We start from the raw sequence: 115,343 nt of genomic DNA on the forward strand, positions 1-115,343 counted from the left end.
GCCTGGGCCCGGCTCCGCAGCTCGACCCATTTGTTATGGCCGACCTTGTAGCTCGAGGCCTGGCCGGGCCAGACGCAGTAGCGCTCGACCTCGGTGGTGACGGCGGTCTCGGAGTCGCCCAGCGTCTCGACCATGTAGCGGATGGTCTGTTCGCGGCTCCAGCGCTTGTGATGCAGGCCCGAATCCGCCACCAGCCGGGTGGCGCGGAACAGGAGTGACTGCAGATAGCCGATCTGGCCGATCGGGTTGTCGGCATAGACCCCCATCTCGTCGGCCAGTTGTTCCGAATACAGGGCCCAGCCCTCGGAATAGGCCGAGAAGCCCAGCACCTTCATCAGCAGGGGGCGGTCGGCCTGTTCCTGCTGCAGGGCGATCTGGTGGTGATGGCCCGGCGAGGCCTCGTGATAGGTCAGGGTCGGCAGCTGCATGCGCGGCCATTCCGACGTGTCGCGCAGGTTGATGTAGTAGGCCCCGGGCCGCGAACCGTCGAGCGCCGGCGAGTTGTAGTAGCCGCCAGGCGCACCGGCCTCGATGAAGGTCGGCACGCGGCGGATTTCGACGGGGGCGGCGGGGATTCGGCCGAAATACTGCGGCAGCCGCGTGGCCATCTCGGCCATCTGGGCGTTGAGGTCGGCCAGCAGCTGGTCCTTGCCCGCGTCGGTGTTGGGGTAGAGCTGGCTGGGATCCTTGCCGAGGGCGGCGATGCGCTCGCCGACCGTGCCCTGGCTCAACCCCTGGGCCTTCAGCAGCACGTCGGCGCGGGCCGACAGCTCGGCGACCTGTTCCAGGCCCAGGGCGTGGATCTCGGCTCCGGACAGGGTCGAGGTCGTGTAGCTGCGGATGCCCCAGTCGTAATAGGCCTCGCCGTCCGGCAACCGCCAGACGCCGGCGTCATGGACAGCGTCGGCGCGGCGGGCGCGCATGGCCTCGGCCTGACGGCGCAGGGCCGGATAGACCTCGGTCTCGACGATCCGCTGCGCGCGGGCGCCCCAGTCGCCGGCGATGTTCTTCTCACCCGTCCGGCGCACCACGGAGGTGGTCAGGACCGACTGGCCCGCCGGGGTTTCATAGAGGTTGGCGAGCTGGAGCAGGGTCTTGTCGATGACGAAGTCGGGCGGCACGGCGCCGGCGGCGAAGTCGGCCTGCATCCGCGCGGTTTCCTGGTCCAGCGCGGTCGGAAAGGCGGCGACACGGGACAGATAGGCCTCGGCGTCCTCCGCGGTCTCGATCGCGTGCTGGGTGTCGAGGAAGTCCGGAAGGTTCTGATAGGAACCGGTCAGCTGGGAGATGGTGTAGGGCGCCGGACCGAAACCGCCGCCGCCATAGGGGAAGCGGTCTCCCATCATCTGGGTCTCGCCGAAGAAGCTCAGGGAGTCGTGATAGACGCCTTCGGTTTCGGGCAGGGCTGAGCGGTCGATGGCCGCGAGTTGGCCCATCTGCCCCCGGAACACGGCCCGGTCGGCGTCGATCTTGGCCTGCGACCGGTCGTCGAGCCGGGACTTCATCGCCGCCATCGGCCCCTTGTCCATGCCCAGCGAGGTCAGGGTCTCGGGCGACTCCATCAGGAAGGTCTGGACGATCTGGTCCATCAGGGCGGTCAGGGCGGCCGAGGCCGAGGCGGCCGCGGCCGGCGTCTGGGCCAGGACCTGGCCGCAGGCGGCGAGGCCCGCTCCGGCGGCGGCGGTGAACAACAGACGGCGGCGATCGATCATGGCGGCAGGCTCCTTGGCGCGAGGGCGCCAGAGGATGGCGCCGGGGTGAGATTGGCAAGTGACCGATCGTTCAGGAACGCTGTCCGACCCGCGGTGCAGGCGGTCAGGCCGTCCGGACGCTCGCGGCCCAGTCGTCGACCAGCCGCTCCAGCACCTCGAGCGGAATGGCTCCCGCCGCAAGGGCCGTATCGTGGAAGCCCCGGATGTCGAAGCGATCGCCCAGCGTCGCCCTGGCCCGGGTCCGGGTCCGGTCCCAGACCGTGTGTCCCAGCTTGTAGCTGCACGCCTGCCCCGGCCAGACGCAGTAGCGTTCGACCTCGGTCGTCATGGTCGATTCCGCGTCGCCGAGCGTCTCGACCATGTAGCGGACCGCCTGTTCGCGGCTCCAGCGTTTGTGGTGCAGGCCCGAATCGGCGACCAGGCGGGTCGCCCGGAACATGAAGGACTGGAGATAGCCGAGCTGGCCCAGCGGATCGTCGGCATAGACGCCCATCTCGTCGGCCAGCTGTTCGGCGTAGAGAGCCCAGCCCTCGGTATAGCCGGAGAACAGGGGCATCTTGCGCAACAGCGGAATCCCTTCCGCCTCCAGGGCCACGGCGATCTGGAAATGGTGGCCGGGGCTGGCCTCGTGATAGGTCAGGGTCGGCAGGGTGAAGCGCGGCGTCTCGGCGGTGTCGCGCAGGTTGATGTAGTAGGCGCCGGGACGCGACCCATCCATCGCCGGCATCTGATAGCTGCCGCCGGGAGCACCGGCCTCGATCTCGACCGGAACCCGGCGAATTTCGACGGAAGCCCTGGGCAGGCGGCCGAACACCTCGGGCAGACGCTGCTGCATCCGGGCCATCTGGGCGTTGAGATCGGCCAGCAGCTCCGCCTTGCCGGCGTCGGTGTTCGGATACAGCTGGTCGGGCCGCCGGGCGACGGCGGCGATGCGCTCGCCGACCGTGCCCTGGGTCAGGCCCTGGGCCTTGAGAATCGCGTCGGCGCGGGCGCTGAGCTCGGCCACCTGGGCCAGGCCGATCTCGTGGATTTCGTCGCCGCCCATGTCGGTGGTGGTGTAGCTGAGCACGCCGTAGCGGTAATAGGCCTCGCCGTCTGGCAGACGCCAGCAGCCGGCGTCCGAGGTCGCGCCCGGCAGCGCCGCGGCGACCACGTCCGCCTGGCGGCGCATGGCCGGATAGACGGCGTCGCGCACAATCGCCTCGGCCCGGGCGGCCCAGTCGCCTGTCAGATTCGCCTCGGCCGCGCGGCGGGCCAGCGATCGGGTCAGGCCGGATTGCGCCGGGTCGATTCCGAGGGTGGCGGCGAACTGCTCGCCCGTACGGCGCAGGACGAAATCCGGCGGCGTCGCACCGGCCGCGAAATCCGCGCGCACCCGGTCGGTCTCCACGTCCAGCACCCCGGCGAAGGCGGAGAGCCGGGCGAGATAGGTCTCGGCGTCCCCGGCCGTGCGCACCTGGTGCTGGGTGTCAAGGAACTGCGGGATGCTGCTGTAGCTGCCGGTCAGCTGGCTGACGAGATAGGGGCTGGTTCCGCCGACAGGGGACTGGACGCCGTAGTCGAAGCGGTCGGCGGTGGCGGCGCCGTCGAGGATGAAGCGGGTGGTGTCGTAGTTGACCGCGTCCATGCCCGAGAGGGCGGACCGGTCGATGTTCTTCAGCTCGGCGTCGTAGCCGCGGAAGGCGGCGAACGAGCGGTCGACGAACGCCAGCGAGCGGTCGTCCAGCTTGCTGCGCACCCCGGCGTTCGGTCCCGTGTCGAGACCGAGGGAGGTCATGAACTCCGGCGACTCGGCGAGGAATTCCTGCATCATCCGGTCCAGCAGGGCGGTGACGCGGGCGCCTCCGTCCCCGGCGGCGGGGGTCTGGGACGCCCCCGCCAGGGCCGGGCCGGCGACGGCCAGGCCGAGGCCGGCGGCGGAGGACAGCAGGAGGCGGCGACGGTCCAGCATAGCGAAGCTCCGAAGGTCAGGGCGGCCAATGGACGGGGTCGCGGCGCCGCTGGCAAGTTACCGATGGTTCAGCTCGCGTGCAGTTCCTGCTTCACCCGTTCGGCCAGGGTCTTGATGTCCAGCGGCTTGGGCAGGAAGGAGACGCCGACCTCGTCCTGCAGCAGGTCCGAGAAATCGCTTTCGGCATAGCCGGAGATGAACAGGACCGGGGCGTCGCCGAGGTATTGCCGGGCCTTCTTGAGCAAGGCGGGACCGTCGAGGCCGGGCATGATGACGTCGGAGATCATCATATCGATGGTCCCGGCATGCTCCTCGCACAGGGCCAGGGCCTCCTCGCCGTCGGCGGCCTCGATGACGTCATAGCCGCGCTGGCGCAGCAGGCGGGCGGCGATGCCGCGCACGGCCGCCTCGTCCTCGACGAACAGGATGCGGCCGGCGCCGGAGAGGTCGCGCGGCGTCTTGACGACCTTTTCCACGATCGGGGTTTCGGCCAGTTCGGCCTCGGCCGCCTCGGGCAGGAAGATGCGGAAGGCCGCTCCGCCGCTCTCGAGGTTGGAGACGTTGATGTGGCCGCCGGCCTGTTCGACGATGCCGTAGACGGTGGCCAGGCCCATACCGGTCCCCTCGTTCACCGCCTTGGTGGTGAAGAAGGGCTCGAAGATCTTGCCGAGGATGTCCGGCGGCACCCCGGGACCGGTGTCGCTGACCTCGATCAGGGCCACGACGTCCGTCGGCGGATGGCCCCACCCCAGGGCGCGGGCCTCGTCAGCGGTCAGGCGGGCGGTGCGGATGGTGACCACGCCGGCCCCCGGCTCGACCACGCCGCGCATGGCGTCGCGGGCGTTGACCGCCAGGTTCATGACCGCCGTCTCGAGCTGGCTCTTGTCGGCCAGCACCACTGGCAGGTCGCGGCCGTAGTCGGTTTCCAGCCGCACGTCCTCGCGCAGCAGGCGACGCAGCAGGACGGCGAATTCCCCGACCAGTTCGCCCAGGTCCAGACGTTCGCGGCGGACGGTCGACTTGCGCGAGAAGGCCAGCAGCTTGCGCACCAGATCGGCGGCGCGGATGGCGGTCTGGCGGATCTCGTTGAGCCCCTCGTACGAGGGATCGCCGACGGGGTGGCGCTCCAGCAGGCCCGAAAGCTGCAGCTGGATGGCGGTCAGCAGATTGTTGAAGTCGTGGGCCACGCCGCCCGCCAGCTGGCCCACGGCCTGCATCTTCTGGGCCTGCGAGAGCTGCAGCTCCATCGACTTCTGGGCCGAAACGTCGAACAGCCAGATGCGCCGCTTGTCGCCTTCCGGGGCGACATAGAGGTGCAGCATCCGGTCCGGAAAGGCCCGGGCGACCAGTTCGATCGGGCCCGACGAGCCATCCGCGAGCTTGGACCGGGCCTCGGCGACGCCGGCGGGATCGAACAGGTGGCCGAAGGCGGCGTCGCGGGCCGCGGCTGGTCCGGTCAGCACGGACAGCGCCGCATTGGCCTCCTCGACCTTGCCGGAAAACAGCTCCTCGGCGGCGATGACGGCCGAGCCGAACGGCGCCCCGGCGGCCATGGCGCGGCTCTCGACGGCGTTGGACGCGCTCGACTGGCGATACGGGAGGGCGTCGCCCACCGGCAGCACCGCCTCCGGCGCCGCGCGCACGAGGAAACGGCCTTCTCCGGCCCGACCGATCAGCACCTCCTGCTCCCGCTCGCCGATGACGACGATGGCGCGGCCCTGCTCGCCGGCGCGCGCCTGGGCGAAGGCCATGTAGAGGGCCGCGGCGGACTTGCCCTTGGGCAGGGCGACGGTGGCGCCGTTGGCCTCGGCCCAGGCTCCGTTGAAGGCCAGAACCTGGCCCGTCGCCCAGACCAGGGCGGCGGGTTCGGCCATGGCGTCGAGCAGGTCGACCGTGGCGTCGCCGATGGGCTTTTTCGTTTCGCTGCGGGCGAAGGCGAACAGGCCGATCAGGGCCACGGCGCCGACGGTGAAGATCAGCACCAGCCCTGGCGCGCTGGTCGGATCGGCGCGGAACGCCGGATAGGCCAGGGCCGCGACCGCGACCACGAAGCCGACCGCCATGAGGATCAGCAGCGGGTCGAAAGCTCTGGCCGCCGGTGCGGTCCTGGTGGTTGCGGTCATGGCGCCTCGGCCCGAATCAGCACGGGAAGCATCCGCCATAGTGTTCCGGATGCGCCTGAGGCGCGAATCCGGCGATCCGGGCGCGAAAAAACACCGTCCAATGCGTCCGAAGCGTCCACTCCGTCCACTTCCCCCGAAGACCAGAAACACCGTCCGAAGCGTCCGAAGCGTCCGCTCCGTCCGCTTCATCGCAGCCCCGGTCGATGCGCCGTCGCCGGACGCAGTTTGAGGGATCTGTACGTCAGAATCGGACGCAGCCCCCCCGGATGGGAGGTCGCTCTAGGCCGCCTTGCGCTGCTCGGCCTTCTGGTCGCGGGCCGCGTCGATGCGGGCCTCGGCGATGGCGTCGGCGATCTCATGGGTCGGGCGCTTCTCGACGGCCGACCGTTCCATGATTTCCTCGAGCGTCTCCATCAGGCGGGACAGCTTGCCCTCGACCCAGGCCGGATCGTAGGCGCCGCTGCTCTGACGGGCGCGCAGTTCCGAGGCGACGTTGATGATGCCGCCGCCGTTGACGACGTAATCGGGGGCGTAGAGCACGCCGCGCTCGAACAGCTGCTGACCGATGTCCGGCGTGGCCAGCTGATTGTTGGCCGCGCCGACCACCGCCTTGACCGTCAGCCGGTCCAGCGTCCGGGGGTTCAGCGTCGCGCCGAGGGCGCAGGGGGCGTAGATGTCGGCCTTGACGTCATAGATGGCGTCGGGGGCCACGACTTCGGCCCTGGTGCGGGCGGCGACCTCAGCCAGCAGGGCCGTGTTGACGTCCGTCATGATCAGTTTGGCGCCGGCCGCGTAAAGCTTGTCGGCCAGGTAACCGCCGACGTGGCCGATGCCCTGGAGCGAGACGGTCAGGCCGGTCAGATCGTCCTGCTTCCACAGGCGGCGCGCGGCCAGCAGGGTCGAGCGGTAGACGCCCTCGGCGGTGACGGGGCTGGGATCGCCCGAGGCTTCGGGACCGTCGTTCAGGCCCAGCACATAGGGGGTGACCTTGCGGGCCTCGGCGATGTCGGCGACCGAGACGCCGACGTCTTCCGCCGCATAATAGATGCCGCCCAGCGTATCGACGGCGCGGCCGAAGGCGCGGAACAGCTCGGGGGATTTCTGGGTCCTGCTGTCGCCGATGATGACCGACTTGCCGCCGCCCATTTCCAGATCCGCGACGGCGTTCTTGTAGCTCATGCCCCGCGACAGGCGCAGCACATCCTCGAGGGCCTCGGCGCTGGAGGCGTAGTTCCACATCCGGGTGCCGCCGACGGCCGGGCCGCGGGCGGTTGAGTGAACAGCGATAATGGCGCGCAGGCCGGTCTTTTCGTCAAAGACCGCATGAACGCCTTCGTGGTTCGCGAAGGACGGGGAATCAAACAGCGTCATGCTCACTTGAGCGTCTCCCGGGGTGTTTTTTTGTTGCGCGGGTGCTTACGCTCCGGCGCTTAACACCGCAAGCATGGCGGTTTCACGTCAGCGTGGGCGGGGCGTAACCCTCAGGGCCGGCAGAACGGGGCCCGCCCCGGACGGCAGCGGCGCGGATGCGTCCCGCAGCCAGGCCTCTACGTCTCGATAGACGGTCTCGGCCTGCAGGTCGCGGTTCAGGATGTGCCAGCCGTCCGGATAGAAGCCGGTCCGCAGGTTCGGCCGTTCGCCCGCCCGCTCCAGCGCCCGCCGCATGGGGTCTTTCTGGATCACATTGTCGTGGCCGCCATACAGAAGCAGGGTCGGGGCGCGGACGTCGCCGAGCCGCATCGAGGCGGTCTCCATCAGGTCGACCAGGCCGTAGAGGGCGTCGATCCGGGTGGACAGGATGCTGTTGGGATCGCGGCCGTTGCGGAACAGCTCCAGCCGGTTGTCAGAGGCGGGATGGTCGCGGACCGCCCATTCCGGCGCATCGACCGGCCGTTCGCCCATGGCGCGGGCGGCGATCCACAGGCCGGCCGAATTGACCGGTCCCTGGGCCGTCCAGCCCCAGACGGCGGGGGCCAGCAGGATGACCCGGTCGGCGGCCGGCGGCCGGTCCGAACTGAAGCCGGCGATGGTCACGGCCCCGCCCATGCTTTCGCCCGCGACGGCGATGACGGCGCGGGGATATCTGGCGCGGGCCAGGGCCACAGCGGTGCGCAGGTCCTCGGCCATCCGCGCCTGCCCGGCCCAGACGCCGCGCCCCGGCGCCTCCCCGAAGCCGCGCTGGTCGACCGCCCAGGTCTCGATGCCGCGCTCGGCCCACCACGGTCCGGCCAGCCGGAATGAAGCGCGGCTGTCGTTCATGCCGTGCAGGGCGATGATGACGGCCCAGGGCTCGCCGGCGTCCGGCGCCCAGCGCGCCAGCGGCAGCCGCGCGCCGTCGTCCATGACCAGCGCCCGCGTCTCCAGGGCGGGGCCGGCGAAACCGGGCGGCGGGGTCATGGGGGGCTGGACGGCGGGCGTGGCGCAGGCGGCCAGGCTCAGCATCACGGTCAGGACGGCCAGGGCGCGGATCATGACGTCAGGATGCCACGCACCCGCGCGCGCAGCCATGGCAGCACCTCTTCGTCGAACCACGGATTCTTCCGCAGCCAGGCGGTGTTGCGCCACGACGGATGCGGCAGGGGCAGGATCGACGGCGCATGGTCGCGCCAGGCCCGCACCGTCTCCGTCATATTGACCCCCGCCCGGTCGCCCAGAGCCCAGATCTGGGCGTGGCCCCCGACCAGCAGGGTCAGTTCGACCTCGGGCAGTTCCGCCAGCAGCCGCGGCCGCCACAGCTCGGCGCAGCGCCGCGGGGGTGGATAGTCGCCGCCGCTTTTTCCGCTTCTTTGGGGCGCCGTGCCTGGATAACAGAAGGCCTGGGCCGCCACGCCGATGCGGCGGTCGGCGTAGAAGGCCTCGTAATCGACGCCCAGCCACTGCCGCAGCCGGTCGCCCGAGGGGTCGGTGAACGGCAGGCCGCTCTCGTGAACCCGACGACCCGGCGCCTGGCCGCAGATCAGCAGCCGGGTTTCCGGAAAGACCCGGACCACCGGGCGGGGCGTGTGGGGAAGCTGGCCGAGGCAGGCCCGGCAGGCGCGGATGTCGGAAAGGACCTGTTCCAGGCTCATATGATCACCGCTTGATCACCGCGAGCGGATCAAAAGGATCAGGCGAACTCGTCATCGTCCTCGACGACGGGCGGCAGGGCCGCCAGCGCCGCGGCGGTCTCGGCCTCGGTCGGCAAACGCAGGCGGATGACGCCCTTGAAGGCGTTCGGGTCGACCGGCTTTCCCTTCTTGGTGATGGTCAGCCGGCCCTGACGCATCAGGCCCAGGGCGCAGGCGCGGACCTTGGGCAGCATCCGCTGCCATTGTTCGGGCTGCATCTCTTTCGCCACGTCGGACGGTTCGATGCTCTTGCCGCCGACGCCCCGGGGGTCGGCCTTCGCCAGTTTTTCGAAGATGGCGGTTTCGATGGGGTCGCTCATCGCGCCTATATGCTGCATTGCGAGAGCGATAGTAAGGCGGAGCGCGAACGATGGTTCAGAAGGTCACGGTGACGGAGGGCGAGTTCGCCGGCTGGCAGATGTACGACCTGCACGGCACCTTCGACCAGGTGGTGGGGCCGTTCTACTTCAAGCCGGACGCCGACGGCCGCATGCGCTGCGCCTTCCGGGCCGAGCCCAAGCACATGAACGCCGGGAACCGGATGCATGGCGGCTGCCTGATGACCTTCGCCGACATCGCCCTGTTCCAGACAGCCTATCAGGAGATGGAGGGGGCCTCGGGCGTCACCGTGTCGCTGGAGTCGACCTTCATCGACGGCGCCTATGTCGGCGAACTGGTGGAGGCGACCGGCGAGGTGATCCGCGCCGGCAAGAGCCTGATCTTCGTGCGGGGCCAGATCAACGCAGGCGCGCGCGTGCTGATGACCTTCTCGGGCGTGATCCGGAAATTCCGGCCGCGCGGCTGATCAGCCGTCGATGATGTCCTGGAGGATGGAGGCCATCCGGCGGTGCATCTCCTTGCATTCGGCGGGGCTCAGGCCGAAGCCGCCGGTGATCTCGCGGCTGACCGCCATGCCCATGACGAAGGCCGCGGCCAAGCGGGCGCGCACCGCCCCGTCGGAACCGCCCACCCATTCGGCGAAGGGGTTGAAGAAGCGCTCGTTGCCGGTGCGCTGGACCAGCTCCATGGCCTTGGTCGAACCCACCGAGCGCAGCAGGACCAGCAGGCCCTTCAGCTTGCTGTCGGACTTGGCCTCGTAGATCGCCTCGTGCGCCACGCGGCGGCCGAAGTCGGCGCGATCGCCCTCCATCAGCTCGGCCCCGTTCTCGCAGCTGTCGAGGACCGAGGTGAACAGGTCTTCCTTGGAGCCGAAATAGCGGGACACCAGGGCGGCGTCGACGCCGACGTCGCCGGCGATGTCGCGCATGCCGACGTCGTCATAGCTCTCGCGCGCGAAGCGTTCGCGGGCGGCGGTCAGTATGGCGGCGCGGGTCGCCTCGGCGTTCCTGGGCCGGGGCGCGACATGGCAAAACAATTCGTGAACTCCGGAATAGCCCCAAAATGCATATGGCTTTGTCAACCGCCGTTGACAAGCGAAAGCGCGATCACCATTAAGTCACCGGGCGTTGACTACCGGCTTCCTCCCCGTTCGCCGCGTCGACAAAGACAGGGATCTACCTTTGATGCGAACCGCGAAGATCGTGGCCGCGGCCGTCCTCATGACGACCGTGCTTTATGGCTGCTCCCAGAGAAGCGAAGCCCAGGCGCCGCCGGCCCCGGCCGTCACCGTCGCCACGCCGCTGGTGCGGGGGGTGCAGGACTGGGATGAATTCACCGGCCGGTTCGAGGCCACCCAGTCGGTCGAGGTGCGCGCCCGCGTCGGCGGCTATATCTCGGCCGTCCATTTCCGCGACGGCGACTATGTGCGGCGCGGCCAGCTGCTGTTCAGCCTCGACCCCCGCCCGGCACAGGCGGCCCTGGCCTCGGCCCGCGCGCAACTGTCGCAGGCCCAGGCCCAGCTGGCCCTGGCCCGCAGCGAACTGACCCGGTCCGAGACCCTGCTGGAATCCCAGGCCGTCTCCCAGGCCGAGGTCGACACACGCCGCGGGGCCCTGCAGACGGCCCAGGCCGCCATCGCCGCGGCCAACGCCAATGTCCGCGCCCGCCAGCTGGATCTGGAATTCACCCGCGTCACCGCCCCGATCTCGGGCCGGGTGTCCGACCGCCGGGTCGACGCGGGCAATCTGGTCGCCGGCGGGTCGTCGGCCGCCGACGTCCTGACCACCGTGGTGTCCAGCGCCCCGATCCACTTCGTCTTCGACGGGTCCGAGGCCGTGCTGCTGAAATACCAGCGGCAGGCCCGCAACGGGGCCGCGCCGATCCAGGTGCGGCTGCAGGACGAGACCGACTTCACCCGCTCGGGCACGCTCGATTTCACCGACAACGCGGTGGATACGTCGTCGGGCGTGATCCGGCTGCGGGCCGTGATCCCCAACGCCGACGGCTTCCTGAAGCCCGGCATGTTCGGCCAGGCCCGACTGGCCGGCGCCGGAAGCTACAACGCCATGCTGGTGCCGGACGCGGCGATCGCCACCGACCAGGCGCGGCGCATCGTCTATGTGGTCGCCGCCGACGGTTCGGTGGCGCCCCGGCCGGTGGAGCTGGGGCCGCTGGTCGACGGGCTGAGAGTGATCCGGTCCGGGCTGCAGCCCACCGACCGCGTCATCATCGTCGGCGTCCAGCGCATCCAGGGTCCCGGCATGAAGGTGCAGGCGAAGACGGGCCAGATCCGCCCCGTCGCGCAGCGCGCCCAGCAGGCCCCGGTGACCCAGGCGGCTCCGGCCTCCAGCGCCACCTTCGCCAACAGCCTGTCGTCGGTCGACTGATCCGGTCATGAACATTTCCCGCTTCTTCATCGACCGGCCGATCTTCGCGGCCGTGATCTCGGTGTTCATCACCCTGCTGGGCGTCTTCGCCTATCCGCTGCTGCCGCTGTCGCAGTATCCGGAGATCGCCCCGCCGACGATCGCGGTGACCGCCGTCTATCCGGGCGCCTCGGCCGAGACCATGGCCGAGACCGTGGCCGCGCCGATCGAGCAGGAGGTCAACGGCGTCGAGCGCATGCTCTACATCTCGTCCTCCTCGACCTCGGACGGGGTGGCGACGATCACCGTCACCTTCGAGCCGGGCACTGACCTGGACGCGGCCCAGGTGCTGGTCCAGAACCGCGTCTCGCTGGCCGAGCCGCGCCTGCCGGAGCCCGTGCGCCAGATCGGCGTGACGGTGAACAAGCAGCAGCAGGACTTCCTGCTGATCATCGGCCTGACCTCGCCCGACCGCAGCCTGGCCAACGACTATATCGGCAACTACGCCAACTCGGTGATCCGCGACCGGATGCTGCGCCTCGACGGCGTGGGCGCGGTCCAGGTGTTCGGCGGCGGCAACTATTCGATGCGGGTGTGGATCGACCCCGCCAAGGCCGCCGCGCGCGGTCTGACGGCCCAGGAGATCGTCGGCGCCCTGCGCGGCCAGAACAGCTCGGCCGCCGCCGGCGCCATCGGCCAGCCGCCCTTTCCCACCAACGCCGCGGCCTTCCAGCTGCCGGTGCAGGTGCAGTCGCGCCTGAGCGATCCGGACCAGTTCAGCGACATCGTCATCAAGACGGATGCGCAGGGCCGCACCACCCGCGTCCGCGACGTGGCCCGGGTCGAGCTGGGCTCGCAGGACTACGGCATCCGCGGCTATTTCGACGGCCAGCCGGGCGTCGCCCTGGCGATCCAGCAACAGCCCGGCGCCAATGCGCTGGAAACCGCGGAACTGGTCCAGGCCGAGATCGAGGCCGTGCGCGCCGAACTGCCCGCGGGCATGGCGATCTCCGTGCCCTACAACCCGACCGAATTCGTCGCCGAATCCGTCGAGGCGGTGCAGCACACGGTGTTCGAGGCCATGCTGCTGGTGGTGCTGGTGGTCATCGTCTTCCTGCAGACGTGGCGGGCGGCGATCATCCCGATCGTGGCCATTCCGGTCTCGCTGGTCGGCACCTTCGCCGTGCTGCTGGCCCTGGGGTATTCGATCAACTCGCTGTCGCTGTTCGGCCTGGTCCTGGCCATCGGCATCGTGGTCGACGACGCCATCGTCGTGGTCGAGAACGTCGAGCGCTACATCCGCATGGGGCTGACGCCCAAGGAGGCCGCCTACCGGTCGATGAAGGAAGTGTCCGGCGCCCTGATCGCCATCGGCCTGGTGCTGGTGGCCGTGTTCGTGCCGACCGCCTTCGTGCCCGGCATCCCCGGCATCTTCTACCAGCAGTTCGCGGTGACCATCGCCTCGGCCTCGGTGATCTCGCTGGTGGTGTCCCTGACCCTGTCGCCGGCCATGGCGGCCGTGCTGCTCAAGCCGCACGACCTGCATGGCGATCCCGAGCGCAAGCCCGGGATTCTCGGGAGCGCCGCCTATTATGGCGGCTGGGCCGGACGCCGGTTCAACGAGGGCTTCGACTGGCTGTCCGACAAATACGGCCGGCTGACCGCGCGTCTGGTGCGGACCGTGGGGCTGGTGCTGGCCATCTATGTCGGCCTGCTGGCCCTGACCGCCTGGCGCGTCGTCGACACCCCGACCGGTTTCATCCCGGACCAGGACCAGGGCTATCTGATCGGCGTCATCCAGCTGCCCCCCGGCTCCTCGCTGGAGCGCACCGAGGCGGTGATGAGCCAGGCCCGGAACATCATCGAGAAGACCGAGGGCGTGGACGGCACCGTGGCCTTCGCCGGCCTCGACGGCACCAGCTTCTCGTTCGGCTCGAACGCCGCGACCATCTTCGTGCGGCTGGACGAGTTCGACCATCGCAACGCCGAGCAGTCGGCGGTCGCCCTTGCCGGCGCCATCACCGGCGCCACCTTCGGCATCGAGGAGGCCAACATCTTCGTCATCGCCCCGCCCGCGGTTCAGGGTCTGGGCAACGGCAACGGCTTCCAGATGATGGTCCAGGACCGGGGCGGCGCCGGCTATCGCGGCCTGGAGGGCGCCACCTTCGCCATGATGGGCGCGGCGGCCCAGGCTCCGACCGAGGTTCAGCAGGTGTTCTCGACCTACAACACCGGCTCGCCCCGGGTCTCGGCCGACGTCGACCGCGACAGGGCCCTGATGATGGGCGTCCAGCCGAACGATGTGTTCGAGACGCTCGGCATCTATCTGGGCTCGTCCTACATCAACGACTTCAACTATCTTGGACGCACCTTCCGGGTGACGGCGCAGGCCGAGCCGGCGTCGCGGGACGACGTCGCCGACATCGCCAATCTGAAGACCCGCTCGGCCTCCGGCGCCATGGTGCCGATCGGCTCGGTGGCGACGCTGAGGGACGACTCCGGCCCGGCGCGGGTGGTGCGGTACAATCTGTTCCCCGCCTCCGAGCTTCAGGGACAGGCGGCGCCCGGCGTGTCGTCCGGCCAGGCGCTGGACGCCATGGAAGGTCTGGCCGCCAACGCCCTGCCGCCCGGGTTCTCGTACGAATGGACCGGACTGGCGCTGCAGGAGAAGGCGTCGTCGGGCGGGACCACCCTGGTCTTCCTGATGGCCGTGATCTTCGTCTTCCTGGTGCTGGCCGCCCAGTACGAAGCCTTCACCCTGCCGACGGCCGTGGTGCTGATCGTGCCGATGTGCGTGCTCGCGGCCATGATCGGCATCGGCATAAGGGGGCTGGACAACAACATTCTGGTCCAGATCGGACTGGTGGTGCTGATCGCCCTGGCGGCCAAGAACGCCATCCTGATCGTGGAGTTCGCCAAACAGGCCGAGGAAGAGGAAGGGCTCAGCCGCTGGGATGCGGCGGTCAAGGCGGCGCGCATCCGCCTGCGTCCGATCCTGATGACCTCGTTCGCCTTCATCTTCGGCGTCGTGCCGCTGATGCTGGCGACCGGTCCCGGGGCCGAGATGCGTCAGTCGCTGGGCACCGCCGTCTTCTCCGGCATGCTGGGCGTGACCCTGTTCGGCCTGATCTTCACCCCGGTCTTCTATGTGGTCAGCCGCTGGGCGGCCTCGAAGATCCCGCAGCGGCCCGAGAAGCCGCGCGGCGTGCCCACCACCCACGGCCTGCCGCCGCACGACGCCGATCCGGCGCCCGCGACGCCCCGGCTGGGAGACGCCTGATGACGACCCGATCCCCTCTCCGGTTCCTGACCGCAACCGCCTTCGCCGCCCTCGCGCTGGCGTCGTGCGCGGTCGGGCCGAGGGCGCCCGACGCCACCCTTCCCCCCTCGGCGTCGGGCGCCTTCGTAAGCGCCTCCACCCCCGCCGTGACCGCCGAGGCGGCGCGCGACGACTGGTGGCGGCTCTATGACGACCCCGCCCTCGACGGCCTGATCCTTCAGGCCCTGACCGAGAACAACGAGCTGGAGGCCGCCGCCGCCAATCTGCGCCGCGTCCGCGCGGCCCTGGGCGAAGCCCGGGTCGGGCGGCTGCCGTCCACCACCGTCGCCGCCAGCGGCCAGTACGGCCGCGCCTCGGCCGCCACCGTCCCCGGCGGCAACGGCGGCCAGCCGCTGGACGAGGGCGAGACCTACGACGTGGGTCTCGACGTCGCCTATGAGGTCGACCTGTTCGGCCGCGTCGGCGGCTCGATCCGCGCCGCCCGCGCCGACGCCGATTCCGCCGCCGCCGCGCTCGACGTGGTCCGGGTCTCCGTCGCGGCCGAGACGGCGCGCGCCTATGCCGACGCCTGTTCGGCCAACGCCCAGATCGCGGTCGCCGAACGCACCATCGAGCTGCAGTCGGACACCGCCGACCTGACCCGGCGCCTGCTGGCCGCCGGCTCGGGCAACGGGCTGGACACCGCCCGCGCCCGCGCCGCCCTGGAGAGCACCCGGGCGACCCTGCCGCCGCTGCGCGCCCAGCGCGACGGGGCCCTGTTCCGGCTGGCGACCCTGACCGGCCGCACTCCGGCCGAGGCCAGCGAAGCGGCCCGCGCCTGCGCCCGCCCGCCCCAGTTGACCCGGCCCATCCCGGTCGGCGACGGCGCCCAGCTGCTGGCCCGCCGGCCGGACGTGCGCCGGGCGGAACGGGATCTGGCCGCCGCCGCAGCGCGCGTGAACGTGGCCACCGCCGACCTCTATCCGCGCATCACCCTGGGCGGATCCGTCGGTTCGACGGCGCTGGACGCGGGCGATCTGTCCAATGACTCAAGCTTCCGATTCAGCGTAGGGCCGCTGATCAGCTGGTCCTTCCCCAACATCTTCGCCGCCCGGGCGCGGATCGAACAGGCCTCGGCCGGCTCGGACGCCGCGCTCGCAACCTTCGACCAGACGGTGCTCGTGGCGTTGCAGGAAACGGAGACGGCCCTGGCCAACTACGCCAACGAGCTGGACCGGCGCTCGGCCCTGCAGGCCGCCCGGGACCAGGCCGCCAACGCCGCCCGCCTGTCGCGCCTGCGCTTCGACGCTGGCGCCGACAGCTTCCTGACGGTGCTGGACGCGGAGCGGACCCTCGCCTCGGCCGACGCCCAGCTGGCGGCCTCGGATGCCCTGGTCACCACCTACCAGATCGCCCTGTTCAAGGCTCTGGCGGGCGGCTGGAGCGAAGCCGGGGCCTAGGGGGGCTAGGCCCGCTTCTCCGCCACGACGGCCGTCTCGTCCTTGGGCAGAACATGCCGGAAATGGGTCACGGCGACCGGCCAGGTCTCGAGCAGGCGACGCGCCAGGGGCGAACCCGTCTCGGCCGCGTGGCGGGTGACAAGGGCGTGCAGCCGCGCCGCGGCGGCGCCCATGACGGCTCCGGCGAGCACCGAGGCGGCGTTGAAGCGGAGGTGAGCCAGATTTTCCGGATCGTGGACGAAGGCCTCGCCGCCGGACATGCCCGCCCCGAAATTCCAGCCGGTCGTCCCCAGCACCACGACCACGCCGCCGGTCATGTATTCGCAGCCGTGGGCGCCGCAGCCCTCGACCACGGCGGTCGCGCCCGAGTTGCGGACGGCGAACCGCTCTCCGGCCGCGCCGGCCGCGAACAGCGCGCCGGAGGTGGCGCCGTAGAGGCAGGTGTTGCCGATCAGGGCCGCGCCGGGCGCCCAGGACGGCGGGCGGACGACGATCTCGGCTCCGGACAGGCCCTTGCCGACATAGTCGTTGGCCTCGCCATCCAGTTCGATGCGCAGCCCCTTCATGCCCCAGGCCGCCAGCGACTGGCCCGCGGCGCCGCGCAGGTTCAGCGTCAGATGACCGTCCGGCAGGGTGTCGCCGAACCGCCGCACGATATGCGAGGACATCCGCGTGCCGATGGCCCTCTGGGTGTTGGCCACCGGATAGGTCAGCTGCATCTTCTCGCGGCGCTTGAGGAAGGGCGTCGCGTCGCGTTCGATCTGCGCGTCCAGCGCGTCGGGGACGGCGTTGCGCGGGGCGTCGGCCGGGCGCCGCTCGTCCCCCTCGCCCACCCGGACCAGCAGCGGGTTCAGGTCGAGGTCGTCCAGCTGGGCTCCCCCGCGTGACACCTGACGCAGCAGGTCGGTGCGGCCGACGGCCTCGTCCAGGGACCGCAGCCCCATCGAGGCCAGCACCTCGCGGGTCTCCTCGGCGATGAAGCTGAACAGTCTCACCACCTTCTCGGGCGTGCCGGTGAACATGGCGCGTAGCCGCTCGTCCTGGACGCAGACGCCGACCGGGCAGGTGTTCGAATGGCACTGGCGCACCATCAGGCAGCCGACCGCGATCAGCGACGCGGTGCCGATGCCGAATTCCTCGGCGCCCAGCATGGCGGCGATGACGATGTCGCGCCCGGTGCGCAGGCCGCCGTCGGTGCGCAGCCGGACGTGACCGCGCAGCCCGTTCAGGCTCAGCACCTGGTGCGCTTCCGACAGGCCCAGCTCCCAAGGCATACCGGCGTGTTTGATCGAGCCGAGCGCGGAGGCCCCGGTGCCGCCGTTGTGGCCGGCGATCAGGATCACGTCGGCCTTGGCCTTGGCCACCCCGGCCGCCACGGCGCCGATGCCGGACTGGGACACCAGCTTCACGGTCACCCGGGCGTCCGGATTGATCTGCTTCAGGTCATAGATGAGCTGGGCCAGGTCCTCGATCGAATAGATGTCGTGGTGCGGCGGCGGCGAGATCAGGCCCACGCCCGGCGTGGAGTGGCGCATCCGGGCGATGAATTCGGTGACCTTGAAGCCGGGCAGCTGGCCGCCCTCGCCGGGCTTGGCCCCCTGGGCGACCTTGATCTCGATCTCGCGGCACTGGTTCAGATATTCGGCCGTGACGCCAAAACGGCCGGACGCGATCTGCTTGACCGCCGAGTTGGGATTGTCCCCGTTGGGGCGCGGCTTGTAGCGCTCGGGATCCTCGCCGCCTTCGCCCGAAACCGAGCGGGCGCCGATGCGGTTCATGGCGATGTTCAGGGTCTCGTGCGCCTCGGGCGACAGGGCGCCCAGCGACATGCCCGGTGTGACGAAGCGCTTGCGGATCTCGTTGACGCTTTCGACCGCCTCGATCTCGATCGGTTCAGCCTCGCGGAAGTCCAGCAGGTCGCGCAAGGCCACCGACGGCAGTTCCCGCACCCGGCGGCTGTAGGCCTTGAACCGTCCGTAGTCGCCGCGCGTGGTGGCGTCCTGCAAGCGGTGGATCAGCTCGGCGTCCCAGCCATGGGTTTCCTCGCCCGCGCGAATCCGGTGGGAACCCCCGATGCGCAGACCGGGCCGCGGGGCGGCGAAGCCCTTGGCCGCCTTGCGCACCAGCTGAGTCTCGATCCCGGCGGTCCCGATGCCCGAGATGCGCGACGTCATGCCCGGGAAGAATTCGGCCACGAGAGCCCGGCTCAGCCCCAGCGCCTCGAACTCGCACGCCCCGCGATAGGCGGAGATGACCGAGATGCCCTTCTTGGCGAGGATCTTCATCAAACCCCCCTCGACCGCCGCCTTGTGGTTCAGACAGGCGTCGCGGAGGCTCAGGCCGGGATAGCGGCCGCCGTCCAGCCGCTCCAGGAAACTCTCCTGGGCCAGCCAGGCGTTGACCGCCGTGGCCCCGCACCCGACCAGCACCGCGAAGGCGTGGGCGTCGATGGCCTCGGCCGAACGGACCACCAGCGAACAGAAGGTGCGCAGGCCTTCGTCGACCAGCCGGCCGTGCACCGCGGCGGTCGCCAGGATCGCCGGAATCAGGGGACGGTTCTCGCCCGCGCGCTCGTCGGTCAGCACGATCAGTCCCGCGCCGCCCCGCGCCGCCGCCACCGCCTCGGCCCGAATCCGGTCCAGGGCGGCCTGCAGGGCCAGACCCGGCCGCGCGCCGGCCTCCGGCGCCGGGAAGGTGCAGTCGATCACGGTGGTCGCCCCCGCGCCGACCACGTCCAGCATCCGCTCGTACATGCCGGTGGTCAGGACCGGGCTGTCGAGCACGAAGACCTTGGTCTGGGTCTCGTCCTGGGCGAGGATGTTGCCGAGGTTCTTGAACCGGGTCCGCAGGCTCATCGCCCCGGCCTCGCGCAGGGGATCGATCGGCGGATTGGTGACCTGGGCGAAGGCCTGCCGGAAATAGTGGGCGAACGGACGGTCCTGGCGCGACAGAACCGCCGGCGGCGCGTCGTCGCCCATGGAGGCCACCGCCTCCTTGCCCTCGCCGGCCATGGGATCCAGCAGGGTGTCGATGTCTTCCTGCGTCCAGCCGACCGCCGACTGGAAGCGGACGAGGGCCTCCCCCGACAGGCGGCGCGGTTCGGGTCCGGGCCCGACGAGGGGCTCCAGTTCGACCATGTTGGACAGCCAGTCGCGATAGGGGTGCTTGGCCGCCAGCCGGTCGATCGTCTGCGTCTCGTCGTAAAGAACCCCGGCCTCCAGATCGACGGAGATCATCCGCCCGCCGCCGATGTGGAGGCAGCGCTTGATCCGCTCGTCGGCGATGCCGGTCATCCCCGCCTCGGACCCGCAGATCAGCAGCCCGTCCACCGTCTCGGCCACGCGCAGGGGGCGAAGGCCGTTGCGGTCCTTGCCGGCCACGACCCAGCGGCCGTCGGTGGCGCAGACGGCGGCGGGGCCGTCCCAGGGCTCCATCACGGCGTTGCAATAGGCATAGAGCGCCCGGTGGTCGTCGGAGATGACCCCGTCGATCGGCGCTTCCGGCATCAGCAGGGCCTTGACCATCGGAGCCGGCCGCCCGGCGCGCACCAGCACCTCGAAGACATTGTCCAGGGCCGCGGAGTCCGATCCGCCGGCCTGGATCACCGGCTTGACCGTGGCGTCGTCGGCGCCAAAGGCCTCGGCGGTCATGCGAATCTCGTGGCTGCGCATCCAGCCGGCGTTGCCGCGCAGGGTGTTGATCTCGCCGTTGTGGGCCAGCATCCGGAACGGCTGGGCCAGGCGCCATTCAGGGAAGGTGTTGGTCGAATAGCGCTGATGGAACAGGGCGACGTTGGCCTCGACCCGCGGATCGTCCAGGTCGGGATAGAAGTCGGCCAGCGCCTCGGCCAGCATCATCCCCTTGTAGATCACCGACCGGGCCGACAGGGAGCAGATGTAGAAATGCTGCAGATTGGCGGCCATGGCGCGCGCCTCGATGCGCCGCCGCAGCAGGTAGAGGGCGCGCTCCAGTTCCTCGCCGTCCAGGCCTTCCGGCGCGCTGAGCATGATCTGTTCGATCTCGGGCCGCGTCGCCGCCGCGCGCGCGCCCAGCATCCCGACCCGCGTCGGGACCTGGCGCCAGCCGTACAGCCAGAAGCCCGCGGCCATCACCTCGCGCTCGACGATGGTGCGGGCGCGCTCCTGGGCGCCGAGGTCGATGCGCGGCAGGAAGATCATGCCGACGGCGATCGGCCCGGACCGGGGCTCATGGCCGGCGTCGCGCACCTGGGCCTCGAAGAAGGCGCGCGGCAGGCCGATCAGCAGGCCCGCCCCGTCGCCCGACTTGCCGTCGGCGTCGACCGCCCCGCGGTGCCAGACCGCCTTCAGCGCCTTCAGCGCCAGTTCGACCACCTCGCGCCGCGGCCGGCCGTCGATGGCGGCCACCAGGCCGACGCCGCAGGCGTCGCGCTCCGAGGCCGGGTCGTAGGCATGGGCGTCGATCAGCTTCTGCCGATCGGCCTGGTACCGGGAGGGGTCGAAGGTCATGCGGCCGCCTGTTCGCGAGAGATCAGCCAGGCGTCGATCTCGGCCGCCGCGTCCTGCCCGTCCCTGACGGCCCAGACCACCAGGGAGGCGCCGCGGACGATGTCGCCGGCGGCGAACACCCCTTCCAGGGTCGTGGCCTTGGTGGGGCCGGCGGTGCGGATGGTCCGCCAGTCGGTCAGGGCCAGATCGGGTTCGGCGAACAGGGCCGGCACGTCCTCGGGCTCGAAGCCGAGCGCCTCGATGACCAGATCGGCGGGCAGGTCGAACTCGCCGCCGGGCACAGGCTCGACGCTCCAGCGACCCTCGGCCGATCGGGCGGCCAGCGCCATGCGCTGGGCCCGGACGCCGGTGGCCCGGCCGGCCTCGCCCAGGACGGCGCGCGGGGCGGCCAGCCATTCGAAAACGACGCCCTCTTCCTCGGCGTTGGCGACCTCGCGGGCGCTGCCCGGCATGTTGTCGCGGTCGCGCCGGTAGAGGCAGGTCACCGAGGCCGCGCCCTGCCGCACCGCCGTGCGCACGCAGTCCATGGCCGTGTCGCCGCCGCCGATGACCACGACCCGCTTGCCGGCCGCGTCCAGCGCGCCGCTGTCGAAGGCGGGCACGGCGTCGCCGAAGCCCTTGCGGTTGGAGGCGATCAGATAATCCAGCGCCGCGACCACGCCGTCCGAGCCGCAGCCCGGGGCCGACAGCCGCCGCGCCTGGTAGACGCCGGTGGCGATCAGCACGGCGTCATGCGCCGCGCGCACCTCGGCGAAGGCCAGGGCGCCCTCCCCCTCGCCGCCCACGTCGACGCCCAGACGGAAGGTCACGCCGCCGTCGGCCAGACGGTCGAGCCGGCGCTGAACCACCGGCTTCTCCAGTTTGAAGCCGGGGATGCCGTAGGTCAGCAGGCCGCCGGCGCGGTCGTGCCGGTCGTAGATCGTCACGGCGTAGCCGGCGGACCGGAGCCGGTCGGCGGCGGCCAGTCCGGCCGGACCCGCCCCGATGACGCCGACCGACCGCCCGCGCTCGGCGAGGGGCCGCACCGGCGCGACCCAGCCGTTCTCGAAGGCCATGTCGCCCAGCCAGCGCTCGACCGAACCGATGGTCACCGTTTCCCAGCCGGCCTGTTCCAGGGTGCAGGCGCCCTCGCACAGGCGGTCCTGCGGACAGATCCGGCCGCAGATCTCGGGCAGGGTCGAGGTGGCCGAGGACTGGCGCCACGCTTCCTCGAACCGCCCTTCGGCGGCGAGCTTCAGCCAGTCGGGGATGTTGTTCTGGAGCGGACAGCCCGTCTGGCAGAACGGCACCCCGCACTGGGCGCAGCGGCTGGACTGGCCGGCGCCGGCCGGCGGGGTGAAGCTCGCATGGATTTCGCCGAAGCCGCGCACGCGTTCGCCGGCCGGGACCTTGGCGGGTCCGGCTTTCGGGGAAACGACGAATGTCTGGTTGGCGGACGCCACGGCTACTCCTTCGCACCTGCACACAGGTCTAGGGGGCCCGCCGCCATTGCGCAACTTCCGTGCGGCTTATGCGCAGCAGGTTCGAGTTTGGACAAAAACGGACCGGCAAGGACCTCGCGAACGCAAGGTCTTGCCGGTCCGGCTTGCGCGACGCAATGGCTAGAAGGTCACCTTCAGGCCCGCGACGACGCGTTCATCCGAGAGGGGTCCGTCGACATCGGTGTCGTGGTAGCGCACGTCGATGGCCAGGTGGTCGGTCAGGGCGTAGGCCGCGCCGGCGTTCCAGGTCGTATAGTCGTCGTTGACGTCGAGGGCCTGGTAGCCGACCGCCGCCGACACGGTCCACTTGTCGGCAGGGGCGAACGCGACGTTGCCTTCCACATAGGTCGCCTCCTCGTCCAGGCCGAAGAAGTCCGGCGAGTAGTAGACCGCCGCGCCCGCGGTGACCGGACCGATGGCCCGCGACGCCGCCGCCTTGAACTCGACGTAGTCATAGTCCGCCCCGTCCGGTGCCTCGACGTAGAAGTAGCCGACGGCGCCGAAATCCAGGGCGAAGCCGGCCGCTTCGGTCCGGAACCCGCCGTACAGGTCCACCTCGGCCTCGGTATCGTCGCCGAAGTCGACGTTGGAGGCCCAGGCGCCGGCGTAGAAGGAGCCCGCTGTCAGGTCGACCCCGCCCTGGAGGGCCGGATCCTCATCGGTCTGGCTGTAGCCGCGGAACACGTAGTCGCTGACGAAGCCGATGTTCCACGCCACCTCGGGCGCGGACTGGGCGTTGGCGGCCCCGGCGGTCAGAAGGGCGGCCGTCAGGGCCGCGCAGGCTAGTACAGTTCTCATCATATCCCCTCGTTTTTCGATGACTTTTCAAACTCATGCCTACTGGTGGCGGCGCGGAGGGGAGGCTCCGCGCCGCCGGTCGGTGTCGTTCAGGCCCCTTCCATCACCTCTCCATGCAGGTGGCCGTCGAGCCCTTCGCTCTCCTGGGCGTCGGTGACGCGCAGGCCGGTGGTGAATTTGCAGACGATCAGGATCACGAAGGTCGCCACGGCGCTCCAGCCGATGGTGACGCCGAGGCCCCAGGCCTGTTTGGCGATCGTCGCGCCCTCGGCCACGCCGTTGACGGCGGCCGATGCGAACACGCCGGTCAGCAGGGCTCCGAGAATGCCGCCCGCCCCGTGGATGCCGAAGGCGTCCAGGCTGTCGTCATAGCGCAGCAGCTTCTTGATCCAGACCGACGCGGCGTAGCACACCGGGCCGGAGGCCAGGCCGATGATGACCGCGCCTTTCGGATCGACCAGACCGGCGGCGGGGGTGATGGCGACGAGCCCGGCGATCAGGCCCGACAGGGCGCCGATCAGGGACGGCTTCCGCTTCTCCATGACCTCGACGATCTTCCAGGTCAGGGAGCCGGCCATGGCGGCCAGGATGGTGTTGAGCAAGGCGACGGAAGCAATCGAATCCGGGGTCCAGGCCGAGCCGGCGTTGAAGCCGATCCAGCCGACCAGAAGCAGACAGGCGCCGATCATGGTCAGCACCGGGTTGTGGGCCACGATGGGCGACTGGCCGTAGCCCTTCCGGGCGCCCAGGAAGATGGCGCAGACCAGACCCGCCACACCGGCATTGACGTGCACCACGGCCCCGCCAGCGAAGTCGAGCACTCCCGCCGCGCCGAGGAAGCCGCCGCCCCAGACCCAGTGACAGATCGGCGCATAGACGAGCAGCGTCCACAGGCCGGTGAACAGGAGCAGGCCGGAGTATTTGATCCGCTCGGCGAAGGCGCCGGCGATCAGGGCCGGCGTGATGATGGCGAAGGTGAGCTGATAGGCGATCCACAGATACTCCGGCAGGCCGGGCGTCAGACTGTGGGCGGTGGTCGGCGTGACGCCGTTGAGGAAGAAGGCGTCGAAGCTGCCGATGTAGGCCTGGACCGTGTCGCCGGAGTAGCCGGCGACCGGCTGACCGATGCCGAAGGACAGGGAGTAGCCGGCGATGAACCAGGCGAGGGTGACCACCGCGGCCACGCCCAGGGACTGGGTGATCGTGGCGATAACGTTCTTGCGCCGCACCATGCCGCCGTAGAACAGGGCCAGGCCCGGCAGGGTCATCAGCAGGACGAGCGCGGTCGAGGTCAGGATCCAGCTCGACGCGGCGCCGTCCAGAACCAGCGGGACCTGGTGAGCGAAAAGCGCCGTCGCCGGCGCCGCCGTCGCGGTGGTGGCCAGTGCGGTCGCCCCGAGGCCGAGGCCTGCCGCGAGGCCGATGCGAAGTCGTGTCATTTTGATCCCCCAAGGATGTTCTTACGCATTTGCGAAGTGTTTACCGCATCTGCGAGATGCGCAAGTGGGCGGACGATGGTTTTTGGTTTTTCTTACTCATCAGCCGGTGAAATTGGCCGATACCAGCAACCTGATTGCTCATGTTTGCTTTATCCGGCACGATACTGCTGATACGCGGCCGAAATTCGTTAACTCGCTCCTGCAGCAATTTCCGGGATTGACGCAGCGTCGCGTCTCCGCCACGGTAAGGGCACTCATCAAGACCGGCTGAGGGATAGGCCCTTTGACGCCGGGGCAACCTTCCAGGATCCACCCGATCCCGGAGATGGTGCCAACTCCTGCGAGGCTCCTTCGAAAGAGCCGCGAGAGATGAGTGAAGCGACGGATCCTCGCCCGGGGGCCCGCCGACTTCACGGGTCTGTCACCGCACGAATTGGTTCGCCCCACCGGTTTCGCTGAGCGAGAGCGGAGCGGACCGTGGCGTCCCCAGACTGGCCTGTCGAAGAAGCGTCCGGACGCGATGTCCGCGCCGTGATCCCCGAAGAGTTCCGGCTCGACTCGGGCGAGCGTCTCGCCGCCTCCGAGATCGTCGGCCGCCTCTACGGTCCCGATCAGGGTCCGCTGGTTGTCGTCGCCGGCGGCATCTCCGGCGGTCGCTTCGCCGCACGCTGGTGGTCGTGGGCGGTCAGGGCGGGCGGCCCCATCGACCTGGGCCGGGCGCGCGTGCTGGCGTTCGACCTGTTGCCGGGCAAGGACGAGCCCGGCGTGACCATCACCACCACGGATCAGGCGCGTCTTCTGGCCCGACTGCTGGACGCGATCGACGAGCCAGGCGTCGACGCCTTCATCGGCGCTTCCTACGGCGGCTGTATCGGCCTGGCCTTCGCCGCGGCCTTCCCCGGGAGGATCGGTCAACTGGTGGCGATCTCGGCCGCGCACCGGACCCATCCGACCGCCACCGCCTGGCGCGGCGTCCAGCGGCGGCTGCTGGCTTTCGCCCGCGACTGCGGCCGCGAGGCCGAGGGCGTGGCGCTGGCCCGCGAGCTGGCCATGGCGACCTATCGCACACCGGAAGAGTTCGCCCTGCGTTTCGCCTCGACCCCGCCCGCCGGGGCCGGCGCGCCCTATCCGGTCTGCGACTACCTGATCGCGCGCGGGGCCGACTATGCCGAGGTCAGTTCAGCCGGCCGGTGGATTTCGCTGTCGGATTCCCTGGATCGCCACGCCGTGGCGCCCGAAGCGGTCCGCTGCCCCCTGACCGTCATCGGCTTCACCTCCGACCGGCTGGTGCCGATCGAGGACAGCCGCGAACTCGCGGCCCGCGCCCCCGACCTGCGCCGGCTTGTCGAGACCCCTTCGATCTTCGGCCACGACGCCTTCCTGAAGGAACGTGAACTGGTCGGGCGCCTGCTGCACGACGCCCTCAGCCCCCTCTACGCCGCCCCCTTTCGCGAGATCGCCGCATGACCTGTCCGCCCGATATCCATCCCTGCACCACCGCCGCCCGGCATGGCGTGAACAGCGATCCGGCCCATGGCGCGGTGATGCCGCCGATCTATCTGTCCTCGAACTACAGCTTCGACGGCCTGGATGGGAAACGGCGCTACGACTACACCCGCTCGGGCAATCCGACCCGCGACGTGCTGGGTGAGACCCTCGCGCGGCTGGAAGGCGGCTGCGGCGCGGTGGTGACGGCGACCGGCATGGCGGCGGTGGACCTGGCCCTGTATTCGCTGGAGCCGGGCGACCTCCTGATCGCCCCGCACGACCTGTACGGCGGCACCCACCGGCTGCTCGCGGCGCGCGCCCTGCGGCGGCATTTCGAGGTGGTCTTCGTCGATCAGAACGACCGCGCCGCCCTCGACGCCGCCTTCGCCCGCAACCCCAAATTGATCCTCATCGAAACGCCGTCCAACCCGCTCATGCGCGTGGTGGATGTGGCCGACCTGTGCGCGCGCGCCCACGCCGTCGGCTGCAAGGCGGCGGTCGACAACACCTTCCTGTCCCCGGCCCTGCAGCAGCCGATCGCCCTCGGCGCGGACCTGGTGATCCACTCCACCACCAAATATATCAATGGCCATTCGGACGTGGTCGGCGGCTGCGTGGTGGCGAAGGACCCGGCCGATCTGGAACAACTCACCTGGTGGGCCAACTGCCTGGGGGTCACCGGCTCGCCGTTCGACGCCTGGCTGACCCTTCGGGGCGTGCGCACCCTGTTCGCCCGTATCGAGCGACAGCAGGCGACCGCGGGACGGATCGCGGAATGGCTGGCGGCGCAGCCGGCCGTGCGCGCGGTCCACTATCCGGGTCTGAAGACCCATCCCAACCATGCCGTCGCGGCGCGTCAGCAGACCGGCTTCGGCGCCATGCTGAGCTTCGAGCTGGAAGACCTCGGCGCGGTGCGCGCCTTCGTGGAAGGGCTCAAGGTCTTCACCCTGGCCGAGTCGCTGGGCGGGGTCGAAAGCCTGATCGCCCACCCGGCGCTGATGACCCATGCCTCGATGGTTCCCGAGGCGCGGCGCACGGCCGGGATCACCGACGGCCTGTTGCGGCTTTCGATCGGCCTGGAGCATCCGGAGGACCTGCTCTCCGACCTGTCGGCGGCGCTGGCCGCCGTGCCGCTCCCGCTTGCCGCCGAAGCCGCGTGAGGGGCCGTCGATGAGCGCCCTCGCCCTGACCGCGCCCGGCCTCCCGGCCATCCCGCCCGGAGACGCGCCCCCTACGGAGGAGCCGGTCGTCCTGCTGCAGCTGGACGCGACCGTCACCGCCGAGGCGGTGTCCTCCGTCTATCGCGAGGTGCGCCGCGGACGGCGCGTGGTCGTGGTCGCCGGCGGCGACTCCGGCGCGCCCGAACGGCTGGCCCTGGGGCTGGACGCGGTCGGCGTCGTCGCCGCTCTCCCGACCCCCGGGGAGGCCCTGTTTCACGCCGGCGTCGCCATCGTGGCGGGCCCCTCGGCCCCGCCGACCCGGATTGCTTCGACGCCGACGCGGCTTCTGCGCGTGGCGCTGGCCGGATGCGGCGTGGTCGGCGGCGGCGTCCTGGAGCGCCTGCTGGCGGATCCCCGCTTCGAGGTGGTCGGGGTTCTGGTGCGCCACCCCGGCAAGCGACGCGACGTTCCCATCCCCGCCGGTCTGGCGCTGTCCGATCCCGCCGCCCTGCTGGCGCGCGAGCCGGACATCCTCGTCGAGGCGATCTCGGAAGCCTCCACCGGCCTGGCCCTGGTCCGCGCGGCCCTGTCGCGCGGCGTCGACGTGGTCAGCGCCAACAAGCAGGCGATCAGCGCCGACCTGCCCGCCCTCGCGCGGCTGGCCGGGGACGGGGGCGTGCGCCTGCTCTATTCCGCCAGCGTGGGCGGCGGCGCGCCGCTGATAGAGACGGTCCGGCGGGCCCGTTCCCACGGGGCGGTGGCGCGGATCGAGGCGGTGCTGAACGGCACCTGCAACTTCATCCTGAACCGTCTCGCCGAGGGGCTGGCGTTCGACGCCGCGCTGTCCGCCGCGAAGGAGGCCGGCTTCGCCGAGGCGGACCCGTCCGCCGATCTGACCGGCCTCGACGCGGTCGCCAAACTGGCCATCCTGGCCCACGAGGCGGGGCTGGGACGCCTCGAAGCGAACGGCCTGACCCGGGAAACCCTGGCCGGGAACGCCACCCTGCCGACGGGAGAGGTGCGTCAGCTGGCGCGGCTCGACGTCCGCACGGGCGAGGCCGGCGTGGCTTTTCGCGCCGTGGGCGGCGACGCCCTGTTCGCCGGATTGCCGGACGAATGGAATGCGCTGAGGGTCACGACCGCGGACGGACGGGTCTTCACCGCCCGGGGGCGCGGCGCCGGGCGGATACCGACGACGGAGAGCGTCTGGGCCGACTTGGTCGATCTCGTCGAATCCGGGCGATAGCGGCAAAAAAGACGCCGCCGGCTCCGTGGGGCCGGCGGCGCTCAAGGCGCTGATCAGGAGAGATCAGAAGCTGTAGCGGAAGCCCGCGAAGAACTGTCTGCCAGTGTGATGGTGCACCGAGACCAGGTTGTAGATGCCGACATACTGGGTCGGGACCTCGTCCGTCAGGTTGATGCCTTCCAGGGTCAGGGTCAGCTGGTCGGTGACATTGTACGAGGCCGAGGCGTCGACATTGAAAGTGTCGACCACACCCTCGATGGCGTTGCCGTTGCGGCCCGGAACCTGGGTCAGGTAGCCATCCCGATAGGTGCCCGACACCCGCGCGCTGAACCGGTCGTCCTCGTAATAGAGGGTGGCGTTGTAGGCCCGCTTGGACAGGTTGGTCAGGGTGTTGGTTGTGCCGTTCGGGTACTCGATCTGGGAGTCGACGTAGGTGTAGTTGGCCAGAACCCCGAGGTTGCCCAGGAAGCCCGGAAGGAAGGTCAGGGGCTGCTGATAGCTGATCTCGTAGCCGTCGAGATCGCCGCCATCGGTGTTGACCGGCTGGTTGAATACCCAATCCGCCGAGGGGGAACAGCCGGGAACAGCGCCGCAGGCCGCCGTGGCCACACTGTCAGGCAGGCCCAGGGAGTTCCCCGTGAAGGGCTGGGTCACCGTGTCGTTGGCGACGAAGCTGTTGATCTCCTTGCGGAACAAGGCCAGCGACAGGATCGACTCGGGGGCGAAATACCATTCGAACGCCAGGTCGTAGGTGGTCGCTCGGGTGGGTTCCAGCATGGGGTTGCCGGAGTTGACCGTCCGGTTGTTGCCCGAAACCGAAACCGTTCCGCCGGGAGTCAAGGATCCCAAGCCCGGCCGCGTCATGACCTTGGCCGCGCCGAACCGGATCAGGAAGTCCTCGCCCGGCTCGAACACCAGATTCATGGACGGGAGCAGGTCGTCGTAGCTCCGGCTCGCCGATGTGAACACCGGCGCGCCCGCGGCCAGGGTATAGCCGGTCGAGTACTGGTCGGTCTTGATATAGCGCAGACCGTAGTTTCCCCGAACCGGGATGGAGCCCAGTTCGGCGTCGAAATCGACCTGAACATAGGCGCCCTGACTCTCTTCCTCCACCGAACGGTTGTTCCCCCGCGAGGGGATGAAGCTCATTGGGAAGCTGCCGAAGTCGAACAGGGCGTCGGCGGCGTGATAGTCCGGGATCAGCCAGGACAGGGTCGAACCGGCGGGGATGTCCCATTGGTCGGCGAGTCCGACGATGCGGCTGAAGTCGGTGATAGGCGTCCCGGCGACGCCGGCCGGGATGCAACCTTCCGCGTTGCCCGTCGGGGCCAGGCCGCAGGACGCCGGATCGCGGCGCAGCTCGGTGGTCTCGAACGTATAGGTCTTGAAGAACAGGCCGCCCGAGAAGGTCACGCCCGGCCTTGCATCCCATTCCCCACTCAACTGGGCGGTCTCGTAGGTGTTGTCCGCGGTCTGCGGCCGCAGCCGGATCTGGCTCAACGTCCAGTTGGCCGGATCGTTGACATCGAACCCGTAGGTGATCAGCGGCAGATTGGCGTTGTCGCGATAATCATAGCTGTAGCCGTCCGAGCTGGCGTGATCGAACAACAGGGTCGTCTGGATCGGATTGTCGTGTTCCGAGGTCGAGGAGCCCAGGAAGGCGTTGACCCGGAAGGTGTCGGAAAATTCGTGCGACACGTCCAGGGTAAGCTGGGTGAACTCAGTCGTCAGTTCATCGAAACGCGATTCCGAACGCACATCGACGTTGTCGAACACGCCGTAGACCATGTTCCCGTTGCCATCGACTTCGGAGTCGACGACCACGATGCCCGCCCGGCCGCCAGCGCCGCCAGCGCTGAAGTCCGGAGCCTGCAGGAAATGTTCGAAGCGGGTGGCGCTGAAATCGGCATAGAGCAGGTCGAGGCTGACCTCGGTGCGAGCGGTCGGCCGCCACTGCAACGACCCGGTTATGCCGAGGCGCTCCTGATCGTGCTCGAGGATGCCATAGCGCGGGAGTCGTGGGGTGAAGGCGTTGACCGCACCCGGGCCTGAACCGACGTTGCCGCCTTGCCAGCGCACCGTGCTGTGGCCTTCTTCAAGCGCTTCGCGCCCCGAATAGGCGACCGAGAGCAGGGCCCCGAACGTCCCGTCGCCCCAGGTGTTGGAGATCAGGAAGGCCGCGCGCGGGTCGGGATTCTGGGCCAGATCGTTCCAACCCATCTGGCCGGAGACGGCTACGGTGAAGCCAGGATAGTCGAACGGACGGGCCGCCCGCAGGTCGACGGTGGCTCCGAGCGAACCTTCCTCGGTATCGGCCGAGGCGGTCTTGCGCACCATGATGCTGTTGAAAAGATCCGAGGCGAAGACGTTGAAGTCGAAGCCACGGCCGCGGTTGGTGCCTCCCGAGCTGTCGGTGCCGCCCGTGGTGCCCAGGGCCTCCATGCCGTTGATGCGGATGCGGGTGAAGTCCGGGCCCAGTCCGCGCACCGAGATGTTCCGTCCCTCGCCGGCGTCGCGGGTGATGGCGACGCCGGGAATGCGCTGGATCGCCTCGGCCAGGTTCTGGTCGGGGAAGTCGGCGATGTCCTCGGCCATGATGACATCGACGGCGCCGGCCTCGCGGCGCTTGACGTTCAGCGCCTGAGCCAGGCTGCTGCGAAAGCCGGTGACGACGACCTCGTCGATCTCGGCCGCATCTTCCTGTGGCGGGGTCTGGGCCGCGGCGGCGGCGACTCCCACCGACAGGGCGAGGACCAGGCCGGACGCGCCGGCGAACAAATTACGGCGAAGAGCGCGGGTCATCCCCGGCTGAATGGCTTGCAACATATGCACCCTCCCATGGGCATACAGGACGCCGGAGTGACTCCGGTCTATCTGTTTTTGCGGTCCGGCGACGTTGGCCGGGCCGTTTGACACCGGTGTCATATCCACACGGGACAAGTCCTGACACCGGTAGCAATCAGGAGCCTAACCTGACGGCCCGCGCATCCGCAACCCCGGCGACCCCCGGTTTGAGGACAAGCTCTGCGATACCGATGGTCGCCGTGTCGCGCGGGGCACACTTCCGGGGACCAGCGGGCCCGGAGCCGGCGTGGGGTCAGCGCGCCAGCCAGCCTCCATCCACCGGCAGTACGGCCCCGTGGACGTAGGCCCCGGCGTCCGAGGCCAGGAATACCGCCGCGCCCTTGATGTCGGCGGGATCGCCCCAGCGTCCGGCCGGGATGCGCGCGAGGATGTCGCGATTGCGGGTCTCGTCGGCGCGCAGGGCCTCGGTGTTGTTGGTGGAGAAATAGCCCGGCGCGATGGCGTTGACGTTGATTCCCTTCGCCGCCCACTCGCAGGCCAGCAGCCGCGTCAGCCCGGCCAGCCCGCTCTTCGAGGCCGTATAGGACGGCACCCGGATGCCGCCCTGGAAGGACAACATCGAACAGATATTGATGATCTTGCCGCCGCGCCCCGCGCCCACCCATGTCCTCGCCACGGCCTGGGAAAGGAAGAAGGCGGACTTGAGATTGGTGTCGATCACCGCGTCCCAGTCTTCCTCCGTGAAGTCCAGGCTGTCGTTGCGGCGGATGATCCCGGCGTTGTTGACGAGGATGTCCACCGAACCGGCCTGCGCCACAACGTCCGGGATCGGATCGATCGAGCCCAGGTCGGCCGCCACGGCGGTGAACCGGCGGCCCAGGGCGGCCACGGCCTCGCCCGTCGCTGTCGGCGCCGACCGGCCCACGGCGACGATGTCGGCTCCGGCTTCGGCCAGACCCACGGCGATGGCCTGGCCCAGGCCCGTGTTGGCGCCGGTGACCAGGGCCGTCCGCCCGGCGAGATCGAAGCGGCTCATTTCAGCTGACAGATGTCGAGGACGGTCATGTCCGTATAGTCCAGGTTCTCGCCGCCCATGGCCCAGATGAAGGTGTAGTTGGACGTGCCCGACCCCATGTGGATCGACCACGGCGGCGACACGACGGCCTCGCCGTCCGCAACCACGATGTGACGCTGGGCGTCGGGCTCGCCCATGAAGTGGAAGACCCGGTCGTTGTCGCCGAGACCGAAGTAGAAATAGACCTCCGAGCGCCGGTCATGCAGGTGCGGCGGCATGGTGTTCCAGACGCTGCCGGTCTTGAGGATCGTCAGGCCCAGAAGCAGCTGGCACGACTGGCAGGTGGCCGGGACGATGTACTGGTAGATGGTCCGTTCGTTCGAGGTCTCCAGCGCGCCCCGCTCCAGCGGCACGGCCTGGCCCAGCGAGATGTGTTTGGTCTCGTAGCGGACGTGGGCGGGCGTCGAGGCCAGGTAGAAGCGGGTGTCGCCGGCGAAGGTGACGTCCTTCGAGCCCATGGCGATGTAGAGGCCGTCGTTGGCCTCCAGTGTGTAAGTCACCCCGTCCACGGCGACGGTGCCGGTCGCGCCGCCGACATTGACCACGCCCAGCTCGCGCCGCTCGAGGAACGGGTGGCCCGCGGCCGAGGCCGGCTCGGTCTGGTCGGGCAGCTTCACGGTGGCCGACCCCGGCTGGACGCCGCCGATCACGAACCGTTCGTAGTGGGTGTAGTTGAGGCGAATCTCGCCGCCCTGGAACAACCCGTCGATCAGATAGCGCTCGCGCAGCTGATCGTTGGTGACCCCCTCCATCATGTCCGGGTGGGTGGCGTGATAGGTCTTGCAGTACATGGGGGCACCTTGTCCGGGTCGGAGCGTGGCGTCTAGGTAACCGGTGTCATGAACGGGGGCAAGGCGCCCGCATCGTGCTTGCGTCCATCGGCGGCGCGACCTTCGCGAGGAGTCTGGCCTTCAGCCCGAGAGGACGTCGGCCGCCTGACGCCCCGGCGCCGCCGTGGAGTCCCGAATCACCAGGAACGGATCGACCTCGGGCTGGACCAGGGTCGCCGGGTCCAGCCCCCGGCTGCGGGCCGTCAGCTTCTCGGCCGCCATCCGGCCCATGTCGCGGATGGGCAGGCGCACGGTGGTCAGATTGGGCCAGACGCGCGACGCCATCGGCAGGTCGTCGAAGCCGACGATCGACAGGTCCCTCGGCACGTCCAGACCGGCGTCGCGCGCGGCCTTCATCACCCCGATGGCCATTTCGTCATTGCCGGCGAAGATGGCGGTCGGCGGGTTGGGCAGGGCCAGCAGGTCCCGCGCAGCCTCGACCCCGGACTCGAAGGTGTAGGCGCCCTGACGCACCAGGGCGTCGTCCAGGGCCAGGCCGTGCTCCGCCAGCCCCTCGCGGAAACCCCGCCCCCGCTCGTGCGACGACCGGAAACTGTCGGGACCCGAGATGAAGGCCACGCGTCGATGCCCGAGCTGGGCCAGGTGCCGCGCAGCCTGGGCCGCGCCGCGGCTGTCGTGGGTCACCACCATGCAGGCGGGTTCGTCCAGCGACACCGAGGCGATCCGCACATAGGGGCAGTCCGCTTCCTTGAGGATGGCCACCACCCGGTCGTCCTCGGACACGGACGGCGGCATGACCACGCCGAACAGCTTCTGCCTCACGATGAAGGCCCGCACCTCGTTCAGGAAGGCGTCCGACGCCCGGTTGCAAGGGTGGACAACCAGCTCCAGTCCCGATCCCCGGACCCCGTCCAGCACGCCCTGCTGCATATTGACGACATAGTTCGGGCTGGGGTTGTCGTAGATCATTCCCACGAGGAACGAGCGCCGGAACGCCAGGCCGCGCGCCTGCGGATCGGGGGTGAATCCGTGTTCCGCGATCACCGCCTCGACGCGTTTGCGTGTTTCGTCCTTGACGAAGGGCGAGTTGTTGATGACCCGCGAGACGGTCTTCTTCGACACCTCGGCCATGCGGGCGATGTCGTTGATCGTCGCGGACTTGCCGCCGGGCCGTTTCGTCTCGTTCACGCAGCGAGTCTCTCTGATCGAACACCGTCTTAGACGGTCGAGCGCAACCTGTCAGCGCTCATGTCCCCCGTCGCTGGGCCGGCCGGTCCAGCACCTCGTCCCGCAACGGCGTCATGAAGCGCAGATCCCAGTCGTCGGGGTTGAACGGCTTGCGCGTCGCCTCGACCACCGGAGGATAGCCGCCGACCTGGCGTTCGTTGTCGATGATCTCGCCCCGCCCTTCGGCCACCTCGGCGATGAGCAGCACGTCGCGCATGTCGCGGTCCCACGGCCGGGCCCCCACCTGCGACAGCACCGAGACCTGCACCTGCTCCGCCGGCATCGGCGTCAGCCCCTCCCACCAGACCGGCGGACGGCGCGTCTGGATGATGCGGGCGGGCGCGGTGGTGTAGCGGCCGAACATGCGCAACGGCTCGCCTACCTGGTCCACCGCGATGTTGTCCCGGCCGTAGTATTCGACGTCGCCGGCTCCGCCGATCATCATGAAGGCCAGCCGATCGGTGGGGGTCGACGGCCCGGCGCGCAGCACATTGCCGATCACCGTCATCCTGCCGACCTCGAACGGCACGGTTCCCCACTCCTCGGGCGCGAGGTTGTAGTGGATGGCGCGCGGGCCCGGATTGTAGATCAGGTTGTTGACGATCACCCCGTGCACCCCGCCCTTGAACAGCGGGCTGCGCTCATGGTTGTGGGCGTAGAGATTGCCGACGATCAGCAGGCCGGTGACGTTGTCGTGGATCAGCGACCCCTTGGAATGCTCGCCCTTGGAATGGGTCGCATAGGCCAGGCTTTCGCCGTTCAGATTGTTCGAGAAGGTGATGTCGTGGCTGGTGCCCTGACGCCATTCGGCCGGTGTCGATCCGGTGAAGCGCGGGCCTGACGCCGACAGGTTCTCGTCCGTCGCCCAGGTCAGGCTGCAGTGGTCGATGATGACGTTGTACGCCCCGACGGTGGAGATGCCGTCCTCGTCCCACCCGCTCATCCATTCGGCGCCGGCCGAGCCGGGGCGGATGCGGATGTGCTGGATGACGACGTCGTGCGCGGTGATGTCCATGCCGCCGCGGATGAGGGTGATCCCCGGCGAGGGAGCGGTCTGGCCGGCGATGGTGATGAAGGGGTTCTGGAGCTTCAGCGTCTTGCGACCCAGGTCGATGACGCCGCCGACCTCGAACACCACGATGCGGGGACCGTCGGCCTCCATGGCGGCGCGCAGGGAGCCGGGGCCCTCGCTGTCCAGATTGGTGACGCGGATGATCTGTCCGCCTCGCCCGCCCGGCGTGGATGCGGCCCAGCCCAGGGCGCCGGGGAAGGCGGGCAGCGGCGCCGCGACGGCGGCGGCCGGCGCCTGCGCCGTGGCGGAAGACGGAACGGCGACGGGAAGAACGAGGGCGACCGCGAGAGCGGCGCAGCGGAGCAGTGTCATGTTTCCATCCTGTATCATGGTCGCCTGTGCCCGCGACCCTGAGCCGAATACGATGCCGGACGGGCTTCGCCGGATTCAAATTGACACCGGTTTCCTTCCTGCGCAATGTCTGCCGCAACAGGGAGGCGGCGTGAGCCACGCACACGACAATTCAGCAGCTTCGCCGATCGCGCGCGCCTTCGTCGAGGCGCGCCGGGCCGGTCGCGCGCTCGGAACCTATCCGGGAGCCCCGCCCGAATCGCTGGACGCCGCCTATGCGGTTCAGGATGACGCCGTCGCCGCCTGGCCCGACCGGATCGCCGGCTGGAAGCTCGGGCGGATCAATCCGCCGCACGACACGGTTTTCGGGGCCGGCCGTCTGGCGGGACCGATTTTTTCAAGGAACGTCTGGGCGGCCGGACTGACGCCCACGCGCTTCGGCGTCATCGACGGCGGCTTCGCGGCGGTCGAGGCCGAATATGTCCTGGAGCTGGGCGAGGCCGCGCCGGATCGCGGCGACTGGACCGCCGAAGCGGTCGCGCCGCTCGTCTCGCGAGTCTTCACGGGAGTGGAGATCGCCGGAAGCCCGTTCGCCGGCATCAACGATCATGGCCCGGCCGTCACCGCCTCGGACTTCGGCAACAACGCCGGCCTGATCCTGGGCGACGAGATCGACAACTGGCGCGAGCGCCTGTCCGATCTCGCCTGCAGCATGACCATCGACGACGTCGTCGTCGGGCGGGGCGGCGCGGCGTCCATCCCGGGCGGCCCGCTGGACTCCCTGGCCTTCCTGCTGAATCTTCTGCATCGGCGCGGACGGCGGCTGGAGGCGGGACAATTGGTCTCGACGGGCGCGGCCACCGGCGTGCACGATATCCGCGCCGGTCAGTCGGCCTGGGCCGACTTCGGGCCGGACGGCCGCATCGGTTGCCTTGCGGTTCCGGCCACGGGAGCGATCATATGAGCCTGACCCGTCGCACGCTCGGCATCGCGGGCCTGTCCGGCCTGGGCCTGGCCTCGTGCGCGCCCCGTCCGGCGCCGGGCGGCCGGACCGTCTTCGACGCCGTGGACGTCCATCCCGGCGACTTCCCCACCGTCGCCGCCGTCAAATGGATGGGCGAGGAGCTGGGCCGCCTGACCGGAGGCCGCCTCGGCGTCCGCCAGTATCCGTCCGGCCAGCTGGGCTCGGAGGACGACTCCATCGGCCTGGCCCGGTTCGGCGCCGTCGACATGTGCCGCGTCGCCGTGGCGGCCCTGAACAACGCCTTTCCCGAAACCCGCCTGCTGGCCCTGCCCTATGTGTTCCGGTCCGTGGCCCACGTCCGGGCCGTGGTGGACGGCGACATCGGCACCGAACTGCTCAATGTGTTCGAGCATCGCGGTCTGATCGGACTGGCCTATTACGACGCGGCCCCGCGCTGCTTCTACAATGTCCGCCACCCGGTCACCGAGCCGGGCCAGCTGCGCGGCCTGAAGATGCGGGCGCCGCAATCGGACATCTTCCTCGATTCCATCCGGGCGATGGGAGCCAATCCGACGCCCCTGACCTTCGGCGCCGTCTTCTCCTCGCTCCAGACCCATCTGATCGACGGGGCCGAGAACAACTGGCCGGCCTACCAGTCCAGCCGTCAGTTCGAGGTCGCGCGGTTCTGGAGCCAGACGGAACACTCCTTTTCGCCGGACGCCCTGCTGATGTCCAAGGCCAGTTTCGACGCCCTGACCCCGGCCGACCGGGAACTGGTCCGCGACGTGGCGCGCCGGTCGGTGCAGGTCATGCGGGTCGACTGGGACAGGCGCGAGGCCGAGGCCCGCGCCACGGTGGTCGCCGCCGGGGTGCAGGTCGCCGAGGTGGACAAGGTCGCCTTCGCGGCGACGGTCCGGCCGGTGCTGGACAAATATCTTGCCGAGCCGCGCCTGCGCGCGCTCCACGAACGGATCGCAGCGGTCGCCTGAACGGCCGCGCAAACCCGGCGCTCAAGGGAGGGCCCGAATGTCTGAACCCCGACGCGCAAGCGCGCGCGCACTCGACGGCCTCGCCGCCCTGGCCATGGCCCTGGCCGGCGCGGCCCTGGTCGCCATGGCCCTGATCCAGGCGTGGCAGGTCTTCGCCCGCTATGTGCTCAACGACAGCCCGGGGTGGACCGAGCCCCTGGCCCTGCTGCTGATGAGCTTCGCCGTCATGTTCGGCGCGGCCGTGGCCGTGCGGCGCGAAACCCATTTCGCCTTCCAGACCTTCCGGGACGCCGCTCCGGGCCCGCTCCAATGGCTGCTCAAATCGATCTCGCGCCTGATCGCCGCGGTCTCGGGCGCCGGGCTGATGATCCTGGGCGGAACGCTGATGATCGACGAGTGGCCGGTGGCCCTGGCCGGCGCCCCCCTGCCGTCGGGGCTCAAATTCGCCGGCCTCTGCGTGGGCGGAGCCCTGATCCTGCTGTTCTCGCTCGAGCGGCTGCTGACCGGCGACTATCGCGCGCCCGGGGCGGCGACGGCCCCCGTCGAGGGCGAGGACTGATCATGGAATACATCATCCTCTTCGGTCTGCTGGCCATCCTTCTGGCCATCGGCGTTCCGGTCGCCTTCTCGCTGCTGGCGGCGACCCTGGCCACGGTGCTGTATCTGGCCCTGCCCCCCATCGTGGTGTTCCAGCAGATGGGATCCGACATCACCTCGGTGGCCCTGCTGGCCATCCCCCTGTTCATCTTCACCGGCGAGCTGATGATGAAGGGCGGCCTGTCCGACCGGATGATCGCCCTCGCCTCCTCCATGGTCGGCCATGTGCGCGGCGGGCTGGGCCAGGTGACCGTGGTCGGCTCGACCCTGTTCGGCGGGGTCTCGGGCAGCGCCATCGCCGACGTCTCGGCCATCGGCGGCACCATGATCCCGCAGATGCAGAAGCGCGGCTATGACGCCGACTACGCCGTCAACGTCACCATCTCGGCGGCGCTGGTCGCCCTGCTCGTGCCGCCCTCGCACAACATGATCCTGTACTCGGCCTCGGCCGGGGGCGGGGTGTCGATCTCGGACCTGTTCGCGGCGGGCATCATCCCGGCCCTGTTGCTGGCCGCGACCCTGATGATCACCGCCTATGTCGTGGCCCGCAAAAGGGGCTATGCGGCCGAGGCCTTCCCCGGCTTCCGCGCCGTCGCCGTCCGCCTCGTCGCCGCCATCCCCGGCCTGCTGCTGGTCGGCATCATCTTCGGCGGGATCCGCGCCGGAATCTTCACCGCGGTCGAGAGCGCCTCGATCGCCGTGGTCTACGCCACCGTGGTCACCGGCCTGATCTATCGCCACATGAGCTGGAGCGCCTTCAAGGCCGCCTGTCTCGGGGCGGCGCGGACCTCGGGGGCAGTGCTGTTCATCATCGGCTGCGCCGGCGCCTTCGGCTGGCTGATGGCGTACATGCAGGTGCCGACCATGATGGTCGATCTGCTGCAGACCCTGACCGACAACCCGATCCTGATCCTGCTGCTCATCAACGTCATCCTGCTGATCCTCGGCACCTTCATGGACATGGCGCCGCTGATCATCATCTGCACCCCCATCTTCCTGCCGGTGGCCAAGGCCTTCGACGTCGACCCGGTCCAGTTCGGCGTCATCCTGCTGCTCAACTGCGGCATCGGACTGATTACGCCGCCGGTCGGGTCGGTGCTGTTCGTCGGCAGCGCCATCGCCGGCATCCCCATGACCCGGGCGCTGAAGACCATCTGGCCGTTCTGGCTGGCTTGCGCCGGCGTGCTGATGCTGGTCACCTTCATCCCGGCGCTTTCGCTGTGGTTGCCCTCGCTGATGAAATGACCGACCTGCTGGCCGTTCGACCGGCCGAAGACTGCCGCTGGGATTGCGTCGCCCTGGGCGAGGTCATGCTGCGCCTCGACCCGGGCGAGGGCCGCATCCGCACGGCCCGGTCCTTCCAGGTCTGGGAGGGCGGCGGCGAGTACAATGTCGCGCGCGGCCTGCGCAAGACCTTCGGGATGCGGACCTCGGTGGTCACCGCCCTGCCCCGCAACGAGATCGGGGCCCTTGCCGAGGATCTGATCCTGCAGGGCGGGGTGGATACGTCCCACATCCTGTGGCGCGAGGCCGACGGCGTCGGCCGGAACACCCGGATGGGTCTGAATTTCACCGAGCGCGGCTTCGGCGTTCGCGGCGCCCTGGGGGCCTCGGACCGGGCCAATTCCGCCGCCTCGCAGATGCGGCCGGACGAGGTCGACTGGGACGCCCTTTTCGGCGGCGAGGGGGTGCGCTGGCTGCACACCGGCGGCATCTTCGCGGCCCTGTCCGAGACCACGGCGGAGACGACCCTGGCCGCCATCCGCGCCGCCCGGCGCCACGGCGTCGTGGTCAGCCACGACCTCAACTATCGCGCCAGCCTGTGGTCGAGCCATCCTGACCCGGACGCCGCCCGGCGGGTGAATCGCGAGATCGCCGAACTGTCCGATGTTCTGGTCGGCGACGAGTACGCCTGGGAGTCCTGCCTCGGCCTCGGCGGCCATGTGGCCCGGACGGACCCGGCCGACGCCGCGCCCTTCGACGCCCTGGTCGCCCGCGCCGCCGCCGACCTGCCGAACGTCAAGGTCTTCGCCGCCACCCTGCGCGACCCGGTCTCGGCCTCGGTCAACCGCTGGGGCGCCGTGCTGTGGACGGGCGGAAAGCGCCATGCCGCGCGGCTCCGCGAAATCGCCGTCCTCGACCGGGTCGGCGGCGGCGACGGCTTCGTCTCGGGCATGGCCTGGGCCTTTCTGCAGGGCCTCGGGCCCCAGACCGCCGTCGACTTCGGCGCGGCCCACGGGGCGCTGGCCATGACCACCCCCGGCGACAACGCCATGACCTCGCTGGCCGAGGTCGAGGCGCTGGTGCAGGACCGGGGCGCCGCCGCCATCCGCTAGCTGGCGCCACCGCCCGATCCAGTCCACGCTCGCCTTGATCCATCAGGAGGAACCATGACCGACGACGCCGCCGAACACACCGTCGACCGCAGCGACCGTCTGGTCATCCTGGCCTCCTCGGTGGGGACGGTGATCGAGTGGTATGACTTCTATCTGTATGGTTCGCTGGCGGCGATCATCACCAGCCAGTTCTTCTCGGGGGTCAACGAGACCACCGGCTACATCTTCGCCCTGATGGCCTTCGCCGCCGGCTTCGCGGTGCGGCCGTTCGGAGCGGTGTTCTTCGGCCGGCTGGGCGATCTGTGGGGACGCAAGAACACCTTTCTGGTGACCATGCTGCTGATGGGTCTGTCGACCTTCGTGGTCGGCCTCCTGCCATCCTACGCCGCCATCGGCGTGGCCGCGCCGGCCATCCTGATCGCCATGCGGCTGGTCCAGGGTCTGGCGCTGGGCGGGGAGTACGGCGGGGCGGCCACCTATGTCGCCGAGCATGCGCCGCCTGGAAAGCGCGGCTTCTACACCTCCTTCATCCAGATCACCGCGACCGCCGGCCTGATGCTGAGCCTGCTGGTCATTCTCGGGGTCCGCACGGCGGTGGGCGAAGAGGCGTTCAGGGATTGGGGCTGGCGCATTCCCTTCCTCGTCTCGATCCTCCTGCTGGGGGTGTCGCTGTGGATCCGGCTCAAGCTGGCCGAGAGCCCGGCCTTCGCCCGCATGAAGGCCGAGGGCAAGGGGTCGCGGACGCCGCTCAAGGACAGTTTCGCCCGATGGCCGAACCTGAAGCTGGTGCTGCTGGCGCTGATCGGACTGACGGCGGGTCAGGCGGTGGTCTGGTACACTGGCCAGTTCTACGCCCTGTTCTTCCTCGAGAAGACGCTGAAGGTCGACGGCCCGCTGGCCAACATCCTGGTCGCCGTCGCCCTGCTGCTGGCCACGCCCTTCTTCGTCTTCTGGGGCTGGTTGTCGGACAAGGTCGGCCGCAAGCCGATCATCCTGACCGGCTGTCTGCTGGCGGCCCTGACCTATTTCCCGCTGTTCCACGCCCTGACCGGGGCGGCCAATCCGCAGCTGGCCGCGGCGACCGCCGCCGCGCCGGTCAGCGTCCACGCCGACCCCGCCGACTGCGCCCTGCAGTTCGATCCGGTGGGCAAGACGGTGTTCGACAGCTCCTGCGACCTGGCCAAGTCGTACCTGGCCAAGGCGGGGGTGACCTACGCCAACATCGCCGCCCCGGCGGGCGCCGTGGCCGAGGTCCGCATCGGCGAGGCGGTCGTGACCAGCTTCCACAGCGTCATCGCCGAGGACGTCCGGTTCGCCTCCATCCCCGGCGACGCCATCAGCCGCGCCGAATTCACGGCCCGCAAGACCGCGTTCGAGGGCCAGCTGGGAGAAGCCCTGACCGCCGCCGGCTATCCCGCCAGGGCCGACAGCGCCCTGGTGAACAAGCCGCTGGTCGTCGGCATCCTGTTCCTGCTGGTGATGTATGTGACCATGGTCTACGGCCCGATCGCGGCGGCGCTGGTGGAGATGTTCCCGACCAGCATCCGCTACACCTCCATGTCCCTGCCCTATCACATCGGAAACGGCTGGTTCGGCGGCTTCCTGCCCACCACGGCCTTCGCCATGGTCGCCGCCACGGGCAACATCTACTACGGCCTGTGGTACCCGGTGGTGGTGGCCCTGGTCACCGTGGCGGTCGGATTCCTGTTCATCCGCGACCGCAAGGACGTGGACATACACGCCTGAGACGCCGTCTTCCGGAATCCCGGACCGAGGCTAGTTCAGCAGGGAAGAGGCGCTGCGCTTCTCCTCACGCCGTGCGTCCGCCTCGCTCTGGGCCTCGTCCATACTGCCGATGGCGGCCGCCATTCGCGCATCCTCGGCCGGACTGCGCCCCGGCCGCAGCACATTGATGGCGAGCAACCCGACGACCATCGCGAGGAGCCCGCCAAGGAGGATCCAGGCAAGGAGTGGATTGCTGCGTCTCATCTTGTAGGGGTCTTTCGCCATCGGCAGGCTCCATGTGCCCGGACCTGCCGGCGCGCGGTTCTATCAGAGCGATCCAGCAAAGGCGATGAGGTCGCCCTGCGATGCAGATCGTCAGATTCTGACGACGGGGGGCGGCCTGGCGGCGCATGCCGGTTTGAGCGGCGGTTTCAGTGCTGATCGCCGCAACGGCTCCAAGGCCTTGGCCGGCGATCTGCGAGCCGACTCCTGGGCGGCGATCGCCGCGGTAGTGGGCTCGAACTAACTTTGGAAAGTTGAATTTTCCGCCAGAAGGCATCATCAGCCACCCTGGATCAAACATCCGAGCGTGGCTTCCCGGGCTCCGAGTCCCATCCTCCAAGGTCGGACGTCCCCAATCCGCGTTAATTCTCATTTAGGTTGTGACCAATCCATGCGATTTCTCGTCACCGGCAGCGCCGGCTTCATCGGCTTCCACCTGTGCCGGAGGCTGTTGGCCGAGGGGCACCAGGTCGTCGGGATCGATAATTTCTCCGACTACTATGACGTCGCCCTCAAACACGCGCGCAACGCCGTGCTGGAGACCCATCACAACGCCTTCAAGGTCGAGCGCCTCAATCTGGAGGATCAGCCGGAGCTGAGCCGGGCCTGGGAGGCCGCGGCTCCGGACGTCGTCATCCATCTCGCCGCCCAGGCCGGGGTCCGCTACAGCATCGACCACCCGGAAGCCTATGTGTCCTCCAACCTCGTCGGCACCTTCCATGTGCTTGAGGCGGCCCGGCGATTCCAGCCGAAACACCTGCTGGCCGCCTCGACCAGCTCCGCCTATGGCGCCAACACAGAGATGCCGTTCCGCGAGACCGACAAGGCCGTCCATCCCCTGACGCTCTACGCCGCCACCAAGAGCGCGACCGAACTCATGGGCCACAGCTACAGCCACCTGTTCGGCGTGCCGACCACCTTCTTCCGTTTCTTCACCGTCTATGGCCCCTGGGGCCGGCCGGACATGGCGCTGTTCAAATTCACCAAGGCGATCCTGGCCGACGAGGCTATCGAGGTTTACGGCGAAGGCGAGATGTCGCGGGATTTCACCTTCGTCGACGACCTGGTCGAGGGGATCGTGCGGCTGGCCGGAACCATCCCGGGAACCCGGCCGGTCGAAGGCGACACCCTGTCCCCGGTGGCGCCGTTCCGCCTCGTCAACGTCGGCGGGGGCGCGCCAAGCAACCTGATGGACTACATCGGCGAGCTGGAGAAGGCGCTGGGCCGGGAGGCGAAGAAGACCTTCCTGCCGATGCAGGACGGCGACGTCCGGGCCACTTTCGCCTCGGCCAATCTGCTGGAGGCCCTGACGGGCTACAAGCCCTCAACCCCGATCTCCGTGGGCGTTCCCGCGTTCGTCGCCTGGTATCGTGAACACTACGGCGCCTGAGCAGAGGGATCGGGTCCCGATCCTGGTCGCCACCTCGCCCGTTTGTCCGCTGGCCAAGCGCTGAAGCACTCGCTAATCCCGGCCGGATCGAACTGAAGGACGACATTTCATGCGCGTGGCTATGATCGGCACCGGTTATGTCGGGCTTGTTTCCGGGGCCTGTTTCGCCGACTTCGGCCATGATGTGGTCTGTGTCGACAAGGACCCGTCCAAGATCGAACGACTTGAGCGGGGCGAGATTCCGATCTTCGAACCGGGCCTGGACGATCTGGTCGCGGCCAATGTGCGCGACGGCCGACTGAGCTTCGCCCTGGACGGGGCCGAAGCGATCCGCACGGCGGACGCGGTCTTCATCGCAGTCGGCACCCCTTCGCGGCGCGGCGACGGCCACGCCGATCTCTCCTATGTCCACGCCGCCGCCGAGGAAATCGCTGGCCTGATCGAAGGCTTCACCGTGGTGGTGACGAAGTCGACGGTGCCGGTCGGCACGGGAGATGAGATCGAAGCCATCATCCGCGCCCGCCGACCCGACGCGGATTTCGCCGTGGTCTCCAACCCCGAATTCCTGCGCGAAGGCGCGGCGATCGAGGACTTCAAGCGGCCCGACCGCGTGGTCGTCGGCACCGAGGACGCGCGAGCCCAGGCGGTGATGCGCGAGCTGTATCGCCCGCTGAACCTGAACGAGACGCCGATCCTGTTCACCGGCCGGCGCACGTCGGAGCTGATCAAATACGCCGCCAACGCCTTTCTGGCGATGAAGATCACCTTCATCAACGAGATGGCCGACCTGTGCGAGGCCGTCGGCGCCGATGTGCAGCAGGTCGCCCGCGGCATCGGCCTGGACAAGCGGATCGGCTCCAAATTCCTGCACGCCGGCCCCGGCTACGGAGGCTCCTGCTTTCCCAAGGACACCCTGGCCCTGGTGCGCACCGCGACCGATGCCGGGGCGCCGGTGCGGCTGATCGAAACGACCGTTCAGATCAACGACGCGCGAAAGAAGGCCATGGCCGGCAAGGTAGCCGCGGCCCTCGACGGAAATCTGGCCGGCAAGACGGTGGCCCTGCTGGGTCTGACCTTCAAGCCGAACACCGACGATATGCGCGACGCGCCGTCGCTGGACGTCGCTCCCGCGCTGATCGCAATGGGCGCGACGGTGCAGGCCTTTGATCCGGAAGGCATGCATGAAGCCTCAAAACTGCTGGACGAGGTCATCTTCAAGGACGGCCCCTATGAGGCGGTCGAAGGCGCAGACGTGGTGGTGATCCTGACCGAGTGGGATCAGTTCCGGGCGCTGGACCTCGATCGCGTCAAGCTGCTGGTGCGTCAGCCGGTGATGGTGGATCTGAGGAACGTCTACCGGCCTGAGGACATGCGCGCCCGGGGCTTCCGCTACGCCTCGATCGGCCGGGCCTGATCAGGGCTGGCTACCTCGGTCTTCTGGCGGACGACCGACTGTGGTCAAATGCTGGCGAAGGAAAACATCATGACCGAGCCTGACATCTATCCGGTCCCTGCCGCCTGGGCGGTTCGGGCGCATATGGACGCCGCCGCCTACGAGGCCGCCCGGGTCGCCGCCCGCGAGACGCCCGACGCCTTCTGGGTCGAACAGGCCCGACGCCTCGACTGGATGACTTCGCCCGCCTCGATCAAGGACGTGTCGTTCGACAAGGCCGACTTCCGCATCCGCTGGTTCGGCGACGGGGTGCTGAACGTCGCGTGGAACTGCCTCGATCGGCATCTGGAGACGCGCGGCGACGAGACCGCCATCATCTGGGAAGGCGATGAGCCGAACCAGTCCGGAAGGCTCAGCTACCGCGAACTGCACGCCGAAGTTTGCCGCATGGCCAATGTGCTCAAGAGCCTCGGCGTCGTAAAAGGCGACCGCGTCACCCTGTATCTGCCGATGATCCCGGCCGCGGCCGTGTCCATGCTGGCCTGCGCCCGCATCGGCGCCGTGCATTCCGTCGTTTTCGGAGGCTTCTCGCCCGACAGTCTCGCCGGCCGGATCGAGGACTGCGGCTCGAAAGTCGTCATCACCGCCGACGAGGGCCTGCGCGGCGGCAAGCGGGTGCCGCTCAAGGCCAATGTCGACGCGGCGCTCGAACGGCCGGGCGCGGGCATCGTCGAAACCGTGCTGATCGTCTCCCACACCAACGCCGACATTCCGATCGTCGCCGGTCGGGACGTCCGCTATGGCGAGGCCAAACACGGCGTCAGCGCCGACTGCCCCTGCGAACCGATGAACGCCGAGGACCCGCTGTTCATCCTCTACACCTCGGGCTCGACGGGCAAGCCCAAGGGCGTGCTGCACACCACGGGCGGCTATCTGTTCTGGGCCGCCTGGACGCATGAGCTCGTGTTCGACTACCGGCCAGGCGAGGTGTTCTGGTGCACCGCCGACGTCGGCTGGGTCACCGGCCACAGCTACTGCGTCTATGGCCCGCTGGCCAATGGCGCGACGACCCTGATGTTCGAGGGCGTGCCCAACTATCCCGACTACAGCCGCTTCTGGCAGGTGATCGACAAGCACCTGGTCGAGATCTTCTACACCGCCCCCACGGCGTTGCGGGCCCTGATGCGCGAGGGCGACGGGCCGGTGAAGGCGACGTCGCGCAAGTCACTCCGGTTGCTCGGCAGTGTCGGCGAGCCGATCAATCCGGAGGCCTGGCGCTGGTATCACGAGGTCGTCGGCGAGGGCCGCTGCCCGATCGTCGACACCTGGTGGCAGACCGAAACCGGGGGCATCCTGGTCTCGCCCCTGCCCGGCGCGACGGACCTCAAGCCGGGCTCGGCGACCAAGCCCCTGCCCGGGGTCGAGCTGCAACTGGTCGACGCCGGGGGCGCGGTGCTGGAGGGCGCCGTCAGCGGCAATCTGTGCATCACCGACAGCTGGCCGGGCCAGATGCGCACCGTCTGGGGCGACCACCAGCGCTTCTTCGACACCTATTTCAGCGCCTATCCGGGCAAGTATTTCACCGGCGACGGCTGCCGCCGGGACGCGGACGGCTACTACTGGATCACCGGCCGGGTCGACGATGTCATCAACGTCTCGGGCCATCGCATGGGCACGGCAGAGGTCGAGAGCGCGCTTGTCCTGCATGACGACGTGGCTGAGGCCGCGGTGGTCGGCTACCCTCACGACATCAAGGGCCAGGGCATCTACGCCTATGTGACGCTCAACGCCGGGGTCGAACCGCATGACGACCTGAAGAAGGCGCTGGTCGCCCATGTCCGCAAGGAGATCGGACCGATCGCGGCGCCGGACGTAATCCACTGGGCGCCGGGGCTGCCGAAGACCCGGTCGGGGAAGATCATGCGGCGGATATTGCGCAAGATCGCCGAGGGGGATGTGGGAGCGCTCGGGGACACGTCGACGCTGGCGGATCCGGGGGTGGTGGCGGAATTGGTCACGGGGCGGGATGGGGGGTGAGGCAGGGCCGGGCGGCGCGGAAGAGCCGCTGGACCCGCTTCAGCCTGGCGTTCTCGTCCTCCAGCGCCTTGGGCCGCCGGGCCTCCGACACGTCCATGCGCCGAACTTGGCCTTCCACTTGTAAAGGGTCGCGGAGCTGACGCCGTGACGCCGGCAGACCTCCGCCGTCGCAACGCCCCGCCTCCTGCTCGCGCAGGATCCCGATGATCTGCTCTTCCGTGAACCGTTCCGTCCGTCCCTTGGAGGGGTGGACTCGGGCTGTTCCTGGCGGAGTTTCAGGGGGTCACGTCAGCCCGTGCCTTTTCGCCGGATACTCAACCGGTGGCATGGTTATCGCCGGCGAGAACAGCTCGACGTGAGGGCAATGCTTCGCCCTTCAGGCGACGCGCGCTGGCTTCGACTGGCGACCAGGAAGTTCAATTGCAGAGGCGCGCCATCAGACGACAATGCGCACTACCTTGAAGGCTTCGGCATATTCGCAGCCGTTCTGACTCCCGCGGAAGCGCGCCAGCGCGGTACAGGCATCGATCGAACGCGACGGCGCATTGTGAACCTGTGATGCATAGCAATTGAGCGCGTCCTGCTTGCAACCCATGTATTCGCTCACGTCGACAAAAAACTCGGGAATGAAGGCGGGTTCCACCCCGGGAACGTTCCAGTGCGTTTCAGACAGAGTTTCGTAACACAGGACGACCGCGGGCGCTGCGGCATGCACCGGGCGGCAAGCCACCACGGCCGCGTCGAAGATCGTGCGGTGGTCTATGTGACGGTCCGGGAAGGGCAGCAGAACCCATTCCGGATTGGTCTCGCGCACGAATTGGCTGATCGCCTGGTTCACTTCGGCCACCGGCCTGGTGTGCACCATGGTCGCCGGCACTTCGAGGAAGTGCCACCGGTGGGCGCCAAGCCGCTTCATCGCCGCCTCGCCTTCGCGCCTGGTCGTCTCGAACGCCTCCGGCGGATAGAGTGGCGGCAAATGCCCGCTCACAATCAGCACCGAGACCTCGACGCCTTCCTTGGCGAAGCGCGCAATCGTGCCGCCGGCGCCCAGGGTCTCGTCGTCGGGGTGAGGCGCGATCACCGTCATGCGTTTGGGAGCACCGATCATAGCAGGACGCTCCGGAGGTCCGGTAGCGGCGTGAGCGCCTCGACCGGCGTTGGAAAGCGGCCGCGCAGCTTTCCGCAGATGTCGTCGGCGAAATTCCAGGCGAGGATGACAATCACGTCAGGGACATCATCGTCGAGCTCTGCGGTCGCACGGATCGGAATGGCGGAGCCGGGCAGGAACCGGCCCACCTTGTGCGGATTGTCATCGACCACCATCGCTATTTCGTCAGCGGTCAGGTGCGCCATCTGCAGGAGCAGCGTCGCCTTGGTCGGCGCCCCATAGGCAACCAGCCGCTTGCCGGCCGCCCGGCGTAGACGCACGGCGTCTCCGAAGGCCGCCATTGTGGCTTCGATCATCGCTTTCCAGCCGGCGAGGAATTCGGCGTCATAGAGAACCGAACCGCGCTCCTCCTCGAGGAAGGCGCGCGCGGCTGCGCTCACTCTGCCTTCGCCGGACTTGCGCAGCAACAGCCGGAGCGACCCGCCCTGGACGGCGTTCACGCTCAGGTCCACGACATCGAAGCCGAGTGCAGTCAGGTGCCGCGAGAGGGGCGCGGCATGATGATAGTCAAGATGCTCGTGATAGGTCGTGTCGAAACAGCCCGTGCGAAGCACTTCGCGGAAATAGCCGATCTCGAACGCGAACCAGCCGCCATCCTTGAGAAGACGATGGATGTTCCGGAAAACCGCGGCGAGATCGTCGACATGGGCCAGCACATTGTGGCTGGTCACGAAGTCGGCTTGGCCGTGCCGTCGGAGTATCTCATCGACCGCGGCTTCGTCAAAGAACGCGTTGAGCGTTTCGACCCCGTTGTCGTTGGCGATGCTCGCCGCCAGCGACGCAGGGTCGACCCCGAATACCCTGTGCCCCTGCGCCTGGAATGGCTTGAGCGCGGTGCCGTCGTTCGAGCCAATATCGACCACCAAACTTCCCGGCGCCAGGTCGAGCCGCGTTGCCGCCCATTCGGCGTATTCGGCGAAATGCTTGACGAAGCTGACGCCGATGCCGCTCAGATAAGTGTAGTTGGTGGCATAGAGCAGCTCCGGCGCTACGGCATGGCCGAGCTGAAAATGCGCGCAAGCGTCGCAGCGGTTCAGCACCAGCGGATAGGCCGCCGCCCCACGGGCCGCTTCCGTGCTTTCCTGGAGATTGTTGCCCAGCGGCACTTCGCCAAAATCGACGTAGTGCGTCAGCTCCTTGCCACCACACAGTCGACAGATCTCAATGGCGCGATAGGACTGATCCATAATCAGGCATACTTCGCCAGCATTTCCTGGATATTGTCCTGAGTGATAAGCTGTTCGCGGACGGTGTCGCGCTCATAGGTTTCCTGATCGCGGGGAAACTTCGAACTCACCACCATCACGGTCTTCACCGGGAAATAGGTCGCGTGGAGCTCGTTGTCCGGCGTGAAGATATTATCGCCGGTGCGAACCTTGATATATTTGATCTCACCGTCGTCGACATCCTTGTAGAAATAGTCGATTTCCCCCTCGAGGATATACATCAGATGGAAGTCGCTATGGTGCCAGTGGTTCGAACGGATCGAACCGGGGTTCGACGTGATGATCGACACGTTCTGCACCGTCTGGTCGACGATCGACAGGATTTCGCCGCGCGCATCCGTATCACGCTGAACATTCGGAAACAGAGTCGATTTACGCGGCAATGTCATGGGGATTCACTCCTTCGGCACACGCGGTGAGGGAAGGGGGCGCGCCCCCTAGCGCGTGGCGAACGGGTAGTCGATCCGGCTGGAAATGCAACTCGAAAAGCGGCGTTTGAGCTGCACCCGGTTTCGTGGGCGCCAAGATAAGGTGTTTTTGGAGCTGGAGGGTGACGCAGACTCCCGGAGCGGTTAGGAGCGGGCCGTTCGTGCGGCGCGGGGAGGTTGGTTGAATGCGATACGATATCACTGTCTTGGGAAACCATCAGAGCACGATGGCCCTGGTCGAGTCGTTGATCCGCGACGATCTGAAGCCCGACCTGATCGTGACGCTGAGCCGCGAAGCGCGCGCCAAGGTCAACATCGCCGGCGCCAGCAGCGACCTCGCCGAGTTCGCTCGCGACAGTGGCATCGCGGTCCATGAATGCGACGGCTACCGCCTGGTGGCCGAGCGCGACCGGGCCTTCTTCCAGGAGAATGCGTTCGGTATCGGCGTGTGCACCGACTGGCAGCATCTGATTCCCGGGCACGTGCTGGACGCGTTCGAGCAAGGCGTATTCGGCTTTCACGGCAGTCTGATGGCTTTTCCCAACGGGCGCGGGCGGTCTCCTTTCAACTGGAGCATCAGGCTCGGCGGCAAATCCGTGCTGCACAATTGCTTCCGATACACCGAGGGAGCCGACGAAGGCGGCGTCTTCAACACGACCGAGATTCCGATCGCTCCCGAGGAGCCCATCCGGACGCTTCAGTTCAAGGCGCTGATCGATTCGCGCGTGACCATAAGGCGGCTGCTCCGCGCCTACCGCGGCGGGGCGATCGAACTGACGCCGCAGCCCGGCTCCGCCGGAGTGTGGCTGCCCAAGCTGACCCCCGCGGACTCGCTTCTCGAATTTGAGGCGATGGGGATCGAGATGGCGCTCAACCTCATCCGCGCCTCGTCGCGGCCGTTCGCCGGGGCCTATGGCGTCACGGCCGGCGGAGAGCAGGTCACGGTCTGGCGCGCCGGCCGCTACGATGGCCCGCTGGATCCGCAATGGGAGGACGCCGCCCCGGGCACGGTCGTGGCCGCGGCGCTCGACAGCGCGTTGATCAAATGCCGCGACGGGCTGTTGCTCGCTACCGAGATATCGATCGATGCCGAAAGGCTTGTCGGAGTCCGCTTCTCCTAGGGTCGGTCCGCGCGGAATTGCGCCAGCGCCCGACCGAGCCGCTCCAGCTGCCGGGTCAGCTCGACCATGCGATCGAGACGGTCGGACTGGCTCGACCGCCATTGGGCGCGCGGCGCCGCGAAGATCGCCTCGAAGGCATTCACATCCTCGACGACCGTCTCGTGTTCGCCCCCTTCGACGGTGGCGATCACGCGGCGCGCGCCCGGGCGCCCGTAGACGAAAGGCTCATAGCGCAAGGCCGTGCCGTCGCTTCGCGTCAGCGTCATGCTGTTCGCATAGCCGGCGTCGACGCCGATCAGCCCCCGCACCCGCACTCCGCCGAGCTCGCCTGCGAAGTGTAGCCGCTCCCGATCGGGGCGACCGGGCTCGTCGACGCGCACCAGCGTCAGCGCGTCGAGCGGCAGGCCCGCGTCGAGCAGCGCCGCCAGGAAATAGGCGCCGATGTCGTACAGGTTGGACGAGCCGATGGCCGATTCGCTTCGAAAGGTATTCGCCGGCGCCTCGGGAATGGTGAACACGCATTCGACGGCGACCGGAGGCGAAGCCGCCCAGTCGGCCAGGTACCGGCGATGCGTGAGCGTATGGCGGTTCATGAAGCCTTCGACCAGCAGCGCTCCGGATCGCGTGGCCGTCGCGGCCGCCTCGCGCGCTTCGGCCGCGGTCACGAACGCCGGCTTCTCGACGAAGACGTCGCACCCTGCCCTCAATATCGCGAGCGCCTGCTCGAAGTGCGCCGCCGGCGGAGTCGCGAGGACGAACACGGTGTCTTCGGGCAGTGCAAGCAATGCCTGTTCGATCGACGCGAACACCGGCGCATCGGGAGGCGCATCGGGCTGCTTGCGCGACACGACCCCAACAAGGATCTGGTCATTGGCGCGGATGGCAGGGATCAGCCGGTTGCGCGCATGGCCCCCGACCCCGACCACGCAGAACCGCTCCCAGCGCCCGCTCATGCGCCGCCTGCGTGACTTTCGGGCGGGCCGGGCTCGCTGGTGACCAGCCCGCGCCGGAACGCCAGGAAGACCGGCACCGACACCAGCATCATGGCCAGCGCCACCGCCACGGCGCGGTCAACCGCCAGCTTCTGAAGCAGCCAGGCGACGGCGAGGCACAGGGCCGCGCTGACCAGCTGGGGCGCCAGGTAGACGAAGCCGGGCTGGTCCTTCTGCAAACGCTGATACAGATGAAAATAGTGCCGCACGGTGAATGCCTGCCGGATCCTGATCCGATGCGCCGTGACGACCGCCATGTCGATGACCGGCAACGCGGCCGGGATGGCGGCTTCGGGCGGCGGTGCGCTGGGCCCGGCGATGAACGCGATGCCCATGACGGTGAACAACATGGCGAACGCGAAGCTGCCCGAGTCGCCGAAATAGATCGTCCGCGGCCGGCTGTTGAGCACGGCGAAGGGCAGCGTAAACGCGAGCAGCGCGACCGCGACCGGTATCCATTCCGAGTCGCCCGGCGCATGGGAGAGCAGCAAGGCGCCGGTGAGCAGCACGAAGACCGCGATGTTCAGGTCCGACCCGTCCTGGAAGTTGATCGTATTGACCAGCGCCACATTTACGAACATCGCCAGCGGCACCAGCAAGACGAACAGCAGGACCGACGCTCCGGCGGCGATCAGGAAGACCAGGGCGACCGCGCCACCCGCGACCGCGCTCAGAATGACGCGGAGCCGGGCGCTCAACTCGACCGCGTCGTCGAGCCAGTAGATTGCGCTCGCCCCCGTGACGAGCGCCAGCGCCGCCGCAAGCTGATCCGACGCGCCACCCAACAGCGCGCCCGCCAGCATGGCCGGTGCGAGAAACACGCCGAAACCCGTGGGCGTCCGGCCCGGTTCGCGCGCGCTCCATTGCCTGATATAGACCAGCGCCAGCGCAGCGCTGAGACCTGCCCCGACGAGACCGCAAACCGCCAACGCACTCCCTGTCACCGCCGACTCCCGCCCGCGAGTCGCCGGCCTCGCTCGTTTGCACTCATGCGCCCGGATGCTCCCGCCAGACATTTTGGCGTACATAGTCGGTATAGCTCAGGATGATCCGCGCGACTTTCTCCGACACGTTAGGCGCCGAATAGTCAGCCACCAGCCGGAAGGTTCGATTCGCGCCGCGCGTCTGGGTCGCGAGCATCTCCAGACCCTGCGTGACGCGATCCGCATTGAGGCCGGTCATGATCACCGCGGCTTCCTCCATCCCTTCGGGCCGCTCGTGCGCCTCGCGGATGTTGAGCGCGGGGATATTAAGGATCGAGGCTTCCTCGGTGATCGTGCCGCTGTCGGAAAGGACCGCGCGCGCGGAGAGCTGCAGCCGCACGTAGTCGAAAAAGCCGAGCGGCTTCATCAGGCGCACCAGCGGGTGGAACTCCGCCCCCGCCGACACAATGCGGTTCTTGGCCCGGGGGTGAGTTGAGACGATCACTGGCTGGCCATATCGTTCCGCGATGCCGTTCAGGATATCGACCAGCCGGAAGAAGTTGCGGTCCGCCTCGATGTTCTCCTCGCGATGCGCGCTTACGACGAAATACGACAAAGGCGTGAGGTCCAGCCGCGCCAGCACGTCGGACGCATCGATCTTGGGCCGATAGTGCGTCAGGATCTCGAACATCGGGCTTCCGGTCTTGATCACCCGATCGGGCGGCAGCCCCTCGCGGAGCAGCATGTCGCGCGCGATGGTGCTATAGGTCAGGTTGATGTCGGAGATATGGTCCACGATGACGCGATTGATTTCCTCGGGCACGCGTTGATCGAAGCAGCGGTTGCCGGCTTCCATGTGGAAGACGGGGATTCGGCGCCGTTTGGCGGGGATCGCGGCGAGGCTGCTGTTGGTGTCGCCGAGGATCAGCACGGCGTCCGGCTTGAGTTCGTCGAGCACGCGGTCGGCCGCGATAATGACCTTTCCGATCGTCTCGGCGGCGGTCGCGCCGGCCGCTTCAAGGAACCGGTTGGGCTGGCGAATACCCAGGTCCTCAAAGAAGATCTGGTTGAGCTCGTAATCGTAATTCTGCCCGGTATGGACGAGGAAGTGCGTGCAGCACTGGTCGAGCCTGGCAATCGTGAGCGAGAGGCGGATCAGCTCGGGCCGAGTGCCAACGATCGTCATCACGCGCAGCATGGCAATTCCCCTAATTACTGTCCGGCGATCAGCCGAACGCGTGCATTGTGGCGACCAGTTCCGGCCAGGAAGGCGGCGCATAGCCCGTTGCGTCCCGGAAACGGTCCGAGTTGAGCGAACGGTCGATCACCAGCGAATCGTCGGGCGCGATCTCGATGTCCCGGCCATACGCCGCGGCGAACAGATGGAGCAGATCGTATTTGGCGATGGCATCAGCCGAGACATGATAGAGGCCATGAAGCTCCGGTCTCGGGAGGACATGCTCGCGCACGATGCGCGCCAGCTCGACGGTCGGGAGGCCGGAGAAGATCGCGCGGCGGAACCCCCGAACCGGGCCGGGCTGCGACAGAAACCAGCCGAGCAGGCCGTTCGCCGAGTCCAGTTCGTGGCCAATGATCGATGTCCGAAGAGTGATGGCATTAGGCGCGGCGACTTCGCCCAGGAGCTTGCTGAGTCCGTAGAGATCAGTCGCATCGGGCTGGTCGCTTTCGCGATAGTCACCCTCTTTTCCAGAAAACACGCAATCCGTGCTGATGTGGACAAGCCGGGCTCCGCCCGCCGTGCACAGCTGAAGCAAGCGGTGCGGCAGTAGCGTGTTGATCGGAATCGCGTCGAGGACCCGATTGGCGTTCGCAAGCTGCTTCACCAGGCCAACACAATTTACGACCACTTCCGGCCGATGGGTTGCGAACAATTCCGCGAGCCGGTCCGCACTTTCGCCATCGAACCCGCCAAAGATTCGTGCTCGCAAAGGTTCGGCAAAGCGGCTCGCTGCGGCAGTCGACCGGGCGCCCCCGCGTACCTCCAGCCGGGGATCCTCCGACAACAGCCGAAACATGGCGTTGCCCAGCATACCCGTGATTCCCAGCACCAGGACCCGCGTCGGCGCGCTCATTTTGCATCTCCCTGTTTGAGCCCGACGTCGTCCGGCGGCCAACCGCAATCCGCTGCAGTTTTTAGTAGCACAAGAAGCGTTTCGGCGAGTTGCTCTGGTCGATAGTTCTTGTCGAAGTAACGCTGGGCCGCGAGACCCATCGCTGAGCGCTGCTCTGCAGGGCGACGCTTCAGCTCGCGGATCGCATCGGCGAGCGCCGCCGCATCCTCGGCCGGCACGGCCATCCCCGCTCCGGCCTCGACGACCAGTTCCGCGGCCTCGCCGTTGACGGCCACCAGGAGCGGGATGCCCGCGGCGAGATAGGACTGGAATTTGCTCGGCACGGTCTGCGCCAGATCCGGCGAGTCGACGAGCGTCAGCAGCAGCGCCTGGCACTGCGCATAGATCTGCGGCATGGCCTCGGGCGGCAGCCGTCCCGCGAGCGCAAGGTTCGCGATGTCGTGCTCGGCGATCTGGGCAGCGATCCAGTCCTGCATGGCGCCGCTGCCGAAGAGCGTGATCTGAACATCGGGCTCGTCACGTAGCAGGCGCGCCGCGGCAACGACGGTTTCCATCGCCTGGAGCGTTCCGAGATTGCCGCCGAACACGACATTGAACTTGTTCGCCGGCAGCACCGGAGCCTGCACCGCGCCCGGCGCAGGCGGGTGCTCGCCGGGATTGGGAAAGAAACGCACGGGCACCCGGCCGGCCTCGGGACGCAGCATCGTCACAAATGCCCGCGACTGGCACAGGATCAGGTCCGACCAGCGGTAGAGCCGGCGCGTGATCCAACCGACGGTCGCGAGGATCGCCGGCGACTTCACGAAACCGGTCGCCTGGAGCGCCTGCGGCCAGATGTCCTGGATCCACAACACCAGCGGCGCACGCTTGATCAGGCGGAACCAGACGCCGACAAAGCCCTGAAAGGCCGGCGTCGTGGTATAGTTGAACTGGACGTCGAAGCGCTGCCCGCGCAGCAGCCAGGCGCCGAAGACGATCCCGCTGACGACAAACGACATATAGTTGAGGACGAGCCGCAGCGCGCGGCCGTCGCCACGCGGAACGACGGGGACCCGGTAGATCGAATAGCCCGCGGGGTGGCGCTCGTGCTGCAGCCGATGCGCCTGATATCCCTCAAATACCTTGCCGCCGGGGTAGCTCGGATGTCCGGTCAGGACCGTGACGTCGGCGCCAGCGGCGATCAGATCCTCCGTCACCTGATTGATGCGGAAGGGCTCCGGCCAATAATAATGGCTGATCAGGAGCACCCGAAGCCGGCCGTCGTTGCGTTCCCCTTCAGGCATCAGACAGACTTACAGATCGGGATCGACTGCCTCGCCGCGAGCCACTGCCTGCATATAGGGCAATGTCATCAGCAGGGCCTTGGTCTGTTCCATGTCGAGCCGGTCGGTATTGTGCGAGTGATAGTCGCGCGCCTCGCTGATCCGCTCCTCGCCCTCGGCGAAATATTGGGCGTAGTTGAGCTCCCGCAGGTCGGGAGGGATGCGGTAATATTCTCCCTGGTCTTCGGCCCTGGCCGTCTCCTCCCGCGTGAGCAACGTCTCATAGAGCTTTTCGCCGTGCCGGGTGCCGATGACGTTGATGGGGTGATCGGGGCGCCCCATCAGCTCGCGGACCGCCTGCGCCACGTCGCCGACGGTCGATGCAGGCGCCTTCTGTACGAAGATATCCCCGTTGGCGCCGTGCTCGAAGGCATGCAGTACGAGTTCGACCGCGGAATCGAGCGACATCATGAATCGCGTCATGCTGGCGTCGGTGACGGTGATCGGCTGGCCGTCGCGAATCTGGCGCACGAACAGCGGGATCACCGACCCGCGCGAGGCCATCACATTGCCGTAGCGCGTGCCGCAGATGATCGTGTCCCGCAAGCCGCGCGACTTGGCGACCATCACCTTTTCCATCAGCGCCTTCGACATGCCCATCGCATTGATCGGATAGACCGCCTTGTCGGTCGACAGGCAGATCACGCGCTCCACGCCTTCGGCGATAGCCGCGTCGAGCACATTGTCGGTGCCCTTCACGTTCGTCAGCACCGCCTGCATCGGGTAGAATTCGCACGAGGGAACCTGCTTCAGCGCCGCCGCGTGGAAACAGAAATGCACGCCACGCATCGCCCCGCGGACGCTGCCCGGATCGCGCACGTCGCCCAGATAGAATTTCACGCGATCGCTGTTGTAGAGCTTTCTCATGTCATCCTGCTTCTTCTCGTCACGCGAGAAGATGCGGATCTCCGTCAGGTCGGAATTGAGAAAACGGCGCAGCACCGCGTTGCCGAACGATCCCGTACCCCCGGTAATGAGCAGGGTCTTGTTGCCGAACATCAGACTCTCCGGGCGGGATTAATAACTGCGCGCGCGTGCAATGGACGGCGGCGGCGCTGCAGCCGGCGCACAACCGCACCGCGCGTTCATACAATGCGCACTCATCTGCCCCCGCTCCATTCCCGATTTCACTTCGGCTTATAGGGACACGAAAGATCCCGTTCGAGTGAACACCCGTTGGGCGGTGCAGCGCAAAGCCCACCGTCCCCGCGCGTCGCACCCTCGTTAGGAGGTTTGCCGTATGGCTGCAAGCTGCGGCAAGGTCAGTCCGCCTCGCGCTCGTCGATCATGACCGCGCGAAAATGATCGGCGCAGCGCTGCGCCCGCGAACGCGCTTCGGAGAGTGATCTCTCATCGCAGGCGCTGATGCGAGCCTCCCGTTGCTCCTCCAGGCTGCGTTCGATGTGCGGAGCCGACACCTCGGAGAGTCTCGCTCCAAGAAGGCCCAGGCTGTCCATCATCGAGACCATCTCGGCGTTCCTGGCCAGCATACAGGTCGGAACATTCTGGGTGTGGGCGATGATGATCGGATGCATCCGCGCGCTGATCACGGAACCGAACTCGGCGATGAGCGGCGCCATCTCCTCCGGCCGAACATATTCCAGCTTCAGCCAGGTGAAACCGGGGATGTCTTCCAGAGCGGATGGTCGCGCAGAATGTCGTCGTAGCCTTTCTGTGAATCCGCGATATGTAGATATGCACACTGGCCAAGGTATAAACGGGCCTTCGCCAGCATCGACTTTCGTTGGGGCCTCGGAAATGTCAGCAGTCAAAGCCAAGTTGCGCGAGCTAGGATACCTGCTCGGTATCTCCAATTCCGCCAGAGCGGATAAATGCATCGCGAAGGACGAGCGGGAGAACCGTGGGGACTTCGCGTTCGCCGACAAGGTCCTCGCGGCGCAGTCCGCTGCGTCGGTGAAGGCCCCGAAACAGCGCTACAAGCTGGTCGATCTGGAGCGCCTGCTGAAGCAGCACCTGCCCCTGTCGATCCTTGAGATTGGTTCGGGCGGCACCACCCCCGTCTTTGCGAAGTACGCCAAGGAAACCGGCGCCCGCGTCGTCTCCGTCGATGAGTCCGAGGAATGGGCGGGATTGACCGCGCAGATGGTGGCCGCGCTCGGGTATGCCGACATCGTCGAGTTCGTCATCTGCCCCAAGCGCATCGACGCCGACAAAATGGAGGCGCGATACGAAGGCCTGCCAAGCGAGGAGTTCGACTTCGTGCTGATCGACGGCCCGGCGCTTGAGCAGGACGGCACGTCTTACAAGCTCGCGGTCTGCACCGACATTTTCGATCTCCCGCCGCCCAAGGTGATAGCAGTGGATATGAGACGCCCAACCGTGGACGCGATCTGGCACCGACTTGGGAACGTCTACAAAACGCAGCTTTCCGACATTCTCGGTCGGGAGGCGCGCGTTGGGCTCAGCTATTTCTCGGTATTCGTGCGCAGGGATTAGCCGGCTCAGTCCAGAGCAGGCTATGTTTTTCGAATTTCTGCGATGCGCACCGGAGGCAGAAGGTTTGCCGTATGGCTGCAAGCTGCGGCAGGGTCAGTCCGCTCGCGCTCGTCGAACATGACCGCGCGAAAATGATCGACGCAGCGCTGCGCCCGCGAACGCGCTTCGGAGAGTGATCTCTCATCGCAAGTGCCGACGCGAGCCTCCCGTTGCTCCCCCAGGCTGCGTTCGATGTGCGGAGCCGACACCTCGGAGAGTCTCGCTCCAAGAATACCCAGGCTGTCCATCATCGAGACCATCTTGGCGCTCCTGGCCAGCATATAGGTCGGAACATTCTGAGTGTGGGCGATGATGATCGGATGCATTCGCGCGCTGATCACGGAACCGAACTCGGCGATGAGCGGCGCCATCTCCTCCGGCCGAACATATTCCCGCTTCAGCCAGGTGAAACCGGGGATGTCCTTCCAGAGCGGATGGTCGAGCAGAATGTCGTCATAGCCTTTCTGTAAATCCGTGGTCCAGCCATAGATCTGCGTTCCGCGAGCGGCCTCCGCGCGGGCGAACGCCGCAATTGCCTCCAGATAGCCGAGGTCCACGAACTTGTCGTAAGCTGGCACGATCAGGAGGCGCGCGCCGTCGTCGGGCCGCAGCCCCAGGTGTCGCGCCCGTTCGGGATCGAGTGTACCGCGGCTGTAGCGGGGCAGATCATAGGCCGGGTCCGCCACCAGGTGCAGCCCATCATAGCTTCCGTGCATGATAGTGCGCGCGCGCTCCACGGAGGCCGGGTCGCGCAGGCAGCTTCTGACGCCTTCGCGAAATACCCACTGGCGCAGCAAGGCTCGCGACAGTCTCGAGCGAAGCCGATCCAGCCCCACCGCCCAGAGCATCACGGGCACCTTCCTCCGGCGCGCGGCGCGGCACAGATGCGCAGTGCGCGCCAGATGACCCCAGAAAGGGTTGATTACCCTTGGCTCGCTAAGCTGCTCTCCGCCACCGATGATCACGCCGTCGAGCTGATTCATCATCCGCAGACTCTCGGTGTCCCAGCGGCGATACTCGAGCAAGGAGCATGTCTTCACGCCAAATGACCGCGCCACGTGATCGGGGTCGCTGCATGAAACAGTAATCTGAAGATCGAAAGCGGCGAGAGCCGTCAGGATCTGGTGGAGGATCAAATCATCCCCCAGATTCATCCCGCCATAGGGTCCGACGATCATGATGCGCTTCGTCATCGAGCGCTCGCCCCATGCAGGCCCGCGCGGGCGCGTCTGGTAAACGGGGGTCGCGATTGAGGCACGCGGCGGGAGGCTCTCCCGACGTGAAGTATGGCGGCAGCCAACATCCAGAAATACATCGCCCCGACCCAGGCCTTCAGCGTCTCGTGGAAGGTCAACTGCAGCACGATGACGATGAAGGCGCCCATGATATACGGCAGGCGATCGTCGACCCGGCTACGCCACAGTTGAATGCCACGTCTAAAGGTTGTTGCGACCACGATGTAGAAGGGCAGCGCCCCCAGCACGCCGAGTTCAAGCAGGACCTTGATCGCACTGCTTTCCGCGCCCAGTTCGACGCCGCCCGACCTGACCGCGAGCAACGACAACAACCCCGATCCATAGCCTGCGATCAAGGTCCAGGCGCTCGCGGTCCACATATCAAATGCATAGGCGAAATAGGCGAGCCGCTCGCTGTTGCCGGCGTCGCTTATGGTCAGAGCGCTGAGCACGAACCCCAGTTGATCATCTCCGGCCAAAGAGACGCGGGCGGTCAGCAGGTACAAAACCGTCGATAAGACAAATAGCCCTACTGTGAAAATGACAAGCACTCGCCGATTGGGCGATTTAGGCAAGAATGTCGCAATTGCGACAAGTGAAATCGACATGTAGATCAACGGCCCCCTGCTTGCAGATAGGATCAAGCCGGTAATTTGGATTACGAGAATCAGGATAGGCAATATCTTTTTGTAGTCCTTCATTACGTAATAACACGTCGCAATAATTCCAAGCGCGAGTTGTAGTCCAACAAGTGATATGCTCTGATTGATTCCATAACGTCGCGTTACATCTGCAATTGTCGCGGTCTTGAAGAGCGCAGTGCCGGTTATGCTTTCATAGATAATGGGGACGGCATTCAGTATCCCGCCCAATATCAACAAGCTCATGACCAACTTCGGCCAATCTTTGCTCATGTCCCGGGAGAGGTAGAGGAATACGCCGATCCATGTCGCCCATGTCAGAAAGGCGAAGGCGCCCGAGTTGAGGCCATGACTTGCGGAAATGAACACGGCGTGGACCGAACAGACCAGCAGAAGCGCCAAGGCGGCGAGTTCGGTAACACTGGTCAATCTACGGGTGGCTGCCAGCCGCACAAGCGCAACGCCCAGGAACAGCATCGGCGCCACCACCCAGACCAGCAATAGCGGGTGCGAAGCGCCGTCTTGAACAGAGAGGCCAAGCGCGCTGTACAAGACCAGCTGGAAATTGAGCTGCAAAAAAGCCAGCGTGAGGGCCACGACCCCCAGATCCATTCTCAGTTTCCGCATGAACTACTCTCCGGGTCCTCGGCAGCGCAATGCCTCTGAGCGTTTCTCTCCGGGAACAACAACGCCCACAATGGCCCCGCCCAAAAGACAGCCACGAGGGCGGTCTGTATCGCCTTCGTCGCCCAAAAAGCGCTGTCGTGGAACCCCCAGCCGAAATCCAGAATGACCAGGGTCCCGACCAGCACAGCCACCACGGACGCTACGCTTCGCGCGAAGGACGGCCAGGGAAAGCGCCATCGGAAATCGGATCGCGCGGAAACGGCGATCGGAATGGACAACAGGAGATAGGCCACGGCCAGCCCGAACGCGACCCCGCTCGCACCGGCAGCCTCCGCCAGCAACACCATGACGATTGCGGTCACGACGAGGAGAAGGGCGTTGAACATCAGCAGCCGCCCGGTTCGCTTCACGATGAAGAGGCCGTTGTAATAGACCTGAAAGACGCTGCGGCACAGATTCGCCACGGCGCCGCCGGCGAGCACCCAGGCGGCGAACGCATAGCCCGGCCCCGCCGCAAGAAGCTGGACGAGCCCTTCGGCGCACATCACGACGCCAAGGGTCACGACCGTCAGCAAGGTGAGATTGTCCTTCATGACGTGGGGCAGCATCCCCTCCACCGCCGTCCGGCCCGACGCGCCATAGAGATTGATCAGCCGGGTGCTGTAGGAGGAGATGTAGGCGGTCACGGCGATGGCCGTGCTCTTGCCCAGGATCGCACCGAGGCCGTAGACGCCCATCGCGCTCAGATCGATGTACCGCGCCAGCACCACTCCATCGAGGTTGAGCACGAGCGCGAAGAGCATGGTTCCGAACACCAACGGTCCGGTGAAGTGCAGCGAATGCCGGAGATAGGCCAGCCGCATCCGACCGCTCAAGTGGCGCGCCAGGAAGCCGAACGCCGCGAGCATCGCGACGGACTCAGCCAGGATCATGGCTTGAAGCGCGGACGTGATGTCGCCCTGCCCGTCGCCAAGGAAGAGCCAGAGGAAGAGAATGAGCGCCGCGCCGTAGACGAGATTGAGGACCAGCACGCGCCTGGGCAGCTCCAACGACTTGATGAGCGTCAGCGCCAGGCTGCGCGTGGTCATGACCAGCGACCAGACGCCGACATAGAGAGGGAGGAGGCCCAGGGGAATCGCCAGATTGGGATAGAGCCACGGCAGAAGCGCATGGCCGGCCAGGGCAAGCACCGCGGCGAGGAGCAACTGCACCACGCCGGCCGCCAGGAAGATCGTCGCAAGGAAGCCCTTTTGATCGTCGCCTTCGAAATCGATCCGCAACCGGAGGATCGCGCTGCCGAAAAGTGCGCTCATCACCATCTGCAGCGACATCACGATCTGGGCGAAGATCACATAGGCCCCGAAGTGCTGCTTCGAGAGGGCCCAGGTCAGGATCGGCAATGAGACCAGGACATAGGCGTGCCCCCCGATCCCCGCGGCGAGATACCATAGCCCGTTGATGTTGATCCGGCGCCGGTGAGCTTGGATATCGGAGGTCAGCGGTCTGTTCCCTGTTGCAAGCGCGTCGGCTTCACATGCCTACTCTTGCGCCGACAGGACGGACAACAACTCTCGCGCATGATCGTCCCACGTCCATGCCGGCGCCGTCGTCGGCAGGGGCGGAGCGGCCAGCATGGCCTCCAGCTTCGTCGCCATCTCGGCCGCGTCGCCCGGAGTGAAGAAGACGCCCTCCCCCCCGGCCACTTCCCGCAGCACCGGCAGGTCGCTGGCGAGGAAAGGCCTGCCCAACGAGAGCGCCTCGACAATGCCCAGGCCAAAACCCTCGTACAGGGTCGGGAACAGGTGCACGTCCGCCCGCGCCGATACGGCGCCCAATACCTCGCGCGGGACGCGCCCCGCCAGGTGCACGCGATCCGCGACACCGCAACGAAGCGCGACAGCGTTCAAATCGGCCAGCTCCGCCGCGTCTCCCCCGGTCACCACGAGCTGGAGCTGGTCGTAGAGATGCGGCGCCCTCTCCTTCACCAGGGCGAGCGCCTCCAAACTCGTATGCTGCGACTTGTGAGGAAGCTTCGCGCCGGTCTGGAGCAGCAGGTAGGGGCCCTGTGTCCATGCATCGGGAAGCGTCGCGCCGCTGTCGCCCGACAGCGACGGGACCGCCTCGGGAATGGTGGTGATCCTGGCTGCGGCGGCCGGAAAATGGCGGGCGACCTCCTCCGCCGCGGCCCGGCTCGGAGTCACGATGGCTCGGGCGGCGCGGATGGACACCGACACCATGATTTTCTGCGCCAGGTTGAAGGCCGGGCGATATCGCGGAAAGTTCGACCGGTAGTAGAAGGCGGCCAGGTCGTGCACCATCAGGACCGTCGGGCCCGGGACGATCGGCATCAGATTGAACGGAAAGAAGGCGACGTCCCCCTTGGCGGCCCGGATCAGCGACGCGGCGACGCGCTGCTCCTCGGCCAGCGCCAGCACCGTGCCCCGCGGCATCGGATGGTCGCGCACTTCGATCCCGGGAAATTCGCGGATGAACCAGTCGCGCGAGGCCGAGGCGCAGAGCACGATCAGCCTGTGTGACGTTGCGACGCGCGCCAATGCCGACAACATGTGCGCCAGATAGACTTCGGCCCCGTATGTCTTTCCGGGATTGAATCGCAACGCCGATAGTACAATATTCATGTCGTTCACATCCCCGGCGGCGACAGTTCTCGCGCTTGCTCAGCTTCCAAGGGCATGGAATGGCCTGCCGGTCAGACAGGCCTCGATAAGATGATCGAGTTCGGGGATCCCGCCGGGCGCGAGGGCGGTCTCGTCGTCGAACAGATAATCGATGAAGCGGGGGCCGCGCATTTCCGCGAGGGGCAGGATTATCTGTCGCCGGACATGATAGTGATAGCCAAACCCGAGCGCGGCCTCGACCATTTCCGGCCGCGGCTGCAAACCCTGCGCCATCTGGCCAAGCAAGTCGAAGTAATCCGCCTTTGAAACAGGGTCGAAAGAGATGCCCTTCCCACTGAAATAGGCCTCGCCGGCGGTCAGGACTGGCTTGCCCTGGACCGCGGCCTCGAGCCCGAACTTGGAGCCGAAAACGAGGCATCCGTCCACTTCCTCCAACACGTCGTAGCTCGAGGTGGAGCTACCCGGTGCGATCAAATGCACGTTCGGTGGCAGGGTCTCGAAGGCAGCGTTCAGGATGTCAGCGGACTTCTCGCGTGTCTCGAAACCCACGCGGATTTCCGCCGGGTGCGCCCGGATGATCAGCGACAGCTCCGGGCGCTCGGCAAACCAGGCGACCGTCTCCACCAGCCAGTCATTCATCGTCGCAAAGAATTTGGGCTTGAAGGAAATCTGCGCGTCCCAGCCCAGATTGGGGAACATGCCGAAGACCCTGGCCTCCGAAGCGATACCCAATGTCTGGCGAAGCGGCGCCCCGAGCGGTTTGGTGCCGGCGTAGTAGTTGATGTTGTCGGAGTGGCTCGCGCTCCCCTTGCGCGTGATGTACTCGAGCAGTTCCGACCGGCGCACCGGATCAAGCGCCTGCCCCTGCCAGACAGCACCCGTCTCGGAAATCACATCCTGATGATAGCTCTGGTTGTGACTGAACAGGAACGCATTGCTCTTATACTGGAAGCCCCACGTCACGAACGGCGTGCCCACCATCTTGAAATAATCGCAGAAGACGCCCCACGAGGCATAGATGCCATGCGAGCTGATCAGCAGCTTTGGCGCGTAGGTTTCGTGAATTTTACGTGCCGCCTCGAGGGAAACCAGCGCGGTCAAAAGGAAGCCACGGGCGATTTCGGGCTCGGCCTCCACTTCCACCCGGCTTTGCAGGAAGTAGCGGCACAAGGAGCTCATCACCTGCCGTCCGATATCGACACCATATTTGGAGTAGGTCGGAATCTGCTCGATCGGCGCGGCGGCTGCCTCTGCTCGCAGGGACTCCAGCGTGGCTGCGCCGAGCAACCGGTCGAAATGGAGCGGCGCCTCGCCGAATGAGCGCACGAAACGCTCGGTGCGCCAAAGGTTGAGATACCGATCCCGGAAGCGCTCGCCGGAGACGAGATAGCCGTCGGCGAAATTCACTGCCCGTTCTCCGACGCCGATCAGGGGCCGGTAGCCGCGCTGCCGCAATGCTCTTGCCAGGACCAGTTCGAACCAGCTTGCGCCCGACGTGACTCGAAACGGCAGCAGCACCACATTCCCGCGGTCGGCGCTGATATCGTCGACCGCAGCGACGCGTCGCCCGCGAAACGCGCGCGCCGACAGCGGATCCAACGCGTTTGAAACACGCTGAACGAGGGGGTCGAATCCGAGGCGAAACCCCTTCAGAGGCAGCATGATCAATGGGTCTCTTTCGTCGTGGTGGGGATGGTGGCGCACGCCTCTCAGGCTGGACGTCTGCCCCACACCAGGAACGCCTGCCCGAAGCCCTCTTCGCACAACCACGGATTGCCCATGGGCGCGCCGGCGGCGCGCTCCTTCAGCATCTTCTCGAAATGCGCGACGAGTGCGGTCTCGGCGGCGGGCGCCATCAGCGAGAAGGGAAAGGCGGTCGAATGGCTGATCATCGGGAGCGGATAGGTGCCGATCGCCCGATTATCCTCCAGGCCGACTTCCGCCATCGCCTCCAGATAGCGGGGCGACATCGTGTCGGACCGGAACACCTCCACCTTCTGCATCCCGTCCACCTGTGCGGGGACAAGCGCCTTGATGATGTCGTTGATCCACTCATAGTCCTTCTGGACGTTTTCCGGCATGCTCGGCACGACATAACCGATGAAGAGCCCGCCGGGCGCGAGGATCCGGGCCTGTTCGCTGATCACCGGCGTGATTTCCTCGAAATGCTCCAGCAGGCCGATCGAGAAGACGACATCGAAGCTGCCGTCCTCATAGGGCAGCTTGAGGCAGTCGCCCACATCGAAGCTGGCGCGCAGGCCGTTCGCGTCAAAGGCCTTCTGCGCGAGCTCGATCGCCTTGGGGGAGAGGTCGAGCAAGGTGCAGTCCCAGCCGGCATCCGCGAAATAGGCGCTCAACGAGCCGCGCCCGCACCCGACCTCAAGCACCCGGCCCGGAGTGTCCCGGCCGATCAGCTGGGGAAAGGTGAGCCAGTGGTTGCGGAACGCCAGCTGGATCTGGTTCTGCGGGCTCCCACGCGTCCAATGGAGATAACCCGCTTCCTCGGTCGTGCGCCAATTCGCATCGAAACTCGAACCGTCGCCCTTGAAACTATCCATTGATGCTCTCCTCAAGCAAGATTTGCGCAATCCTGAAATCTGTCATCGTATCGATGGTGATCGCCCGTTCCTCAGGAATGATCACCGCCGAAATGGTTTCACCGTAGATGGATCCGGTTCTCCGCAACATCTCGACGGCAATGACGTAGATTAGGCCGGTGCGGACAAAGATGGGGGGCAAGTCCTGGCGGCGGGCCATTCGCACGTCCGCCGGCAGGATCCAATGTGCCTTGTGCTCGTCGTCGAGCGTGAACATGGCGCTGGGGTGTCGCTGACCCGCGTCGTAGCCGGCGATCACTGTATCGGCCCGGCTTTCCAGCGCGAGATTCACCGCCGCATCGATATCCTGCGCCAGGACCGTGGGACTTGTGGCCTGGACGAGTGCGACGTGCGTGAAATCCATCCCTTCGCGTTCCTGGAGCGTATCGAGCGCGTGGCGAATGACATCGATGACCAAGCTCTTGTCCTCGGCCAGATGTGGAGGGCGCAGCCAGGGCGTTCGAAGGCCGAAACGGCGCGCGACCTCAAGGATCGCCTCGCTGTCGCTACAGCACAACCGATAGTCCACAGTCTTCGCTTCTGCAAGCGCAGCCGCCGCCCAGCCAAGCAGGGGGCGCCCGTGGAGGGTCTTCAGATTCTTGCCGGCGATTCCCTTGGAGCCGCCTCGCGCGGGAAGCAGGCCAAGGACTCGGGCGACCGACGTATTAGCCACAATGCACCACTTCGTTGACGATATAGGCCGCGAGGCTCTGTTCGGTCAGGTGCATCGCGTCGCGGCTGGCGCCGCCGATGTGCGGTGTGACCAGGACGTTGAAACCGTCGCGCGCCGCTGCAACCAACGGATTCCGCCCCAAGTCGCCGGCGACGAGGTTCTCGCGCGCCAGAACGTCGACCGCGATACCGGCGAGGTGACCGCGGCGCAACGCGAGCGCCGCCGCCTCCTCGTCGAGGATTTCGCCCCGTGCGGTGTTGATCAGCAGCACGCCCGCCCGCATCTGCGCGATCTCGGCCTGACCGATCAGCCCGTCGGTCTCCGCCGTGTACTTTGCGTGAATGGACAGGATATCGCTCGCCGTGAGGAGATCGGCCAACTCGGCCCTTTCGACCTGTTGATCGGAGAATGCTGCATCATCCAGATACGGATCGCATGCCCGCACATGCATCCCGAATGCGCGGCCGTAGCCGGCAACGTGCCGGCCGATACGGCCGAAGCCGATAAGGCCCAACCGCAAGCCCTGCACCTGCCTCGCCTGAAAGCGGTCCCGATCCCAGCGTCCGCTCTCCACCACATCCCGCGCGGCAGCGGGTATGTGACGAAGCAGCGCCAGCAGAAGCCCGAACGCCAGCTCCGAAGTCGAGGTGACCTGTTCGATCGCGGACGGGCAGTCCCGCAGCGAAACGACGCGAAGTCCGACTTCGTCGCAATAGGCGGTATCGATGTGATTCAGCCCGGTCGTCGGCGTCGCGATGAGCCGCAGCCGGGGAAAAGCGGACAGCAGCTCGCGACCAATATAATGTCCCAGTCTCACAACCAGGAACTCGACATTCGACGGATCCGGAGCGGTCGCGAGATGCACCGGCGCGAGTTGTCTGTAAAGCGCCACCGCCGCCGGACTATAGGCCTCGGGTTCCAGGATCAGGACGCTCACGTTTCGTAGATGTAGCTTAGGCGCTTCTGCGCGCGGGGCCGGAACGCCTTGACCGCTTCCACGATCCGGGGGCTGGCGTCGCCGATGCCGTAAAGCCCGTCGATCGCGTATCGGCCGTGCGCGAGTTGGCGAGTCACCGAGTCCAGGACCGAAGCCGATTCGGCGGCGCATGTGATCAGGTTCGATCCGTACTCGCGCCCCTCTTGCCGATTGCCGACGAGAACGACCGGTGTGCCGGAGAAGGTGCTGTCCCGCACGAAGCTGGACGAATTGCCGACCGCACAGGCCGCCCGCATCAGGACCTTCTGATAGGTTACCGGCGGAAGGTTCTTGAGCAGGCAGAGCCAGCTGTCGCTATTGTGCTCGCGATACTTCCGCAGCACCTTGGAAATCTGATCGGACCCGGCATCGACGTTTGGCCACAGCCAGACGGTCGGCATACCCACTTGTTCCAGCGCGGCGAGCAACTGCTCGACCTGATAGGTCTGGGACGCGATTTCAGTGGTTACGGGATGGAAAATCACCAGCAGATAGGGTGCGTCTGGATAGACCGACGCGCCGACGGACGCTCTTGTGAAAACTTCGCGCGGCAGGTCCCCTTCGAGCGAGAGGATATAGTCGCCGACCGGACAGCCGACATTGTGCACGGTTTCGGCGGGCTCCCCCATCCGCCGAATGTAATCCGCCGCACGTTCCGTCGCCGGGAAATGCATATGGGACAGCTTCGTGATGGCGTGCCGGGTGCTCTCGTCGATGGATCCCGACACCTCTCCGCCCTGGATATGGGCGACAGGGATGTTCATGTAGGCCGCCGCGATCACTGCGGACAGAGCCTCGTAGCGATCGCCGATCATCAGCAACAGGTCCGGCGCCAATCGATTCAGAGCAGAGGTGAATTCGATAACGCCAAGGCCGATGCACTTCGCCATCGTGGCGGGCGTCGAGCCCTCGATCTCCAGATAGACTCGATCGTCGATGCGAAAACCGTCCTGCTCGACTTCGTTGGCCGCCATGCCGAACCGCTCGAGGAGCATTGTTCCGGCGCAGATGGTCAGCAACTCGATCTCGGGATCCCGTGCCAGCGCCTGCATGACGGGACGCATGCGACCGTAGTTGGCGCGGTCGACGAGCACGACGCAGACCCGGCGGGGCGCATCAGCCATGGTTGCCCCCGATATCGGTCCAGGTGATGACTGCGCCGCGCGGCACGTCCCGCGTCAAGGTCCGACCGGACACACGCTCCACATCCTTCGCAAGGATCCCCACCGCCGGCTTGCGCAATATCATGTCCTCCATCTCAAGCGTCTCGCCGGCCACCATGTCCCGCGTTGCGTAAGCCGACTTGCCGAACAGCGTCTTGAGATCCTGCATCTCAACGGCGACAGCGTCCTTGTCGATCGGGTTGGCGATCGCCCGGCGGACGAACTGGCACCCCTCCACAAGCGCCGGAAGATCGCCGAGAACGACGGACGCGCCGGTATCAGGACCGAAACACGCCTTGGAAAAAACCACATGGACCTCGATCATGTCCGCGCCGAGCGCGCAGGCCCCGATTGAGGCATAGGGCAGGCCCGAATGATCCGACAGGCCAGTCGGGTAGGGATAGCGGTCCCGCAACGACCGAACGACATTCAGGCCGACCTGCTCGGCCGCGCAGGGGTAGGCCGTCGTGCACTGAAATATGCCAATCTGGTCATGATGCGACTCCAGCGTCGCCACCGCCTCGTCGATTTCGGCCCAGGACGCCATGCCCGTCGACAGGAGCACGGGGAGACCAGTACGCCCCATCGCCGTCAGCATCGGCAGGTTGGTGGTCTCTCCCGATCCCACCTTGAGGGCAGGAACCCCAATATTGACCAGAAGGTCGAGCGCCTCGAACGAAAAGGGCGTCGACAGGAAAATCAGGCCAACCTCTTCAGCGTGCCGCTTGAGGCCCGCCCATTGCTCGGGCGTGAATTCGAGCCGCTCCCAATAATCGTAGCGGGTCGCATCCTGATAGGAGAATTTCTTCCGGAACGGTTCCCCGGGGGTCGATTCCGCGGCTGCGATATGAGTCTGGAACTTGATCGCCTGGGCGCCGCTTCCGGCGACCCCGTCGATATAGGCATGCGCTGTGCCCAGACTTCCGTCATGGGCCATTCCCACCTCGGCCACGACGAATACGGGTGCGCCCGCTCCTACCTCCACCTGTCCAATCTTCAGGGGCACTCGGTTGCGCTCTCGAGCTTGCTTCATTTAGCGGGGCTTCTCGTTCAACAGGTCGCAAGCCCACGGGACCCTGCGCGCGGTCCAAACACACTTCATGTGGCAGATCACGTTCGTCTATCCGGTTCTCGCTGCGTTGCAACCCATTTTCCTTGCAGGGCGTACACCTTGAGACGCCGAACAGGCCAAGGCAAGGAGCCCGGATCCACCGCCGCCGGCCTGGGAATCTGGGCAGGGTCATAAGTGGATTTTCTGCCTGACAGCGGCGAGGATTGCCGCGCATCAGGAGAGATCAGGACGAGACGACGCCTTCCCGACGTCCGTGCGGCCTTCGTCACAATCTGAGGTCGGACGCTCCCGGCGGTAGAACATACTTCAGGTCATAGACAACACAGGCCGGCTGGCCGAGGGCGGCGACGCCCTCGGCACCCAACTCGCGGAATTGCTGGTGAGCGACCGCCAGAATGATGGCGTCGTAGACTCCGGCTTCGGGCGTTTCGATCAGCGACACTCCATACTCGTGGCGCGCCTCGTCGGGATCAACCCAAGGATCGTGGACATCGACGGTGACATTGTATTCCTCCAGCTCGCGCAGGATATCGACACAGCGGGTATTACGCAGGTCCGGACAATTCTCCTTAAAGGCGAGTCCGAGCAGGAGGACGCGAGAGCCGGCCATCTCGATACCCTTGCGCAGCATCGCCTTGATCAGCTGGGACACCACATAGGTGCCCATGCCGTCATTGATGCGCCGCCCCGAGAGGATCACCTCGGGATGATATCCTGAGGCCTGTGCCTTGTGCGTAAGATAATATGGGTCGACGCCGATGCAGTGGCCCCCGACCAGACCCGGCCGAAACGGCAGGAAATTCCATTTGGTGCCAGCGGCCTGGAGCACCGCCTCGGTGTCGATTCCCAGGCGGTTGAAGATGATCGCCAGCTCGTTGACGAGGGCTATGTTCAGGTCCCGTTGCGTGTTTTCGATCACCTTGGCCGCCTCGGCGACCTTGATCGACAGCGCCCTGTGCGTACCCGCGGTGACAATCTCGCCGTATAGTTTGTCGACAAAGTCCGCGACAGCCGGAGTGGACCCGGACGTCACCTTGACGATCGTCGCCAGGCGATGCTGCCGATCACCCGGATTGGCTCGTTCGGGGCTATAGCCGGCAAAAAAGTCCACATTGAACGCCAGGCCAGACATGCGTTCCAGCACCGGCACGCAATCCTCCTCGGTGGCGCCGGGATAGACAGTGGATTCATAGATGACCACATCACCCTTCTTGAGGATTTTGCCCACGGTCTCGCTCGCGCGCAGCAAGGCCGAAAGATCAGGGCGCTTGTGCTCGTCTATGGGTGTCGGAACGGTGATGATGAAGACATTGCAGCCTGCCAGCGCCGCAGGGTCAGAAGTAAAGGTCAAGCGATCAGAGGCGACCAGTTCCTGAGTGTCGATCTCCAGTGTTCGGTCGATGCCGCGCCGCAGCTCATCGATCCGTTCGGCGTTGATATCGAAGCCCAACGTATCGAACTTCATTCCGAAAGCGACGGCGAGCGGCAAGCCGACATAGCCCAGGCCCAGAACTGCAATTCGCTCACTGCCGACAGGCATCATCTCGACGTATTCCTTCAAGGCCACGAATTATGGATTCGTCCGAGCAACGACAGGTGGGCGGATCGACTTGTCGTCGCGTTCATCATAAGAGCCGCGAAAGCGGATCCTGTCCGCCGGCCGTGCAGATCAATGCTCCCAAGGGAAGCCCGAATCGCGCATCAACCGACTTGAGAATACACTTCCACAATAAAACCTAGACTTCGTAGAATGACCTCTACCATTCGACGAAGCGCGTGACACCCTCCTTGACCGACGTGGTGGGTCGATATCCGATCCTGGCGACAAGTCCGCTAACGTCGGCGAAAGTGTCGGGACGTCGCCCGGCTGGAGTGGCGGCAGTTCCTTGATCGCCTGCGGCCGAGGGATGATCAGGACAGACGTCCTCTCTTGATCGCAGAGTTTGCCGAAAGGGGTCAGGACCGGATCGCGTCAACCACCTCCAGAACGCGCCTGCCCGGGAGATCGTCGGTCAGCCTGGACTGGTCCACCAGGGCGAGGATGTCGGCCAGGCAAGTCTCGTCGGGGCAGGGCCGCCAGAGCAGCTCCATGATCCCCTCCACGCACGGCCGGGCCTCCTCGCCCTCGTCGCTCAGGACCTCGGCCAGTTTCTCGCCCGGTTGCAGGCCGGTGAATTCGATCATGACATCCACGTCCGGGGTCTTGCCGCTGAGTTCGATCATCTGGCGGGCGAGGTCGGCGATCCTGACCGGCTCGCCCATTTCCAGCAGGAATTTGCGCGGCCCCCCCGGCCGCGCGCCGGCGCCGGTGGCGGCGCTGTGGAGAACCAGCTGCACCGCCTCCGGGATGGTCATGAAGAAGCGGTTGACTTCGGGATGGGTGACGGTGACCGGGCCGCCGCGGGCGATCTGGTCGCGGAAGATCGGCACCACCGAGCCGGCCGAGCCGAGGACATTGCCGAAGCGCACGGCGGTCATCCGCGTACCGCCCCTGGGGGCCAGGTCCAGAAGCGCCTCGGCGATGCGTTTGGTCGCGCCCATGACATTGGTCGGGGCCACGGCCTTGTCAGTCGAGATCAGCACGAACTGGGCCGCCCCGTGGGCGACGGCGGCCTGGATGACGTTCCAGGTGCCGAGCACATTGGTCAGGACCCCTTCGGCGGGATTGTTCTCGACCAGGGTGACGTGTTTGAGGGCCGCGGCGTGGAAGATTATGTCGGGCCGTTCGGCGCGGACCACCTCGGCGACGCGGTCCGCATCACGGACATTGGCCAGGATGGCGCGACGGCCAGCGGGGCCGCCCACGCCGGCCAGTTCGCGGTCGATCTTGAACAGCAGGAACTCGGAATGGTCGACCATGGCGAGGTGGGCGCAGCCGAGCGCCAGCAGCTGGCGGCAGAGTTCGGAGCCGATGCTGCCGCCCGCCCCGGTGACCAGCACCCGGCGGCCGGCGACCAGATCGCGGATCGGGGCCGGGTCGAGGGCGATCGCCTTGCGGGGCAGGAAGTCCTCGAGCGGGATCTCTCTCAATACATTCTCCCCTCCGGGCGCGCCGCCGATCTCGGTCATGCTCTGGGGCTTGAGCAGCATATGGCCGGCGCGCCGCAGTTCGCCGATCCGCTCGGTGGAAAAGCCGTAGGCCTGGATCGGATCGTCGAGAAAGACGACGGCGTGCGGCCGGGCGCCCCGCGCCGTCAGGCCGCCGTGGGCCGGAAGCCAGGTCGCCAGATCGCCGACGAAGGGCACGCCGTGGAGACGAAGGCCGACCTTCTCGGGATGGGGGGTGACGACGCCGACCGGCTGATACGGGCTGTCGGGATCGCCCTGGAGCAACCTGAGCTGGCGGTCGGCGCCGGCCATCGGGCCGACGATCAGCAGCGGCGTCCGGTCCGTCGCCGGGCGCGGCCACCAGCTGGGCAGGAAATGGGCCGCCAGGCCCGGGTCGTGCGGCAGGCGCCAGACCATGCGAAAACCGACCAGCAAGGCCAGGCTGACCAGCCAGGTCAGGGGCAGGATCGAGCGCGGCAGCTGCACGCCGCGATCCAGGAAGAAGATCAGGCCGAGAAAGAGACCGGTGGCGACGGTGACGTTGCGGACCAGGCCCACCACCTCGCGCATGGAGGCGAACCGCCAAGCGGAGCGTTCCGACTGGAAGATCAGTTCGACGCCGGCGCCGGTCAGGGCATAGAGGCCGGCCCAGCGGATGACGCGGAGCGCGTCCGGGTCGGTCATCCACCAGACCAGGGGCACGGGGCGGCGCAGTTCATAGGCCAAGACAAAGCCGAGGAAGAGCAGGCCGACGTGAAGGCCGAATTTCGCCGCCCAGGCCACGGTCAGGCGAGCCCGCGCGGTTCTGGCGACACCCGTCATAAATCCCCTCGATGGTCCGGCCATCAATCTTGCGGACCCCAAGGGGCCCGCTTCATCAATCTTGTGGACCCCAAGGGGCCCGCCTCATCAATCTTGTGGACCCCAAGGGGCCCGCCTAAACTCTAGCTTGTGTGGCCAGCTCGCCCGTCTGACAGACTCCGGAACATTTGGCAAATAGATACAACATTCAGGACGGAGGCGTCATCTCCGTCGGACGAGGCGGCGGCGAGCGGCGAGGGAATTTCCATCGAGCGGCGTCCGACTCCCGAGGCGATGGCCCTTGGCCCGCCGATGTGGCTTGCGTGACAGCTGCGGATTCGGGTTTCGCCCCCCCCCCCCCCCACAGCCTCGACGCTGACCGCGACCACAAGAAACGAACGCCCCCGGTTGACCGCCCGCTCCCGGTGCTGGACAACGCTTCCCGGCGCGGGCGGAGTCCGGCACGGTCGCCAGCCGGGCTCCCGGCGCCCGTGTTGTCCGTCCGGTCCCGTCAGGCCCTGTCCGTTTTTCGAGGTATCATCGCCCGTGATGCGCGCCCTTTCACTCCTGTCCGTCCTCGCGGCCGTCCTGCTCACGGGCTGCGGCGGCCCCCGGATGGACGTCGGCCAGATGACCGCCGCCCAACCCGTCGATCTGCAATCGGTGCACACGGTCGCCGCGCCGCAGGCCGAGTATCGGATCGGCGTCGGCGACAAGCTGGACGTGCGGGTGTTCCAGGTCGAGGACCTGTCGTTCGAGGAACTGGTGGTCGACACCTCGGGCAATATCAACATGCCGCTGATCGGGGCGGTGCGCGGCGCGGGCCGGACCGCCGGCGAGATGTCGTCCGACATCGCCGAACGGCTGGCGGCGCGGTATCTGCGCGATCCCCAGGTCACGGTGACCGTCAAGGAGGCCGCCAGCCAGAAGATCACCATCGACGGGGCGGTGACCAAGCCCGGCGTCTACGAGATGCGCGGCGCGACCTCGCTGCTCCAGGCCGTGGCCATGGCGGAGGGCCCCACGCGTGTCGCCGACCTGACCAAGGTCGCGGTGTTCCGCACGATCGAGGGCCGGCGATCAGTGGCCCTGTTCGACCTGGCGGCGATCCGCCAGGGCCGGGCCCCCGATCCGGAGGTGCTGGGCGACGACGTCGTCGTGGTCGACACCTCGCGGCTCAATTCGGCCCTGCGCGAGATCCTGGGCGCCGTTCCGGCCCTGGCGATTTTCCGGCCGTTCTGAGGCTGCGGCCACCGAACAGGACAGGGCGAACCGCCGACGTCGGGACGAACAGGTCTCGGGCGGCGGCGGATATTCAAGGCGAGACACAACCGATTTTGTGTGCGCGGAGCCGGGCTTTGCGATATCAGCCCGACATGTTTCAGCGCGGCCGCGGCCGCAAAGCGTAGCGGATGGCATGATGCTGGGCGACGACAATTTCGCTGATCGACGCGGCCCGGGTCCGGGCCCCGGGTTCGGTGATTCCCGCGAAGCGCCGTACGCCGTGCCGGCCGACGGCTGGGCCGCCGACGGCGAGGACCAGCCGGTTCTGGATCTGGCGGTCTATTGGCGGCTGGCGCTCAAATACCGCTTCCTGATCATCGGCTGTTTCCTGGGCGCTCTCGTCATCGGCGCGACGCTTACGCTCCTCATGACGCCCATCTATACGGCCCAGGCGACCTTGCAGATCGATCGCGAGGCCGCCCGCGTCCTGGACACCGAAGACGTCGTCCCGCGTGAAAATATGATGCAGGGGGAGGAGTTCTTCCAAACCCAGTACGGCCTGCTTCGTAGCCGGTCGCTCGCCGAGCGCGTCATCGAGAGCCTGGGTCTGGCCAGCTCTAACGAGGCGCTTGAAGCCATGGGTGTCGCACCGCCCGAGGTCGGCGGAACCGCTGCTGCTCAGGCCGCACACCGCAGGGCAGCGGCGCTCGGAGCCCTCCAGAACAACCTCAGCGTCTCGCCCGTCCGCGGCTCGCGCCTTGTTGCGATCGGCTACGACAACCCGAATCCCGTCGTAGCGGCCCGTATCGCCAACGGCTTCGCGGAGAATTTCATTCAGTCCAATCTGGACCGCAAATTCGAGAGCTCTTCCTACGCCCGCGAGTTTTTGGAAGAGCGGATCGCCCAGACTAAGGAACGCCTGGAATCCGCGGAGCGCCAGCTGGTCGCCTATGCGGCCAACCAGCAGATCATTAACGTCGGCGAACCCAGCGAAGGCGAAGCGGAAGGTGGTTCCACCCAGTCGCTGACGTCCAACAACCTCGTGGCGCTCAACAGCGCACTGGCTCAAGTGCGTGCTCAAAGAGTGGCCGCCGAAGAGCGATGGCGCTCCGCGAGATCCTCGGAACTTATGACTCTCCCCGAGGTCCTTCAGAATCCGTCCATCCAGCGGCTGACGGAGCAGCGGGCCGTTCTGGACGCGGAGTATCAGCAGAAGCTCAGCGTCTATCAACCGGACTATCCGGAGATGGTGCGCCTCAGGGCCCAGATCGAGGAAGCCGATGGCCAGATTCGGACAATCGCCGGCAACATCCGCAGCTCAATCCGGAGCCAGTACGAGATCGCCGCCAACCAGGAGCGTTCGCTTCAGGCCCAGGTGACCGGACTGACAGGCGATGTCCTCGACCTGCGGGACCGATCGATTCAGTACAACATTCTGCAACGCGAACTGGACACCACCCGCACCCTCTACGAGGGACTGCTGCAGCGGTATAAGGAGGTCGGCGTCACGGGCGGCGTGACCGCGAACAACATCTCGATCGTTGACCTTGCCACCCCCCCCCGGGAGCCGTCCAAGCCGAATATGCTGCTGAACATGGCGCTAGCCGCGCTGCTGGGCCTTGGGCTCGGCGTCTTGGCGGCCCTGGTTCTGGAAGCGCTCGACGAAACCGTGGCGACGCCTGACGATGTCGAGAAGAAGCTGGGCGTTCCCGTTCTGGGCGTCGTCCCGCTGCTGGAGAAGGGGCAGACGACAGCGGATGCTCTTGCGGACATCCGATCCGGGTTCTCGGAGGCGTATTACTCCCTTCGAACCGCGCTTCAGTTTTCGACGCCAGATGGTGCGCCGAGCAGTTTGCTGGTGTCCAGCGCCCGTCCGGCCGAGGGCAAGTCGACCACGGCCTATGCCGTGGCCCTCAACCTCGCGCGAGTCGGCAAGCGGGTGCTTCTGGTCGATGGCGATCTGCGCAATCCATCGATGCACCGTATGGTCGGCGTTGAGAATGAGCGCGGCATGAGCAATCTGCTCTCCGGTTCGGCAGACCTGGCAGGGGTCGTGCAGCGTACGCGGCACGAGAATCTGTTCTTCATTCCCTGCGGCCCCCTGCCGCCCAATCCGGCGGAACTGTGGGGCGGAGACCGTCTGCGCCAGTTCCTGGCCGAGACCCGAAACAATTTCGACCACGTCGTCTTCGACGGCCCGCCTGTGCTGGGCTTCGCGGACGCTCCGATGCTGGCGGCCGCGGTCAACGGCGTCCTGTTCGTGCTTGAGTCCCGCGGCACCCGCAGGGGTCAGGCGCGGGGAGCCCTTCGGCGCATCCAGGTGGGCCGGGCCCACCTGCTCGGCGCCGTGCTGACGAAGTTCAACGCGAAGTCGACCTCCTACGGCGGCTATGACTACGCCTATGACTACCATTACGGAGCCGAACCGGAACAAGAGGACGTCAAGAAGGGCAAGCGGGGTTGAGGGACAAGGCGGATAGGTCCGCCTCCCCGCGTCGGCGCGTCGGCGTCGGTGATTTCGCTTCCTATGGCCTCATCGTCGGCGCGGTTGTGCTGGGCTGGCAGATCGCCATTCAGCCTCTGATGCAGCGGGCCCCGGTCGAGGCCGCGATCCGCCTGGCCCCGGGGTCGCCGCTGGTTCTGCAACGGGCGGCGGAATCCGAACTGGCCGCCGGCCGCGTTGACAACGCCGCGGCCCTCAGCCGCGACGCGCTGGCCCGCTCCCCGTTCGACGTCCGGGCGCTTCGCGTTCTTGGCCTGACGGAAGCCCGGGCCGGGCGTGAGGACGCCGCGGACGACATCCTGACCCTCGCCGGAAACTGGAGCCTGCGCGACGACCCCGCCCACGCCTGGCTGGTCGAGCGCCGCCTTCGGCGCGGCGACTACGCCTCGGCCTTCGCCCACGCCGATACGCTGGTTCGTCGTCGACAGGACATTCAGCCCCAGGTCTTCCGGCTGTTCACCGTCGCAGGCACGGAAGATCCGCAGCGGTCGCTGCCGGTGATCGCCAGCCTGCTGGCGGCCCGGCCGCCGTGGCGCACAGCCTATCTGAGCGGCCTCAACCAGACCGCCCAGGAACTGCAGCTCGCCGCAAGCCTTGCCATCCTGCTCCAGACGAGCCAAGCGCCCCTGACCAACGACGAACTACAGCGCCTCTATCGAACCTTGCTGGGCAAGCGTCAGCTGGAGGCCCTCCGCACGGTCCGTGGACGGATAAACCGCCCCCCGCCCGGCGCGGCCGTGACCAATGGCGGCTTCGCCGACGCAGCGGCGCCGGAACCGTTCCAGTGGCGACTCGTCCAGAGGGCCGGCATTGTGGCGGAGGTCGTCGCCGACGATCTTCGCTCGTCCAATCCCGCCTTGCGCGTCGACTACGACGGCTACGCCACCGGACCAGTCGCGGAGCAACTGACGTCCCTGGCGCCGGGCGCCTATAGATTCACCGCCGAGGTCAGGACCGAGACCGGAAACCCGGCGGCCCGGCTGGCCTGGACCCTCTATTGCGCCACTGGAGGTGCCGTCGCCTCTGTTCCGGCCGGTGTCCCCAACGCGACTCCGAACGCCTGGACGACCGTTTCAGCCCGCATCAATGTCCCCGACAGCTGCCCTGCGCAGTGGCTGAGGCTGGAAACCCGGGCTGGCGATCGCCGATCCCGGACCGTGGTCTGGTTTGACCGGATCGAAATTTCCCCCGCCGGTTGAACCGCATCTAAAATTGAAGAGTCGCCCAAAGATCACACCGCTGCCTTGAATGCATATTGATTTTGAAACCATCGCCGCATATACCCGTTTCTCGATACGTCGCGGGTCAGCCCGTACCAAATGACCTGAACAAGGGGATTTCGAATGCGTAAGACCATCGCCGCTGTCACGGCGGGCCTGCTGCTGGTGGCCGGCCAAGCCGCCGCCGCCAACAACACCGCCGCCGCCCGCGTGGGCGACCGCGTCGGCGCCCGCGCCGGCGCCAGTTCGGAGTTCGCCGGCATTCCGCTTCCGGTCCTCCTGATCGGCACCGCCGTGATCATCGCGACCATCGTCGTTCTGAACGACGACGACTCGGAAAGCGATTAAGCTGATCGGGTTCGCGCTGCGGTCGCCATTCTGCTGACGTAGCGCGTGCCAAACAAGATCTGGAAGGGCCACTGGGATGCTGTCGCGATAGCGGCGGCCATCCTGCTGGCCCTTTCGTTCGTGTTCGGCGGGGCCAGCCGCGATCACGCGCTCCGACTGGCGCTCGTCGAACTGGCCGCCCTTCCGCTTCTGGTTCTCGGCGCCGGGCGGCTGATCCGCACCGGGATATGGCGTGAGCATCGGTTCGCCCTCGGCCTTCTGGCCGCGGTCATCGCCCTTCCCCTGATCCAATTGATTCCGCTCCCTCCGGCGGTATGGGGAAGTCTCCCCGGCCGGGACCAGATGGTGCTGGCGCTTCAACTCGCCGGCCTTGAGCCAGGCTGGAGTCCCCTGAGCCTCGCCCCGGATCACACGTGGCGGTCGGCCTTGGCGCTGACGCCGCCCGCGGCCTTCTTCATCGCCATGTTGTCGCTGTCCCAGCCCCAGCGCGAGACTCTGGTCCGGTTCTGCATCGCCGGAGCGATTGTGGGGATCGTCCTCGGCGCCGCCCAGTTGGCCAGCGGCGGCGAACGCCTCTATCCGTGGGCGACCACCGACGCCGGCTCCGTCAACGGCTTTTTCGCCAACCGCAATCACCTGGCGTCCCACCTCCTGATCGCCCTGCCCTTCGCCATCACCCTTGGGGCCGCGACGCTCAGGCGGCGGAATCAACGCACCTCGGCCCTGTGGTTCGGCGCCCTGTTCGCCGGCCTGGTCGTGGTGGCGCTCGCCGCCATACGGTCGCGGGCCGGGATCACCCTGTTCGCACCCGTCATGATGGCCAGCCTGCTTGCGACCTGGATCGCAGCGGGACGGGGTCGGCCAGGTCCCGGACTCCTGCTCGTGGTTGGCGCGGTCGGGGCGGCTCTGACGGCCGTCGCCGTGCTGGCGCTGCCGCCGATCCTCGCCCGGTTTGATACGGAAGGAGTTCCCGAACTTCGCTTCGAGCGCTGGCCGCTCGTGGCCGAAACCGCCCAGACCTACCTCCCGCTCGGATCGGGAATCGGCAGTTTCGATCCGGTGTATCGTTCAGTCGAGCCCCTGGAAGAACTCGACGGGAGCTTCTTCAACCAGGCGCACAATGAATACCTGGAGACCTGGCTCGAAGCCGGCTGGCTCGGCGCGGGCCTGATCCTGGCCTTCCTCGTCTGGTACGCCAGGCGTTGCTGGAGCGCCTGGAAGGCGCCTCCTTCCCGGGAAAGGGATCTGCAGCGCGCCGCCAGCATCGGCGTCGGCGTCCTGCTTCTTCACTCCGTCGGCGACTATCCGCTGCGGACGGCTGCGCTGGCCGTCGTCTTCGCCCTGTGCTGCGGCCTGCTCGAACTGGCCGGGCGGCCCGACCCGGCGCGCTGAGCGAGCACGCGCAGACTCAGGGCGTGGCCCCGGCGGCCGCCGGACTGTCGGACAGGTTCATTTCAGCGCGTCGCACGACAAGCCCACGGCGCGAATAGCCACGCCGGCATTCTCCCTCGGTGGGTACTCCTCGCCCCCGTAACGAGCCTGCGCCCCGCGCCGCGGCCCGACGGCTTGCAGGAGGCTCTGTTCACACCCCTCCAGCCGCAGGGCTGTCAGGACGCCCGAGTCATAGGCCTTGGTGTCGATCCCGATACGCCGCTGATCCGCATGAACGCTTGTCGTCGGCGTATGGCCATGCACGACCATACATTCGAACGCTGTCCGGCTGTTCAGGAACGGCTGACGGATCCACATCAAATCCTGGGGAGACTGGCGATCCAACGCGAGCCCCGGGCGGGCGCCGGCATGGGAGAAGAAATAGTCGCCCACGGTCACGCTCAGCTCCAGGGTCTCAAGGAAGTCCATTTCGCGTTTCGTCAGCTTGTGGCGCAGGTCCGCCGCCACCCGCGCCCACGCCTCGGTCCTGTGCGCCAGCTCGGGGACCCGCAGGCCCCAGGATTGAAGCGCACGATCACCGCCGTATTCGCACCACCGCGCGCCAGCCGTGGGATCATCGAGGAACTCCAGCATCGCCTGCTCATGGTTCCCTTTCAGAAACCGCCATTCCACGCCCTGGGCGCGGGAAAGGCCGGCGAGCAACCGGAGCACGCCGCGGGAATCCGGCCCCCGGTCGATATAATCGCCTAGAAAAACGACCATCTTCCGGTCTGCTGCGCTGGCATGGAGGTCGGCGGCGATCGCCTCCACCATGGGTAGAAGCAGGTCGAGGCGGCCGTGGATGTCGCCCACGGCCCAGACCACGGTCCCGTCCGGAACAGAGGGCGCCAGGGGCGCGGCGACCCGGGGTCGATTTCGGAAAAGCTTTGAAAGCATGACTCTCTGTACAGCAAACGCCACGCTTATCCCTATCCTTGTCGCCAGGGACCGGGGCGCGCGACCGCATCCTATAACAGCGTAGCTCCGTCCCAAGAAAGGTCGCAACTCACAATCCTGGATTGCTTCGAGCCGAAGACAATCGTGTCAGAGAAATTCAGTGCAAGGTCCGACGCGCCCGCCCGCCCGCCCGCGATCCTCGCAACGAACTGTCGCACAACGGCGTCAAGCTGAAAGACGTTCCGGGTTGCGTCAACATTACCGGGATGTAAAGAATGCCGCCCTTGGGAGGAGTATCGCGCATGATCGACCCTCAGACCCGTAATGCAGCCGTCGGCGGCGACTGGAATTCCGGCCCGTCGCGATCGGCCGGTCTCTATGGGGAACTCCCGGCCCTGCCGCTGCGCTTTCCGGCCGAAACCCCGGTGGTCGCCGCGCCTCGCAAGTCGCGCCACGGTACCCGACGGGCCGACTGACCGCTTCAGGCCGGCGACGGCGCGGGCGTCTCTATTCCCGAGCCCGGCAGAACGGATCCGGTTTCACGAAGCTGCCGGTAAGCGGCCACGATGTGATAGAGCGAGCTCGCCGGGGCCGGTTCGATGTCCAGGACGCCGTCGACGCCCAGCTTGTCGCGCCACAGCCCTTCCGGCCTGAGGTACAGGGTCAATCCGCGCAACGCGCTGGCGGCGCTTCCAAGCAGCCGGCCTTGCTCGTCGCCGTCCGTTTCCTCCGCCAGGATCAGCGCGGCTTTCAGCCACTCGGTCTGCGGCCAAAGCCTGGCGCGCGACGACCTCGGTCGCAGATGATCGTCGAGCTCATCGATCGCCACGCCCCGCGCCGGGTCGAGGCCCCGCTCGCCCGACGCGAACAGGCGTTTCGCCGTCTCGACCGCCCATCGATCCCCGCGCAGCCGGCCCCATCGGGTCAGCAGCCAGGCCCATTCGAACTGATGCCCCGGCTCGACCAGCCGCCCGGCCTCGCCCCCGTCGGGCCGCCAATCCGGTCCGAAAAACTCTCGCAGGAACCCGGCCTCGTCGATGAAATGCGCCTTCGCCATGCCCACGATGACATCGGCGATTGCCGTCCAGGCCCCGTCAGGCTCCAGAGCCTCCCACGCCAGCGCCGCCTCCAGCAGATGCATGTGCGCATTGGCCTGGAACGGAGGCCCCGCCAGCTCGCGCCAGCCGCCCTGGGGAAGGGCGAGAACGTCCAGCGACGCCAGAAGCCGCGCCGCCGTTCGCCTGCATCGATCCGGGTCGATCCCGGCGGCGGCGGCGGCGGCGGTCGCCAGCAGGACGAAGGCCTGATCGTAGAGGGACGCCGTCTCGTCGAGCACTGCGCCCGAGCCGTCCACCCGTGTCCGGTAGAGCCCGTCGGACCTGAGGTTCGTCGCCTCGAAGCGGGCGAGACCCCGCTGGACGATCGGGGCGTAGTCACCGCCCCAGCCCCATTCCGACGCCAGGCTGAAGACAAAGGCCTGGCGGGCCTGAACGCGCGCGCGCCGGAAGTCGCCCGTCGTGGCCCCGTCGTCATCCAGAGTTTCGACAAACCCGCCATCGGCGCCGACCCCAAGCGTCGCCCACAGCGGCAAGGCGCTCAGCTTCAGCCATCGGGTGAACTGGCGCGACAGCTGGTTCAGCGTGACATCGTCTCCGGCGATCCCGCCGCCGCCACGAGGCTCGCGCCGTCCCAGTTCCTCGACCAGCGCCTTCACATCCTGGGCGTGATCCAGGTCGCAGACCAGCACGGCGTCCGGTTCGACGATGATCGCCAGGTTCGACACTCCCGCCGTCGCCACCACCATGCCCGGCGCGGCGCGGACCAGACAGCCTTCGCTGGCGTGACCGATCCAGTCGCCGCGGGCGCCGCTTCCCGTCGCGGCCACGGCGTCCCATGCGCCGAGATCCGACCATTCGAAGAAGGCCGGCAACACCCAGACCTTGTCGCTGCGCTCCATGACCGCATAGTCGATCGAGATTTTCGTCGCCGCGGCGAAGGCCGGACCGAGGATGTGAACCCGACCCTGTCCGGGGTCCGGCAGGGCGGCTCCCACGGCGGCGACCACGTCCGGGACGAAGGTTTTCATCTCGGCCAGCAGGGTTCGAACCGGGGCGACGAAATTGCCGCTGTTCCAGAGGTAGCCTTCTTCCAGGTACCGCTCGGCGTCGGCCCGCCCCGGCTTCTCGACAAACCGGCCGACCGGGGCCAGGCCGGTCCCCCGCGGCTGGATATAGCCATAGGCCGACGAGGGGGACGCGGGCGTCATGCCGAGCGTCACGATCCGCCCCGGCGCCGCGGCCGCGACGGCGTCGACCGCGGCCTGCCTGAAGGCGCCGGCGTCGGGGATATAGTGGTCGGAGGCCACGAAGACCGCGGTGGCGTCCGGGTCGATCCGCTCGACCCAAAGGGCGGCGGCGGCCATGGCGGGAGCCGAATCCCGGCCCGCCGGCTCCAGGATCAGGTCTCCGTCGACGCCCAGCGCCGCCAGCTGGTTCTCGACATACTGCCGGTGCTCATGGCCGGCGACGACGACGATCCGTCCGGCCTCGGCGAGAGGGGCGATCCTGCGCACCGTCTCCTGGAAGAGCGAGAGGTCGCTGACCAGGTCGATGAACTGTTTGGGCCGGGAGGGGCGCGACGCGGGCCATAGTCGGGTCCCGGCGCCGCCGCAGAGGATCACCGGGTAGATGGCCATCGCTCGTTTCGCCCCGCCGCTCCGCGCCCGTCCATCGGTTGGGCGCCAGTCCGGCATCTACAGGCGATCCGGAGATGTCGGCAACCCTAGAAGGCCGTCCGCCAGCTGCCCATGAGCGTATAGGCGGTCGGCGCCGAACGGACATGCTGGTCGTCGCGCGTGACCACCGCCCTCAAATCCACGTACGAGTTGTTGGAAAGCCGGTGCAGACTGCCGAGCGACATGTCGATCTGCCGGCCGCTGGGCGTGGCCGGGAACCGGCGTTCCGAATAGCCGAGCGGATCGAAATACTCCGCCGGGGCGTCCGCCAGCCAGGCGGTGAACATCCCGCTCTCGGCCCGCAGGGGCTGCCGGATCGACCAGGTCAGGGTCTCGCATCCCAGCCCCAGCTGGCGGCAGAATGTCGTCAGCCCGAGGCTCCAGCTGGAACTCACAACCTGCTCGGACAGGCTCAGGAACTGTCCCGAGAGATCGGTTCGGGACCAGCCCGCCTCGGCGTTCAGGTACAGGTTCCCGGAGAGGGCGAACTGTCCCGAAACGGAGCCGAACGTCGTCGAGCTGGGCAGGGCGAAGCCCGAATCGAGCGGCGCATAGGAGCCCAGGGGTCCCAGCTTCTCGTCCAGCCCGCCAACCGCGAACCGCAGGCGGCCGCCCGGCGACACCTCCCAGTCCGCGACGAAGCGGGCGTATTTCGAAACGTCCCGTTCCCTGGCCTGGAAGGGCATGGCGCGGTCGCCGGTTCCGGCGTCGGCCGACAAGGTCAGGGCGCCGAGACGGACCCCGCCCAGCCAGGCCCGGTCCACCTGCGCCAGCGAGGCGAAGTCGTCGCCCGCGCCCAGCTCGAACGGCGATCGCGCGCCATTGCGCCCCTGCCAGTGAGCGATCGCGCCCCGCCCCGTCGAAAACTCGACCATGACGTCCTCGCCCCGGCGGTCGTCCAGCCACGGGGTGATCACGCTCGTCGCCGCGGCCAGGTCATGCGCGCTGTCCTCGACCGCGGCGCTGGACGTCAGCGTCAGGGTCGAACCCAGGGGCCCCTGGGTCACCAGCCGCGCCCGGGCGCGCGCCGGCGCCGGCGTCATGCGGGCGGCGTGGCGCGGGGCGACGCCCCAGGATTCGCCGAGGTTCACCCTGAACAGGCGATCGAAATCGTCGTGGCCGACGGTCTCGAGGCCCTGGGCCCGGCTGATCGCGTCGCCGAAGGCTCCGCCCGCATAGGCGAAGCGCTGGGCCGTGACCCGAAGGGTCGCTCCGCTGGCCATGGGAACGCTGGTCGACCCGACCGGCTGGAAGGCCCGGGCGATGTCCAGCAGGCCCCGGCCGTAAACCGCGTCGGTGCTGGGATCTCCGGCGTCCCTCGCCGTCGTCAGCAGTATCTCCACCGCGTCCCGTCCGCTCAGATTGGGGAAGGCGTCCAGCAGCAGGGCCAGCGCTCCCGCCACCGCGGGCGCAGAAAAGGACGTCCCGCTTATCCGCCAGCAGGACGTCCCGTCGCATCCGGAGATGACGTCCACGCCGGGCGCGCTGATGTATCTCGTCGCCGAAACGCCGGCCCGGTTGGAGAAGCTGGCGATCACATTGGCGCTATCGTGCGCGCCGACCACGATGATGCTGCCGGCGAAGCGGGGATCGGTGGCGTACCGGCCCGGCCATTCGGGGCTCACGCCGCCCTCGTTGCCGGCGGCGATGGTCAGCACGATGCCCGCGTTCACGGCCCGCTGGAGGGCGGCCTCGAACTGGCTGCCGAGCGGATCCTCGCCGCCCAGGGACATGTTGATGACCCGGACGCCGTTGTTGATCGCATAGTCGATCGCCCGCGCCAGGTCGGACGATCTGAAACAGATTTCATCCTCGGGGTCGGTGCAGTCGCTGACGTCCGCGCGGATCGAGACGATGGTCGATTCATAGGCCACGCCGATGGTGCCGAACCCGTTGAAGCTGGACGCGACGATGCCGGACACGAAGGTCCCGTGATCGTCGGGACCGTCGGGGGTGTTGCGGCCGACGACGATGTCGGTCGAAGCGCTGGAAATCCGGCCCGCCAGATCCTGCGAGGCGAAATGGATGCCGCTGTCGATGACGCCGACATTGATCCCCGCGCCGGTGGCGCCCTCGTTCCAGGCCGTGATAGCCCCCGTGTTCCCGACGCCGTAGTTGCGCAGATACTCGGGAGACGAGGCTGACGGCGGGGGCGGTGGCGGGGGCGGAGGGGGTGGCGGAGGGGGAGGAGGCGGCGGGGGCGGAGGCGGCGTGACAATGCCACCGCCCCCTCCTCCGCCTCCGCCACCGCCACCGCCGCAGGCCGCCAGCGGGAGCATGAGCGCGGCCAGGCAGATCATCCCGGCCAACCATCCCGTTCCGTGACGGATCCGCATCAGCCTGCTCCCGAACTCAACGCCCCGCCGACCCTAACGCCGGCGTCCTCGGTGAGGCAATGTTCTTGACCCCCGGCACGTTCCGGCGTCCGACGGGCCGGTCTCAGGAGAAGGAGTCGCCAAACTCTGCATTGGCGCGGTCGTAGTCGCTCATCCGGCCGATATCGATCCAGTAGCCGTCGTCCCTCTGGCTCCGCACCTTGAGCCCCCGGGCGAGCATCTGGGTCAGCAGGTCGGGCATGTCCATCGGGCGATCCGCCGGAATCAGGTCCAGGGCGCTTTCGGAAAGCACATAGAGGCCCGCGTTCACCGGATAGGCGAAGGTCGGCTTCTCGGTGATGCTGATCACGACGTTGTCACCGGACTCCACTACCCCGAACGGCACCTGGATACGGTGTTCGCGCACCACCACGGTCAGGTCCGCGCCCGACGCCTCATGCGCCTCGATCAGGCTGTAGTAGTCGATGTGCATCAGCACGTCGCCGTTGGCCAGGATGAACGGCCCGTCCAGCGGACGCGGCATCAGGCTCAGCGCGCCGCAGGTCCCGAGCGGGCGGGTCTCGCGCAGATAGTCGATCTCGAGCCCCAGGTCGGAGCCGTCGCCGAAATAGCCCTCGATCTGGTCGGCCTTGTAGTTGGTCGACAGGTAGAAGCGCCGGAAGCCCTGTTCGGCGAAGGTGCGGACGATGGTCTCCAGCACCGGCCGGGGCCCTACCTTCAGCATCGGCTTGGGCGTGTCGAGCGTCAGCGGAGCCAGCCGTTCGCCCTTGCCCCCGGCCATGATCACGACCCGGTTGGGCCGATCGGGGACGGACAGGAAGTCCGAGGGCATGGCCAGGCCGACCACCACCCCGTCCTTGAGGATGGGCAGATGGCGCAGCTTGCGGTCGCGCAGTTCGGCCAGGATGGCGCGGCGCGGCGCCGCGGCGGCGATGCTGGTCGGCCGGGCGTTCATCACCGCACGGCAGGGCGTCTGCAACGTCGCGCCGCCGATGATGGCGCGCCGCATGTCGCCGTCCGACAGCGTCCCCAGCAACCGCCGCTCGCCGTCGACCACCAGGCAGATGCCGCGGCCCGAGGCGTCGATGGAATTGAGCGCCACCTCCAGCGACTCGTCGGGGCCCAACAGGGTCTCTTCCCAGCTCTTCATTCCGCCTCCTTCGCGCCGGGCGTGATGACCTCGTCGACGGCGAAATCCGCCGCCGCCGGCCGCCCCGCCAACCCCCAGACCTCCATCGGCGACAGGCCGTCCGACGGGCGTTTGGCGGTCAGCAGGTCGAGCGTCAGCGTTTCGCCCGCCATGATCGGTCGGGCCGCCACCAGGCAGCGCCGCGCCGCGAGCCGGTTGGCCATCTCCTCGCCGGTGGGCCCCTTTTCGGCCGAACCGAGGGCCCGCTCGGTCTCGCGGATCATCCCGATCATCGCGGCCAGTTCGTCCGGCTCCAGCGAGGCGGCGTGGTCGGGTCCCGGCAGGCCCCGGTCGAGGGTGAAATGCTTCTCGATGACCACGGCCCCCCGCGCCACGGCCGCCACCGGCACGGCCAGGCTGCGGGTGTGATCGGAATAGCCGACCCTCACGCCGAACCGCTCGGCCATCGTGCCCATCGCCCGCAGGTTCACGGCCTCGAGCGGCGTCGGATACTGGGTCGTGCAATGCAGCAGGGTGACCCGTTCGCGCACGGCCGCCAGACCGGCCTCCGACGCCAGCGCCGTCGCCAGCTCCGCGCGCGCCGCCGGCTCGCCGTCGCGGGTCAGGGCGAAGGCGACGGCCCCCAGGGCCTCGGCGATCTCGTCCATCGTGGCCATGCCGGTCGAGAGGATCAGCGGCCGGCCCAGCCGCGCCGCCTTCAGCAGCATGGCGCCCCAGGTGATGTCGCCGGACGGGATCTTGACCGCCGGCATGTCGAACGCCGCCAGCATCTCCAGACTGCCCATATCGAAGGCCGTCGATATGAAATGCACGCCGCGCTCCGCACATCGGCGAGCCAGCGCCCGATGGTCGTCCGCCGTCAATTGCAGGGCGCGCAGCATCTCCAGCTGACCCCCGTCCTCGCCGGTGTTCTCGACCTGATAGGCGGCCCTGGCCGCCCGGCGCGTGACCAGCTGCCCGGCGTCGAAGGTCTGGAATTTCACCGCGTCGGCGCCCGCGGCCGCCCCGGCGTCGACCATCGCCAGCGCCCGTTCCACGGACCCGTTGTGGTTCACCCCCGCCTCGGCGATGACGAACACGGCCCGGGTCACGACGCCGCCTCGACGAACTGTTTGGCCAGCAGGGTCGGGCGGTCGGGCAGACCCTTCAGGACCTCGACGATGCGCCCGGCGCTGCGCCCGTCGCCATAGGGGGTTTCGCCCGAACCGCGCGGTGCCGCCAGGGCCTGGCGGATGGCCTCGGCGATGGCGGCGGCCGACGGTTCGGCGTGGATCACCGAGGCCGCGGCCGGGCGGCCCGCCTGACGGTCGCCCACGTCGACGGTCGGCGTTCCCAGCGACGGCGCCTCGTAAAGTCCGCTGGAGGAATTGCCGATCACCGCGTCCGCGATCTTCATCAGCGAGAGATAGCGCATCTGGCCGAGCGAGTCGCTCAGATGGGTGTTCGGCCGGCGTCTGGCCCAGTCGGCGAGGGCCGCCGCGATCGCCTCCCGGCCGGCGTCGGCGTTGACCCCCGTGATCCAGACCGTGGCGTCGCCGGCGGTCTCGTCCAGCGCCGCGATCAGGGCCCGGACCTGGGTCAGCCCGCCCTCGGCCGCCAGGGTGACCGGGTGGAAGGTGACCAGCAGGTTGCGCCCGCCCAGCGGCCGCCCCAGGGCCGTCTCCAGCGCCGCCCGGTCCAGCAGCGGCGTCCGCCGCAGATGGTCCAGTCCCGGGCTGCCCACGACATGCACCCGCCACGGCTCCTCGCCCATCTGCCGGATTCGGTCCGCGGCCTGTTCATGCGTCGCCAGATGAACGTGGGACAGTTTGGTCAGGGCATGGCGCGCGGCGTCGTCCACGGCTCCCCGGGTGATGTCGCCGCCCGCGATATGGACCACGGGCAGGGCATGCAGCAGCGCCGCCATCGCCGCCGCCAGGATTTCGTAGCGATCCCCCAGCACCAGCAGGAGGTCCGGCTGGAGGCGTTCGACCGCCTCCCCCACCCCGGACAGGGCCAGGGCCATCGACCGGCCGACGCCGGCCGGCGTGTCGTCGGTCAGGTCCAGCGGCACGCGCGCGTCGATGCGGAAGCCGTCCCCCTCGATGACCTTGACCGTCTCGCCGAAACGCGGCTCCAGATGAGCCCCGGTGACGATCAGCTGCAGCGCGAGGGCGGGTTCGGCGGCGATGTCGCGCATCACCCATTGCAGCAGGCCATAGTCGGCCCGGCCGCCGGTCACCACGCAGACGCGCCGGGGATCGGTCACGTGTCGGCCAGACAGGCGCTGGACGGCAGGCTGATCACCCCGGCCTCCAGCCGCTCGGCATGGCCAAGCGGCGCGCGCGGACAGGCCGCGTACATCGGCAGCCTGTGCATGAGGGTCCACGTCGGCCGGGACATCAGGCCGGCGCCGTTCAACGCCGTCAACACGGCGTCCCGGAGCTCGGGCGCCTCCAGGACGAGGCTGTTGAGCCAGGCGTTGGACCGGCAGCCCGGCGGATCGGTCAGGAGCCGGACGCCCTCGACCCCGGCCAGCGCCTCGGCGTAACGCCCCGCCAGCACCCGCTTGCGGACGATCATGTCGTCCAGCCGCTCCAGCTGGGCGCAGCCCAGGGCGGCGTTCAGATTGGGCAGACGGTAGTTGTAGCCGATCTCGTCGTGGTCGAAGGACCAGGCGTGGGGGCGTTTCGCCGTCGTGGTCAGGTGTTTCGCCCGGCGGGCCAGATCGGCGTCATTGGTCAGGATGGCGCCCCCGCCCCCGGTGGTGACGATCTTGTTGCCGTTGAAGCTGAGGGCCGCCAGCCGTCCCCGGCCGCCGACATGCACGCCCTCGCGGAAGGATCCCAGCGCCTCCGCGGCGTCCTCGATCAGCACCAGCCGCCAGCGTTCGGCCAGGGCGGCCAGGGCGTCCAGATCGCAGGGCAGGCCGAAAATATGCGTCACCACCAGGGCCCGGATGACCGCCCCGGTCGTCCGGTTGCGGCACACGTCTCCCTCGACGACGGCGGTCGCCTGCAGATGCGCCTCGAGCGCGTCCGGATCGACCCCGAGACACTCCATGTCGGCGTCGACGAAATGAGGCGTCGCACCCTCATAGGTCACGGCGTTCGCCGTGGCGACGAAGGTCAGGGCGGGGACCAGCACCTCGTCTCCGCGCACGACGCCCGCCAGCTTCATGCAGATATGCAGGGCCGCCGTGCCGGTCGATGCCGCCACCGCGTGCGACACGCCCGTCACCTGCTCCAGGGCCCGTTCGAAGCGATCGACCCAGGCTCCGACCGAGGACACCCAGCCGGTGTCCAGACAGTCCTTGATGTAGGCCCATTCCTGACCGCGAAACTCCGGCTGATGCAGGGCGGCCGGCCCGTCCGGGTCGCGCAGGGCGCGGCGAACCGCGGCGACGATCCGTTCGGCGACCGGATCAGGGTCCGGGCGCGGGAGGACAGCGGGGTCGGTCACAGGACGTAGCGCTCCGGATGGTAGGCGGCCAGGTTCCCGGGCTCTCGGAACCAGGCGATGGTGTCCTCGAGGCCGCGGCGGAAGCCTTCATGGCCGCCATAGGCCGGCGTCCAGCCGGTCAGCCGGGTCATCAGCGAGGCGTCGGCCCACAGCCGTTCGACTTCGCTGAGCGCGGGCCGCAGCCGCTGGCCGTCCTCGACGATCCGGGGCGCGGCGCCCATCAGTTCGGCGATCAGGGCGACGGTGTCGCCGATCGAGATCTCGAACCCGCTGCCGACATTGACGGTCTGGCCCACGGCCGCGTCGCAGGCCGCCAGGGCCGTGAAGGCCCGCACCGTGTCCGAGACGTGGTTGAAATCGCGCGTAGGCGCCAGGGCTCCCAGTTTCAGTTCCTCGGCTCCGGCGGCGATCTGGGTGATGATGGTCGGTATGACCGCGCGCGCGGACTGGCGCGGGCCATAGGTGTTGAACGGCCGGCATACCGTCACCGGGGTGCCGAAGGCGGCGTGGAAGCTCAGCGCCATCTGGTCGGCGCCGATCTTGGAGGCCGAATAGGGCGACTGGCCCTGGAGCGGATGCGCCTCGTCGATCGGCACGTAGCGGGCGGTGCCGTAGACCTCGCTGGTCGAGGTATGCACGACCCGCTCGACGCCGAGATCCCGCGCCGCCTGGACGATGTTCAGCGTGCCCCGGACATTGGTGTCCACATAGGTGTCGGGCGAGTGATAGCTGTAGGGAATGGCGATCAGGGCGGCCAGGTGCAGGACCACGTCGCACCCGGTCATGGCGGTGCGCACGCCGTGGGGATCGCGGACGTCGCCGGCGAACACGTCGAGGCCGTCGGCGATCTCCGGCGGACTGAAATCCAGCCAGCCGCGGCGTCCGAAGCTGTTGTACTGCACGAAGGCCCGCACCTCGCAGCCCTCGCGCACCAGATGCTCGACCAGATGCGATCCGATGAAGCCGTCCGCACCCGTGACGAGAACGCGCCTGCCGTCGAGGTTCATCGCTCTTTGTGGTCCCAAAGTCCTGTGATCCGCAACGTGATTGACGCCTGTTAAGGAACTCCCAAGAGCCGCGGTCTCCGGTGCGGCGTTTCGAGGCTTGGCAGGCCGGGGACCCCGCCGCATGGTGCGGCCATGTCGAACCGGCGTTCCCCCGCTCTCGTCCCGGCCGTCCTGCTCCTGACCGCGACGGCCCTGGCGGCCTGCGGCTCCGGCGCGCCCGTCGCGGGGCCCGGTCTGGAGATCGCGGCCCCGGCGGAACAGCGGCTGATCGCCCTGACGGATCTGGACCAGCGGGTTGCACGGGTCGGCTATCGCCTGTCGGCGGCCAATGCGGAACTCTGCCCGGCGGTGCGCAATTCGGCGGGCTGGCTGCTGCACGCCGCCGGCCAGTACAGCCCCGAACTGCGCCCCCACGCCGTGGCGCGGTTCGGGCTGGACGGCGACCTGCCGGGGCTGCTGGCGGTCCCGGAGGGGTCGGCCGCGGCCCTCGCCGGCCTGCGCCAGGGCGACCTGATCCTCAGCGTCGATGGCGCGCCCCTGACGCGCGGCCCCGACCGTCGGGCCGCCGCCTTCGAAGGGCTGGAAGCCAACATCCAGCGGCTGGATCTCGCGCTGGCGCGCGGGCCGGTGACGCTTGTCGTCCGCCGCGACGGCGCCGACCGGATGGTGTCGGTCACGCCGCGGCGCGCCTGCGGCTACGACGTCCAGCTCGATCCCTCCGACGAACTCAACGCCCGGGCGGACGGAAAGCGGCTGTTCATCACCACCGCCATGGCCGGCTTCGCCGCGACCGACGACGAGCTCGCCCTCGTGCTCGGCCACGAACTGGCCCACCATGTCCTCGGGCACCGGGACTGGCACGAGTCCGAGGCGCGGGGCCGCCAGACCCAGACCGTGCCGGCCCTTTCCGGCGGGTCCGGAGGGAGCGAACGGCAGGCCGACCGGGCCGGGCTGTATCTCGTCGCGCGCGCCGGCTTCGACTCCTCGATCGCCCCGGCCTTCTGGCGCCGGTTCGGAGCCTTCAACTGGCGGGTCCGCTATCCGCAGTGGGGCCACCCCTCGGCCGAGGCCCGGGCCCTGGCGCTTGAGGCCGTCCAGGCCGAGATCAACGCCCGCCGGGCGGCCGGCCAGACGCTGACGCCCTGACGTCGCCGACGCGTCATCCGGGGGCGCGGAGGTCCTCCAGGGTGTCGATGTCGAGGGATCGCGAACCGGGCATGACGAAGGCCACCGTCTCGCCGGACCGCACGAAGACCCTGTTTTGACGCAGCCAGGCGGTCTCCACGGCGTAGACGGCGCCGTTCAGCTGATAGACGGCCGGACAATCCTGGCGGCGGCTCGAGCTCCCGGCTGGCCGTTCGACCACCGCCTCGAGCGTCCGGTCGTCCCCGACGCCGAACATCAGCCAGGGATGATGGGCGGTCTCGAACACCGAGACGGCGCCGGGGGCGTTCGCATCGACCAACGCCCGCACCGTCCCGTCGATGTCCGCGGCCAGCCGGAGCGGCGAGGTCGGCTGCAACAGCACCACGACGTCATAGCCCGGCACGCGCTCGGCGGCGTCGAGGACGACATCCACGGAACTCGCGTCGTCGCTCGCCAGCTCCGGCGACCGGACGAACGGCGCCTCGCAGCCCAGGCTGGCGGCGAGGGCGATGATCTCCGCGTCGTCCGACGACAGGATCAGCCGGTCGAGGCATTCGCATTCCCGGGCCGCCTCGATCGTCCACTGCAGCAACGGCGCGCCGCGAAAGTCGGCCAGGTTCTTTCTCGGAACGCCCTTGGACCCGCCCCGGGCCGTGATGACGCCCAGCACCCGTTTGTCGTCGATCATGTCGCCTCCCCTGCGGGACCCCACGGATAGATCGATTTGCGGCGGGATTCTGCAAGCGATTTCCCCGCGTCGCGGCCCCGTCCCGGCTTGAGCCGCGTGGGGGCCGCCCTATGCTGTCGGCGGCCGTCGGAACGGTCGGGAGGCGCCGTTGACCAAACCCATCCGGACCATACTGATCGTCGGCGGCGGCACGGCCGGCTGGATGGCCGCCGCCGCCCTGCAGCGCACCCTTGGGCCTCACGCCAGGGTCTCGCTGGTCGAGTCCGAGGACATCGGCATCGTCGGCGTCGGCGAGGCCACCGTCCCGCCGATCCGCGACTTCAACACCATGATCGGCCTCGACGAGGCCGAGTTCATGCGGGAGACCAGGGCCACGCTGAAGGTCGCCATCGTCTTCCAGGACTGGGGCCATGTCGGCAACCGCTACGTCCACCCGTTCGGCACCTTCGGCCGCGGCCCGACCCTGGCCGATTTCCAGCAGACCTGGTTCGCGCTCAGGGCCCGCGGCCTGGCCGGCGATCTGGGCGACTATTCGATCTGCTGGCGCGCGGCCGAGGCCGGCAAGGTCGGCGCCCGCGATCCCGATCCCCGGTCGCCGAAGAACGGCCTGTTCACCGCCTACCATTTCGACGCGACCCTCTACGCCAAATACCTGCGCAAGGTCTGCGAGGCGCGCGGCGTGGAGCGGATCGAGGGCAAGGTCGTCGAGGTGGTCCAGCGCCCGGACGACGGCTTCGTCGACGGCGTCACGCTCGAGGACGGCCGCACCCTGACCGCCGACCTGTTCATCGACTGCACCGGCTTCCGCGGCCTGTTGATCGAGGGGGCGCTGAAGGCCGGCTACGAGGACTGGTCGCACTGGCTGCCGGTCGACCGCGCCGTGGCCGTGCCCTGCGCCAGCGTGAAGCCCCTGACCCCGTACACATTGTCCACGGCCCGCGAGGCCGGCTGGCAGTGGCGTATCGCCCTGCAGCACCGCACCGGCAACGGCCATGTCTATTGTTCGGACCATCTGTCCGACGACGCCGCCCGCGAAACCCTGCTGGCCAACCTCGACGGAGAGCCTCTCGCCGAGCCGCGCCTGCTGCGCTTCGTGACGGGGCGCCGCAGGAAATACTGGGACCGGAACGTCGTCAGCCTGGGCCTGTCCAGCGGCTTCATCGAACCACTGGAATCGACCAGCATCCACCTGGTCCAGGCCGGCATCTACCGCCTGCTGCAGCATTTCCCGGACATGGATTTCAGCCCGGTCAACATCGACGGCTACAATCGGCGGCTGGGGCGCGAGGTCGAGCTGATCCGCGACTTCGTCATCCTGCACTATCACGCGACCCGGCGGGACGACACGCCGTTCTGGCGTCAGGTCGCGGCCATGCCCATTCCCGACAGCCTGGCCGAACGGGTCGAGGCCTTCCGCGACCGGGCCCTGCTGTATCAGGTCGGGGCCGACGAATATTTCAGCCAGGGCTCGTGGCTGGCGGTCATGTACGGACAGGGGATCGTCCCGCGCGGTCCCAATCCGCTCTACGCCTACCAGAACGCGGACAAGGCCGCCGCCGGCCTCGGCCAGGTATCCGAGGTTCTCGCGCGCACCGTCGAATCGCTGCCCGAACACGAGGCCTTCCTGAGGGCCAACAACATGTGGTCCGGCGAGAGCTAGTCGCCCGAAGCCGGCTCCGGAACGACGGGGTCGGTCCGCGACGGGAGCGGCGGCGTCGGCGGCGCGAGCATCTCGCGCCACGCCGCCGCCGGATTCAGGGCGGCCGTGGCCTCCAGAAAGGTCCCCGGCTTCATCGACGGCTCGGCGGCGGTCCGCAGTCCCGCGACGCGCGCCAGGTCGGCGATGAAGCTGATGCAGTTGCGCCGCCGCAGATCATAGACCGAGCCTTCCGGGCTGGCCCACCAGTCCGCCCGCGCCCGCACCGCGCGATAGGCCGCGTCGCTGACCGCCAGCCTCAGATAGGGTCGGCCCTCGCCGACGTAGCGGGCGTCGGGATAGGCCACCACTCCCGCGCCCCGGGCGAACAGCAGCTGCGGTCCGGGGCTTCTCGCGGTGAAACCGGCGGCCCAGTCGACCGGGTCGCCGGTGTCGTCCAGCGATCCCGTCGCCTGCACATAGGCGTGTGGGAACAGCAGATAGCCGTCCCGCACCCGCGCCCCGGGATGGGCGTAAAAGGTCAGGACGACCTCGGCCAGCGCCGGCCCGGCGATCAGGGCGAGATGGACGCCCAGCACCCATGTGCGCATGCTGTCAGGCTCCGGCTGGTCCGCCCCGATGATGACGAACCCCCGGAAACGCGCAAGGGCCGCCGGGGATGCCCCGACGGCCCTCGTATCCCTCCCTCGGGGATCAGTGGGAGCCGGGGGCGGCGACCACGTCCGCGTCCTTCACCCGCGTCCGGGCCGCCGCCAGGGCGAAGATGGTCAGCAGCAGATAGCCGACCAGGGGGACGTAGAAGACAGGGTTGAAGGTCGCCGACGCATCGGCGATCTGGCCCGCCACATACGGCAGGACCGCGCCGCCGACGATGGCGGTGCACAGCAGGCCCGAGGTGGCCGAGGCCGGCGCGCCCGACCGCTCCAGGGTCAGGGTGAAGATGGTCGGGAACATGATGGAGTTGAAGAAGCCCACCGCTATCGCGGCATAGGCCGCTGTCTCGCCGGAGGTCTGGGTCACCACCAGACATAGGATGGCGGCCGCGGCGGTGTTCACCGTCAGCAGCACGCCGGCCCGAACCTTGGTCAGCAGCAGGGCGCCGATGAAGCGGCCGACCATGGCTCCGCCCCAGTAGAGACTCACCATCCGGCCGGCGTCGCCTTCGGGAATGTTCAGGATGGTGGGGCTGCTGAGGAAGTTGGTCAGGATGCCGCCGATGGCCACTTCCGAACCAACATAGATGAAGATGGCCAGCGCTCCGAACAGGGCCCAGGGCGAGCTGAAGGCCTTGAAGGGCGACGACACCCCGCCCGCCTCCTCGGCTCCGGCGGCGGCGGCGTTGATCTTCTTCCGGGCGGTAAAGATGAAGAAGGCCACCACGGCGAAGAAGGCGCCGAGCGCGAGGAAGGCGAAATCGATGCTGCGCAGCGACTCGTCGCGCGTGGCCGCGGTGACCACCGCCCCGGCGGCGAACACCCCGCCGGTCAGCAGGACGGTCGAGCCGAGGTACGGGCCGACCGTGGTGCCGAGCGAGTTGAAGAATTGGGAGAAGTTCAGTCGGGCGTGGGAGCTCTTTTTCGATCCCAGGGCGGCGACCAGCGGGTTGGCGGCCACCTGCAGCAGGGTCACGCCCGAGGCGATGACGAACAGGGCGATCAGCACGCCCGGGTACCAGTCCATGATGGTGGCTACCGGCACGATCAGGCACCCCAGAACCATCACCGCCAAGGCGGAAATGATCGAGCGGCTGTAGCCCAGCCTGGCCAGCACGGCGGCGGCGGGCACCGACACGACCGCATAGGCTATGAACCAGGCGGAGGCGGTCAGCATGGCTTCGGCGGTGCTCAGGTCGAAGACCTTGCGGACCGCCGCGATCAGCGGGTCGATCAGCGAGGTGGCGAAGCCCCAGGCGAAGAACAGGGTGGTCACATAGGCGAAGGCGAGGCTGGTGCCCTTGCGCGGTGCGGATTGAATGTCGGTCATGTCTCTCCCCGGCGGCCGCTGTCGGGCGCGGCCCTTGCCGTCCTTGGTTCCATCCGTGGGCGGTCGCGTCCAGCGCTTTAAGGGATTTCGTAACCAAAAGTGGCCGGACGCCCGCGCCCTGAAAGCGAAAGGGCCGCCCCGGTTTCCCGGAGCGGCCCTTTCCCGACCGGCCGGGCCGGTCAGTAGCGGTAGTTGGCGCCGAACAGGAAGGTGCGGCCGTAGCTCTGGTGGTTGATGACCTGACGCTGGTCGCCGTTCTGGAAGGTGTAGAACGGTTCGTCCGTCACGTTGTTGACCTGGGCCAGGAGCGACAGTCCGGCCAGGGGGCCCGAGTCGAACTCATAGCCGACCTGGGCGTCGACCACGGTCTCCTCGCCGACCTGGCGCAGGGTGCGCCCGTTGGCGAAGCCCGACATCTCGCCGAGGAAGTCCGAACGGTAACGGGCGCTCACCCGGCTCTGGAAGCCGTACCGCTCGTAGTAGAGCGTCAGGTTGCCGACCGTCTCGGACAGGCCCGGGATGGCCGTCTTCACATTGGTGCCCGGCTGTTCGATCTGGCTGCCGTTCTGCGAGATGCTGACGAAGGCGCCGAAGCCCTCGAGGGCCGGATGGATGATGTCGAAGGGGGCCGAGGCGGCGAATTCCACGCCCCACATGCCGCCGCCCTCGCCGTTCTGCGGCGAACTGTACAGGCCCTCGTTGATCACCGGGACCACGCCGCCGGTCGGGAAGCCGGTGAAGTCGGCGGGGCGCTGCTGGTCGTAAACGAAGCTCTCGAGGTCGCGGTAGAAGGCGGCCACGGAGACATAGGCCGAGCGTCCGAAATAGCGCTCCAGCGAAATGTCGGCGACGTTGGCGATCCACGGCTTCAGCTCGGGATTGCCCCCGCCCCCGCTCCACGGCGAGTTGTTCAGCGTCGCGCCGGGCACGTTCAGGGTCGGATTGAAGCCGTAGCCGCGGCTGGCGCGCATCTGGTCCATCCGCGGCCGCGCCATGGTGCGGGCCAGGGCGGTGCGAAGGATCAGGTCGTCCTTCAGCTCGAAGATCAGGTTCATGCTGGGCAGGATCTCGAGGTAGGAGTCGCCGCCCTCGATCGCGGTGAACATGGTGCCTGCGCCCGAGCCCGTGGCGGCGAAGCCGTTCGAGTGCTGATCCGTGAACACCATCTGGATGCCCAGGTTTCCGGTGACCGGAATGGACTCGAAGTTGGCGTCGACGTTCAGCTTGCCGTAGGCGATGACGATGTCTTCCTCGACCGTCCAGTTCTTGGACTTCACGTCGCCGTTGGGGTTGCGAACGAGGTTGTAGAAGCCGTCGTTGACCAGGCCGAGCGCGTCATAGCTCAGAATGCCCGGAATGCCGCCGTAGGCGAGCGAGGTGGACTCCAGCAGGTAGTCGGCGGGCACGGCCACGGTCGCGCCGCCCGGGATGCCGAGGAACCACTCGTTGGCGACCAGCGACTTCTCGCGGGTGCTGAAATACAGGCCGGTCTCGATGCCGTTGAACGCCCCCAGGTCGATCTCGCCGTTGAGGGTCAGGCGAACCGCCTTCAGCTCGTCCTCGATGGTCGGCATGTTCAGATAGCCGTCCTGACCGCCCGGAATGACGTCCCCGCCCCACCCCTGCGGGCTGGTCAGACGCATCAGGCCGGGATCCGAATAGTCCAGGTCGGTCGTGAACTGGGGCACGCCGTCGCCAGAAATGACGAAGTCCAGCGTGTCGGTGACGCCCGCGCCGTTGCGGCCGGTGCCCCAGTAGGTCTCGAGAATGGTGTCGGTGCGGTCGACCTTGGAATAGCTCAGGTCGGCGTCCAGCGACCAGCGGTCGCTCAGCACCACCTCGGTGTTCCAGCCCACCGAGGTCAGCTTGCTCTCGCGAGCGGTCACGTCGCCGCGGCCGACGGCCCGGACGTTGGAGAAGGTGCCGGCCACGACCAGGTCGTCCTCGACCTGCTGGTTCGACAACGAGGCGCTGCTCCACTGGAGCGGGAACTCGACGCCCCGCAGGATCTGGGTGTTGTCGAACTCGGAATAGAAGGCGTCCAGGGTCGAATGAATCCGGTCGTTCGGCCGCCATTCCAGGGTGCCGAAGAAGCCGTCCCGCTCGAGCTCGGACGACATGACGAAGACCTTGGCGCCGCCGATGACCAGGTCGCCGTTGCCGTCGGTCGGATAGCCCCAGGCCTCGAACCGCTCGGACTGGTAGGGCGACGACATATGCGCATAGCCCAGGGCGATGCCGATCGTGTCGTCCGCGAACTGGTCGATGTAGGAGATGCTGTAGCGCTGGCCGCTGTCGGTCGTACCCGCGTTCAGGGCGCCGATGTCGTTCAGTTCATAGCGGGCGTTCAGGGCGATCGCCCTGCGGCCGTAGGCCAGCGGACGGATCGTGCGCAGGTCCACCGTGCCGGCGAGACCCTGGCCGACCAGCGAGCCGTCGGGCGTCTTGTAGACCAGCACGCTGGCCAGGGCCTCGGACGGATACTGGTCGAACTCGACGCCGCGGTTGTCGCCGGTGGTGACCTGTTCGCGGCCGTTCAGCAGGGCGGTGGTGAAATCGGGGCCGAGACCGCGGATGCTGATCACCTGGGCCCGGCCGTCCTGGCGCTGGGCCGCCAGGCCCGGCAGGCGGGCCAGCGATTCCGCGATCGACATGTCCGGCAGCTTGCCGATGTCCTCGGCGGTCACGACCTCGACGATCGAGGTGTTGTTGCGCTTGGTGGCGATCGAGCTCTCGATCGAACCCCGAATGCCGGTGACGATCACCTCGTCGATTTCGGTCGCTTCCTCCTGCGGAACATCCTGCGCCGAGGCGGCTCCGGCGAAGGCCAGAAGACCGACGACGCCGACGGCGGCTCCGGCAAGCAGGCGCGCACGCCGGGTGACTTGGCTTCTCATCATCATTCTCCCTGGGGCCGTCGCATTTTCTGACGAAGCGTCCGGTGTCGTCGCAAAGTTATGCAAACTTGTGAGAACCTTGCAAGCCCGTAATGTTCGGCGGAGAGCGGGCGTGGCCGAAATGTGACGACCGCCGTCAGTCATTTTGCAGTGCACAAGGCCATTCTGCCTTGCACCGCCGCATTTTCGACGTCGGGTCCAGATGCATTGACATGGGCCGGCTCCCCTGCAAAATCTTGCAAACCGATCCGCTGGGCCACGTCGTCCACGGACATCCGAGGAACGCCGACCATGACCGGAAGCGCCCGCCGCCCGAATCGAGCCTGCGTCGTCGCCGCCCTCGCCCTGCTGGCGGCCGCCACGCCCGCCGCGGCCCAGGCCCAGGCCCAGGCCCCGGACCGGACCGGGCCGGACCCGCTCCAGCGGCTGCGCGACCGGCCGGTCGAGGACGAGGTCGTCTATTTTTTGCTGCCCGACCGGTTCGCCAACGGCGACTCCGCCAACGATCGCGGCGGCCTGGCCGGCGATCGACTGGCCACCGGCTATGACCCGACCGATCCCGGCTTCTACCACGGCGGCGACCTGCGTGGCCTGACCGGGCGGCTCGACTACATCCAGGGGCTGGGCGCCACCGCCCTGTGGATCGCGCCGGTGTTCGTCAACAAGGTGGTGCAGGGACCGCCTGGCCAGGAGAGCGCGGCCTACCACGGCTACTGGATCACCGACTTCACCCGCGTCGACCCGCACCTGGGAACCAACGACGACTTCCGCGCCCTGGTCGACGCCGCCCACGCCCGCGGAATGAAGGTCTATCTGGACATCGTCATCAACCACACCGCCGACGTCGTCCAGTACCGCGAATGCCCGGACAACAACTGCGGCTACCGGTGGAAGGCCGACTATCCGTACCAGCGCCGCGGCGGCCCGGGCGGCGAGCCGATCAACGACGGTTTCACCGGCGAACCCGGCGACGACTTCGCCCTGCTGACCCGCCCGGACTATGCGTACAGCCCTTGGGTCCCGGCCGGCGAGGAGACGGTCAAGGCCCCCGCCTGGCTCAACGAGGTCGGCCTGTACCACAATCGCGGCAACAGCGCCTGGCACGGCGAAAGCGCCCTGGACGGCGACTTCTCCGGTCTCGACGACGTGATGACCGAACATCCCCGCGTGGTGCAGGGCTTCATCGACGTCTACGGATCCTGGATCGAGGACTACGGCATCGACGGCTTCCGCATCGACACCGCCCGGCACGTCAATCCCGAATTCTGGCGGGCCTTCGTCCCCGCCATCCTCGAGCGCGCCCGCGCCGCCGGCATTCCGAACTTCCACATCTTCGGCGAGGTCTACGGCTTCGAGCCCGCCGAACTGGCCCGCTACACCCGGGTGGACGGCCTGCCGACCGTTCTGGACTTCGCCTGGCAGCGCGCGGTCCAGGAGGCGACCGCCGGCTCCCTCGGGCCTGACCGCATCGCCCGGGTGATCCACGCCGACCCCGTCTATGAGGGCGGCGAGGCGACCGCCCGCCGGCTGCCGACCTTCACCGGCAACCACGACATGGGCCGGATCGGCCATCTGATCCTGAAGGAGCGGCCCGACATTTCCGACGCCGAGCTTCTGGGTCGCGCCGCCCTGGCCCACGCCCTGCTGCTGCTGGGGCGGGGCGTGCCGGTGATCTACTATGGCGACGAACAGGGCTTCACCGGCGACGGCGACGACCGCCGCGCGCGTCAGGACATGTTCCAGACCCGCACCGCCTCCTATGCTGACGACCGCCGCATCGGTTCGGCCGGCGGCCCGTTCGACGTCGAGGCCGACATGTACCGCCGTATCGCCGACATGACCCGGGTCCGCGCCGCCGACGCCCGACTGCGCCGCGGCCGCGTCGTCGTCCGCGCGGCCGACCAGACCCCCGGAATCCTCGCCATCTCCCGTCTCGATGATGACGGCGAAACCCTGGTGGTGTTCAACACCTCGACCGCGCCGCGCGACGTCAACATCCAGGTCGAGACCGGCTCCGCCGAATGGCGCGCCCTGCTCGGCCGGTGCCCCGCCCGCGCCGCCGCGCCCGGCTCCATTTCCGTTTCCGCGCCCGCCCTGGGCTATCTTGTCTGCGTATCCGAAAGACCAGCGTGACCGCCCAGATTCTCGAACACCCGACCGCCCTGCCCGACGCCGCCGACTGGTGGCGCGGCGCCGTCATCTATCAGGTCTATCCGCGCAGTTTCGCCGACACCGACGGCGACGGCGTCGGCGACCTGGCGGGCATAACGGCGCATCTCGAGCACATCGCCTCCCTGGGGGTGGACGCGGTCTGGCTGAGCCCCTTCTTCACCTCGCCGATGAAGGATTTCGGCTATGACGTCGCCGACTACTGCGACGTCGATCCGATCTTCGGCACGCTGGCCGACTTCGACCGCCTGATCGAAAAGGCCCACCGCCTCGGCCTGCGGATCATCACCGACCTGGTTTTCGCCCACACCTCGGACCAGCACGCCTGGTTCCGCGAAAGCCGCCAGTCGCGCACCAATCCAAAGGCCGACTGGTTCGTCTGGGCCGACGCGAAGCCCGACGGCGCGCCGCCGTCCAACTGGCAGTCGGTGTTCGGCGGCCCGGCATGGACCTGGGACGCCCGCCGCGGCCAGTACTACATGCACAATTTCCTGCCGGAGCAGCCGCAGCTGAACCTGCACAATCCCGACGTCCAGGACGCCCTTCTGGACGCCGCCCGCTTCTGGCTGGACCGCGGCGTCGACGGCTTCCGCTTCGACGCCATCAACTTCTCGATGCACGACCCGAAGCTGACCGACAATCCGCCCCTGCCGCCCGGCGGCAAGCGCACCCGGCCGTTCGACTTCCAGGACAAGGTGCACAACCAGTCCCAGCCCGGCATCGTCGACTTCCTCGCCCGCGTCCGCGCCCTGACCGACAGCTACGGCGGCCGCTTCAGCGTGGCCGAGGTCGGCGGCGACCACGCCGAGCGCGAGATGCAGGCCTTCACCCGGGGCGACGACCATCTGAACAGCGCCTACGGCTTCCTCTACCTCTACGCCCCGACGCTGGAACGCCAGCTGGTGCGCGAAGGGGCCGAGGCCTGGCACGGGCGCGACGGACAGGGCTGGCCGTCCTGGACCTTCTCCAACCATGACGCCCCGCGCGCCATCTCGCGCTGGGCCGGCGGCCGCGACCTCCGGGCCTTCGCCGGGATGGCCATGCTGCTGCTGATGACCCTGCGCGGCAACGTCTTCATCTACCAGGGCGAGGAGCTGGCCCTGCCGCAGGCCGAGGTGCCGTTCGAGCGGCTGGCCGATCCCGAGGCCATCGCCAACTGGCCCCAGACCCTCGGCCGCGACGGCGCCCGCACCCCCATTCCGTGGACGGAGCATCTGCCCCATGCCGGCTTCTCGACCGCCGAGCCGTGGCTGCCCGTCGACCCCCGCCACGTCCCCCTGGCCGTCGACCGGCAGGAGCGCGATCCGTCCTCCATGCTGCACGCCACGCGCCGACTGGTCGCCTTCCGCAAGGCGCATCCGGCCCTGACGCTGGGCGAGATGACGCTGCTGGACCGCAACGACGATCTGCTGGCGTTCGAGCGCGTCCACGACGGCGAACGTCTGGTCTGCGTCTTCAACCTCGGCTTCGAGCCCGTGGTCTGGTCCCTGCCGGAGGGTTGCCAGGTCATCGAGGCGGTCAATCTCGACGCGTCACGGCCCGGCGTGCTGCCGCCCATGGCCGGACTGGTCCTGGCCCCCGCATGACCTCAGCCGCCGCAGCTCTCGCGCACGATCAGGTCGGTGGGGATCCGCTCCGACCGGCCGACCGAGTCGCCGGGGTTGTCGAGCAGCTTGGACACCAGCAGCCGCCCCGCCTTCATCGTGTCCTGGGCGATGGTCGACAGGGCGGGCCGGCTGTAGCGGCTGAAGGGCACATTGTCGAAACCGATGACGGAGACGTCCTCGGGCACCCGCAGCCCCGCGTGCAGCAGGGCCCGCACGGCGCCCAGGGCGATCTGGTCCGAGGCGCAGACGACGCCGTCGAACTTCACCCCGCGCCGGATCAGGCTGTCGACCGAGGCCTCGGCCGACTCCACCTCGAAATGGGCCTCCATGATCAGATCCGGGTCGACCTCGATTCCCGATTTGGCGAGCGCTTCCAGATAGCCGCGATGGCGCTGCATGGCCTCGGGCGGATCCAGGTCGCCGAGGAAGACGATGCGTTTGCGGCCCAGCCGCGCCAGATGCAGGGTCGCGCGCCGGCCCCCGGCCAGGTTGTCCGACCCCACCGAGCAATAGGCCTGGTCCGGCATCTGGGCGCCCCAGACCACGAACCGCCCCTCGGTCTCGGCCAGCCGGTTCAGGCTCTGGTGCAGGGTGCTCTGACCGAGGAAGATCACCCCGTCCGCCCGGCTGGTGTTCATCGCCGCCGACAGGTCGTCGTAGGACGTCGGCGAGAAATGGCTCATGATCACGTCGCAGCCGCGCTCGCGCGCCGCCTCGCCGACGCCGGCCAGCAGTTCGAGGAAGAAGGGGTCGCTCAGCCGGCCCTCCCGGCCCTGCGGTCGCGGCGTCACCAGGGCGATCACCCCGTCGGCGCCGATCGGACCGGCGGGCATGTAGCGGCGGAAGGGATAGTCGTGTTCGCGCGCCAGCTTCCAGATCAACTGCTTGGTGCGCGCATTGACCGCCGGGCTGTCGTTCAGCGCCCGCGACGCCGTCGAGATCGACACCCCCGCCAGTTTGGCCAGGTCTTCCAGACGGGTGTTGCGGCGGCTCAAGCGCGGACTCCGGACCGATCTCTGTCTGCAAAATTTGCCGCAAACCTTGCGTGTTCTGCGCCGCCGCGGCCACGCTTGGCAAGCCCTGTTCCGTGGAGTTTCCGTCGATGCTGACCCGCCGCTTCCTCATCTCGACCACGGCCCTCGTGGCCGTTCTTCCGGGCGTCGCCCAAGCCCGGGACGTGGCCCAGGACGTGGCCCAGGCGCCCGCCCCCGGAACCGCCGCCGCCCGCGCCTCCTCGCCCGACGGCGTCCTCACGGTCGAGGTCGCGGTGAACGGCGAAGGCCGCGCCGACTACAGCGTAAGCCGCCTCGGCCGCCCGGTCGTCGCCCCGTCGCGCCTCGGCTTCCTGCTGACCGACGCCCCCAAGCTGGAGCGCAATTTCGCCGTCACGGCCGACGCCCCGACCAGCCACGACGACACCTGGGAGCAGCCGTGGGGCGAGCGGCGCTTCATCCGCAATCGCTACACCCGGCTGCGCGTCCACCTGACCGAGAAGGGCGGCCTCGGGCGCCGGATCGACGTCGTCTTCCGCCTGTATGACGACGGGATAGGCTTCCGCTACGAATTCCCCGACCAGCCCAATCTGAAGGCCGTGAAGATCGGCGACGAGCTGACGGAGTTCGCCGTGGTCGATTCCGGCACGGCCTGGTGGATCCCGGCCTTCGAGTGGAACCGTGAGGAATACCTCTACAACCGCACCCCGATCGATGCGGTGGGCGTGGCCCAGACGCCGCTGACCGTCCGCACCGACGACGGCCTGCACGTCTCGATCCATGAGGCGGCGCTGATCGACTATTCGGGCATGAACCTGCGCCGGGTCGAGGGCGGACGGTTCAAGGCGGCCCTGACGCCCGGCCTGTCCAATGCGGCGGTCGAGCTGACCACGCCCTTCACCACCCCGTGGCGTACGCTGCAGATCTCGGACACCGCCGCGGGCCTGGTCGAATCCAGCCTGATCCTGAACCTCAACGAGCCCAACAGGCTGGGCGACGTCAGCTGGTTCAAGCCGATGAAATACGTCGGCATCTGGTGGGAGATGCACCTCGACCTGAAGACCTGGAACTCCGGCCCGAAGCATGGCGCGACTACCGAAAACGCCATCAAACACATCGATTTCGCGGCCGAACACGGCTTCGGCGGGGTGCTGATCGAGGGCTGGAACGTCGGCTGGGACGGCGAATGGTTCGGGACCGGCTGGAACTACAGCTTCACCCAGGCCTATCCCGATTTCGACATCGAACGCGTCGCCGCCTACGCGCGGCAAAAGGGGGTCGAGATCATCGGCCACCACGAGACCGGCGGCAACGGCTTCCACTACGAACAGCAGCTGGACGCCGCCTTCGCCCAGATGCAGCGATTCGGCTGGCATTCGGTCAAGACCGGCTATGTCGCCGACGCCGCCGGCGCCCGGGTGCGCGGCCCCGACGGCCAGCCGCGCCTGGCCTGGCACGAGAGCCAGCCGATGGCGCAACACCACCTGCGCGTCGTCGAAACCGCCGCGAAATACCAGGTCGCGGTCAACGCCCACGAACCGTTCAAGGACACCGGCCTGCGCCGCACCTTCCCCAACATGATCTCCCGCGAGGGCGCGCGCGGCATGGAGTTCAGCGCCTGGGGCCAGCCCGGCAACCCGCCCGAGCACGAGGCCAACCTGGTCTTCACCCGCCTGCTGGCCGGGCCGATGGACTACACCCCGGGCATCTTCGGCATGCAGACCCGCGCGCCCGACGGGATCGCCACCACCTGGGCCAAGCAGCTGGCGCTCTATGTGACGATCTACAGCCCCATCGTCATGGCCGCCGACCTGCTGGAGAACTACGAGGCCAATCCGGGCCCCTTCCAGTTCATCAAGGACGTGGTGACCGACTGGTCCGACACCCGCGTCCTGAACGGCGAGATCGGGGACTTCGTCACCATCGCCCGCAAGGACCGGAACTCCGACCAATGGTTCCTCGGCGCCATGACGGACGAGCACCCGCGGGTGCTGGAAGCCTCCCTGTCCTTCCTCGATCCGGGCCGCCGCTACCGCGCCGAAATCTACCGCGACGCCGCTGACGCCCACTGGAAGACCAACCGCGAGGCCATCGTCATCGAGGCCCGCGAGGTCACAGCCGCCGACACCCTGAGCCTGCGTCTCGCCCCCGGCGGCGGCCAGGCCATCCGCTTCGTCCCGTCGGGGAGGGCCCGCCGTTGACCATCGTCACGCCCGAAGGGATCGCCCCCGGCGGCGCCCCGCCCCTGTCGGTCCGTCCCCGCCTCAGCGGCTGGGCGATCTGGAACATGTGCGTCGGCTTCTTCGGCATCCAGATCGGTTTCGGCCTGCAGAACGCCAACACCAGCCGCATCTTCCAGACCCTGGGCGCCGAGGTCGACAGCCTCGCCATCCTCTGGATCGCCGCGCCCCTGACCGGGCTGCTGGTCCAGCCGGTGATCGGCTATTTCAGCGACCGCACCTGGACGCCCCTCGGTCGTCGTCGTCCCTACTTCCTGGTCGGCGCGATCCTGACCACCCTGGCGCTCGTCGTCATGCCGCATTCGCCGTGGCTCTGGATGGCCGCGTCGATGCTCTGGATCATGGACGCCTCGATCAACGTCACCATGGAGCCGTTCCGCGCCTTCGTCGGCGACAACCTGCCCGAGGAGCAGCGCACCGCCGGCTACGCCATGCAGAGCTTCTTCATCGGGGCCGGGGCGGTGTTCGCCTCCTGCCTGCCGTGGATCCTGACCGAGTGGTTCTCGGTCGCCGCCACCGCGCCCGGGGGCGTGGTGCCGATGGCGGTGCGCATCTCCTTCTACGTCGGCGCGGCCGCCCTGCTGGCCGCCGTCCTCTGGACCGTCTTCACCACCCGCGAATACAGCCCCGAACAGATCGACGCCTTCGAGTCCGCCCGCGACGCCGGCCACGCGCCCGCCGCCGCCCGGTCGCGGACGGCCTGGTACGCGGGAGGTCTGCTCTGGGCCCTCGCCGGCGCCCTGGGCGTGGCCGCGGTCGGCGCGCTCCAGCTGCAGAAGGAGCTTTACGTTCTCGCCGGCTTCGTCCTCGCCTTCGGCCTGATGCAACTGGCCGTCGGGGCGCTCGCGGCGGCGGGACGCTCCAACGCCCTGACCGACATCATGGGCGACATCTTCGCCATGCCGAAGACCATGCAAGGCCTGGCCGTGGTCCAGTTCTTCAGCTGGTTCGCCCTGTTCTCCATGTGGATCTACATGACCCCGGCCGTCACCGCCGTGCACTACGCCTCGCCCGATCCGACCTCGGCCGGCTACGGCGAGGGGGCCAACTGGGTCGGGGTGCTGATGGGCGTCTACAACGGCGTCGCCGCCCTGGCCGCCTTCCTGATCCCGGTCGTCGCCCACCGCATCGGCCTGCGCGGGGCCCATGCGGTCAACCTGACCCTTGGCGCCGCCGGCTTCCTCGGCGTCTTCCTGATCCGCGACCCGTCCCTGCTGTGGCTGCCGATGATCGGGGTCGGCTTCGCCTGGGCGTCGATCGTGTCGATGCCCTACGCCATCCTGTCGAACGCCGTGCCGGGCCGGAAAATGGGCGTCTACATGGGGGTCTTCAACATCTTCATCGTGGTGCCCCAGCTGGTCGCTGCGACCATCTTCGGCGCCGTGCTCAAGGGCGTCTTCGGCGGCGACCCCATCTGGGCCCTGGTCCTCGGCGCGGCCAGCTTCCTGATCGCCGCCGGGGCCAGCCTGCTGGTGCCTGTTGCGAGGCCGGAGACGGCATGAGACTGGATCGCCGCGCCCTGCTGGCCGGGCTGTCGGCCCTCCCCCTGGCGGGGCCGGCCCGCGCCGACGCCCCGACCCGGGGCCGGCTGGTCGAACACCCGGCCATGCCCTCGGCCCATGTCCAGCCGCGCGACGTCACCGTCTGGCTGCCGCCTGGCTACGACGCCTCGGACGCCCGCCATCCCGTCCTCTACATGCACGACGGCCAGAACCTGTTCGACGCCGCCCGCGCGCCCTACGGTGCCGAATGGGGCGTGGACGAGCACGTCGCCCGGCTCGGCGGCGACGGTCAGATCCGCGCGCCGATCGTGGTCGGGATCGGCAACACGCCGCTGCGCCTGCGCGAATACATTCCCGCCAACCTGATCCGCGCCCTGCCCGATGACATGCGCGCCGACGTCCAGGCCATCTACGGCGGCGAGCCCCTGTCCGACGGCTATGTCCGCTTCCTCGTCGAGGAGCTGAAGCCGTTCATCGACGGCGCCTACCGCACCCGCCCGGACCGCGACGACACGGTGATCATGGGCAGCAGCATGGGCGGCCTGATCTCCCTCTACGCGCTCATGAAGCATCCCGGCGTCTTCGGAGCCGCCGGCTGCGTCTCGACCCACTGGCCCATCCGCATCGAGCAGCTGACGGAGCCGGCGGCCCTCGCCGCCTGGCGCGACCGGCTCACCGAGGCCTGGACCGGCGTGGTCCGCGCCGACCTGCCGCCGCCCGGCGCGCACCGCCTCTATTTCGATCGCGGCGACGAAACCCTCGACCAATTCTACGCCGTCTTTCAGACCCGCGTAGACGCCGCTATCCGCGCCGCCGGCTGGGGGCCCGACCGCTTCCGCTCGCTGGTCTTCCCCGGCGCGGAGCACAACGAGAAGAGCTGGAACCAGCGTCTCGACGCCCCCCTCACCTTCCTGCTTCCCCCAGCCTGACGAGTTCCCCCATGCGCCTGTCCCCGCTTCTCCTCGGAGCCGCCCTGATCGCCGCCGGCGGCTGCTCGACCCTGCCGGGCATGTCGCCCGACGGCGGCGGCCAGGCGGCGCGGGACCCGGCCCCGGAGATCGTCTCCGTCGCCCCGGGCGCGCCGGGCGATGCGCCGACCTGGGTCAACGCCGCCAAGACCGGCGCCGGCGCGTCCTACGAAGCCTATGTCGACGGCCAGTACCGCGACGGCGGCCGCACCGGCGACGTCAGCCGCGTCTGGTTCTCCCTCGCCGACGGCGTCCTGACCGAGACCATGTACGGCCTGATCCACGAGGCCCAGATCAAGCAGCTGCGCTTCGCCGTCGTCACCGACACGGGCCTCTCCGTCGAGGGAACCGACACCGACAGCCGCACCGAATACCTGCACGTCGACGCCGCCGGCCGCCCGCTGTCGCCCGCCTGGCGGGTCGTCACCACCGACCGGCAGGGCCGCTACGAGATCGAAAAGCGCATCTTCACCGATCCGGATAGTCAGGCGCTGGTGGTCCGCGCGACGGTCCGGGCCCTGGCCGGCGGGATCACCCCCTATGTCCTGCTCGAGCCCCACATGGCCAATACGGGCGTCGGCGATTCCGGCGAGGCCGGACAGGGCGCGCTCTATGCCTCCGAAGGCGACGTCCATCTGGCGCTCCGGCCGACCTGGCCGTTCGAGACCGCCAGCGTGGGCTTCGTCGGCGTCTCGGACGGCCTGACCGATCTGGCCGACGGTCGACTGGACAACGCCTACGGAACCACCGGAGCCGGGACGGGCAACATCATGCTGACCGGCGGCCTGCCGCGGCTGGAACCGGGTCAGTCCCTGAGCCGCGACTTCGTCATCGGCTTCGGCTCCACCCGGACGGCCGCCAGCAGCGCCGCCAACCGGACCGTGGCCGCGGGCCTCGACGAGGTCCTCGCCCGCTTCAACGGCGAGGGCGACCGCGTCGGCTGGGAGGACTACATCGCCTCCCTGACCGACCTGCCCCGCATCGCCGAGCAATCGACCGACGGCGGCAGGCTGGCTTACGCCTCGGCCCTGATGCTGAAGGTGCAGGAGGACCGCACCCACGCCGGCGCCCTGATCGCCTCCCTGTCCAACCCGTGGGGCGACACCGTGAACGCCACGGAACCCTCCACGGGGTACAAGGCCGTCTGGCCGCGCGACTTCTATCAGGTGGCGATGGCCCTGCTGGCCCTCGGCGACACGGAGACGCCGCTGGCCGCCTTCCGCTACCTGCCCCAGGTCCAGGTCCGCGCCGACACCCCCGGCAACACCGGCGCCACCGGCTGGTTCCTGCAGAAGACCCACGTCGACGGCGAGATCGAATGGGTCGGCGTCCAGCTCGACCAGACCGCCATGCCGATCATGCTGGGCTGGAAGCTGTGGAAGGCCGGGATCGTCTCCGACGCTGAACTGACGGCCATGTATGGCCGGATGATCCGGCCCGCCGCCGACTTCCTCGTCGACGGCGGCACGGCCGGCCTCCTGTGGAACGACCGCCGGATCACCCCGCCCTGGACCCAGCAGGAACGCTGGGAGGAGCAGGAGGGCTATTCCCCCTCCACCACCGCCGCCGTCGTCGCCGGCCTGACCGTCGCCGCCGACATCGCCCGCGCCTCGGGCGATCCGGCCTCCGCCGCCCGATACCAGGCAGCCGCCGACGACTACGCGTCGAAGATCGAGGCCCGCATGTTCACCACCAACGGCGAATGGGGCGACGGAGACTATTTCCTGCGCCTGAGCCGCAACGAGGATCCCGACGACAAGGCCCCGCTCGGCGAGAACAATGGCCAGCCCGCCCTGCCCGAGGATCGCATCATCGACGGCGGCTTCCTCGAGCTGGTCCGCTACGGCGTCCGCGCGCCCGACGCCCCCTCCATCCTCGCCACCCTGCCCGAATACGACGACCAGACCCGCGAGGCCCGCTTCCGCGTCCGCTACGACCTGAACGGCGTCCCCGGCTTCCGCCGCTACGGCAACGACGGCTATGGCGAGAACACCGACACCGGCGGAAACTACGGCGTCGGCGGCATGACCCCCGGCCAGCGCGGCCGGGTCTGGCCCATCTTCACCGGCGAGCGCGGCCACTACGAACTGGCGCGCGCCCTCCAGGCCGGCGCGACCGACCTCTCGCCCATCCGCGACGCCTACGTCCGCGGCATGGAGTCCTTCGCCAACGGCGGCCTGCTGCTGCCCGAACAGGTCTGGGACGGCGTCGGCCACCCGACGCCCCGCGGCTATCGTCCGGGGCAGGGCACCGACTCCGCCACCCCCCTGGCCTGGACCCACGCCGAATACGTCAAGCTGCTCCGCTCCCTGGCCGACCGCGCGGTGTGGGACCGCTACGCGCCGGTGGAGGAACGCTACGCCCGCTGACCGCTTGTCGGCACGGGGCGGCGGCGTTTGACGCGCCTGCGAAGAGCGCCGGTCGGATCGTGCGCCGCCCCTGTCCACGGGCCTTTTCCGTGCAGCGGAACAGGAAGTTATTGCACCGCACACGAAATGAATTGCCCGCCGCGCCGCAATAGGGTCCTATCCCTCTCCGCGGCCTCCGAACGCGGTTCGAGCCGAGCCTACTGAACCTCCAGCCTCGGACTCCGCCCATGCTGACCCGCTCCCTCGCCGCCTTCGTCAGCCTCTGCATGGGCCTGATCGCCGCCCCGGCCTTCGCCGCCGCGCCCCTGCTCTCCCACCAGGTCGCGCTGGAGCTGAACGAGGCGTCCTCGGCCTGGATCCTGACCTCGACGGCCCTGGTCCTGCTGATGACCCTGCCCGGACTGGCCCTGTTCTACGGCGGCATGGTGCGGCGCAAGAACGTCATCTCGACCATCGCCCATTCGACCGCCGCCCTGGCCATCGTCACCGTCCTCTGGTTCGCGGTCGGCTACAGCCTGTCGTTCGGCTCAGGCGCGCCGGCGACCAACGGCTTCATCGGCGGCTTCGAGGCCTTCTTCCTGAACGGCGTCGGGATCGGCACGGCCCACAGCCTGGCCCCCGGCCTGCCCGAGTTTCTGTGGATCGCCTACCAGCTGACCTTCGCCATCATCACCCCCGCCCTGATCGCCGGCGCCTTCGCCGAGCGGATCAAATTCTCGGCCTCGATCCTGTTCTTCTTCCTCTGGCACCTGATCGTCTACGTCCCGATCTGCCATCAGGTCTGGGGCGGCGGCTGGATGGGCTCGCTGGGCGTGCTCGACTTCGCCGGCGGCGCGGTGGTCCACGTCAACGCCGGGGTCGCCGGCCTCGTCTGCGCCCTCGTGCTCGGACCGCGCCAGGGCTTCGGCCGCGACAACATGGCGCCGCACAACCTGGCCTTCACCGCCATAGGCACCGGCCTGCTGTTCGTCGGCTGGCTGGGCTTCAACGCCGGCTCGGCCTGGGCCGCCGACGGCATCGCCGCCGTCGCCGCCTTCAACACCATCCTCGCCGCCGCCGCCGCCGCCATCGGCTGGACCGCGGTGGAGTGGATCGACCACAAGCGCCCGACCCTGCTGGGCCTGCTGTCCGGCATCGTCGCCGGCCTCGTCGGCATCACTCCCGCCGCCGGCCTGGTCGATCCCAAGGGCGCCTTCCTGATCGGCATCCTCTCGGGCCCGGCCTGCTATGCCGGCGCCGTCTGGCTCAAGCGCGCCCTGAAATACGACGACAGCCTCGACGCCTTCGGGGTCCATGGCGTGGGCGGCATCGTCGGCGCCCTGCTGACCGGCGTCTTCGCCACCGCCGCCATCAATCCGGTTTCCGCCGGCGCCGACATCGTCAAACAGGCCATCGGCCTGGCCGCCGTCATCGCCTGGAGCGGGATCGGCACCTTCGTCATCCTGATGATCTGCAAATTCACCGTCGGCCTGCGCGTGCCGAAGGAAGAGGAGATCGAGGGGCTGGACTACACCCAGCACGGGGAGACGCTGCATCCGTAGCGCAACGCGGATCAGGCCTTGGCGTTGACTCCGCCATGGCGGCTCATGGCGAACTGAAGACCTATCAGGCGAAACGCAGCTTCGCGGAGACGCCGGAGCCGAAGGGCCGCAAGGGCCGGGCGAAGAAGACCGCCCTGACCTATCTGGTCCAGCGCCATGCGGCGACGCGCCTGCACTACGACTTCCGCATCGAGGTCGACGGCGTGCTCAAGTCCTGGGCCGTCACCAGGGCGCCCTCGCGCGACACCGCCGTCAAACGCCTTGCCGTCGAGGTCGAGGACCATCCCCTCGACTACGGCTCCTTCGAGGGGACCATCCCCGCCGGCAACTACGGCGCCGGCACGGTGCAGATGTGGGATCGCGGAACCTGGGAGCCGCAGGAGCCCGACCTCGACGCGGCCTTCCGCAAGGGCCAGATCAAGATGGTCCTGCACGGCGAGCGGCTGAAGGGAAAATGGGCCCTGATCCGCCTGCGCGCCGACCGCGGCAAGCCCTCGAAACGCAACAACTGGCTGCTGATCAAGGAGAAGGACGAATTCGCCGTCCCCGGCGAGGGCGACGCCAACATGGAGATCGACGCGTCCATCGCGACCGGCCGCAGCCTCGCCGAGATCGCCGAAGGCCGGAAACAGTGGGGCTCGCCAAAGAAGACCGCCCGCGCC

Annotated in this window: 87 protein-coding genes, 1 pseudogene and 1 riboswitch (2 of these 89 cut by a window edge); of the genes and pseudogenes, 34 read left to right on the top strand and 54 right to left on the bottom strand. The window is 68.0% G+C overall.

Features of this window, described 5'->3' with window-relative positions:
* From Q8Q71_RS12225 to Q8Q71_RS12255, 7 genes are all read right to left on the bottom strand, one after another.
* Nucleotides 1-1,712: the 5' portion of a DUF885 family protein gene (locus tag Q8Q71_RS12225; RefSeq protein ID WP_305759874.1), read on the bottom strand. 121 nt of this gene lie to the left of the window's left edge; the window shows 1,712 of its 1,833 coding nt (coding positions 1-1,712); its start codon is at nucleotides 1,710-1,712; its stop codon lies beyond the left edge, outside the window.
* A 103-nt stretch (nucleotides 1,713-1,815) separates the two neighbouring features.
* Nucleotides 1,816-3,663, bottom strand: a complete 1,848-nt coding sequence (locus tag Q8Q71_RS12230; RefSeq protein ID WP_305759875.1) for a DUF885 family protein — start codon at nucleotides 3,661-3,663, stop codon at nucleotides 1,816-1,818.
* Between the two features lie 68 nt (nucleotides 3,664-3,731).
* Complete coding sequence (cckA, locus tag Q8Q71_RS12235; protein WP_305759876.1) at nucleotides 3,732-5,786, bottom strand: cell cycle histidine kinase CckA; 2,055 nt, start codon at nucleotides 5,784-5,786, stop codon at nucleotides 3,732-3,734.
* 279 nt (nucleotides 5,787-6,065) lie between these two features.
* Nucleotides 6,066-7,157 carry a Glu/Leu/Phe/Val dehydrogenase gene (locus tag Q8Q71_RS12240; protein WP_305759958.1) on the bottom strand — a complete coding sequence of 364 codons (1,092 nt, stop codon included), beginning with the start codon at nucleotides 7,155-7,157 and terminating at the stop codon, nucleotides 6,066-6,068.
* Between the two features lie 87 nt (nucleotides 7,158-7,244).
* Nucleotides 7,245-8,258, bottom strand: coding sequence for an alpha/beta fold hydrolase (locus tag Q8Q71_RS12245; protein WP_305759877.1), 1,014 nt, complete (start codon nucleotides 8,256-8,258; stop codon nucleotides 7,245-7,247).
* The gene (locus Q8Q71_RS12250; RefSeq protein WP_305759878.1) at nucleotides 8,255-8,854 is read right to left on the bottom strand and encodes a uracil-DNA glycosylase family protein; all 600 of its coding nucleotides are present in this window, start codon (nucleotides 8,852-8,854) and stop codon (nucleotides 8,255-8,257) included. The genes Q8Q71_RS12245 and Q8Q71_RS12250 overlap by 4 nt, the downstream gene beginning before the upstream one ends.
* 38 nt (nucleotides 8,855-8,892) lie before the next feature.
* On the bottom strand, nucleotides 8,893-9,213 hold the full coding sequence (locus Q8Q71_RS12255) for a DUF3253 domain-containing protein (RefSeq protein ID WP_305759879.1): 321 nt from the start codon (nucleotides 9,211-9,213) through the stop codon (nucleotides 8,893-8,895).
* Between the two features lie 50 nt (nucleotides 9,214-9,263).
* Here Q8Q71_RS12255 and Q8Q71_RS12260 point away from each other — a divergent pair, with 50 nt between their 5' ends.
* Nucleotides 9,264-9,698: a PaaI family thioesterase gene (locus Q8Q71_RS12260; protein WP_305759880.1), complete on the top strand. Its 435-nt coding sequence runs from the start codon at nucleotides 9,264-9,266 to the stop codon at nucleotides 9,696-9,698.
* Here Q8Q71_RS12260 and Q8Q71_RS12265 read toward each other — a convergent pair whose 3' ends face one another.
* Nucleotides 9,699-10,268 carry a TetR/AcrR family transcriptional regulator gene (locus Q8Q71_RS12265; RefSeq protein WP_305759881.1) on the bottom strand — a complete coding sequence of 190 codons (570 nt, stop codon included), beginning with the start codon at nucleotides 10,266-10,268 and terminating at the stop codon, nucleotides 9,699-9,701.
* A gap of 148 nt (nucleotides 10,269-10,416) precedes the next feature.
* Here Q8Q71_RS12265 and Q8Q71_RS12270 point away from each other — a divergent pair, with 148 nt between their 5' ends.
* The 3 genes from Q8Q71_RS12270 to Q8Q71_RS12280 are packed head-to-tail and all read left to right on the top strand — an operon-like array spanning nucleotide 10,417 to nucleotide 16,317.
* Entirely contained in the window at nucleotides 10,417-11,619 is a 1,203-nt protein-coding gene (locus tag Q8Q71_RS12270; protein ID WP_305759882.1) for an efflux RND transporter periplasmic adaptor subunit, read from the top strand.
* Between the two features lie 7 nt (nucleotides 11,620-11,626).
* Nucleotides 11,627-14,878 carry an efflux RND transporter permease subunit gene (locus Q8Q71_RS12275; RefSeq protein WP_305759883.1) on the top strand — a complete coding sequence of 1,084 codons (3,252 nt, stop codon included), beginning with the start codon at nucleotides 11,627-11,629 and terminating at the stop codon, nucleotides 14,876-14,878.
* A complete protein-coding gene (locus tag Q8Q71_RS12280) occupies nucleotides 14,878-16,317 on the top strand; it encodes an efflux transporter outer membrane subunit (RefSeq protein ID WP_305759884.1) in 1,440 nt (479 codons plus the stop codon). Before Q8Q71_RS12275 ends, Q8Q71_RS12280 begins: the two co-directional genes overlap by 1 nt.
* Before the next feature lie 5 nt (nucleotides 16,318-16,322).
* On the opposite strand, the gene gltB is transcribed toward Q8Q71_RS12280, so the two are convergent.
* The 4 genes from gltB to Q8Q71_RS12300 all read right to left on the bottom strand — a co-directional run bounded on the left by gltB (nucleotide 16,323) and on the right by Q8Q71_RS12300 (nucleotide 24,522).
* Nucleotides 16,323-20,804: a glutamate synthase large subunit gene (gene gltB / locus Q8Q71_RS12285; RefSeq protein WP_305759885.1), complete on the bottom strand. Its 4,482-nt coding sequence runs from the start codon at nucleotides 20,802-20,804 to the stop codon at nucleotides 16,323-16,325.
* Nucleotides 20,801-22,246, bottom strand: a complete 1,446-nt coding sequence (locus Q8Q71_RS12290) for an NAD(P)-dependent oxidoreductase (RefSeq protein WP_371315960.1) — start codon at nucleotides 22,244-22,246, stop codon at nucleotides 20,801-20,803. The genes gltB and Q8Q71_RS12290 overlap by 4 nt, the downstream gene beginning before the upstream one ends.
* 159 nt (nucleotides 22,247-22,405) lie before the next feature.
* Complete coding sequence (locus Q8Q71_RS12295; RefSeq protein WP_305759886.1) at nucleotides 22,406-23,083, bottom strand: TorF family putative porin; 678 nt, start codon at nucleotides 23,081-23,083, stop codon at nucleotides 22,406-22,408.
* A gap of 89 nt (nucleotides 23,084-23,172) precedes the next feature.
* Nucleotides 23,173-24,522, bottom strand: coding sequence for an ammonium transporter (locus tag Q8Q71_RS12300; RefSeq protein WP_305759887.1), 1,350 nt, complete (start codon nucleotides 24,520-24,522; stop codon nucleotides 23,173-23,175).
* Between the two features lie 251 nt (nucleotides 24,523-24,773).
* A riboswitch (SAM riboswitch) is annotated at nucleotides 24,774-24,898 on the top strand.
* Nucleotides 24,899-24,999: 101 nt separating this feature from the next.
* Between Q8Q71_RS12300 and Q8Q71_RS12305 the strand changes: the two genes are divergently transcribed.
* Genes Q8Q71_RS12305 through Q8Q71_RS12315 form a run of 3 tightly spaced genes read left to right on the top strand, consistent with a single transcriptional unit; the run spans nucleotide 25,000 to nucleotide 28,416 of the window.
* Entirely contained in the window at nucleotides 25,000-25,989 is a 990-nt protein-coding gene (locus tag Q8Q71_RS12305) for a homoserine O-succinyltransferase (protein ID WP_305759888.1), read from the top strand.
* Nucleotides 25,986-27,170, top strand: coding sequence for a cystathionine gamma-synthase (metB, locus tag Q8Q71_RS12310; protein ID WP_305759889.1), 1,185 nt, complete (start codon nucleotides 25,986-25,988; stop codon nucleotides 27,168-27,170). Before Q8Q71_RS12305 ends, metB begins: the two co-directional genes overlap by 4 nt.
* A 10-nt stretch (nucleotides 27,171-27,180) precedes the next feature.
* Entirely contained in the window at nucleotides 27,181-28,416 is a 1,236-nt protein-coding gene (locus Q8Q71_RS12315) for a homoserine dehydrogenase (RefSeq protein ID WP_305759890.1), read from the top strand.
* Nucleotides 28,417-28,479: 63 nt separating this feature from the next.
* Here Q8Q71_RS12315 and Q8Q71_RS12320 read toward each other — a convergent pair whose 3' ends face one another.
* The 5 genes from Q8Q71_RS12320 to Q8Q71_RS12340 form a co-directional block, all read right to left on the bottom strand.
* The gene (locus Q8Q71_RS12320) at nucleotides 28,480-31,218 is read right to left on the bottom strand and encodes a TonB-dependent receptor (protein WP_305759891.1); all 2,739 of its coding nucleotides are present in this window, start codon (nucleotides 31,216-31,218) and stop codon (nucleotides 28,480-28,482) included.
* A gap of 295 nt (nucleotides 31,219-31,513) precedes the next feature.
* Nucleotides 31,514-32,257 (bottom strand): 2-dehydro-3-deoxy-D-gluconate 5-dehydrogenase KduD, encoded by a 744-nt coding sequence (gene kduD, locus Q8Q71_RS12325; RefSeq protein ID WP_305759892.1) that lies wholly within the window; start codon nucleotides 32,255-32,257, stop codon nucleotides 31,514-31,516.
* The gene (gene kduI, locus Q8Q71_RS12330) at nucleotides 32,254-33,087 is read right to left on the bottom strand and encodes a 5-dehydro-4-deoxy-D-glucuronate isomerase (RefSeq protein ID WP_305759893.1); all 834 of its coding nucleotides are present in this window, start codon (nucleotides 33,085-33,087) and stop codon (nucleotides 32,254-32,256) included. The genes kduD and kduI overlap by 4 nt, the downstream gene beginning before the upstream one ends.
* Nucleotides 33,088-33,207: 120 nt before the next feature.
* Nucleotides 33,208-34,275 carry a LacI family DNA-binding transcriptional regulator gene (locus Q8Q71_RS12335; protein ID WP_305759894.1) on the bottom strand — a complete coding sequence of 356 codons (1,068 nt, stop codon included), beginning with the start codon at nucleotides 34,273-34,275 and terminating at the stop codon, nucleotides 33,208-33,210.
* A 58-nt stretch (nucleotides 34,276-34,333) separates the two neighbouring features.
* Nucleotides 34,334-35,698: a polysaccharide lyase family 1 protein gene (locus Q8Q71_RS12340; protein ID WP_305759895.1), complete on the bottom strand. Its 1,365-nt coding sequence runs from the start codon at nucleotides 35,696-35,698 to the stop codon at nucleotides 34,334-34,336.
* A 130-nt stretch (nucleotides 35,699-35,828) separates the two neighbouring features.
* Between Q8Q71_RS12340 and Q8Q71_RS12345 the strand changes: the two genes are divergently transcribed.
* The 6 genes from Q8Q71_RS12345 to Q8Q71_RS12370 are packed head-to-tail and all read left to right on the top strand — an operon-like array spanning nucleotide 35,829 to nucleotide 42,309.
* Entirely contained in the window at nucleotides 35,829-36,641 is an 813-nt protein-coding gene (locus tag Q8Q71_RS12345; protein ID WP_305759896.1) for a 2-keto-4-pentenoate hydratase, read from the top strand.
* Nucleotides 36,638-37,630 carry a TRAP transporter substrate-binding protein gene (locus Q8Q71_RS12350; protein ID WP_305759897.1) on the top strand — a complete coding sequence of 331 codons (993 nt, stop codon included), beginning with the start codon at nucleotides 36,638-36,640 and terminating at the stop codon, nucleotides 37,628-37,630. Before Q8Q71_RS12345 ends, Q8Q71_RS12350 begins: the two co-directional genes overlap by 4 nt.
* A 37-nt stretch (nucleotides 37,631-37,667) precedes the next feature.
* The gene (locus Q8Q71_RS12355; protein ID WP_305759898.1) at nucleotides 37,668-38,189 is read left to right on the top strand and encodes a TRAP transporter small permease; all 522 of its coding nucleotides are present in this window, start codon (nucleotides 37,668-37,670) and stop codon (nucleotides 38,187-38,189) included.
* Nucleotides 38,190-38,191: 2 nt separating this feature from the next.
* Entirely contained in the window at nucleotides 38,192-39,472 is a 1,281-nt protein-coding gene (locus Q8Q71_RS12360) for a TRAP transporter large permease (protein ID WP_305759899.1), read from the top strand.
* Nucleotides 39,469-40,563, top strand: coding sequence for a sugar kinase (locus Q8Q71_RS12365; protein ID WP_305759900.1), 1,095 nt, complete (start codon nucleotides 39,469-39,471; stop codon nucleotides 40,561-40,563). Before Q8Q71_RS12360 ends, Q8Q71_RS12365 begins: the two co-directional genes overlap by 4 nt.
* A gap of 54 nt (nucleotides 40,564-40,617) precedes the next feature.
* Nucleotides 40,618-42,309, top strand: coding sequence for an MFS transporter (locus Q8Q71_RS12370; RefSeq protein WP_305759901.1), 1,692 nt, complete (start codon nucleotides 40,618-40,620; stop codon nucleotides 42,307-42,309).
* A gap of 30 nt (nucleotides 42,310-42,339) precedes the next feature.
* On the opposite strand, the gene Q8Q71_RS12375 is transcribed toward Q8Q71_RS12370, so the two are convergent.
* The gene (locus Q8Q71_RS12375) at nucleotides 42,340-42,573 is read right to left on the bottom strand and encodes a hypothetical protein (protein ID WP_305759902.1); all 234 of its coding nucleotides are present in this window, start codon (nucleotides 42,571-42,573) and stop codon (nucleotides 42,340-42,342) included.
* A gap of 388 nt (nucleotides 42,574-42,961) precedes the next feature.
* Here Q8Q71_RS12375 and Q8Q71_RS12380 point away from each other — a divergent pair, with 388 nt between their 5' ends.
* From Q8Q71_RS12380 to acs, 3 genes are all read left to right on the top strand, one after another.
* The gene (locus tag Q8Q71_RS12380) at nucleotides 42,962-43,960 is read left to right on the top strand and encodes an NAD-dependent epimerase/dehydratase family protein (RefSeq protein WP_305759903.1); all 999 of its coding nucleotides are present in this window, start codon (nucleotides 42,962-42,964) and stop codon (nucleotides 43,958-43,960) included.
* A 109-nt stretch (nucleotides 43,961-44,069) separates the two neighbouring features.
* On the top strand, nucleotides 44,070-45,374 hold the full coding sequence (locus tag Q8Q71_RS12385; protein WP_305759904.1) for a UDP-glucose/GDP-mannose dehydrogenase family protein: 1,305 nt from the start codon (nucleotides 44,070-44,072) through the stop codon (nucleotides 45,372-45,374).
* A gap of 69 nt (nucleotides 45,375-45,443) precedes the next feature.
* Nucleotides 45,444-47,390, top strand: coding sequence for an acetate--CoA ligase (gene acs / locus Q8Q71_RS12390; RefSeq protein ID WP_371315961.1), 1,947 nt, complete (start codon nucleotides 45,444-45,446; stop codon nucleotides 47,388-47,390).
* A 31-nt stretch (nucleotides 47,391-47,421) separates the two neighbouring features.
* On the opposite strand, the pseudogene Q8Q71_RS12395 reads toward acs, so the two are convergent.
* From Q8Q71_RS12395 to Q8Q71_RS12410, 4 genes and pseudogenes are all read right to left on the bottom strand, one after another.
* Nucleotides 47,422-47,598: pseudogene (locus Q8Q71_RS12395) on the bottom strand (transposase); the annotation flags it as partial.
* A 228-nt stretch (nucleotides 47,599-47,826) separates the two neighbouring features.
* Nucleotides 47,827-48,498: a PIG-L deacetylase family protein gene (locus Q8Q71_RS12400; RefSeq protein WP_305759905.1), complete on the bottom strand. Its 672-nt coding sequence runs from the start codon at nucleotides 48,496-48,498 to the stop codon at nucleotides 47,827-47,829.
* A complete protein-coding gene (locus Q8Q71_RS12405) occupies nucleotides 48,495-49,745 on the bottom strand; it encodes a class I SAM-dependent methyltransferase (protein WP_305759906.1) in 1,251 nt (416 codons plus the stop codon). The genes Q8Q71_RS12400 and Q8Q71_RS12405 overlap by 4 nt, the downstream gene beginning before the upstream one ends.
* 2 nt (nucleotides 49,746-49,747) lie before the next feature.
* Nucleotides 49,748-50,173 carry a cupin domain-containing protein gene (locus tag Q8Q71_RS12410; protein ID WP_305759907.1) on the bottom strand — a complete coding sequence of 142 codons (426 nt, stop codon included), beginning with the start codon at nucleotides 50,171-50,173 and terminating at the stop codon, nucleotides 49,748-49,750.
* A 224-nt stretch (nucleotides 50,174-50,397) separates the two neighbouring features.
* Between Q8Q71_RS12410 and Q8Q71_RS12415 the strand changes: the two genes are divergently transcribed.
* Entirely contained in the window at nucleotides 50,398-51,333 is a 936-nt protein-coding gene (locus tag Q8Q71_RS12415; RefSeq protein WP_305759908.1) for a formyltransferase family protein, read from the top strand.
* On the opposite strand, the gene Q8Q71_RS12420 is transcribed toward Q8Q71_RS12415, so the two are convergent.
* The 7 genes from Q8Q71_RS12420 to Q8Q71_RS12450 form a co-directional block, all read right to left on the bottom strand.
* On the bottom strand, nucleotides 51,330-52,286 hold the full coding sequence (locus Q8Q71_RS12420; RefSeq protein ID WP_305759909.1) for a Gfo/Idh/MocA family protein: 957 nt from the start codon (nucleotides 52,284-52,286) through the stop codon (nucleotides 51,330-51,332). The two genes, Q8Q71_RS12415 and Q8Q71_RS12420, sit on opposite strands and share 4 nt — an antisense overlap.
* Nucleotides 52,283-53,269: a hypothetical protein gene (locus tag Q8Q71_RS12425; protein ID WP_305759910.1), complete on the bottom strand. Its 987-nt coding sequence runs from the start codon at nucleotides 53,267-53,269 to the stop codon at nucleotides 52,283-52,285. Before Q8Q71_RS12425 ends, Q8Q71_RS12420 begins: the two co-directional genes overlap by 4 nt.
* A gap of 43 nt (nucleotides 53,270-53,312) precedes the next feature.
* Nucleotides 53,313-54,446 (bottom strand): non-hydrolyzing UDP-N-acetylglucosamine 2-epimerase, encoded by a 1,134-nt coding sequence (gene wecB / locus Q8Q71_RS12430; RefSeq protein WP_305759911.1) that lies wholly within the window; start codon nucleotides 54,444-54,446, stop codon nucleotides 53,313-53,315.
* A gap of 28 nt (nucleotides 54,447-54,474) precedes the next feature.
* Complete coding sequence (locus Q8Q71_RS12435) at nucleotides 54,475-55,341, bottom strand: SDR family oxidoreductase (protein ID WP_305759912.1); 867 nt, start codon at nucleotides 55,339-55,341, stop codon at nucleotides 54,475-54,477.
* Nucleotides 55,338-56,624, bottom strand: a complete 1,287-nt coding sequence (locus Q8Q71_RS12440; RefSeq protein WP_305759913.1) for a glycosyltransferase family 4 protein — start codon at nucleotides 56,622-56,624, stop codon at nucleotides 55,338-55,340. Before Q8Q71_RS12440 ends, Q8Q71_RS12435 begins: the two co-directional genes overlap by 4 nt.
* Before the next feature lie 9 nt (nucleotides 56,625-56,633).
* Nucleotides 56,634-57,662 carry a polysaccharide biosynthesis protein gene (locus tag Q8Q71_RS12445; RefSeq protein ID WP_305759914.1) on the bottom strand — a complete coding sequence of 343 codons (1,029 nt, stop codon included), beginning with the start codon at nucleotides 57,660-57,662 and terminating at the stop codon, nucleotides 56,634-56,636.
* A 263-nt stretch (nucleotides 57,663-57,925) separates the two neighbouring features.
* Nucleotides 57,926-58,243: a hypothetical protein gene (locus tag Q8Q71_RS12450; protein WP_305759915.1), complete on the bottom strand. Its 318-nt coding sequence runs from the start codon at nucleotides 58,241-58,243 to the stop codon at nucleotides 57,926-57,928.
* A gap of 178 nt (nucleotides 58,244-58,421) precedes the next feature.
* On the opposite strand from Q8Q71_RS12450, the gene Q8Q71_RS12455 reads away from it, so the two are divergent.
* Nucleotides 58,422-59,120, top strand: a complete 699-nt coding sequence (locus Q8Q71_RS12455; protein ID WP_305759916.1) for a class I SAM-dependent methyltransferase — start codon at nucleotides 58,422-58,424, stop codon at nucleotides 59,118-59,120.
* A 20-nt stretch (nucleotides 59,121-59,140) separates the two neighbouring features.
* Here Q8Q71_RS12455 and Q8Q71_RS12460 read toward each other — a convergent pair whose 3' ends face one another.
* The 12 genes from Q8Q71_RS12460 to Q8Q71_RS12515 all read right to left on the bottom strand — a co-directional run bounded on the left by Q8Q71_RS12460 (nucleotide 59,141) and on the right by Q8Q71_RS12515 (nucleotide 74,652).
* A complete protein-coding gene (locus Q8Q71_RS12460) occupies nucleotides 59,141-60,352 on the bottom strand; it encodes a polysaccharide pyruvyl transferase family protein (protein WP_305759917.1) in 1,212 nt (403 codons plus the stop codon).
* Nucleotides 60,349-61,662: an O-antigen ligase gene (locus Q8Q71_RS12465; RefSeq protein ID WP_305759918.1), complete on the bottom strand. Its 1,314-nt coding sequence runs from the start codon at nucleotides 61,660-61,662 to the stop codon at nucleotides 60,349-60,351. The genes Q8Q71_RS12460 and Q8Q71_RS12465 overlap by 4 nt, the downstream gene beginning before the upstream one ends.
* Nucleotides 61,650-63,062, bottom strand: a complete 1,413-nt coding sequence (locus Q8Q71_RS12470; RefSeq protein WP_305759919.1) for a lipopolysaccharide biosynthesis protein — start codon at nucleotides 63,060-63,062, stop codon at nucleotides 61,650-61,652. The genes Q8Q71_RS12465 and Q8Q71_RS12470 overlap by 13 nt, the downstream gene beginning before the upstream one ends.
* 138 nt (nucleotides 63,063-63,200) lie before the next feature.
* Nucleotides 63,201-64,301 carry a glycosyltransferase family 1 protein gene (locus Q8Q71_RS12475; RefSeq protein WP_305759961.1) on the bottom strand — a complete coding sequence of 367 codons (1,101 nt, stop codon included), beginning with the start codon at nucleotides 64,299-64,301 and terminating at the stop codon, nucleotides 63,201-63,203.
* Between the two features lie 39 nt (nucleotides 64,302-64,340).
* Nucleotides 64,341-65,963, bottom strand: a complete 1,623-nt coding sequence (locus tag Q8Q71_RS12480) for a hypothetical protein (RefSeq protein ID WP_305759920.1) — start codon at nucleotides 65,961-65,963, stop codon at nucleotides 64,341-64,343.
* Between the two features lie 47 nt (nucleotides 65,964-66,010).
* Nucleotides 66,011-66,859, bottom strand: coding sequence for a class I SAM-dependent methyltransferase (locus Q8Q71_RS12485; RefSeq protein ID WP_305759921.1), 849 nt, complete (start codon nucleotides 66,857-66,859; stop codon nucleotides 66,011-66,013).
* Nucleotides 66,852-67,571 (bottom strand): cytidylyltransferase domain-containing protein, encoded by a 720-nt coding sequence (locus tag Q8Q71_RS12490; RefSeq protein WP_305759922.1) that lies wholly within the window; start codon nucleotides 67,569-67,571, stop codon nucleotides 66,852-66,854. Before Q8Q71_RS12490 ends, Q8Q71_RS12485 begins: the two co-directional genes overlap by 8 nt.
* Nucleotides 67,564-68,508, bottom strand: coding sequence for a D-isomer specific 2-hydroxyacid dehydrogenase family protein (locus Q8Q71_RS12495; RefSeq protein ID WP_305759923.1), 945 nt, complete (start codon nucleotides 68,506-68,508; stop codon nucleotides 67,564-67,566). The genes Q8Q71_RS12490 and Q8Q71_RS12495 overlap by 8 nt, the downstream gene beginning before the upstream one ends.
* Nucleotides 68,505-69,671: a UDP-N-acetylglucosamine 2-epimerase gene (gene neuC, locus Q8Q71_RS12500; RefSeq protein WP_305759924.1), complete on the bottom strand. Its 1,167-nt coding sequence runs from the start codon at nucleotides 69,669-69,671 to the stop codon at nucleotides 68,505-68,507. The genes Q8Q71_RS12495 and neuC (Q8Q71_RS12500) overlap by 4 nt, the downstream gene beginning before the upstream one ends.
* Nucleotides 69,664-70,716: an N-acetylneuraminate synthase family protein gene (locus Q8Q71_RS12505; RefSeq protein WP_305759925.1), complete on the bottom strand. Its 1,053-nt coding sequence runs from the start codon at nucleotides 70,714-70,716 to the stop codon at nucleotides 69,664-69,666. Before Q8Q71_RS12505 ends, neuC (Q8Q71_RS12500) begins: the two co-directional genes overlap by 8 nt.
* A gap of 331 nt (nucleotides 70,717-71,047) precedes the next feature.
* Nucleotides 71,048-72,343: a Vi polysaccharide biosynthesis UDP-N-acetylglucosamine C-6 dehydrogenase TviB gene (gene tviB, locus Q8Q71_RS12510; protein ID WP_305759926.1), complete on the bottom strand. Its 1,296-nt coding sequence runs from the start codon at nucleotides 72,341-72,343 to the stop codon at nucleotides 71,048-71,050.
* A 395-nt stretch (nucleotides 72,344-72,738) separates the two neighbouring features.
* Nucleotides 72,739-74,652: a nucleoside-diphosphate sugar epimerase/dehydratase gene (locus Q8Q71_RS12515; protein ID WP_305759927.1), complete on the bottom strand. Its 1,914-nt coding sequence runs from the start codon at nucleotides 74,650-74,652 to the stop codon at nucleotides 72,739-72,741.
* 528 nt (nucleotides 74,653-75,180) lie between these two features.
* On the opposite strand from Q8Q71_RS12515, the gene Q8Q71_RS12520 reads away from it, so the two are divergent.
* From Q8Q71_RS12520 to Q8Q71_RS12540, 5 genes are all read left to right on the top strand, one after another.
* The gene (locus tag Q8Q71_RS12520) at nucleotides 75,181-75,873 is read left to right on the top strand and encodes a polysaccharide biosynthesis/export family protein (RefSeq protein WP_305759962.1); all 693 of its coding nucleotides are present in this window, start codon (nucleotides 75,181-75,183) and stop codon (nucleotides 75,871-75,873) included.
* A 178-nt stretch (nucleotides 75,874-76,051) separates the two neighbouring features.
* Complete coding sequence (locus Q8Q71_RS12525; protein ID WP_305759928.1) at nucleotides 76,052-78,319, top strand: GumC family protein; 2,268 nt, start codon at nucleotides 76,052-76,054, stop codon at nucleotides 78,317-78,319.
* Nucleotides 78,320-78,438: 119 nt separating this feature from the next.
* Nucleotides 78,439-79,557, top strand: coding sequence for a lipopolysaccharide assembly protein LapB (locus tag Q8Q71_RS12530; RefSeq protein WP_305759929.1), 1,119 nt, complete (start codon nucleotides 78,439-78,441; stop codon nucleotides 79,555-79,557).
* 144 nt (nucleotides 79,558-79,701) lie between these two features.
* Nucleotides 79,702-79,926: a hypothetical protein gene (locus Q8Q71_RS12535; RefSeq protein ID WP_305759930.1), complete on the top strand. Its 225-nt coding sequence runs from the start codon at nucleotides 79,702-79,704 to the stop codon at nucleotides 79,924-79,926.
* 45 nt (nucleotides 79,927-79,971) lie between these two features.
* The gene (locus Q8Q71_RS12540; protein ID WP_305759931.1) at nucleotides 79,972-81,318 is read left to right on the top strand and encodes an O-antigen ligase; all 1,347 of its coding nucleotides are present in this window, start codon (nucleotides 79,972-79,974) and stop codon (nucleotides 81,316-81,318) included.
* A gap of 57 nt (nucleotides 81,319-81,375) precedes the next feature.
* Here Q8Q71_RS12540 and Q8Q71_RS12545 read toward each other — a convergent pair whose 3' ends face one another.
* Entirely contained in the window at nucleotides 81,376-82,254 is an 879-nt protein-coding gene (locus Q8Q71_RS12545) for a metallophosphoesterase family protein (protein ID WP_305759932.1), read from the bottom strand.
* Nucleotides 82,255-82,556: 302 nt separating this feature from the next.
* On the opposite strand from Q8Q71_RS12545, the gene Q8Q71_RS12550 reads away from it, so the two are divergent.
* Nucleotides 82,557-82,730: a hypothetical protein gene (locus Q8Q71_RS12550; protein WP_305759933.1), complete on the top strand. Its 174-nt coding sequence runs from the start codon at nucleotides 82,557-82,559 to the stop codon at nucleotides 82,728-82,730.
* A 5-nt stretch (nucleotides 82,731-82,735) separates the two neighbouring features.
* On the opposite strand, the gene Q8Q71_RS12555 is transcribed toward Q8Q71_RS12550, so the two are convergent.
* The 7 genes from Q8Q71_RS12555 to Q8Q71_RS12585 form a co-directional block, all read right to left on the bottom strand.
* Complete coding sequence (locus Q8Q71_RS12555; protein WP_305759934.1) at nucleotides 82,736-84,949, bottom strand: AGE family epimerase/isomerase; 2,214 nt, start codon at nucleotides 84,947-84,949, stop codon at nucleotides 82,736-82,738.
* Between the two features lie 86 nt (nucleotides 84,950-85,035).
* Nucleotides 85,036-87,324 carry a S8 family peptidase gene (locus Q8Q71_RS12560; RefSeq protein WP_305759935.1) on the bottom strand — a complete coding sequence of 763 codons (2,289 nt, stop codon included), beginning with the start codon at nucleotides 87,322-87,324 and terminating at the stop codon, nucleotides 85,036-85,038.
* Nucleotides 87,325-87,427: 103 nt separating this feature from the next.
* Nucleotides 87,428-88,474 (bottom strand): nucleotidyltransferase family protein, encoded by a 1,047-nt coding sequence (locus Q8Q71_RS12565; protein ID WP_305759936.1) that lies wholly within the window; start codon nucleotides 88,472-88,474, stop codon nucleotides 87,428-87,430.
* The gene (neuB, locus tag Q8Q71_RS12570) at nucleotides 88,471-89,565 is read right to left on the bottom strand and encodes an N-acetylneuraminate synthase (RefSeq protein ID WP_305759937.1); all 1,095 of its coding nucleotides are present in this window, start codon (nucleotides 89,563-89,565) and stop codon (nucleotides 88,471-88,473) included. The genes Q8Q71_RS12565 and neuB overlap by 4 nt, the downstream gene beginning before the upstream one ends.
* Nucleotides 89,562-90,722, bottom strand: coding sequence for a UDP-N-acetylglucosamine 2-epimerase (neuC, locus tag Q8Q71_RS12575; RefSeq protein WP_305759938.1), 1,161 nt, complete (start codon nucleotides 90,720-90,722; stop codon nucleotides 89,562-89,564). Before neuC (Q8Q71_RS12575) ends, neuB begins: the two co-directional genes overlap by 4 nt.
* Nucleotides 90,719-91,915: a LegC family aminotransferase gene (locus tag Q8Q71_RS12580; RefSeq protein WP_305759939.1), complete on the bottom strand. Its 1,197-nt coding sequence runs from the start codon at nucleotides 91,913-91,915 to the stop codon at nucleotides 90,719-90,721. Before Q8Q71_RS12580 ends, neuC (Q8Q71_RS12575) begins: the two co-directional genes overlap by 4 nt.
* Nucleotides 91,912-92,922 carry an NAD-dependent 4,6-dehydratase LegB gene (locus tag Q8Q71_RS12585; protein ID WP_305759940.1) on the bottom strand — a complete coding sequence of 337 codons (1,011 nt, stop codon included), beginning with the start codon at nucleotides 92,920-92,922 and terminating at the stop codon, nucleotides 91,912-91,914. The genes Q8Q71_RS12580 and Q8Q71_RS12585 overlap by 4 nt, the downstream gene beginning before the upstream one ends.
* A gap of 132 nt (nucleotides 92,923-93,054) precedes the next feature.
* Between Q8Q71_RS12585 and Q8Q71_RS12590 the strand changes: the two genes are divergently transcribed.
* Nucleotides 93,055-94,068, top strand: a complete 1,014-nt coding sequence (locus Q8Q71_RS12590; RefSeq protein WP_305759941.1) for a M48 family metalloprotease — start codon at nucleotides 93,055-93,057, stop codon at nucleotides 94,066-94,068.
* A gap of 13 nt (nucleotides 94,069-94,081) precedes the next feature.
* On the opposite strand, the gene Q8Q71_RS12595 is transcribed toward Q8Q71_RS12590, so the two are convergent.
* Nucleotides 94,082-94,756 carry a cytidylyltransferase domain-containing protein gene (locus Q8Q71_RS12595; RefSeq protein WP_305759942.1) on the bottom strand — a complete coding sequence of 225 codons (675 nt, stop codon included), beginning with the start codon at nucleotides 94,754-94,756 and terminating at the stop codon, nucleotides 94,082-94,084.
* 148 nt (nucleotides 94,757-94,904) lie between these two features.
* Here Q8Q71_RS12595 and Q8Q71_RS12600 point away from each other — a divergent pair, with 148 nt between their 5' ends.
* Nucleotides 94,905-96,416: a tryptophan halogenase family protein gene (locus Q8Q71_RS12600; protein ID WP_305759943.1), complete on the top strand. Its 1,512-nt coding sequence runs from the start codon at nucleotides 94,905-94,907 to the stop codon at nucleotides 96,414-96,416.
* On the opposite strand, the gene Q8Q71_RS12605 is transcribed toward Q8Q71_RS12600, so the two are convergent.
* The 3 genes from Q8Q71_RS12605 to Q8Q71_RS12615 form a co-directional block, all read right to left on the bottom strand.
* Complete coding sequence (locus Q8Q71_RS12605; RefSeq protein WP_305759944.1) at nucleotides 96,413-97,003, bottom strand: hypothetical protein; 591 nt, start codon at nucleotides 97,001-97,003, stop codon at nucleotides 96,413-96,415. The genes Q8Q71_RS12600 and Q8Q71_RS12605 overlap by 4 nt on opposite strands.
* Before the next feature lie 103 nt (nucleotides 97,004-97,106).
* Nucleotides 97,107-98,396, bottom strand: coding sequence for a sugar MFS transporter (locus Q8Q71_RS12610; protein ID WP_305759945.1), 1,290 nt, complete (start codon nucleotides 98,394-98,396; stop codon nucleotides 97,107-97,109).
* 179 nt (nucleotides 98,397-98,575) lie between these two features.
* A complete protein-coding gene (locus Q8Q71_RS12615) occupies nucleotides 98,576-101,293 on the bottom strand; it encodes a TonB-dependent receptor (RefSeq protein ID WP_305759946.1) in 2,718 nt (905 codons plus the stop codon).
* A gap of 291 nt (nucleotides 101,294-101,584) precedes the next feature.
* Here Q8Q71_RS12615 and Q8Q71_RS12620 point away from each other — a divergent pair, with 291 nt between their 5' ends.
* Both Q8Q71_RS12620 and Q8Q71_RS12625 read left to right on the top strand, forming a co-directional pair.
* Nucleotides 101,585-103,426 (top strand): alpha-amylase family glycosyl hydrolase, encoded by a 1,842-nt coding sequence (locus Q8Q71_RS12620; RefSeq protein WP_305759947.1) that lies wholly within the window; start codon nucleotides 101,585-101,587, stop codon nucleotides 103,424-103,426.
* Nucleotides 103,423-105,048 (top strand): alpha-glucosidase family protein, encoded by a 1,626-nt coding sequence (locus Q8Q71_RS12625; RefSeq protein ID WP_305759948.1) that lies wholly within the window; start codon nucleotides 103,423-103,425, stop codon nucleotides 105,046-105,048. The genes Q8Q71_RS12620 and Q8Q71_RS12625 overlap by 4 nt, the downstream gene beginning before the upstream one ends.
* A 2-nt stretch (nucleotides 105,049-105,050) precedes the next feature.
* On the opposite strand, the gene Q8Q71_RS12630 is transcribed toward Q8Q71_RS12625, so the two are convergent.
* A complete protein-coding gene (locus tag Q8Q71_RS12630; protein ID WP_305759949.1) occupies nucleotides 105,051-106,064 on the bottom strand; it encodes a LacI family DNA-binding transcriptional regulator in 1,014 nt (337 codons plus the stop codon).
* 92 nt (nucleotides 106,065-106,156) lie between these two features.
* On the opposite strand from Q8Q71_RS12630, the gene Q8Q71_RS12635 reads away from it, so the two are divergent.
* The 6 genes from Q8Q71_RS12635 to ligD all read left to right on the top strand — a co-directional run.
* Entirely contained in the window at nucleotides 106,157-108,262 is a 2,106-nt protein-coding gene (locus tag Q8Q71_RS12635) for a glycoside hydrolase family 97 protein (RefSeq protein WP_305759950.1), read from the top strand.
* An 86-nt stretch (nucleotides 108,263-108,348) separates the two neighbouring features.
* Nucleotides 108,349-109,803, top strand: coding sequence for an MFS transporter (locus Q8Q71_RS12640; protein ID WP_305759963.1), 1,455 nt, complete (start codon nucleotides 108,349-108,351; stop codon nucleotides 109,801-109,803).
* A complete protein-coding gene (locus tag Q8Q71_RS12645; RefSeq protein WP_305759951.1) occupies nucleotides 109,800-110,732 on the top strand; it encodes an alpha/beta hydrolase in 933 nt (310 codons plus the stop codon). The genes Q8Q71_RS12640 and Q8Q71_RS12645 overlap by 4 nt, the downstream gene beginning before the upstream one ends.
* Before the next feature lie 80 nt (nucleotides 110,733-110,812).
* Nucleotides 110,813-113,140, top strand: a complete 2,328-nt coding sequence (locus tag Q8Q71_RS12650; RefSeq protein WP_371315962.1) for a glucan 1,4-alpha-glucosidase — start codon at nucleotides 110,813-110,815, stop codon at nucleotides 113,138-113,140.
* A gap of 227 nt (nucleotides 113,141-113,367) precedes the next feature.
* Nucleotides 113,368-114,681 (top strand): ammonium transporter, encoded by a 1,314-nt coding sequence (locus Q8Q71_RS12655; protein WP_305759953.1) that lies wholly within the window; start codon nucleotides 113,368-113,370, stop codon nucleotides 114,679-114,681.
* 35 nt (nucleotides 114,682-114,716) lie between these two features.
* A protein-coding gene (ligD, locus tag Q8Q71_RS12660) for a DNA ligase D (RefSeq protein ID WP_305759954.1) crosses the window boundary here: on the top strand, nucleotides 114,717-115,343 show its 5' portion. 2,004 nt of this gene lie beyond the right edge of the window; only the first 627 of its 2,631 coding nucleotides appear in the window; the start codon lies at nucleotides 114,717-114,719; its stop codon lies beyond the right edge, outside the window.

This window comes from Brevundimonas sp., assembly GCF_030704825.1.
Classification (GTDB): domain Bacteria; phylum Pseudomonadota; class Alphaproteobacteria; order Caulobacterales; family Caulobacteraceae; genus Brevundimonas.

What these genes read in the sequence shown, in the direction of transcription:
- Q8Q71_RS12230 (WP_305759875.1), bottom strand. Translation starts at nt 3,663, where the DNA reads ATGCTGGACCGTCGCCGCCTCCTGCTGTCCTCCGCCGCCGGCCTCGGC.
- cckA (WP_305759876.1), bottom strand. Translation starts at nt 5,786, where the DNA reads ATGACCGCAACCACCAGGACCGCACCGGCGGCCAGAGCTTTCGACCCG.
- Q8Q71_RS12240 (WP_305759958.1), bottom strand. Translation starts at nt 7,157, where the DNA reads ATGACGCTGTTTGATTCCCCGTCCTTCGCGAACCACGAAGGCGTTCAT.
- Q8Q71_RS12245 (WP_305759877.1), bottom strand. Translation starts at nt 8,258, where the DNA reads ATGATCCGCGCCCTGGCCGTCCTGACCGTGATGCTGAGCCTGGCCGCC.
- Q8Q71_RS12250 (WP_305759878.1), bottom strand. Translation starts at nt 8,854, where the DNA reads ATGAGCCTGGAACAGGTCCTTTCCGACATCCGCGCCTGCCGGGCCTGC.
- Q8Q71_RS12255 (WP_305759879.1), bottom strand. Translation starts at nt 9,213, where the DNA reads ATGAGCGACCCCATCGAAACCGCCATCTTCGAAAAACTGGCGAAGGCC.
- Q8Q71_RS12260 (WP_305759880.1), top strand. Translation starts at nt 9,264, where the DNA reads ATGGTTCAGAAGGTCACGGTGACGGAGGGCGAGTTCGCCGGCTGGCAG.
- Q8Q71_RS12270 (WP_305759882.1), top strand. Translation starts at nt 10,417, where the DNA reads ATGCGAACCGCGAAGATCGTGGCCGCGGCCGTCCTCATGACGACCGTG.
- Q8Q71_RS12275 (WP_305759883.1), top strand. Translation starts at nt 11,627, where the DNA reads ATGAACATTTCCCGCTTCTTCATCGACCGGCCGATCTTCGCGGCCGTG.
- Q8Q71_RS12280 (WP_305759884.1), top strand. Translation starts at nt 14,878, where the DNA reads ATGACGACCCGATCCCCTCTCCGGTTCCTGACCGCAACCGCCTTCGCC.
- gltB (WP_305759885.1), bottom strand. Translation starts at nt 20,804, where the DNA reads ATGACCTTCGACCCCTCCCGGTACCAGGCCGATCGGCAGAAGCTGATC.
- Q8Q71_RS12295 (WP_305759886.1), bottom strand. Translation starts at nt 23,083, where the DNA reads ATGAGAACTGTACTAGCCTGCGCGGCCCTGACGGCCGCCCTTCTGACC.
- Q8Q71_RS12300 (WP_305759887.1), bottom strand. Translation starts at nt 24,522, where the DNA reads ATGACACGACTTCGCATCGGCCTCGCGGCAGGCCTCGGCCTCGGGGCG.
- metB (WP_305759889.1), top strand. Translation starts at nt 25,986, where the DNA reads ATGACCTGTCCGCCCGATATCCATCCCTGCACCACCGCCGCCCGGCAT.
- Q8Q71_RS12315 (WP_305759890.1), top strand. Translation starts at nt 27,181, where the DNA reads ATGAGCGCCCTCGCCCTGACCGCGCCCGGCCTCCCGGCCATCCCGCCC.
- Q8Q71_RS12320 (WP_305759891.1), bottom strand. Translation starts at nt 31,218, where the DNA reads ATGACCCGCGCTCTTCGCCGTAATTTGTTCGCCGGCGCGTCCGGCCTG.
- kduD (WP_305759892.1), bottom strand. Translation starts at nt 32,257, where the DNA reads ATGAGCCGCTTCGATCTCGCCGGGCGGACGGCCCTGGTCACCGGCGCC.
- kduI (WP_305759893.1), bottom strand. Translation starts at nt 33,087, where the DNA reads ATGTACTGCAAGACCTATCACGCCACCCACCCGGACATGATGGAGGGG.
- Q8Q71_RS12340 (WP_305759895.1), bottom strand. Translation starts at nt 35,698, where the DNA reads ATGACACTGCTCCGCTGCGCCGCTCTCGCGGTCGCCCTCGTTCTTCCC.
- Q8Q71_RS12350 (WP_305759897.1), top strand. Translation starts at nt 36,638, where the DNA reads ATGAGCCTGACCCGTCGCACGCTCGGCATCGCGGGCCTGTCCGGCCTG.
- Q8Q71_RS12355 (WP_305759898.1), top strand. Translation starts at nt 37,668, where the DNA reads ATGTCTGAACCCCGACGCGCAAGCGCGCGCGCACTCGACGGCCTCGCC.
- Q8Q71_RS12360 (WP_305759899.1), top strand. Translation starts at nt 38,192, where the DNA reads ATGGAATACATCATCCTCTTCGGTCTGCTGGCCATCCTTCTGGCCATC.
- Q8Q71_RS12365 (WP_305759900.1), top strand. Translation starts at nt 39,469, where the DNA reads ATGACCGACCTGCTGGCCGTTCGACCGGCCGAAGACTGCCGCTGGGAT.
- Q8Q71_RS12370 (WP_305759901.1), top strand. Translation starts at nt 40,618, where the DNA reads ATGACCGACGACGCCGCCGAACACACCGTCGACCGCAGCGACCGTCTG.
- Q8Q71_RS12375 (WP_305759902.1), bottom strand. Translation starts at nt 42,573, where the DNA reads ATGGCGAAAGACCCCTACAAGATGAGACGCAGCAATCCACTCCTTGCC.
- Q8Q71_RS12380 (WP_305759903.1), top strand. Translation starts at nt 42,962, where the DNA reads ATGCGATTTCTCGTCACCGGCAGCGCCGGCTTCATCGGCTTCCACCTG.
- Q8Q71_RS12385 (WP_305759904.1), top strand. Translation starts at nt 44,070, where the DNA reads ATGCGCGTGGCTATGATCGGCACCGGTTATGTCGGGCTTGTTTCCGGG.
- acs (WP_371315961.1), top strand. Translation starts at nt 45,444, where the DNA reads ATGACCGAGCCTGACATCTATCCGGTCCCTGCCGCCTGGGCGGTTCGG.
- Q8Q71_RS12400 (WP_305759905.1), bottom strand. Translation starts at nt 48,498, where the DNA reads ATGATCGGTGCTCCCAAACGCATGACGGTGATCGCGCCTCACCCCGAC.
- Q8Q71_RS12405 (WP_305759906.1), bottom strand. Translation starts at nt 49,745, where the DNA reads ATGGATCAGTCCTATCGCGCCATTGAGATCTGTCGACTGTGTGGTGGC.
- Q8Q71_RS12410 (WP_305759907.1), bottom strand. Translation starts at nt 50,173, where the DNA reads ATGACATTGCCGCGTAAATCGACTCTGTTTCCGAATGTTCAGCGTGAT.
- Q8Q71_RS12415 (WP_305759908.1), top strand. Translation starts at nt 50,398, where the DNA reads ATGCGATACGATATCACTGTCTTGGGAAACCATCAGAGCACGATGGCC.
- Q8Q71_RS12420 (WP_305759909.1), bottom strand. Translation starts at nt 52,286, where the DNA reads ATGAGCGGGCGCTGGGAGCGGTTCTGCGTGGTCGGGGTCGGGGGCCAT.
- wecB (WP_305759911.1), bottom strand. Translation starts at nt 54,446, where the DNA reads ATGCTGCGCGTGATGACGATCGTTGGCACTCGGCCCGAGCTGATCCGC.
- Q8Q71_RS12435 (WP_305759912.1), bottom strand. Translation starts at nt 55,341, where the DNA reads ATGAGCGCGCCGACGCGGGTCCTGGTGCTGGGAATCACGGGTATGCTG.
- Q8Q71_RS12440 (WP_305759913.1), bottom strand. Translation starts at nt 56,624, where the DNA reads ATGCCTGAAGGGGAACGCAACGACGGCCGGCTTCGGGTGCTCCTGATC.
- Q8Q71_RS12445 (WP_305759914.1), bottom strand. Translation starts at nt 57,662, where the DNA reads ATGTTCGGCAACAAGACCCTGCTCATTACCGGGGGTACGGGATCGTTC.
- Q8Q71_RS12450 (WP_305759915.1), bottom strand. Translation starts at nt 58,243, where the DNA reads ATGGCGCCGCTCATCGCCGAGTTCGGTTCCGTGATCAGCGCGCGGATG.
- Q8Q71_RS12455 (WP_305759916.1), top strand. Translation starts at nt 58,422, where the DNA reads ATGTCAGCAGTCAAAGCCAAGTTGCGCGAGCTAGGATACCTGCTCGGT.
- Q8Q71_RS12460 (WP_305759917.1), bottom strand. Translation starts at nt 60,352, where the DNA reads ATGACGAAGCGCATCATGATCGTCGGACCCTATGGCGGGATGAATCTG.
- Q8Q71_RS12465 (WP_305759918.1), bottom strand. Translation starts at nt 61,662, where the DNA reads ATGCGGAAACTGAGAATGGATCTGGGGGTCGTGGCCCTCACGCTGGCT.
- Q8Q71_RS12475 (WP_305759961.1), bottom strand. Translation starts at nt 64,301, where the DNA reads ATGAATATTGTACTATCGGCGTTGCGATTCAATCCCGGAAAGACATAC.
- Q8Q71_RS12480 (WP_305759920.1), bottom strand. Translation starts at nt 65,963, where the DNA reads ATGCTGCCTCTGAAGGGGTTTCGCCTCGGATTCGACCCCCTCGTTCAG.
- Q8Q71_RS12485 (WP_305759921.1), bottom strand. Translation starts at nt 66,859, where the DNA reads ATGGATAGTTTCAAGGGCGACGGTTCGAGTTTCGATGCGAATTGGCGC.
- neuC (WP_305759924.1), bottom strand. Translation starts at nt 69,671, where the DNA reads ATGGCTGATGCGCCCCGCCGGGTCTGCGTCGTGCTCGTCGACCGCGCC.
- Q8Q71_RS12515 (WP_305759927.1), bottom strand. Translation starts at nt 74,652, where the DNA reads ATGACGGGTGTCGCCAGAACCGCGCGGGCTCGCCTGACCGTGGCCTGG.
- Q8Q71_RS12520 (WP_305759962.1), top strand. Translation starts at nt 75,181, where the DNA reads ATGCGCGCCCTTTCACTCCTGTCCGTCCTCGCGGCCGTCCTGCTCACG.
- Q8Q71_RS12525 (WP_305759928.1), top strand. Translation starts at nt 76,052, where the DNA reads ATGCTGGGCGACGACAATTTCGCTGATCGACGCGGCCCGGGTCCGGGC.
- Q8Q71_RS12530 (WP_305759929.1), top strand. Translation starts at nt 78,439, where the DNA reads ATGCAGCGGGCCCCGGTCGAGGCCGCGATCCGCCTGGCCCCGGGGTCG.
- Q8Q71_RS12535 (WP_305759930.1), top strand. Translation starts at nt 79,702, where the DNA reads ATGCGTAAGACCATCGCCGCTGTCACGGCGGGCCTGCTGCTGGTGGCC.
- Q8Q71_RS12545 (WP_305759932.1), bottom strand. Translation starts at nt 82,254, where the DNA reads ATGCTTTCAAAGCTTTTCCGAAATCGACCCCGGGTCGCCGCGCCCCTG.
- Q8Q71_RS12550 (WP_305759933.1), top strand. Translation starts at nt 82,557, where the DNA reads ATGATCGACCCTCAGACCCGTAATGCAGCCGTCGGCGGCGACTGGAAT.
- Q8Q71_RS12555 (WP_305759934.1), bottom strand. Translation starts at nt 84,949, where the DNA reads ATGGCCATCTACCCGGTGATCCTCTGCGGCGGCGCCGGGACCCGACTA.
- Q8Q71_RS12560 (WP_305759935.1), bottom strand. Translation starts at nt 87,324, where the DNA reads ATGCGGATCCGTCACGGAACGGGATGGTTGGCCGGGATGATCTGCCTG.
- Q8Q71_RS12565 (WP_305759936.1), bottom strand. Translation starts at nt 88,474, where the DNA reads ATGAAGAGCTGGGAAGAGACCCTGTTGGGCCCCGACGAGTCGCTGGAG.
- Q8Q71_RS12585 (WP_305759940.1), bottom strand. Translation starts at nt 92,922, where the DNA reads ATGAACCTCGACGGCAGGCGCGTTCTCGTCACGGGTGCGGACGGCTTC.
- Q8Q71_RS12590 (WP_305759941.1), top strand. Translation starts at nt 93,055, where the DNA reads ATGTCGAACCGGCGTTCCCCCGCTCTCGTCCCGGCCGTCCTGCTCCTG.
- Q8Q71_RS12595 (WP_305759942.1), bottom strand. Translation starts at nt 94,756, where the DNA reads ATGATCGACGACAAACGGGTGCTGGGCGTCATCACGGCCCGGGGCGGG.
- Q8Q71_RS12605 (WP_305759944.1), bottom strand. Translation starts at nt 97,003, where the DNA reads ATGCGCACATGGGTGCTGGGCGTCCATCTCGCCCTGATCGCCGGGCCG.
- Q8Q71_RS12610 (WP_305759945.1), bottom strand. Translation starts at nt 98,396, where the DNA reads ATGACCGACATTCAATCCGCACCGCGCAAGGGCACCAGCCTCGCCTTC.
- Q8Q71_RS12615 (WP_305759946.1), bottom strand. Translation starts at nt 101,293, where the DNA reads ATGAGAAGCCAAGTCACCCGGCGTGCGCGCCTGCTTGCCGGAGCCGCC.
- Q8Q71_RS12620 (WP_305759947.1), top strand. Translation starts at nt 101,585, where the DNA reads ATGACCGGAAGCGCCCGCCGCCCGAATCGAGCCTGCGTCGTCGCCGCC.
- Q8Q71_RS12640 (WP_305759963.1), top strand. Translation starts at nt 108,349, where the DNA reads ATGTGCGTCGGCTTCTTCGGCATCCAGATCGGTTTCGGCCTGCAGAAC.
- Q8Q71_RS12645 (WP_305759951.1), top strand. Translation starts at nt 109,800, where the DNA reads ATGAGACTGGATCGCCGCGCCCTGCTGGCCGGGCTGTCGGCCCTCCCC.
- Q8Q71_RS12650 (WP_371315962.1), top strand. Translation starts at nt 110,813, where the DNA reads ATGTCGCCCGACGGCGGCGGCCAGGCGGCGCGGGACCCGGCCCCGGAG.
- Q8Q71_RS12655 (WP_305759953.1), top strand. Translation starts at nt 113,368, where the DNA reads ATGCTGACCCGCTCCCTCGCCGCCTTCGTCAGCCTCTGCATGGGCCTG.